Genomic DNA, 110,638 nt, shown 5'->3' with positions numbered 1-110,638 from the left:
CTCGACGAGACGCTGCTCGACAACGGCAATTACGAGGTCTCGCTCGTCACCCGCGGCACCAGCTACAGCTCGTCGGAATGGGCCGACTATGTCGAGAGCAAGACCTCCGAGGCGGTCCCGGGCGCGGTCGAATTCGCCAAGTATGCCGAGAGCAAGGGCGTGAAGATGTTCTACGTCTCGAACCGCAAGGAGCCGGGCAAGCAGGCGACCTACGAGAACATGGAGGCGCTCGGCTTCCCGATGGGCGGCAATGCCGACACCGTGCTCCTGCGCGGCGGCAAGGAGGAATGGGGCTCCGCCAAGGAGAACCGCATCGCCTATGTCGCCGAGAACTACCGCGTGGTGCTGCTGATGGGCGACAACCTGGGCGATTTCACCGATGCCGCCGAGGGCAGCCTGGAAGAGCGCGACGCCGTGCTGGCGGAGACCGCCGACCGCTGGGGGCAGGACTGGATCATGTTCCCGAACCCGGAATACGGCTCCTGGGAGTCCGCGACCTTCGGCGGCGAGTGGTCGCTCTCCGAGGATGAGCGCCGGCAGAAGAAGATCGACGCGATGGAGCCCTGGATGCCGGCCGAATAGGCAAGCCCGCGCTGCAGCTTTCCGTCCGGTCGGGGAGGGCCGTCGACGGAGGACGCCCTTCCGGTCTTCCGGGAGGGCGTTTTGCCATGCCGGGGCGGGCGGCACGATATCCAGCCAGCCGGACAGGGCCGCAACCCGGATATGTCCCGCGAGGCACGCCCGCGCGATCAGGCAGTGTCCCGGGGGCTCGGCCGCTTGCCCTCCTCGGAGCGCCAGCGGATCTGCCGCAGCATGCCGGGGACAAGGTCGCTGGCCGTCAGCGGCAGCATGACATGCCGGAGGAACAGGCAGGGCAGCAGGCTCGCCGGAACTGCGTCCGGACCGGGTCCCGTCAGCTGGCGCCCTGGGCGGATGCGTCCGAATTGCCGTCGATATGCAATGTCCCCGCTGATCCGGTCCCTCTGGCAGGCAGGGTCCCGCGCGGCCGGGCCGGGGGCGGGGCGGAACCGGGCCTTTCGGCGGTCTTGCGGCGCGCATTGGCGCAGCCTAAGGGACCGGAAACCAACGGAGGGTCCATGAGCACCAAGGCCATCATCACCGCCTATTTCGACGCCTTCAACGCAGGCGACACCCAGACCATGCTGGATCTGCTGACCGAGGATGTGGAGCATCACGTCAACCAGGGCGGCATCCGCAAGGGCAAGGACGCCTTCGCCGAGTTCTGCGCCCATATGGACCGCTGCTATTCGGAAAACCTGACCGATCTGGTGATCTTCGCCGAGGGCGACCGCGCCGCGGCGGAATTCATCGTCAACGGCAGCTACAAGGCCGATGACGAGGGCCTGCCGCCCGCCACGGGCCAGACCTACCGGCTGCCCGCGGGCTCGTTCTTCAGCCTGCGCGATGGCCGGATCGCCCGGGTGACGACCTACTACAATCTCGAGGACTGGATCGCCCAGGTCTCCTGAGCCCGTCCGCCTCCGCCTGGCGCGGGGGAGGGACCGGGAGGGGGCGCGCCCCCTCCCGGCTCCGGTCACAGCCCGTAGATGGCGCCGAACTTCTCTTCCAGGTAGTCGAGAAGCGGGCCCGCCTCGGGTTCGGCACCGGTCGCGCGCAGGATCGTCTCGCGCGGCGCGTAGCGGCTGCCATGCTGCTGCAGGTTTTCCGCCAGCCAGCCGAGCGCCGCCGAGAGATCGCCCTCGGCCAGCTGCGCGTCGAGATCGGGCAGCGCCTCGCGCAGCGCCTTGTGCAGGCAGCCGGCATAGACATTGCCCAGGGCATAGGTCGGGAAATAGCCGAAGAGCCCGACCGGCCAGTGCACGTCCTGCAGCACGCCATTCGACGGCCGGTCCACCGCTGCGCCGAAATCGCGAGCGAAGCGCTCGTTCCAGGCGCCGGGCAGGTCGGCGACCGCCAGATCGCCCGAGATCAGCGCGCGCTCCAGGTCGAAGCGCAGCATGACATGCAGGTTGTAATGCACCTCGTCCGCCTCGGTGCGGATGAAGCCCGCATGCACCCGGTTCACCGCCGCGTAGAAATCGTCCGGGCCGCCGACGCGCAGGTCGCCGAAGGTCTCCTGCATCTGGTGGAAGAGCCAGGAGGTGAAGGCGCGGCTGCGCCCCAGCTGGTTCTCGTAGATCCGGCTCTGGCTCTCGTGCACGCCCATCGAGGCGCCCGAGCCCAGAGGCGTCAGCAGATAGGCCGGGTCGACCTTCTGCTCGTAGGTGGCGTGGCCGACCTCGTGGATCGTCGAGTAGAAGCAGTTGAACGGATCCGCGGGATCGGTCCGCGTGGTGATCCGCACATCCGTCCCCGAGCCCGAGGAGAAGGGATGTACCGCCTTGTCGATGCGCCCGCGGCTCAGGTCGTAGCCGAAGGTCGTCGCCAGCCGCGCCGACAGCGCCAGCTGCGCCGCCTCGTCGAATTCGCCCGACAGCTTCGGCGGCACGACGCTGCTGCCGAGGATGCGCTCGCGCAGCGCCACCAGCCGCGGCCGCAGCCCGTCGAAGAGCGCGGCGATCTGCGCGCCGCTGGTGCCGGGCTCGTAATCCTCCAGAAGCGCGTCATAGACGCTGCCGCCCTCGGCCAGCGCGGCGCCTTCCTCCTGCTTCAGCTTCACCACCTGGGCAAAGCGCGGCTCGAAGGCGGCCCAGTCATCGGCCTTGCGCGCCGCGGCCCATTCGCCCTGCGAGACCGAGGTCACGCGCGCCAGCTCGGTCGCCAGCCTGGCAGGCAGCTTGACCGAGCGCGCGTAGCTGCGGCGGATCTCGCGCAGCTGCGCCCGGGCGATGTCATCGGCGGGCTCCGCCGCCTCCAGCCAGTCGCCGACGCGCGGATCGGTGCGGCGGGCATGGAGCACGCCCTCGAGCGCGGCCATCTCCTCGCCGCGCATCTCGGCGGCGCCCGCGGGCATCATGGTTTCCTGGTCCCAGCCGGTGCGCCCCGCGACCGCGGCCAGCGCCTCGGTCTCGCGGGTGAAGCTCATCAGCTCGTCATATGCAGTCATCTCAGCCTCTCACCGACTGTGCCTTGGGATACTGGGCGAAGAAGCGCGCCCGGATGATGGCGATCCACAGCAGGATCGCGGTGAACTGGTGGGCGATCGCCAGGGGCAGCGGCGCGGCATGCAGCACGGTGGTGATGCCCAGCACCAGCTGCCACAGCAGCAGCCCGCCGACGATGTTGAAGGCCATGCGGGTGTTGAGGTTGCCCGAGCGGCGGCCGCGCCGCCAGACGATGAAGCCGAAGATCACCAGCAGGTAGCCCGACAGCCGGTGCATGAACTGCACGGTGCCCGGGTTCTCGAAGAAGTTCTTCCACCAGGGCGACAGGTCCCACATGTCGAGCGGGAAGATGCCCCCGGCCATCAGCGGCCAGTCGGTGAAGGTCCGGCCCGCATCGATCCCCGCGACCAGCGCGCCCAGCAGCACCTGCAGCATGGCGAAATGCATCAGCCCGGTCGCCATGGAAAACAGCTTCGGCTCCTTGCCGCGGCGCGCCACCATCAGCTCGTGCGAGGAGCGCGACAGCAGCAGCATCGTCCAGGCGGTCAGCCCCAGAATGGCGAAGGCCAGGCCCAGATGGACGGCCAGCCGGTAGCTGGCGACCGAGGTCATGTCGCCGACCAGCCCCGAGGAGACCATCCACCAGCCGATCGCGCCCTGCAGGCCGCCGAGCGCGCCGAGGACCAGCGTGCGCTTGGCGAAGCCCGCGGGCATGCGTTTCGTTGCCACGAAGACCGCGAAGCCCAGGGCCCAGACCAGCCCGATCGTGCGGCCGAGCTGGCGGTGGCTCCATTCCCACCAGTAGATCGACTTGAACTCGGGCAGGGTCATGCCGGTATTCATGTTCTCGTATTGCGGGCTCTCGCGGTACTTGGCGAATTCGCTGTCCCAGCCCTCAGCGCTCATCGGCGGCAGCGCCCCGGTGACGGGCTTCCATTCGGTGATCGACAGCCCGCTATCGGTCAGGCGCGTCAGCCCGCCCACGGCGATCATGGCAACGACGAGAAGGCCGATCACCAGGAGCCAGATCCGCACGGCGCCGCGGCCGCGGTCCTGGCCGCGGTCGATCAGCCCCGGCGTGGGGGCCGCCTTTTCCGCCGGGCCTTCGGTCCCGACCTCTTCGAATATGCTGCGTTTGCTCATGGGGTGCTCCCTCACACGGTCGCGGGTTTCCTAGGGCACGGGGCGGGCACGGGCAAGGGAGAGGGCGCGCGCGGGCTAGGAGGGCGGGGCCTGCAGGAAGGCGGTCAGCAGGCAGATCACGGCCATCACGATGGCGGTTGCCGCGCCGGTCGGCCAGACCGGCTGCCCGCGGAAGAGCGCGCGGCGCGCTGCCTCGGGTCCGGTGCCGTCCGCCTGCGACAGGGCGAGGCCGATCTCCAGCGCGGCATTGCTGCGCCGCGCCAGCTGCACCAGCCCCAGGGCGAGGCTGCCCGCGGAGGCCAGGAAGATCGCGATCAGCCCCAGCCGTTCCCAGCCCGCCACCGGCAGCGCCCTGACGGTCTCTCCGGCGATGATCCAGCCGCCGAAAAGCGTGCAGATGGCGATGAAGAACTGCAGCACCTTCACGTAGATCGCGGAAACGGCGCAGGCGATGTCGAAGGCGTCGCGGCTGGTCATCGGGGGCTGTCTCCTGTCACAGCTGCTTCAGCAGCTTTTCGGCATGGGCGGGCTCCAGTTCCCAGCAGCAGGCGACCTCCCAGGCGAGGATGGCGCGCCATTCGCGGCTGTCGACCGGGCCGAGCTGGCCGAGATCGAAGAGCGCCAGGTCGCGGCGGCTCTCGTCCCAGTCCAGAAGAGCGGTGCGCCCGTCGGGGCAGCGCAGCAGGTTGCCGGGATTGAGATCGCCATGGATCGCGGTCTCGCGGCGATGGGTCAGCGCGTGCCAGGCCTCGCGGCAGGCGGCGGCGGCCTCGCGCGGCAGGGCGGAAAGGCGGATGTCGCCGCCGGACTCGCGGGCCAGCAGCTCGCGTGCCGAGGCGAAGCCCGGCCGCTGCGGCAGGCCCGCGCAGGCGGCATGGAGCGTCTCCAGTGCCGCGCGCAGCCTGGGCAGCCCGGCAGCGGGGAAGCTGCGGCCCTCGATCCAGGCCTCGCAGGTCCAGCCCGCCTCGCAGAGCCGTCCGTTGCGGCTGGGCAGGAGCCGGGGCACGGCAAAGCCCGCCGCTTCGGCCGCGTCATGCACCGGCGCCAGCCAGGCGAGCGCCGCCTCGCTGCGGCGCGTCGACTTGAAGATAAGCTGCGGCTCCGCCCCCTGGGTGCGGAAGGCGCGGTTGCGGTGCCCGCCGCGGATGCGCTGCAACGGCGCCTGGCAGTCCCAGAGCGCGGTGGGCGGCAAGGGGGCGGGGCTCTCGGAAGGGCTCATTTTCCCAAGGTAGCCTCACGGAAGCGTGAGACCAGCGGAAAATCGCCGATCCGGGGTTTTCCCGAGCCGGGCCAGCGGGCTAGGCCGTTTCGGCAACGCTCCGCGGGCCCGGGGACGGCCTGTCAGGCCGCCCTCCGGCCGGGGGGTATCAGCCGCGCTCTTTCCAGCGCACCATCTGGCGCAGCATGCCGTGGAAGATCTGCACGTCCGAGCGGGTCAGCGGCATCCGCGACCAGAGATTGCGCAGCACGATCTTCATGCCCTCGGCCTTCTCCGGCGGATGGAAGAACCCGGCCTCGTCGAGGCGGCGGTCGTAATGCTCGGCCAGCTTCTCGATCTCGATCGCGCTGGCCATGTCCGCCCCGGCCAGCTCCAGCCGCTCGGGCGCGACCTCGACCGCCTGCCGACGCCATTCATAGGCGGTCAGCAGCACGCATTGCGCGAGGTTGAGCGAGGCGAAGTCGGGATTGACCGGCACGTTGATGATCGCATTGGCGCGGGCGATGTCGTCGTTTTCCAGCCCGGCGCGCTCGGGTCCGAAGAGCACGGCAGTGCGCTGGCCTTGATGGGCGAGCTTGGCGGCATGGGCCATGGCGGCCTCGGGGGTGAAGACGGGCTTCGTCAGGCCGCGGGCGCGCGCGGTGGTGGCGAAGACATAGGCGCAGTCCTCCAGCGCCCCGGCCGTGTCATCGGCATGGACCGCCTCGTCCAGCAGCCGCCCCGCGCCCGAGGCCATCGCCACCGCCTTGGGGTTCGGCCAGCCGTCGCGCGGCGCCACGACCCGCATCCGGTCGAGGCCGAAATTCCACATCGCGCGGGCGGCCCCGCCGATATTCTCGCCCATCTGCGGGCGGACGAGGACGAAGACCGGGGCGAGTTCGGGGGGAATGGCGGGCTGGCTCATGCCGCGCGCTTAGCGCAGGGCGCCGCGGCGGGCAACGGGGTTTCGCCCGGGGCCGGGCGCGGGGGCTTGCCTTGGCGGGCCTGCACCACTAGGAGGTCGGACCGACCCAAGACGGATGCCGCAAGATGTCAGAGCCTCAGGACGACCGCACGCAGCTTTACCTGATCACCCCGCCGGGGATCGATCTGGAGACTTTCCCCGACCGGCTTTCCGCCGTTCTGGACGCGGTGGAGATCGCCTGCCTGCGGCTCAGGCTGGGCAGCCAGGATGCCGATGCGGTGGCGCGCGCCGCCGATGCGGTGCGGATGATCGCGCATGAGCGCGACGTGCCCTTCGTGGTCGAGAAGCACCTGGCCCTGGCCGAGCGGCTGGGCCTCGACGGCGTCCATCTGGAAGGCTCGCGCAATGTCCGCAAGGCGCGCGAGACCCTGGGCGAGGAGGCCATCGTCGGCACGTTCTGCGGCACCTCTCGCCATGACGGCATGACCGCGGGCGAGGCGGGGGCCGACTATGTCAGCTTCGGCCCGGTCGCCGATACCGGCCTGGGCGAGGAGATCGCCGAGACCGAGCTGTTTGCCTGGTGGACCGAGACGATCGAGCTGCCGGTCGTGGCCGAGGGCGCGCTGATCGGCAAGGGCGAGGACCCGCTGGCGAAGATCCGCGAGCTGGCGCCGGTCGCCGACTTCATCGGGCTGGGCGAGGATCTCTGGGCGCATGACGACCCGGTCGCGCTGCTGCGGCAGATCGAGAAGCTGCTCGGCTGAGCCTCAGGTCAGCCCCTCGGTGTCGATATGGATGAAGGCGCCGCAATGCTTGCAGTGGATGGCGTCGGCATCATGCAGCGCCAGTCCGCAGCGCTTGCATTCGCAGCGCACCTTCGAGGGGCGGAACATCACCTGCGCCAGCCGCAGGAACAGCGTGACGCCGAAGATCATCACCGCCACGGCCAGCATCCGCCCCGTCGTGCCAAGCAGCGTGATGTCGCCGAAGCCGGTGGTGGTCAGCGTCGTGACGGTGAAATAGAGCGCGTCGGCATAGTTGTTGATCTGCGGATTGATATGCACCTGGCTGACATAGATCATCCCCGTCACCACGAAGAGGAAGACGAAGAGGTTGACCGTGGCCAGGAACACGTCCTCGTGCTTGCGGAAATAGCCTGAGTCCCGCCGCAGCCGCGCCAGCAGCTGGTAGGAATGCAGGAGCCTCAGCGTCCGCATCGCCCTGAGAAAGCCCAGGCCCTCGCCGGTGATCGGCGCCAGGAACGAGAAGATCGCGGCGATGTCCGCCCAGGTCGAGGGCCGGGTGACGAAGCGCCAGCGATCCGCCTCGAGCCAGAAGCGGATGGCGAAATCGGTGATGATGAAAAGCCCGAGGAAGACATCCGCGACCTCGATCCAGAGGCTGCGCGGCAGGAAGGACGTCACCACGATGAAGGCGATCGTCGCCAGGTCGAAGGCGACCAGGCCGTAGCGGAACCGGTGCGCCTCGCGGCTGTCGCCGTGATAGAGTTCCCTTATCCGCTCCATCGCCTGCCTCTCCGGAAAGTCCTTTCGGAAGAGATAGCTGGGCAGGTCCGGCTTGCACAGGAAAAAGCCGGCCGCGGTCGGCTCAGCCGCCGCTGGCGCAGCGGTCGTCGACCTCGGTGCCGGGGTCGGCGAGCCCGATCCAGGCATGGATCCCGGCGGCGTCGAACCCCGCGCCGCGGCGGCCCTCGGCCTCGATCAGCGGGCGCCGGATCAGGATCGGATCGGCGCAGAGCAGCGCCAGCGCCTGCGCCTCGTCCAGCGTCGCGGGCCGGATCCTGCCGGATTTCACCGCCGGGGCGGTCGGGTTGAACCAGGCGGCCACCGGCAGGCTGCCGAAGAACGGCCGCAGCTCCTCCGGCGTCCAGGGGTGCTCCAGCAGGCTGCGGACCTTCAGCAGATGGCCCGAGGCCTTCAGCAGCTGCTTCTGCCGGGTGTTCGAGATGCAGCCGGGCTTTTCGTAGAAGGTGACAATGGACATGGGTTCCCCTTGCGGCGTCGTGCTGCCTCTGGAAAAGCAGGCAGCGTGCCAGAACCGGCGCCGGCGGAGGCTGATTCGCGGCAGGGGAGGATTTCCCGCGGGGCTGGAGCGGAGGTGGACAAATCCTGTCCGTTGTGCATGTAAACTCCGGACAAACTGCGCCGGATTTTAGTAAAGCGTTAACCCTCTCCCGCCATCCCTAGGAAATGTCATGGGATTAGCAGATTGGAGACAATTATCTGTGTAAGCGTGCATTGTGAATCGTGTATAACCTCAACAGGATTTTCCCTGCGAGTTTGAGAAGGAATTATTGGAATGAGAATGGCAACCGCTATCCGGAGCCTGGCGGGGGGCGCAGCGCTGCTGATGGCGGCGACGGCGAGCCAGGCGTCCCTGATGCTGGATACCGATGATTGCGACGGGGTGGTCGGCTTTTCCGACAGCGTCAGCAATGTCTGCTACCTGTCGTCGGACACCACCTACGCGATCGACGTGCTTTACACGACGGCCGGCGGCGACACGATGGGCGGCACGCCGGAACTGTGGCGCTTCACGCTGATCGCCAATGACATGGCCGAGATCAATGTCGACGGCGACTGGTATTTCTCCTTCGCCTCCGGCATCAGCGGCCTGACCAAGGAATTCGAAGTTTCTGGCAACGCCGCGATCGGCGTCGGCTATGACCTCTTGGACGACCTGTCCGACGGCTCGGTGATCGGCACCCTGACCTTCACCACCGGCACCATCGGCACCACGCCCGATGACGATGTCTTCGATCTCAAGCTGGCCGGCAACCGCGGCCTGACCATCTACGACCCGGCGCACGAGACCATCCTGGTGCGCTCCGGCACCGATCTGCAGGCCGCGGCCGTTCCGCTGCCGGTTCCGGCGCTGCTGCTGATGGGCGGTGTCGGCGCCCTCGCGGGCCTGCGACGCCGGTCCCGCCGGACCTGACCGGGAACCCGCAGGGCCCCGATTCACGTGGCATGATCTCTGAAAGGCCTCCCGCACGGGGGGCCCTTCGCTTTTTCGCGACAGGCTTGCCGCGGCTCATCGGGCGGCCCATATCCGGAAGGCAGTTCCGGAGGTAGAGATGGGCTATGTGAAGACCGCAATGCTGATGGCCGCGATGACGGCGCTGTTCATGGGGGTGGGCTACCTCCTGGGCGGCAGCGGCGGCGCGATGATCGCGCTGGTCGTGGCCGCAGCGATGAACCTGGTCGGCTGGTGGAATTCCGACAAGATGGTGCTGCGCATGCACAATGCGCATTTCCTGGCTGCCGGGGACCGCTACGGGCTCAATGACATGGTGCGCGGCCTCGCCGAGCGGGCCGACCTGCCGGTGCCGGCCGTCTACCTGATCGACGAGCCGCAGCCCAACGCCTTTGCCACCGGGCGCAGCCCGCAGAATGCCGCCGTGGCGGTGACCTCGGGCCTGCTGCGCACGCTCAGCCGCGAGGAAGTCGCCGGGGTCGTCGCGCATGAGCTGGCCCATATCCGCAACCGCGACACGCTGATCATGACGATCACCGCGACCTTCGCGGGGGCGATTTCCATGCTTGCGAATTTCGCGCTCTTCTTCGGCGGCAGCCGCGAGCGGATGGGGATTGCCGGGACGATCGCGATGATGATCCTCGCGCCCCTGGCCGCGTCGCTGGTGCAGATGGCGATCTCGCGCTCGCGCGAATACGAGGCCGACCGGATCGGCGCCGAGATCTGCGGCAATCCCGAATGGCTGGCCTCCGCGCTGGAAGGGCTGGGCCGCACGGCGCCGCGGATCGACAACATGGCGGCGGAGCGGAACCCGGCGACGGCGCATATGTTCATCGTCAATCCGCTGCATGGCGGCAAGATGGACAATCTCTTCGCCACCCACCCGGCGACCGAGAACCGCGTGGCGGCCCTGCGGGCCATGTCGGGCGGCCGTCCTGCCGCGGCACGGCATGCCGCACCCGAACCGTCGGCGGTGCCGCGCGTGTCGCGCAAGCGCAGCGGTCCCTGGGGCTGACCCGGCCTCAGCCGCTGCCGTCGGGCAGCGGCGCCGCGCCGTCGGCGGTGCCGGCGATGTCGCTGCGGTCGAAGGGCAGGGCCTCCAGATGGCGCAGCCGGGCGGCGATCATCGCCGCCTGCACCAGCGTCCGCGTGCCGTAGTAGGCGCGGATCTCGGCCTCGGCCTCGGCCGCCTCCGGATGGCCGTAGCGCGCGCAGGCCTCCTCCAGCGTCGCGCCCTGGGACAGCGCATAGAGCAGCCGCAACAGCTCCAGCGGCGGGCGGCTGTCGGCGCGCACCTCCTCGGAGGCGAGCTCGGCGAAGCTGCGCAGGACCTGCTCGGCGATGATCTCGAAATCCCCCAGCTGCGGCTCCATCGCGTCGCGGAAGGCCAGGTCGGTCTGCACCGAAGAGAGCGTGAGGGCGACGCGAAGATCCTTCCAGATCCGCTTGGGCAGGGTATAGCCGGCCGCGCCGACCCCCAGCTCCGAGGCGGAGGCGAAGAAGCCCGCCACCCGCGGCGAGCTGCGCTCCAGGCTGTCCCAGAAGAACCCGCCATCGGTGCTGCGCGCCCGCGCGATCACCGGGTCGATCGCCGAATAGCTGCGCTCGACATAGCGGGTGATCCAGCTGTCGGGATAGGTCGTGATCACGCGCGGGTCGATCAGCATCGAGGGCGTGTCGGTGACGACATGGACGGTGGCATGGTTGGCGCCGAAGAGCGCGGCCAGCGGCTTGAGCATCGCGCCCATGCCCGCCGTGTCGCGCACATCGTCGATCCGTCCGGAAAGCTGCTCTGCCTCTTCGTGCCGGAAGACGCGGAGAGTTCCGATGTCCTGAGACTGCGCGATCCGCAGGATGTCCGCTGCCAGCGTGTCCTCGCCGGCGTCTTTCAGCGAACCAATGGTAGTCACGAGAGAAGTGTAGACCCAATTCGCCATCATGCTTCGAGGATAACGATATTTCCCGGATGCAGGAAGAATTTTTACAACCGGATACCTTTTCTAAACCGCTCTGAAGCTTCCTGAGGATGTTTCCAATTTGTTCTAATTGGTAGCAATCTCAGGGAGAAAGAGCATGACCTCTATCTACAATTACGAAGACTTCGCCGCCGCATCCGCCCTGGCAGGGGCCATGCACCTTGACCGTGCCGCGCAGTTCGTCGGCCGCCACCGCTGGGAGCTGAAGCTCAGCGAGACCGGGGCGGAAATCGACGGGTTCGACCGCCGGGGAACGGAATACCTGATGGTCGCGCGGGAGGGGCGGCACCTGGCCTCGCTGCGGCTGCGCCGCGCGGCCGCGGGCAGCATGACGGCCGCCGCCTTCCCGCATCTGTGGCGCCGCCATCGCCGCGAGCTGCAGCGGATGAGCGAGGTGACGCGGTTCTGCAGCGCGCCGGGGCTCGGCGGGCGGCTCTGCCGCGAGGCGGTGACGGAGCTGCTGATCGGCCTCTGCCGCCATGGCCGCCGCAGCGGGCAGGAGCAGCTTTTCGGCGTCGTCTATCCCGGGGTGGCCAAGGCGATCGCCCGCAACGGCTGGGCGTCGAGGCATCTCGACAGCTTCGAGACGGATGGCCGCGAGACCTGGCTCTGCCGCTGGGACTGCACCGCCGAGGCCGACTGGCGGCTGCAGGAATGCGCCGCCCGCCTGGCAGAGCGGGCGGCGGCGCGGCCGCTACTGCAGGCGGCCTGACACCTGGCGACCTAGAAGCTCTCGCTTCCGTTCTGCCAGGGCTTGATCAGATTGCCGAAGCGGGTGAAGCGCCCTTCGAAGCTCAGCTCCACGGTGCCGATCGGGCCGTGGCGCTGCTTGCCCAGGATGACCTCGGCCTTGCCGTGGCAGCGCTCCATGGTTTCCTGCCACTTCGCCATCGCCTCGAGATTGTCGTCGGAGGGCTTCTCGCGCTCCTTGTAGTATTCCTCGCGGAACACGAACATCACCACGTCGGCATCCTGCTCGATCGAGCCGGATTCGCGCAGGTCGGAAAGCTGCGGGCGCTTGTCCTCGCGGCTTTCCACCGCGCGGCTGAGCTGCGACAGCGCCACCACCGGGATGTTCAGCTCCTTCGCGATCGCCTTGAGGCCCTGGGTGATCTCCGAGACCTCGTTGACCCGGCTGTCCTTGGCGGTCGCGGGGCGGACGAGCTGCAGGTAGTCGACGATCAGCGCGTCGAGCCCGTGAGTCCGCTTCAGCCGCCGCGCCCGCGCCGCAAGCTGCGAGATCGGCAGGGCGGGCGTGTCGTCGATATAGAGCGGGCAGGATTCCAGCGTCTTCGCCGCCTCGACGAAGCGGCGGAACTCGGCCTCGGTCATGTCACCGCGGCGGATCTGCTCGGAGGGGACCTCGGAGGCTTCCGACAGGACCCGCGCGGCGAGCTGCTCGGAGGACATCTCCAGCGAGTAGAAGCCGACCACGCCGCCATTCACCGCGCCCTCGGTGCCGTCGGGCAGGGTGCCCTTGCGGTAGGCCTTGGCGATGTTGAAGGCGATGTTGGTTGCCAGCGAGGTCTTGCCCATCGAGGGGCGCCCGGCGAGGATCAGAAGGTCCGAACGGTGGAGCCCGCCCAGCTTCTTGTCGAGATCGTCGAGCCCGGTGGAGATGCCCGCGAGGCCGCCGTCGCGCTGGTAGGCGGCATTGGCGACATTCACCGCCTCGGTCACGGCGCGCAGGAAGGAGGTGAAGCCCTTCGACGCCTGTCCCTGCTCGCCCATCGCGTAGAGCGCCTGCTCGGCCTCGACGATCTGGTCCTTCGGCTCGCTCTCGGCATCGACCCGGCGCGCGCGGTCCGAGATGTCGCGGCCGAGCTGCATGAGCTGGCGGCGCATGTACATGTCGTGGATCAGCTGCGCGTAGTCGGCCGCCGCGAAGGTGGAGATCGCCGCGCCCGCGAGCCGCGCCAGATAGGCCGGACCGCCGAGTTCGCCCAGCCCCGGATCGTCCTCCAGGAAGGCGCCCAGCGTCACCGGGCTGACCAGCGCGTTCTTGGCGAAACGGCTGGCTGCGACTTCGAAGATGCGCCCGTGCACGGGGTCGTAGAAATGATCCGCTTTCAGGATCGATGCGACCCGGTCGAAGACCCGGTCATTGGTCAGGACCGCGCCCAGAAGCTGCTGCTCGGCTTCGATGGAATGCGGTAGCGCGTCGCTGACTTCATCGGCACTTTGCGCGCCGATCTGACCCATGTCGTTCATGGTTCCTGCCTCTTTTCACCCGTACCGGGCGGGATAGCGCCAAGCGCCTGGGGGGAGCAAGGCGGATATCTTGTGGATAAGTCTGTATAACTGCTCGGGTCCAGATTACGGGGCAGGCCGGATTCTGTCCACAAGGGATTGTGGGCAGCTCAAGGCCTAACCTTGCGTCACCATTAGCCGGGAAAGCCCGTGGAAATGGTAGGTCGGCGCATAGAGCGGCGGCTCGGCCAGCTGCAGGCCGGGGCAGCGGGCGAAAAGGACGCGGAGCGCGATCTGCAGTTCCAGCCGCGCCAGCGGCGCGCCGAGGCAGAAATGCACGCCCGCGCCGAAGCTCGTCATCGCCTTCTGGCTGCGCCCGGGGCGGAAGGCGGCCGGATCGGCGAAGACCGCCGCGTCGCGGTTCGCGGCCCCCAGGAGGCAGGCGACCTGGTCCCCGGGCGCGAAGCGGCAGCCCGCGATCTCCACCGGGCGCTGCGCGTAGCGGGTGAAGAGATGCAGCGCCGGGTCGAGCCGCAGAGTCTCTTCCGCCGTCGCCGCCACGGTGTCCTCCGCGGCCAGCGCCGCCGGACCGGGCTGGGCGAGCAGCAGCTTCACCGCATTGCCGATCGCGTGGACCGTCGCCTCGTGCCCGGCATTTAGCAGCAGAACGCAGGTGCCGATCACCTCGTCGCGGCTCAGCCGCCCGGCGGCCTCCTCGGCCAGCAGCGCCTCGGCCAGATCGCCGTCGCTGCGCGGGGCCCGGGCATCGAGCGAGGCCTCCAGATGCGCGGCGAACTCGGCAGAGGCGGCCTCGGCCGCGGCGCGCTCGGCCGCGCTTGGCGCCTGGGTGTAGAGCCGCACCATCGCATGCGACCAGTCGAGCAGCTTGGGCGCCAGCGCCACCGGCTCGCCCAGCATTTCGGCGATCACCGTCACCGGGATCGGCACGGCATAGGCGGCGAGCAGGTCGAAGGGCCCTGAAGGGAAGGCGTCGACCAGCTGGTGGCAGAGCGTCTCGATCCGCCCGGCCATTGCCTGCACGCGGGCATTGGTGAAAGCCGTCACCACCGAGCGGCGCAGCACCGGATGGCGCGGCGCCTCGTTCGAGAGCATCGAGGCCTCCTCCAGCCGCCGGAAGGCCGGGAGCGTATCCCAGGGGGCGGGCGCCTCCATGCCCGCGGGCGGCAGCCGGGCGAAGTCGCGGCTGCGCAGGATGCCCTGCACCGCCTCGTGCGAGACCGCGGCGGCCATGCCGTAGTCTTCCCAGAAGACGACCGGCCCCCGGGCGCGCATCGCCTCGTAGGCGGGATAGGGGTCCTGGACGAAGGCGGGATCGGCGGGGGGCTGGCGGAAGCTCTGCATGGCCCCGCGATACGCAAGCGCGCGCGGCTTGCCAAGCGCGGCGGGGATTGGAACGGCTGCGGGCGCGGCCTATGGTTGCCGCCATGACCCTGATCCGCCGCCGCCTCCTGCTTGCCCTCCTCCTGATCTGCGGCTCGGCCGTGATCGGGGTGGCCGTCTGGGAGGCGAGCTGGCGCTCGGCCCTGCGGCTGGTGGCGACCCGGGCGGAAAGCGATCTGGGCCAGACCTCGGACCGGCTGATCGCGCAGCTGCAGAGCTACCGCGAGCTGGCCGTGCTGCTCTCGGACCATCCCGAGGTGGAGGCGCTCTTGCGCCCGGGCTTCGCCGCGCTCGACCCGACGCTGCAGGAGGTGTCGCGGCGCGAGGCCGAGGCGCTTCTGCAATCGATCGCCGACAAGACCGGGGCGCTGCGGATCGCGGTCTTCCGCCGCGACGGGCGGGTGGCGGCGCGCAGCGATCTCGACCGCAGCCGCGGCGTGCCCGAGCTGTGGAAGACCGCGGCGGAGCGGGCCCTGCAGGGCGCGCTGGGGCTTGTCTCCGGCGTCGACCCCGAGACCGGACGGCGCAGCTTTGCCTTTGCCGCGCCGGTCTTCGGCCAGCGTCTCTCGCCGCCCTCGGGCTTCCTGGCGATGGCGGTCGACCTGGAGGCGATCGAGGCGGAATGGCGCGCTGATCCGACCGCGGTCTTCTTCCGCGACGCGAAGGGCCGGGTGATGCTGTCGAACCGCAGCGAGCTGGTGCTTGCGCAGATGGGGGCGGGCGATGGCGGCTTCCCGGACTACCGCGCCCGCGAGGTGGCGGGCCACGAGCTCTGGCGCATCCCGGCGGGCGGGCGCTACCTGCCGCGGCTCGGGCTGCATGCCGAGCGGGAGCTGCCGCAGATCGGCATGCAGGCGGAGGTCCTGCTCGATGTCTCCACGGCGCAGCGCATGGCGGCGACCCAGACCGGGCTCGCGGTGCTGGCGAGCCTGCTGGCGGCGGCGCTCGGCCTCTGGGTGCTGGAGCGGCGCGACGCGCTGCGCGCGCGGCTCGCGGTGGAGGCGGCCGCCAAGGAGGTCCTGGAAACCCGGGTCGCTAGCCGCACGCGCGAGCTGTCGGCGGCGAATACCCGGCTGCGCCACGAGGTGGCCGAGCGCAAGGAGGCCGAGGCCCGGCTCAAGGCGGCGCAGGACCGGCTGGTGCAGGCGGGCAAGCTCTCGGCGCTCGGCGAGATGTCGGCGGGGATCAGCCACGAGCTGAACCAGCCGCTGATGGCGATCCAGTCCTTTTCGGAGAACGCCCAGCTGCTGCTCGATCGCGGCCGCACCGATGTGGTGGCGCAGAACCTCGCGCGCATTTCCGAGCTCGGTGCGCGGATGGCGCGGATCATCCGCAACCTGCGCGCCTTCGCCCGGCAGGAGAACGCGCCGGTGCGCGCGGTCGATCCGGTCCGGGTGATCGGCGCGGCGCTGGAGATGGCCGAGCCGCGGCTGCGCGGCGTCGCGCTCGACTGGCAGCCGCCCGCGGCGCCGCTGCGTGTGATGGCGGGCGAGGTGCGGCTGCAGCAGGTGGTGACGAACCTCGTGCTGAACGCGCTCGACGCGATGGGGCCCGGCCAGGGCGAGCTGGCGATCCGGCTGGAGGAGACGGACGGGGCGCTGCGCCTTTCGGTGGCCGACCGCGGGCCGGGCCTGGCGCATCCCGACCGCATCTTCGACCCGTTCTACACCACCAAGGAGGTCGGCCCGGGCGAGGGCATGGGGCTGGGACTTTCCATTTCCTACGGGCTGGTGCAGAGCTTCGGCGGCAATATCGAGGGGCGGAACCGGGAAGGCGGCGGCGCGGTCTTCACCGTCACGCTGCCCTCGATCGACCCTGCGGCGGACGGAGAGGCGGCATGACGGGCGAAGTGCTTCTGGTCGAGGATGACCCGCTGGTGCGCGAGGCGCTGGCGCAGACGCTGGATCTGGCCGGGCACGGCGTCCATGCGGCGGGCAGTTTCGTGGCGGCCAAGGACCTGATCGCGCCGGGCTTTCCCGGGGTGGTCGTCACCGATATCCGGATGCCCGGGCGCGACGGCTTCCACCTGCTCGACTATGCCCGCGCCCAGGATGCCGAACTGCCGGTGATCCTGCTGACCGGCGAGGGCGACATCCCGATGGCGGTGCGCGCGATGCAGGACGGCGCCTTCGACTTCCTCGAGAAGCCCTGCGATCCCAAGACCCTGCTCGCGGCGGTGGAGCGGGCGATGCGGCTGCGCCAGCTGGTGCTGGAGAACCGCGCGCTGAAGAAGCGGCTGCAGACCGGCGACCATGCCGCGCGGATGGTGCCGGGTAAGAGCGCGGTCGCCCAGGCCTATCGCGACCGGCTGCGCGCGGTGGCGGCGGCGGGGCAGCCGGTGCTGCTGACCGGGCCGGACGGGACCAACACGCCGCGCATCGCCGATGTCATCCGCCGCCTGGCCGGGCGCGAGGCCGCGCCGTTCGAGAAGCGCGCCTCCTACGGGCTCTCGGCGGCCGATCTGACCGCGGCCTTCGGCGCGGTGGGGGCGGGGACGCTCTTCCTCGACGAGGTGGCGGCGCTGGCCGGGGACACGCAATTCGCGCTGCTCGAGCGGCTGGAGGCGGGCTGCGAAGCGCTGCTGATCGCCGGGACCTACCGCGATCTCGCGCGCGAGCCGGGCTTCAACGCCGATCTGCGGCTGCAGCTCGACGCGGTGCGGGTCGACATCCCGCCCCTGACCGACCGGGTGGAGGACATCCCCGACCTCTTCCTCTACTACGTGGCCGACATCGCCGAGCGCTCCCGCGTGCCGGTGCCGCCGGTGCCTGACGGCTATCTCGCCGATCTGATGGCGCGCGACTGGCCGGGCAATGCGCGGGCGCTGATGAACGAGGCGACGCAGTTCGTCCTGGGGCTCGAAGGGCCCGAGGCGGGCGAGGGGCTGGGCCTGGCCGAGCACATGGCCCAGGTCGAGAAGACCCTTCTGGTCCGGGCGCTGCAGAGGAATGGCGGCCAGGCCAGCCGCGCGGCGGAAGAGCTGAAGCTGCCGCGCAAGACCTTCTACGACAAGCTCGCGCGCCACGGTCTGAAGCCCGAGGAATACCGCTAGCGGGCCTCCGCGCCGGGCAGAGGGGAGGTGTCCCACTGGCATTCTGGCGGTGGCGGGATAGCGGCCATGTCGCGAAGTGTTTCGGGGCCGAATAGATCCATCCAGGGAGGTGTCGGCAAGCCCAGTGCGAGTTCTGGAGCAGCTTCCAGCCAGCCGCGCCATTTGCCGAAGAACTCGGCATCCTCGGCGATGGGTGCCGTGATCCAGCCGCAGGCATGGACCACTGGTGCGGGAAACCCGTCGGGCAGCGCGACCGACCCGTCGAGGAAGGCATTCCGCCAATCTGTCGCCGCGTTGAATTCCATCTTCCGGAGATCCGAGAATCTGAGCGCGCCGCCATGGTTTATGCTCGCGCTAAGGTTCGTGCCAACCAACGCAATCTCGGCCTCCCCGGTTCCGGCCAAAAACGCCCCGCTGAGGTCAGCCCCTTCCATCTGCGCCAAGCTGAGGTCCGCCCCTTCCATCCGCGCCCAGCTGAGGTCCGCCGCCTGCAATCCGGCGGAGCTGAGATAGGCGCCGCGCAGATCGGCATGCGCTGGGGCCCAGCGGGTGAGCGTCCCAAGTTTCGTGCGGCGTCGGTTGCCCAGGCATCGGGGAAGCGGTCGTCGAGCCGCTGGAAGAAGGCATCGCACGCCTCAGCCTCCAATCCCCGCTTCTCCTCTGCGCACCAGTGGCGGCGCAGGGTCAGCAGATGGGGCACTGGTTCGGCGTCGGAGAAATGCGGCGGGCCGCAGGTCTCGGCATCGAGCCCTTCGCGCGCGCACCAGTCGATGCGGAAGCGGCGCTTGTGGATGTCGTAGGGCAGCCAGTCCGCGGGCAGGGGTGTCAGTACCGCCTCTGTGAGGTCTGCGCTGGCCAGGTCGAGCTTCCGGTCGTCGGGTCCGGATCCGAGAAGCCTTTCCATCCACTTTGCGGCGGGTGCCAGATCGAACGGGCTGAAGGTGCCGCCCACGGTCTTGATGTGCGTCAGGGGCAGCGTCGCGATTGCCGCGGAGAGTGTCGCAGCAATCGCAAGGGCGTGGCGCCATGTCAGGACGCCTTTCCGTCGCCCCAGGTCATCGAGAAAGCGGGACCAGCTGGCGAGGCTGGCATGGAGCGCGAAGAGCGCGCAGGCCAGTGCCGAGTAGCTCATCACCCAGTCATGGGCGGGCCAGCTGCGCCACCAGGCATAGCCGAGCGCGAGAGGTCCGGCGCACCAGATCCGCAGGATCGCGGTGATGGTGGCGAGCAGGTCGAGCGGCCGTGGTTCTGCCGCGCCGTCCCGGCGCCAGCGCAGGACGAGGTCGTTGAGGAGCCAGGGGAGGATATGCGCCTCCAGCCGCGTGCCGTTGACCTCCGCCTGCGGGACCATCAGCGCGGCGGTGGATTTGCGCACGAAGAGATGCAGGTAGACATGGAGAGCGGCGCCGAGGATCGGGGCGGCGACGAAGAAGCTTGCCGTCGGGATGGAGACGCCGATCAGCGGCAGGTCGGTCTGGCGGCTGTCGAGGAAGAAGTCGATATCCTCGACGCCCAGCAGCGTCACCGTGACGAAGGCCAGATAGGCCAGGAGGCCGAACCAGTTGGCCCGCCCGGCGCGGGTCAGGTCGTTGATCCGCGCAATGGCGAGCGCGGTGCCGTCCTGTTCGAGGCTGACGGGAAGGGGGCCGCGCGGGCGGCCGTAGGGGAAAAGGCGCTGGGTCATAATGGAAAGAGCCTGCCACAGGGGCAGGCTCCGGGGAAGCGCCGCAAGCTGCGGGGCCTCAGAAGGCGTAGCTCAGCCCGAGCGAGGCGCCGTGCTGGGTCAGGTTCTCCGAATAGCGCCCGGCATACTGGACATAGACCCGGCCGCGCTGGCTGAACTCCACGCCCATCTCCAGCGAGAGGCCGTATTCGGTCGCCGAGCGGTCGGCGATCGTCGCCTCGTAGCCCGGGGAGAGCGCCAGCTCGGTGTCGTTGTCGTCGAAGGGGAAGAGCGCGGAGACCTCGAAGGCGCCGTAGAGCGTGCCCGCCTCGACCGGCCGGTAGGCGTCGCCGCGCAGCCCCAGCTTGCCGTAGCTGGTGAAGGTGCCGTAATCCTCCGCCGTGGCCCCGCCATTGTTCTCGTCGTAGCCGTCGAGCTCGAACTGCTCGGCGCCGAGCGCGGCGAAGGGGGTCAGGCGCATCGTGCCCGGGGCGAGGACATGGGTGTAGCCCGCCTCGATCTCGCCGGCCAGGAGCTCGCCGTCGGGGCGCGAGACATAGCGCGTGCCGTCCTCGATCCGGTCGTTCTCGTAGTCGAGGCTGGCATAGTAGAGATCGCCCAGCGCGTAGAAGCCGGTCTGCGACCAGAAGCCGGCATAGAGGCTGATCTGGTAGCCGTCCTCGTCGAGGCTGGAGTCGCTGTCGTCGAAATCGGCATTGAGCTGGGTCCAGCCCAGGCTGCCGCCGAAGCGCAGCGTGCCGGCATCGGCGAGGCTGCGGGTGAAATCCGAGCCGATGATGATGCCGCCGCCGTCATAGTCGAAGGCCGCGTTCGGGCCGTCCTCGTCGAAATCGCCGCGGAAGCCGGTCAGCACCGCATAGCCGCGCAGCCCGGCAATGCCGAACATGTCGTTGATGACCGACTGGTCCTGGGTGACGGTCGGCGCGACGCCGGTGCCCTGGGGCGCCATAAGCATGATGCCGCGGATCGCGCCGCGGTGGTTGGCCAGGAGCGTCCGGGCGACATCGCCGAACTGGTTCATCGGGATGCGGATCGTGCCGCTGTCGGTGATCACCTCGACCGTGGCGACGGTGGACAGGCACTGGATGAAGGCCTCGGAGAAGGCGGTCGCGGAATCGCCGCCCTCTCGCAGGATGGTCAGGTCGGCGGCGCAGCCCGGCAGGCCGGAATTGATCGCCAGGTCGACATAGTCGGCCAGCGTGGTGCCCTGGCTCGAGGTCGCGGCCCCGGCGGCGCTGGGCGTGTAGGTGTCGGTCACGACCTTGGCCGGGTCGGTGCCGTCCTGGATATAGGCAGTGCTGCCGTCCACGGCGATCGCCTCGAGCTCGCCGTCGGACAGGTACTGGGCATCGACCACCACCACGATCCCGGCGCGGCTCGCGTCGAGCGCGGTCGCGACCGCGCCCAGATCCAGCGCCGAATTGACCGTGTCGCGGTCCTCGTCGGTCACGAGGATGATCGTCGTCGCGCCGGTCGACAGGTCGTAGCTGCTCAGCGCGGTGTCGATGCCGGAATAGCCGTCCTCGGTCCCGCCGGTCAGCACCAGCGTGCCGGTCGCGGTCTGGAACTCGGTGGAGGTGCCGAGCAGGCCGGAGCCGACATTGATCGCGTGCCCGGCGACATCGGCGCTGCTGCCGAAGCCGGTCAGGCCGAAGCGGACATCCGAGACGCCGGTGGATTTCAGCGAGGATTCCACATCCGCGGCGACATCGCCGAGGAAGGAATGCTCTCCGGACATGGAGCCGGACTCGTCGACGACGAAGATGAGATTGACGGTGCCGGGAATGGTCTGGGCGCAGAGGGCACCTGCACCCATGACCGAGACCGCCAGCGCGGTGCTCGACAGGAAGTGGCGAAGCAAGGGGATACTCCTATGGCGTGCCCCGGAATTGCGGGGCGGAAATGCGCGGGCACGGACCCGCGGGGACGGAAATCAGCGGGCCGGGCAGGCCCGCCTCGGGACGGATTTTCTGGTTCTAATTATCGTTAACTTTTACCACCGGGCTGCCGCGTCGTCATTGGAACCTCGGCCCGAAGGCCTTCCGGACGGCTGCTGCCGGGGGACGCCGCGATGCGGCGGCTAATTTCCGGGCAGGACCGGTGGGACGGAAAATTTGTCTAAATAAATCAACTATGGAAACCAGTAATTTATCTTTCGTGATGACCGGTGGTGTCGGTGCAAGGGCGGCGAATCGCGGGAGGTGATTCGCGGCGGCTCCGGCGCGGGCGTCCCGGGTTGCGCCGCTCTGCAGCGAATCGCGGCGCCTGTGCGGAAAACCGCACAAGCGGGCGCGGGGCTGTGCGGAATCCCGCACAGGACGGCAGGCCATGCGTCATGCGCAATCCAGCTATGCGTCAACTAATATCACGTTTTCAGCAGGTTACTTGGCGGCGGCGCAAGTTTCTTGCCCGAAGCTTGTCTGGGGCAGGCGCATCGTTGCTTAACCGGGTCATGCCCTGCCGGGCACGCGACACCGAAACGAGGGAGGACTTCTCGTGAAATTCCTGACTACCGTTGCCGTTCTGGCGCTTTCCGCCTCTGCCGCTTTCGCCAATTGCGACGACGGCGAGATCGTCATCAAGTTCAGCCATGTCACCAATACCGACAAGCATCCCAAGGGCATTGCCGCCTCGCTTCTGCAGGAGCGGGTGAACACGGAGATGGACGGCAAGGCCTGCATGGAGGTCTATCCGAACTCCACGCTCTACAATGACGACCAGGTGCTGGAGGCGATGCTGCAGGGCGACGTCCAGATGGCCGCGCCGTCGCTGTCGAAATTCGAGAAATTCACCAAGAAATTCCGCATCTTCGATCTGCCCTTCATGTTCAAGAACATGGAAGCGGTCGATGCGTTCCAGAACTCGGAGGCGGGCCAGGACATGCTCCATTCGATGGAGCGGCGCGGTCTCGTGGGCCTCGGCTTCTGGCATAACGGGCTGAAGCAGTTCTCGGCCAACAAGCCGCTGCTGCTGCCCGAAGACGCCAAGGGGCTGAAATTCCGCGTCCAGCCCTCCGACGTGCTGGTGGCGCAGATGCAGGCGCTGGGCGCCAGCCCGCAGCCGATGGCCTTCTCCGAGGTCTACGGCGCGCTGCAGACCGGCGTGGTCGACGGGCAGGAGAACACCTGGTCGAACACCTACGGCCAGAAGTACTTCGAGGTGCAGGACGGCATCACCGAGACCAATCACGGCCTGCTGGACTACATGGTCGTGACCTCCACCGACTGGTGGGACAGCCTGCCCGACGACGTCCGCGAGCAGCTGGCCACGATCGTGGCCGAGGTCACTGCCGAGCGCAATGCCGCGATCAACGAGGTCGACATGGAGAACCGCCAGGCGATCCTCGATGCCGGCGGCGTGATCCGCGAGCTGACCCCCGAGCAGCGCGGCGCCTGGGTCGAGGCGATGAAGCCGGTCTGGGCGCAGTTCGAGGGCGATGTCGGCGCCGACAACATCGCCGCCGCGCAGGCCATCAACGAAAGCATGTAAGCCGCGACAAGCGGGCAGGGGCCGGGCGGCGCGTCCGGCCCCTTTTTCGACGGCAACACCGGGGGAGACGCCCATGAGCGGGCAGAGACATCAACCACAGACCATGTTCGGGCAGTTCGTCGCCCGCGCAGAAGAGGTCATCATCGCCTTCCTTCTGGGCGCGATGGTGCTTCTGACCTTCGTCAACGTCGTGCTGCGCTACGTCTTCAACCACTCCATCATCTGGGGTCTCGAGGTCGTGCTGGTGCTCTTCGCCTGGCTGGTGCTCTTCGGCATCAGCCACGCCTTCCGGATCACGGCGCATCTGGGCGTCGACGCCGTGCTGAACATCGTGCCGCGGAACACCCAGAGGATCCTGGGCGTGATCTCGGCGCTCTGCTGCATCCTCTACGCCTTCCTGCTGCTGAAAGGGGCCTGGGACTACTGGGCGCCGTTCGGCGGCTTCGACGCCACCTCGGGGCGCTGGTTCCCGACCGGGTTCGAGAACAGCCGCGACCAGGCCTGGTACGAGACCGACCAGATCCCGATGATCGACTGGCTGCGCTGGATGGAGCCGGTCTTCAACGAGGGCGAGAGCTACGAGAAGCTGCCGCGGATGATCCCCTACCTGATCCTGCCGGTGGGCTGCCTGCTGCTGCTGGTGCGGGTGATCGAGGCGCTGGTCGGCGTGCTGAACGGCACCCATGACAGCCTGATCGTCAGCCACGAGGCCGAGGATCAGGTCGACGACCTCTCCGCCACCCATCACGACCACGACCACCCCTACTACAAGGACTGATCCGCGATGGAAATCGTTCTCCTCTTCGTCGTGATCGTGGCGCTCCTGCTGATCGGCGTGCCGATCGCCGTGTCGCTGGGCCTCAGCTCGATCCTGTTCCTGCTGATCAATTCCGAAAGCTCGCTCGCTTCGGTCTCGCAGTCGCTCTACCAGGCGATGGCCGGGCACTACACGCTGCTCGCGATCCCGTTCTTCATCCTGGCCTCGTCCTTCATGTCGACGGGCGGCGTCGCCAAGCGGATCATCCGCTTCGCCATTGCCTGCGTCGGCCACCTGCCGGGCGGGCTGGCGATCGCGGGCGTCTTCGCCTGCATGATCTTCGCCGCGCTCTCGGGGTCTTCGCCCGCGACCGTGGTCGCCATCGGCTCCATCGTCATCGCGGCGATGCAGAAAGTGGGCTATACCAAGGACTTCGCCGCGGGCGTGATCTGCAATGCCGGCACGCTGGGCATCCTGATCCCGCCCTCGATCGTGATGGTCGTCTACGCCTCCGCCACCGATGTCTCGGTCGGCCGGATGTTCCTGGCGGGCGTGATCCCCGGGCTGATGGCCGGCGGCATGCTGATGGTCGCGATCTACGTCATGGCCAAGGTCAAGAACCTGCCCAAGGGCGAATGGCTCGGCTGGGACGAGATCGGCGCGTCGTTCCGCGACGCCTTCTGGGGGCTGATGCTGATCGCCATCATCATGATCGGCATCTACGGCATCCCGGGCGTCACCGGGGCGATCTTCACCCCGACCGAAGCGGCGGCCGTGGCCTCAGTCTACGCCTTCATCGTCGCCTGCTTCATCTACCGCGACATGGGCCCGCTCTCGGGCGGCGAGTCCGGCCGCCACAAGACGCTGCTGGAGCGGCCCTATGCGCTGGTCACCGCCTTCTTCCACCGCGACACGGTGCAGACGCTCTATGACGCGGGCAAGCTGACGATCACGCTGATGTTCATCATCGCCAACGCGCTGATCCTGAAGCATGTCCTGACCGACGAGCAGGTGCCGCAGCATATCGCCGAGGCGATGCTGGGCTACGGGCTGGGTCCGGTCGGCTTCCTGATCATGGTGAACGTGATCCTGCTGATCGGCGGCCAGTTCATGGAGCCCTCGGGCCTTCTGGTGATCGTCGCGCCGCTGGTCTTCCCGATCGCCATCGAGCTGGGCATCGACCCGATCCACCTGGGCATCATCATGGTGGTGAACATGGAGATCGGCATGATCACCCCGCCGGTCGGCCTGAACCTCTTCGTGACCTCGGGGGTCGCGGGCATGCCGATGATGGCCGTGGTGCGCGCCGCCGCGCCCTTCCTGGCAGTGCTCTTCGTCTTCCTGATCCTGGTGACTTACGTGCCGGTGCTGTCGACCTGGCTGCCGACGCTGATGATGGGGCCGGAGATCATCACGAACTGAGCGGGACCGGGGCGCCTCCGGGCGCTCCGGTCCGGACCCGGCCGAGGCGCCGGCGAGATATCAGCGGGCCGCAGGCAGGCAAGCCGGCGGCCCGTTTCGCATTCTGCGACGGGCTGTCCGCGCCGCCTGCCAGAGGCCCGCTTTCCGGCGGCCACCGTCAATGGCTTGCATTGCATGTGCCAGGCCCGGGGACGGATTGCTTTGGCAGCTGGCCTGGGGCAAGGCACTGCAAGAGATCGGGTCAGCGGCCACCGGCTGAGACCTGTTCGTTGTGGGATCCGCACGCGATAGCGCGAGCGGTTCGTCCATCGCGCTTAGGCCTTCGCGCATAGGCGTACGCAAAATCATCCATCGCGCGTTGCCCCTATTGCAGAGGCGCTTGCACCGAGACGATCGCGCGTGGCCCTCAAGCAAGGGCGCTCGTACCTCGTCCATCGCGCATGGTCCGTCGAGCAAAGGCGTTCACACCTCCTCCAACGTGCGTGATCCCTCGAGCAAGGTCGCTTGCATCTCGTCCACCGAGCGTGGTCCCTCGAGCAAAGGCGTTCGCACCTCGTCCAACGCGCGTGGTCTCTCGAGCAAGGGCGTTCGCACCTCCTCCACCGTGCTTGGTCCGTCGAGCAAAGGCGTTCGCACCTCGTCCAACGTGCGTGGTCGCTTGAGCAAGGCGCTCGTACTTCGTCCATCGGGCGTAGCCCCTCGCGCATCGTCCGTCGCGCATGGCCTCTCACTCAAGGGTCCGCTCACGCAAGGGTCCGCACGAGCGGGAAATTTGCGGAAACTCTGTCGCTCCAGCCTCCCGCACCGACCTCCGTGCGCAAGTCTGTCGTCAGGGAAGCTGCGCCGGAGCCTGCGGGGAACATTGCTCCCCTGCGGTCCGGTTGTCGGGGGCGGGCCGGTCCTGCCCGCGCGGTGCCCGCCCGCACGCGGCCGGCGAAGCGGGAGGCACCGCACGGTCCGGGGCCGCCGGGCGCGGTGCCCGGCCGTCCCCGTGCCCGCAGGATCACTGGGTGGTGGAGGAGCTGCTGCTGCTCTGCGCGGCGATGGCGACGGCAACGCCGATGGCAGCCGCCGCGGCAATGCCCGCGCCGATGGCCACCGGACCGATCGTGCCGGCAAGCCCCGCGCCGGCTCCGACGCCCGCACCTGCGCCCGCACCTGCGCTGGCACCTGCGCCGCCCGCGGCCTGGGTGGCCTCGACGAGGGCCGCCGACTGGGCAAGGGACATGTTTGCAGCCAGCGCGCCGATAAGGGCGGTGGCGAGGAAAGTCTTTTTCATGGCGGCCTCCAATGCCGGGATGTCTGGGTCCGGGGCGGCGGCGGGATCCGCATGGCGCGGCGGCCGTCGCCCGGGTGTCACCCGCGGAGATTGCGCAGCCAGGCTGAACAGGGCGTAAACTTCGGCGCCTCCGATGCCCGCTGCGCCGCGTCAAGTAGCGGGGATTTTAACCAACTTCCCGGCATTCCGGCTTGCATGCGACAGTTCGCATCTGTGCGCCGCCCGGCGCTGCGCCTATCTGGACCCTGCCAGATCCCGCATCCCGGCGGGACGCAGAGGAAAGGTGGTCCCGATGTCCCAGCTCGAGAACTGGAGCCCGTCGCAGGTCAAGGCGGCGCTCGACGGCGGCGAGATCGTGCTGATCGACGTGCGCACCCCCGCGGAATTCGCGCTGGAGCATGTCGAGGGCGCGCTCTTGATGCCGATGGCCTTCTTCGTGCCGGGCGCGCTGCCCTCCCAGCAGGGCAAGCGGATCGTGCTGCATTGCGGCTCGGGCCTGCGCTCGGCGCGGGTGGCCGAGCGGGCGATGGCGGCCGGCATCCTGCCGCTGGCGCATATGGAGGGGGGATTCGGCGCCTGGAAGGCGGCTGGGCTGCCCTATATCGGGACCGACATGGCCACTGGCGCGCCGCAGCGGATGGCCGCAGGCTGACAGGCGGAAAGGTGCCGCGATCAAGCCTTCGTGACCCAGAGTGGCAGTGGTGGGGTGCGCAGCGATCTGTTAAACAGTCTGTCAATACGAGCAGTGGAATTAAGGGTCCATTCATGAATCGCATCGCCTCCCTGGGCCTGATCGTGGCCCTCGGGCTGACATCGGCCTGCAGCAACCGCGCGGACAACCTCGCCGGCAGCACCGATCTGAACGGCGACCGCTACGGCTATGGCAGCGGCAGCGGAGCCGACGGCATTTCCAACCCCGCCTCGCCGGCCTATTTCCAGGCCCGCGTCGGCGACCGGGTGCTGTTTCCGGTGGACACTTCGGGCCTGACCGCAGAAGCCCGCGGCATCCTCGACGGCCAGGCGCAGTGGCTGTCCTCGAACCCCTCCTTCACTGCGGTGATCGAGGGCCATGCCGACGAGCAGGGCACCCGCGAATACAACCTCGCCCTCGGCGCGCGCCGCGCCAGCGCGGTCTATGACTACCTGATCTCGCGCGGCATTTCCGCCAGCCGCCTGAAGACCGTCAGCTACGGCAAGGAGCGCCCGATCGAGGTCTGCTCGGAAGAGAGCTGCTATGCCAAGAACCGCCGCGCGGTGACCGTCGTGACCGCCGGGGCGGGGGTCTGACATGCTGCGGGCGCTGCTACTGGGCGCGGTGCTGCTGCCGGCGGCAGCGCTGGCGCAGGACCGGACCGCGACGCTGGCCGATATCCGGCTGCAGCTGCGCGCGCTGAATACCGAGATCCTGGCGCTGAAGCGCGAGCTGGAGCCCTCGGGCGCCAGCGAGGCGCCGGCCGCGGTCTCGGGCGGCGCGCTGGAGCGGCTCGACGGGCTCGAGGCGGAGCTGCGCAAGCTGACCGCGCAGACCGAGGAGCTCGACTACCGCATCGGCCGCGTGGTCGATGACGGCACGCGCCGCGTCGGCGACCTGAATTTCCGCCTGACCGAGCTCGAAGGCGGCGATCTGGGCCAGATCCAGCCGCCCGAGCCCCTGGGCGGGCAGTCGGGCCTGGCGGTTCCGTCGCCCTCGTCCCCGGCCGCTTCGGAGACCGGCCCCGAGCTGGCGGTCGGCGAGACGGCGGAATTCGACAAGGCCAAGGAGCTGCTCGCGGGCGGCGATCCGGCGGCGGCGCTCGACGGGTTCGAGGGCTTCCTGTCGGACTATCCGCGCAGCCCGCTGGCGCCTGCGGCGCATCTGGCCCGCGGCAAGGCGCTCAGCGCGCTCGGCCGCCATGCCGATGCCGGGCGCGCCTATCTGGAGGCCTTCACCCAGACCGAGACCTCGGACGAGGGCATCGCCTCGGCGGGGCTGCTCGGGCTCGGCCAGAGCCTGGCGCAGCTCAACCAGACGCGCGAGGCCTGCCTGACGCTCGGCCAGGTCGAGGCGCGCTTCCCCGGCACGCCCGCCGCAGGCGAGGCCCAGACCGCGCTGTCCCGCCAGACCTGCGGGTGACGCGGCCGGACGAGGAGGGCTTTGCCCGCTGCCTTGCCGCAGCGGGGCCCGGCCCGGTCGGGCTCGCGGTCTCGGGCGGCAGCGACAGCACGGCGCTGATGCATCTCGCGCTGGCCCATGATCCGGGCCGCGACTGGCGCGTGGTCACGGTCGATCACGGGCTGCGGGCGGGATCGGCGGCGGAAGCCGCCGGGGTCGGCCGCGCGGCCGCGGCGCTCGGGCTCGGCCACGACATCCTCTGCTGGCAGGGCTGGGACCGCAGCGGCAATCTCCAGGACAGCGCGCGGCGCGCACGGCAGGATCTGATCCGCGGCTGGGCGGCGGCGCGCGGCATCGGCGCGGTCTGCCTCGGCCATACCCGCGACGACCAGGCGGAGACGGTGCTGCTGCGGCTGGCGCGCGGCTCGGGCGTCGACGGGCTCTCGGGCATGGCGGAGAGCCGGGCGGAGCCGGGCCTCCTGTGGCTGCGGCCGCTTCTCGGCCTGCGCCGGGCCGCCCTGCGCGACTGGCTGCGGTCGGAGGGCATCGCCTGGGCGGACGATCCGTCGAATGACGACCCGCGCTTCGACCGGGTGCGGGCGCGGCAGATGCTGGCCGCCTGCGGCGATCTGGGCATCGATGCCGAGGGGCTGGCCGAGACCGCGGCGCGGATGGCCGCGGCGCGCGAGGTGCTGGGGCGCGAAGCGGCGCGTCTGGCCGAACGGATCGCCGGAACCATGGCCGGGGCGGTGACGCTGGGCGAGGCGCTGTGGCAGGCGCCCGACGAGACCCGCTGGCGGCTGCTCGCGGGCGCCGCCTGCTTTGTCTCGGGCAATCCCTACCGGCCGCGGCTGGCGGCGCTGCGCCAGGCCGAGGCGGCGCTGGCGGCAGGGCGGAGCCACACGCTCCATGGCTGCCTGATGGTGCCGCAGAAGGGCGGGCTGCGCATCCAGGCGGAGCCGCGCGCGCTCGAGGGCGTTGCGGCCGCCGGCGTGCCGGGCATCTGGGCGGGCTGGCGGATCGACGGACCGCAGATGGCGGGACTTACTGTCGCGGCCCTGGGCGAGGCGGGGCTCTCCGCAGCGCCGGGATGGCGCGAATCGGGCCTGTCCTGGCTGCATGCACAGGTCACGCCGGGCCTCTGGCAGGACGGCGAACTGGTTGCGGCGCCTGCGCTTCTTCCCGCACAATGGCGTGCCGTGCCCTGCCGCGACAGGGATGCATTCATACGATCGTTCTTATCTCATTGAAGATCACGCCCGTATGTCTATCTTAGAGGGGACGTGCCGGCCCCGCCTGCGCCGGCCCATAATTAGGAGAATTGCCTTGGGCAACGCGCGAAACATCGCCTTCTGGGTGGTCCTGTTTCTGCTGATCCTCGCTCTGTTCAACCTGTTCAGCGGCGGTCAGTCGACCATGTCTTCCCGGTCGATCAGCTTTTCTGAATTCGTGGACTCGGTGAATTCCGGGGAAGTCCACAGTGTGACGCTCGACGGCGAAAAGGCGCTGATCCGCGGAAACGACGGCAAGGACTACGTGGCGATCATCCCGCAGGGGACCGATATCACGAGCCAGCTGATCGACAACAACGTCTCGGTCACGGCGCGGCCGCAGGAGCAGTCCGGCTTCACGACGCTGCTGATGACCTTCCTGCCGTTCCTGCTGCTGATCGGCGTGTGGATCTACTTCATGAACCGCATGCAGGGCGGCGGCCGCGGCGGCGCGATGGGATTCGGCAAGAGCCGGGCGAAATTGCTGACCGAGAAGCACGGGCGCGTGACCTTCGATGACGTGGCGGGCATCGACGAGGCCAAGGACGAGCTCGAGGAGATCGTCGAATTCCTGCGCAACCCGCAGAAATTCTCGCGGCTCGGCGGCAAGATCCCGAAAGGCGCGCTGCTGGTGGGCCCTCCGGGCACCGGCAAGACGCTTCTGGCGCGCGCCATTGCAGGCGAGGCGGGCGTGCCCTTCTTCACCATCTCGGGGTCGGACTTCGTTGAAATGTTCGTGGGTGTCGGCGCCTCGCGCGTGCGCGACATGTTCGAGCAGGCCAAGAAGAACGCCCCCTGCATCGTCTTCATCGACGAGATCGACGCGGTGGGCCGGTCCCGCGGCGTCGGCTATGGCGGCGGCAATGACGAGCGCGAGCAGACGCTGAACCAGCTTCTGGTCGAAATGGACGGCTTCGAGGCCAATGAGGGCATCATCATCGTGGCGGCGACCAACCGTCCCGACGTGCTCGACCCGGCGCTGCTGCGTCCCGGCCGCTTCGACCGCCAGGTCCAGGTGCCGAACCCCGACATCAAGGGCCGCGAGAAGATCCTGGGCGTCCATGCCCGCAAGGTGCCGCTGGGCCCCGATGTCGACCTGCGCATCATCGCGCGCGGCACGCCGGGCTTCTCGGGCGCCGATCTGGCGAACCTGGTGAACGAGTCCGCGCTGATGGCCGCCCGCGTCGGCCGCCGCTTCGTCACGATGGAGGACTTCGAGAACGCCAAGGACAAGGTGATGATGGGCTCCGAGCGGCGCTCCATGGTCATGTCCGAGGAAGAGAAGAAGCTGACCGCCTATCACGAGGCGGGCCATGCCATCGTCGGCCTGAACGTCCCGCAGCACGATCCGATCCACAAGGCGACGATCATCCCGCGCGGCCGGGCGCTCGGCCTGGTTCTGTCGCTGCCCGAGCGCGACCAGCTCAGCGTGACCTACACGAAGTACACCTCCAAGATCGCCATGGCGATGGGCGGCCGCGTGGCCGAGGAGCTGATCTTCGGCCGGGAGAACGTGACCTCGGGCGCGGCCTCGGACATCCAGCAGGTGACCAAGATCGCCCGCGCGATGGTCACCCAGTTCGGCTTCGCCAAGGAACTGGGCTATGTCGACTACGCCAATGAGCAGCAGAGCTATCTGGGTGCCTATGGCGGCGGCAAGGACCATTCCGAGGAGACCCAGAATCGCATCGACTCCAAGGTGCGCGAGCTGGTGGACGAAGGCTATGCCACCGCCACGCGCATCCTGACCGAGAAGAGCGAAGAGCTGCACCGCCTGGCGCAGGGCCTTCTGGAATACGAGACGCTGACCGGTTCCGAGATCACCAAGGTGATCAATGGCGAGCCGCTGAACCGCGGCGACGACGACGAGGGCAGCACGCCCTCGGGCAACGCGCCTTCGGTGACGGCGATCCCGAAGACCAAGGGCCGCTCGAAACCCTCGGATTCCGGCATGGAGCCCGAGCCCACCGCGTAAGCGGCAGGCATCAGGATCGGGAAAGGGCCGTCCCCCGGGGGCGGCCCTTTCTGCATTCCGGGGTCAGTCCGCGGCGAGCATGTCGGCCAGCTTCGCCACGGTCCGCAGGTTCCGCGCCGTCCCCTCCGCCATCTCGGGCAGCTTGAGCCGCGAGCGGCCCATCCCTGACGGATAGCGGATATAGAGTTCGCTTGCGCCGGCCACGATCTCCTCGTCCGTTTGCCCGCGGGCGCGGGACGCGGGATCCGGCGCGGGCGCTCCGGCGAGGAAGAGCACCGCGACCTGCGCGGGCGGCGCGCCGGGGAAGGGATTCTCCGCCAGGATCTTCCCCAGCGCCAGGCTGTCGCGCAGGAAGACGCCGACCGGCTGGCCGAGCGCGGCCTGCAGCTCCGCCTCGAGCGCCGCCTGCGCCTCGGCGGCCTCGAGCTCCGTGCGGAAGACGGCATTGCCCGACTGGATATAGGTGGCGACATCCGCGAAGCCCGCTTTGCGGCAGAGTGCGCGCAGGTCGGTCATCGGCAGCTTGCCGGTTCCGCCGACATTCACGGCGCGCAGGAGGGCGGCATAGCGGGTCATGGGCACAAGGCTAGCGCGGCCGGGCCCGGCAGGGCAGTCCCTTTTCCGGGCCGCAGTCCCGCAGGCGCCAAAGCGCCGCTCCGGGGGGGCGGCCATTGCCGGTCCCGGCAGGCCGGTGCGGAAATGCGGGGAGAGCCGCGGGACGTGCCCTCCGCCGCCGGTGAAAGGGCCCGTAGCCAAGTCGGCAGGCGCGCGGTACCGGAAAGGCGCCCCTGCTGCCGGAACGGTCCGATACGGCCCTTCGCGGGTGCGCGGTGGTGGAGCGGCCATGCAGACGCGAGGGGGCTCAACGGAGCCGGGCTCGAGATGGACCTGCGTCTCGCCGGCCGGGGGCAGGTGGCCGGCCGGATTCGCATCGACCTGGAAGCCATGGCAATTCGGGCCTGCCTTTCGGTCAGGAAATCCCGCGGCAGGCCGATTCTACGCCACGGGCGCCGATGCAATCGCGGCATCCGTCGAGATCATCTGCGGAAGGGCGAAGCACTGGTGGTGCATCGCCGCAGGATAGCACCGCTCTCCGGTCGCCGACCGGTCCGCGATGGCGCAGGCCGCGGCGATCGCCATCCGGCTCTGATCCCGATGAGCCCGTCGCGCGGCACTCAGGCGGCCCGCAGCGCCCGGCATTCTCCGCAGCAAGCAGAGCTGTGGAGCTGCCGCCGACCGCTCGAGTGCGCGCCGCATGACGATGCGCCTCTCTGCCGACCGGGAAGACAGGCTGAGAGGCTTTTCGCGGACGGCCCGGATGAGGATTGCTGGCAGGCGGGGCAGGGAGACGTGCGAACGCAGGAGGTGGCGAGTGGGCTTGCGCCACCGGGCCGGGCGCGTGGCGGCAGGCTGCGGTCGGTGCTCTGCGATATGGCGGCGGCGTTTGGTGATTGCCGTGGGGACGTCCTGGCCAAAGGGCGGGGGACGGACCGGCAGGCGTCGCCTTTGCGGGCGCGCCGAAATGCCTCCGGGGGCGAAGCGGCTGGCCAGCGGCGCCCAGCCGCGGGATGGCTGCCCGCAGGACCGGGCATGCAGAACTGGCAGGTCAGGCCGGTGCCGGCCGCCTGCGTTCCGGGCCTTGGCTTTCGCGGCGTGCGTCGCGGGCATCCCTGGCGGCGACGGGTATTGCGCAGCCATCCGGGATTGCCGCGGGGCGGTCCCGGGCTCTGGCTGGCCCTTGAGGCATGCCGTGCGTTTCGCGCCGCCGGGGCCGGACGCGGCGTTCCGCGGCCGCGCGGGTGGGTTGCGCCCCGTGGCCAGGCTCTCCTTTGGCGCCTCCGGGCGCGTGCCGCTGCGGCTGGTTCCGGGTTCTGGCTGGGCCCTTGAGGCATGCTGTGCGTGTCGCGCCGCCCGGGCCGGGCGCGGCGTTCCGCGGCCGCGCGGGTGGGTTGCGCCCCGTGGCCGGGCTCTCCTTTGGCGCCTCCGGGCGCGTGCCGCTGCGGCCGGTTCCGGCGACTCCGCACAACGAGCGGGCCAGGCGCTGTCACCGCCTAGGGCCGGGCGGCGCTGCGGGCACTGGCCGCGGCCCGGGGCGGAGCGGGGCTGTCACCGGTGCGAAGGCGCATGCCGTGCGACGGCTTGGCGGCGGGGCCGGAAAAGCCTAGGCTCGGAGGCAGGATAGCAAGGAGCCTGCCATGTCCGTGACGCCGCAAAGCGACTGGAATCCCGAGGCCTATCACCGGTTCCGCGGCCTCAGGTTGCGCCCGGCGCTCGACTTGCTCGCACAGGTGGCGCTGCTGCCGCCCGGGGTGGTCGTCGATCTCGGCTGCGGCTCCGGCGCGGTCGGCCCGGCGCTGGCGCAGCGATTTCCGGACCGGCAGATCCATGGCGTCGACCGCTCGCCCGCGATGCTCGAGGAAGCCGAGGCGACCGGCGCTTATCACCGGCTGGAGCAGGGCGACATCGCCGAGTGGCGCGCCGAGGCGCCGGTGGCGCTGATCTTCTCCAACGCCGCGCTGAACTGGGTGCCGGATCACGAGACGCTGCTGCCGCGGCTGGCGGGGATGCTGGCGCCGGGCGGCATGCTGGCGGTGCAGGCGCCCTTCCAGCAGGAGGCGCCCTCCCACCGGCTCCTGCGCGAGATCTCGGGCGCGCTCTATCCGCAGCTCTTCGACTGGTCGGGCTGGCGCGACGATGTCCGCGACCTCGCGGGCTATGACCGCATCCTCGACGGGCTGGGCGAGGCGAGCCTGTGGGAAACCACCTATGCCCAGCTGCTGCCGCCCGACGCAGCCGCCCATCCGGTGCGCCGCTTCACCGAGTCGACGGCCGGGCGGCGGGTGCTCGACCGGCTCGGCCCGGAGGACGCCGCCGGCTTCCTCGGGGCGTACGACGGCGCGCTCGACGCGCATTACCCGCGGCGGGCGGATGGCGCGGTGCTGTTCCCGTTCCGGCGGATCTTCTTCACCCTGCGCGTGCCGGAGGCCTGAGCGGTGCCCGCGCTGAAACCGACCGGCTTCGCCGCCCGGATCGCCTGGATCGGCCGGGTCGGCGACCGCGACGGATCGCTGGCCTCGTCGCCTGCGGAGCGGCTGGCGCTCGGCTTCGACGGGCTCGAGGGCGAGAGCCATGGCGGCGCGCTGCGTCCCGCCTGCAGCCGGGTCAGCGCCCAGCATCGCCGCGGCACGCCGATCCGCAACGTCCGCCAGCTTTCGGTCGTGTCGGAGGAGGAGCTGGCCGAAACCGCGGCCGTGCTGGGGCTGGAGCGGCTGGAGCCCGCCTGGATCGGCGCGACGCTCTGCCTGGCGGGGCTGCCGCATCTGTCGCTGCTGCCGCCCTCGAGCCGCCTGCAGGGGCCCGACGGCGCGACGCTGGTCATCGACATGCAGAACCGGCCCTGCCATCTGCCCGATCCGGTGATCCGCGCGGCCACCGGGCGCGACAGGCTGGCCGCGAGCTTCCGCAAAGCGGCGGCGAACCGGCGCGGCGTCACCGCCTGGGTGGAGCGCGAGGGCGTGCTGGAGCTCGGCCAGGAGCTGCGGCTGCATGTGCCCGACCAGCCCGCCTGGCCGCATCTGTCCGAGGCCAGGGGCGTGTCGCGCTGACGCCTTGAAGATCGCTGCCGGGGCCGCCATTCTTGCGCGGTGAATCTTGTAGCGTTGTGGGGAGACGCCGTGAAAGCGCCATCCGAATGTGAGTCCATGGCCGAACTGCGCATGACAATCGATGCGCTGGACCGGCGCCTGATCGAGATGCTGCGGCTGCGGCAGGATTGCATCGACCGGGCCATCGAGCTGAAACCGGCCGAGGGGCTGCCCGCGCGCATCGAGTCCCGCGTCGCCCAGGTCATCGCCAATGTCCGCGCCTCGGCGCTGGCGCGCGGCTTCGACCCGGATCTGGCGGCATCGCTCTGGCGCAGCCTGATCGAATGGTCTATCGCGCGGGAACAGGCGGAGCTGGGCCATGGCGATGCCGGGACCTCCGCCGCGGATGCGCCGGAGCCTCCGGCAGTTGCGCGTCCCTCCGCAGGCGAGGCGTGAGACGGCAACGGAGAGCTCCGACATGGTAGCGGAACGGATCGACGGCAAGGCATTCGCGGCAGGGCTGCGGGCGCAGGTGGCGGAAGAGGTGGCGCGGCTGAAGGCCGAGCACGGGCTGGTTCCCGGCCTGGCCGTGGTGCTGGTGGGCGAGGACCCCGCGAGCCAGGTCTATGTCCGCTCCAAGGAGAAGATGACCGTCGAGGTCGGGATGAACTCCTATGCCCACCGCCTGCCGGCCGATGTCAGCCAGGGCGAGCTGATCTCGCTGGTGCGCACGCTCAATGCCGACCGCGCGGTGAACGGCATCCTGGTGCAGTTCCCGCTGCCGAAGGGGCTCGACCAGCAGGAAGTGATCGAGACGATCTCGGCGGCGAAGGACGTCGATGGCTTCCATCCGCAGAATGTCGGCCGCCTGGTCGCGGGCATCCCGGCGCTGGTGCCCTGCACGCCCCTGGGCTGCATGATGCTGCTGAAGGACCGGCTCGGCGATCTCTCGGGGCTGAACGCGGTGGTGATCGGCCGCTCGACCATCGTCGGCAAGCCGATGGCGCAGCTGCTGACCAATGCCTCGGCGACGGTGACGGTGGCGCATTCGCGCACCAGGGACCTGCCCGCGGTGGTGCGCAATGCCGATATCGTCGTCGCCGCGGTCGGCCGTCCCGAGATGGTCAAGGGCGACTGGATCAAGCCCGGCGCGACGGTGATCGATGTCGGCATCAACCGCATCGACGCGCCCGAGAAGGGCGAGGGCAAGACCCGTCTGGTCGGCGATGTCGCCTATGACGAGGCGGCCGAGGTCGCGGGCGCGATCACGCCGGTGCCGGGCGGGGTGGGTCCGATGACCATCGCCTGCCTGCTGGCCAATACCGTGACGGCGACCTGCCAGGCCAACGGCCTGCCCGTGCCGGACGTGCTGACGGTCTGAGCGCGGCTAGCGCAGCAGCGTCTGCGGCACCAGCAGCAGCACCCGCTGGAAGGGCACGCTGCGGCTGCCCGCCGGGCAGGGCGCGGCACGCGGGATCTGCGTGCCGTCCTGCGACAGGCAGAGGCTCTGGTCGCCGCCCCAGGCGCGGCCGCCGCCGCTGGCATAGAAATAGACATAGCGCCCCGGCAGGCCCGAGATCCGCAGGCAGTCCGAGCGGCGGATGCGCTGCCAGCCCGAGCTCTGCCAGCTGCCGTCGCGCTGCCAGGCGATGACGGCGTCGAGCGCGGACTCGCTGCTGTAGTTGCAGAGCGACCAGGCCTCGGGCCGGGCGGTGCTGTCGGGCCCGGCGTCGCCGCCATCTTCCCTCATCTCGCGCGTGCCGCTGCCCGTCGCCGTGCCGCTGTCGGGCGAGGTGCCGCCGCCGCGGTCGCCGCCGCCGACCTGCGACGGGCTCGCCCGGTTGCTGGCGGCCTGGACCGGCAGTGCCGCCGCCGCGAGGGCGCAGGCGAGAAGGAGGCTGCGGAGGATCATGGCGCCTCGCCCCCGGGAACGGTCCGGAAGGTCACGCCGCCGTCCGCGGCCGGTGCCCCGGGCTCTTCGGGCGGGCCGATGACCGCCAGGTCCGGATTGCTCGCGGCACTTTCCACCGCGTCGCGGCTCGTCGCTTCGAGATGCGGCGCGGGCACCTCGACCAGCACCTGCGGGCCGGGCTTCACCTCGTAGACGAACTGCACGTAGATCAGCAGGTAGGCGATGGAGATCACCAGCACCAGCGTCGCCATCGACCCGGTCTTGACCGAGATGCTGACCATCTGGTTGCGGAATTCGACCTCGTCGCGCTCGCCGATCCTCTGCAGGAAGCGGCTGGCCTGCGAGAACTGCCAGAAGGCGAAGGCGACGCCGCTGACCGAGACCAGCATCGAGACCCAGAAAAGGTACTGCGAGGCGCGGCTGTTCCAGTCATAGACCCGCCGTGTCTCCGACAGCGTCCAGATCGAGAAGGCGAAGCGGGCGCGCTCGTAATCGGCGCTGTAATCCTCGATCGTCCGCGCGGGGTCGAGCTCGAACGGGCCGGGGGCGTTGCGCGCCTCGATCCGCACGAAAAGGAAGAGCGCGGCGAAGGCCGCGACGATGCTGGCAGCAACCCAGAGCGGACGCAGATCAGGCGAACGCATGTGACCCCCCTGTCCCGGATGGCAGCGAGGGTAGAAAATTTACGTATGGTAAACAAGGGTCGTATTCCCGCTATGCGGGAAAACGGAGGGAAATACCCGCTATGCGGGAAAGACCGCCATCATCGTTCCCTGGATCGCGCCGACCAGCTTGCGGGCGCCCTCGGCATCCTCGGCCTCGATATCGGCGCGCACCACGGTGATCTGGCGCCCGGCGCGCAGCACCGTGCCGGTGGCGATCAGGCGGGTGCCGACCATCGGGCGCAGCATGTTCATCTTGACCTCGACCGAGACGACATCGGCCTCTTCGGGCATCAGCGTGAGCGCGGCATAGCCCGCCGCGCTGTCGCCGACCGAGAAGCCCAGCCCGGCATGGGCGAAGCCCTGCTGCTGCGACACGGCGGGGGTGATCGGCACCGATAGGACGCAGCGCCCCGGGGAGACCTCCTCGAGCACGGCGCCCAGCGTCTGCATCAGGCCCTGGCGGGCGAAGTTCCGGGCGATTCGGGGCGGGATCGGGGACTGGCTCATGGCGCCATGCTGCGGCGCGACCCGCGGCCGGGGGAGCGGGCATCTTGCCGCTGGAGCGGCACGGGCAGGGCGCGCCGCCCGGTCAGCACCGCCAGCGCCCCGGGGCCCATCAGCGGGGCGAAGGCCGGGTCGAGGCAGTCGAGCCCGCCGGTATAGGTGCCGAAGGCCGGCAGGATCGCCCGGGCCGCGTCGATCAGGAAGCAGGAGCGCCGCTGCCCGCCGAGCCGCGCCTTGGGGTGGTAGTGCCCCGAGATCTCGCCGGGCGCCGCGCCGGGCCTTGCGATATGGCGGAAGAGAAGCGGGCCGAGGGCGAGCTCGGCCAGATGGCTGCCCGGCAGGTCGACCGGGCCCGCGTCGTGATTGCCCTCGATCCAGATCCAGCGCCGCCCGGCCGCCATCGCCATCAGCAGCCCGCGCGCCTCCCCGGGCAGATGCCCGGCCGCCGCGAGATCGTCGAAACTGTCGCCGAGCGCCACGACCACCGCCGGATCCGTCGCGGCGATCTCGGCCGAGAGCCGGTGCAGCGTGTCGAGCGTCTCGTAGGGCGGCAGCATCGCGCCGCCCCGGCGCGCGATCCGCTCCGCCTTGCCCAGATGCAGGTCCGAGACGCAGAGCAGCCGCTCGGCGGGCCAGTGGAGCGTGCCTGCGGGCCGCGCCTCGAGCGGCGCGCCCGCCAGATCGAAGCGATGGGCGGTCATGGCCGGGTGGTGCCGCAAGCGGGCAGGGCGCGCAAGGGGTCAGGTCATCAGGAACTGCGCATGGATCGGCGCCGAGGCCGCGCCCATGACGCGGGCATTGAACCCGACCGAGCCCGGCGCCACCCGCGGCGGGAGGATCCCGCGCATGTCGAGCGCGGCCAGTTCGGCAGCGACCCGCTGGGCCAGTTCGTCGCGCACCGCGGGCGGCACCGCGCCGTCGATCAGCACCGCCTCGAAATCGATGACGGCGCAGGCGGCGCGGGCGGCCTGGGCAATGGCGGCGGCCGAGCGGGCGATCCAGGGCTCGAGGTGGGCGGCGAATCCCGACCAGTCCTGCGGCTGGCGCCAGAGCGCGGCGGTGTCGCCGCCCGCCTCCTCGATTGCGGCTTCCAGCAGGTAGATCGAGGCGGTGTCGAGCAGGCTCTGCATCTGCCCGTCCGGCCCCTCGACCCGCAGCGAGCCAAGCGCCCCGGCATTGCGCTGCGCCCCTTCGATGACGGTGGAATTCAGCACGATGCCGCCGCCGATGAAGGAGCCGAGGAAGAAATACGCGTAGTCGCGGTACTGCCGGCCGCGGCCGAAGACATGCTCCGCCCGGGCCGCCGCGGTGGCGTCATTGACGGTGAAGAGCGGCAGCGCCGAGAAGCGCGCGACCTCCTCGGCGAAGTCGAGCCCTTTCCAGACCGCCATGTCGCCGGGGGCGGCGAAGGGCTCGGGCCAGCTCCAGATCTCCAGCGGCGCGGCGATGCCGATGCCGCAGAGCCGCTCCTGCTGGCGCGGGGTCAGCGCGGCGGAAAGCCCGGCCATGCCGGTTTCGAGATAGCCGAAGATCTGCGCGGGCATCGGATGGCGGTAGGTCAGCTGGCTCTGGCCCAGCACCTGGCCATGCAGGTTCATCACCACCAGATCGGCCGAGCGCCGCCCGATCTTCAGCCCGAAGGAGAGCGCCCCGTCGGGATCGAGCGCCATCGGCACCGAGGGCTTGCCGACGCGGCCGCGCTGCGGCTCGCCGCGGACCAGGAATCCCTCGGTCTCGAGCTTGCGCAGGATGTTCGACACGGTCTGCGCCGACAGCTCGGTCCGCTTGGCGATGTCCGATCCCGCCATCGCGCCATGGCGCTGGATCAGGGTCAGGATCAGCCGCTCGTTATGGGCGCGCACCCCGGTCTGGTTGGCGCCTGCGCCCAGGTCCCTGATCTCGTTGCCGTCCATCGCATCCTCCCGATCACTACTCTTGCCCCGGCCGATTAATAAATCAACTGGATTTACTTATTGACAGGGCGCCGTCAACATCCGTAACTGAACACATCTCCGGGACGGAGAACACGCGACTCGTAGCGGAGAGGACCGCTGCGAATTGCCGTAGGGAGGAACATTCATGAAGACGATTACGGCCACCAGCGCCATCCTGCTTGCCTGCCTGTCGACCGGCGCCTATGCGGCCGGCGACGATGTCGGCGCCTGCATCATCACCAAGACGGACACCAACCCGTTCTTCGTGAAGATGCGCGAGGGCGCCGCGGCCAAGGCGGCGGAGCTGGGGATCGAGCTGAACGCCTATGCCGGCAAGGTCGACGGCGACAATGAAAGCCAGGTCAACGCGATCGAGACCTGCATCGCCAATGGCGCCAAGGGCATCCTGCTGACCGCCTCGAGCACCTCGGCCATCGTGCCCGCGGTAGAGCAGGCGCGGGCGGCGGGCATCCTGGTGATCGCGCTCGACACGCCGCTCGACCCGATCGAGGCGGCCGACATGACCTTTGCCACCGACAATTTCCTGGCCGGCGAGCTGATCGGCCAATGGGCGGCGGCGACGCTGGGAGACGCCGCCAAGGACGCCAAGATCGCGATGCTCGACCTCGACGTGTCGCAGCCGACGGTCGGCGTGATGCGCGACCAGGGCTTCCTCAAGGGGTTCGGCATCGAGCTGGGCGATCCGATGAAATGGGGCGACGAAAGCGATCCGCGCATCGTCGGCCATGACGTCACCCAGGGCAACGAGGAGGGCGGCCGCAAGGCGATGGAGAACCTCCTGGCCACCGATCCCTTCGTCAATGTCGTCTACACGATCAACGAGCCGGCCGCGGCTGGCGCCTACGAGGCGCTGAAATCGGTCGGGCGCGAGAATGACGTGCTGATCGTCTCGGTCGATGGCGGCTGCCCGGGCGTGGCCAATGTCGAGGCCGGGGTGATCGGCGCCACCTCGCAGCAGTACCCGCTGCTGATGGCCTCGAAGGGGATCGAGGCGATTGCCGCCTTCGCCCGCGACGGCACCGTGCCCGCCGCCACCGAGGGCAAGGACTTCTTCGATACCGGCGTCGCGCTGGTGACCGACAAGCCCGCCGAGGGCGTGGAGTCGATCCCGGTCGCCGACGGCAAGGATCTCTGCTGGGGCTGACCCCGGCGCGGGGGCGCCCGGGAGGGGCGCCCCGACCCGTCCGAACACGCAGTCCAGGGAGGGACCAGAATGTCCTCGCATACCGCGCAGCCCGAGAATTTCGAGGCGGCAGCCCGGGATGCCACGCGCGATGTCGCCGCCTTCGAGCCGCATCGCAAGGGGCTAGTCGGGCGCTTTCACGACGTCTTGCACTCAACCCCCGCGCTGGTGCCGCTGATCGTGCTGATCGTGGCGCTCGGCCTTTTCGGGGCGCTTCTGGGGGGCAAGTTCTTCTCGCCCTTCGCGCTGACGCTGATCCTGCAGCAGGTGCAGATCGTCGGCGTGCTGGCCGCGGCGCAGTCGCTGATCATCCTGACCGCGGGGATCGACCTGTCGGTCGGTGCGCTTGCGGTGCTGAGCTCGGTCATCATGGGGCAGTTCACCTTCCGCTACGGGATCCCGCCCTTCTTCGCGGTGGTCTGCGGCCTGGCCTGCGGCACGGCGATCGGCGCGGTCAACGGCTGGCTGGTCTCCAAGGTCAAGCTGCCGCCCTTCATCGTGACGCTGGGCATGTGGCAGATCGTGCTGGCGGCGAACTACCTCTATTCCGCGAATGAGACCATCCGCGCCCAGGACATCGAGGCCGATGCCGCCTTCCTGCAGTTCCTCGGCGCCAAGTTCCAGATCGGCGGGGCGACCTTCACGCTGGGGGTGGTGCTGATGCTGGTCCTGGTGCTGGGGCTGGCCTATGCGCTGCGCTCCACCGCCTGGGGGCGGCATGTCTACGCGGTCGGCGACGACCCCGAGGCGGCGGCGCTGGCGGGCGTCAATGTCCACCGCACGCTGATGTCGGTCTACATGCTCGTGGGGCTGATCTGCGGCCTGGCGGGCTGGGTGATGATCGGCCGCTTCGGCTCGGTCTCGCCCTCGGCCACGACCGGCGTGATCGGCAATATCCAGGCGATCACCGCCGTGGTGATCGGGGGCATCTCGCTCTTCGGCGGGCGCGGCTCGATCCTCGGCGCCTTCTTCGGCGCGCTGATCGTCGGCGTGTTCGAACTGGGGCTGCGCATGGCGGGGGCGAACCCGCAATGGACCTATCTCCTCATCGGCGCGCTCATCATCGTCGCCGTCTCGGTGGATCAGTGGATCAGGAAGGTGTCGGCATGACGGATCCCATTCTCAGGGCCCGCGGGCTGGTCAAGCGCTACGGCAAGGTAACCGCGCTCGACCATTGCGATTTCGAGCTGATGCCGGGCGAGATCCTGGCGGTGATCGGCGACAACGGCGCGGGCAAGTCGACGCTGATCAAGGCGATCTCGGGGGCGGTGACCCCCGATGCCGGCGAGATCTACCTGGAGGGCCGCAAGATCGCCTTCGCCTCGCCGATCGAGGCGCGCGCGGCGGGAATCGAGACGGTCTACCAGACCCTCGCCATGTCCCCGGCGCTGTCGATCGCCGACAACATGTTCATGGGGCGCGAGCTGCGCCGCAAGGACTGGCGCGGCAAGTACCTGCGCATGCTCGACCGCCCGGCGATGGAGGCCTTCGCCCGCGACAAGCTCAGCGAGCTGGGGCTGATGACGATCCAGAACATCAACCAGGCGGTGGAGACGCTCTCGGGCGGCCAGCGCCAGGGCGTCGCGGTGGCGCGCGCCGCGGCCTTCGGGTCCAAGGTCATCATCCTCGACGAGCCCACCGCCGCGCTCGGCGTGAAGGAGAGCCGCCGGGTCCTGGACCTGATCCAGGATGTCCGCTCGCGCGGGATCCCGATCATCCTGATCTCGCACAACATGCCCCATGTCTTCGAGGTGGCCGACCGGATCCATGTCCACCGGCTGGGGCGCAGGCTCTGCGTGGTCCGCCCGGACGAGTACACGATGTCCGATGCGGTGGCCTTCATGACCGGGGCGAAGGAACCGCCCGCGGGACGCGCCGCGGCCTGACGGCCGCGGCACTGCCTTCCCGGCCGCCGCGCCGGGTCCGGCCCTCCGGCGCATCCCCCGGAGGGCCGTTTTTCGTGCCTCTGCCAGGTCGCAGTGGCGGATCGTCCGCGACTCGGCGAAGGCGCCCTCGGGCTGGGCACAGTCCCCGCCCGCGAAGGCCGTCAGCGCCTCGGGGCTCTCCCGGATCATGGCGAAGCTGAACACCCGCGGGTCCCGGGCCGCGCGGCGCCGGGCCGCACGCGGACCAGCCCCTCGGTACGGTCCATCAACGGACTGGCGGTGCCGTGGAAGAACCGGGCCTCCTTGCCCGGGCGGATGAGGATTTGGAAAATGCGCATGACCATCGGCTGGCCTGCCTTGCGGCGGCTCGGGCCGCCGGGACCATCCTGGCAGATGCGCGGCGGCTCGGACGGGAGGGGCGCAAACGAAAACGCCCGGGCAGATGCCCGGGCGTTCCGATGTCGCGAAAGCTGACGGATCAGCGCTTCGAGAACTGGAAGGAGCGGCGTGCCTTGCGGCGGCCGAATTTCTTCCGCTCGACGACGCGGCTGTCGCGGGTCAGGAAGCCTGCCGCTTTCAGCGCGCCGCGCAGCGACGGATCGTAAAGCTGCAGGGCTTTGGAGATGCCGTGCTTGACCGCACCTGCCTGGCCGGAGAGGCCGCCGCCGGTGACGGTTGCGTAGACGTCGAACTGGTCTTCCACGCCGGCCACGGTGAAGGGCTGGCGCAGGATCAGGCGCAGAACGGGACGTGCGAAATACACGGCCTGGTCCTTGCCGTTGACGACGACCTTGCCGGAGCCCGGCTTGACCCAGACGCGTGCGACGGCGTCCTTGCGCTTGCCGGTCGCGTAGGAGCGGCCGAGCTCGTCACGGACGGGCTCGCGCGGGGTGTCATCGATGACGGCCGTGGCGACGGAGCCTGCGACGGCCTGGTTCAGGTCTTCCAGGGACTTGAGTTCCTCGGCCATTATCAGCTCCGCGCGTTCTTAGCGTTCATGGATTTGACGTCGAGCACTTCGGGCGCCTGCGCCTCGTGGGGATGCTCGGTGCCGGCGTAGATGCGCAGGTTCGTCATCAGCTGGCGCGACAGGCGGTTGCCCGGCAGCATGCGCTTGACGGCGGACTCGACGACGCGGCCCGGATAGCGGCCGTCCAGCACCTTGTCGGCGGTGGTCGACTTGATGCCGCCCGGATGGCCGGTGTGGCGGTAGTAGGTCTTCTCGTTGCGCTTCTTGCCGGTCAGCTTGACCTTGTCCGCATTGATGATGATGACGTTGTCACCCATGTCCATATGCGGAGTGAAGGTTGCCTTGTGCTTGCCGCGCAGGCGCATGGCGACGATCGATGCAAGACGGCCCAGAACCACGCCCTCGGCGTCGATCAGGATCCACTTCTTGTCGATGTCAGCCGGTTTGGCTGTGTAGGTTTTCATGGTGGGCACCTTGGTGGGTTCCGATGAATGTCTCGCGGGAGAGCCCCAGGGGGCGCCCGACTCGCGTTGCGGGTATGTGCCAAAAGCCCGCATCCTTTGCAAGCGCAATTTCCCCAGAAAATCACGCGATCGCAGGCACTTGCAAGAAAGGTAATTAGATACCACAGAATTTTGGGCGGAATCGAGTCGCGGATCCCGGTGGCGGCGGGCTTGCCAGCGCGGGGCGGGGCGATCAAGCTCGGGCGCGAGGAGACGGGGAGGATATCATGGGCGCAGAACGGCTTTCCTGCCGCCGCGAGGGCGCGGTGGCGCATCTGGTGCTGGACGATCCGGGGCGGCTCAATGCGCTCTCGGATGCGATGCTGGCGGAGCTGACGGCAGAGCTCGGCGCGATTGCCGCCGATCCGGGCTGCCGGGTGGTGGTGCTCTCGGCGGCGGGCAAGGCCTTCTGCGCCGGGCACGACCTGAAGGAGATGACCGCCGGACGGCAGGCGCCCGATGGCGGGGCGGGGTATTTCGCCGATCTCTTCGCCCGCTGCTCGGCGCTGATGCGGCTGATCCGGACGATGCCGCAGCCGGTCATCGCCCAGGTCCATGGCGTGGCGGCGGCGGCGGGCTGCCAGCTGGTGGCCAGCTGCGACCTCGCCGTGGCGGCCGAGGGCACGCGCTTCGGCGTCAACGGCGTCAATATCGGGCTCTTCTGCTCGACGCCGATGGTGGCGCTCAGCCGCAACCTGCCGCGCAAGCAGGCCTTCGAGATGCTGGTGACGGGCGAGTTCCTCGACGCGACCCGCGCGCGCGAGCTGGGGCTCGTGAACCGCGTGGTGCCCGCGGGCCAGCTGGCGGCGGAGGCGGCCGCGATGGCCGAGGGGATCGCAGCGAAGCTCGGCGCGGCAGTGCGGATCGGCAAGGGGGTCTTCTACGACCAGCTGGAGCTGCCGCTCGACCAGGCCTACGAGCTGACCTCGGCGGCGATGGTGGCGAACATGCTGGAGCCGGGAACCGAGGAGGGCATCTCCGCCTTCCTGGAGAAGCGCGCGCCGGACTACCGCCAGGACTGAGGCTCAGCCGATCCGCCGCGGCGGGGCGGGGGTCAGCCGCGGCCCCCGGTCGAGCCGGTCGAGCCCGGCCTCGGCCATGGCGCGGGCCGCCTGGTCCTCCAGCAGCCGCTCGCGCCCCTGGCCCTCGACCGGCACCCGCCCGGCTTCAAGCAGCAGCGGCGCGGCCAGCGGCGTCACCCGGTCCAGCCGCAGCAGGTCGATCCGGTCGCCGATCCGCGCCAGCATCTCCTCGATCCGGCCGAAATCGACCAGCCCCTTCAGCGCCTCCTCGCGGGTGATCCGCATCAGCAGGTGGCCGGGATCGTACTTGCGCAGCGTGTCATAGAGGATGTCCGAGGAGAAGGTCGCCTGCCGCCCGGACTTGCGCGCGCCGGGATGGTTGCGCTCGATCAGCCCGGCAATGGTCGCCACCCCGCGGAAGGTCCGCTTCATCACCGCATTGCCCTCGAGCCAGGTCTCGAAGCCCGCGCGCAGGTTCCCCGCGCCGAACAGCAGCGCGGGATCCTCCAGCCGCTCCAGCCCCCAGATCAGCACGGCGTAATCCGACGCAACGAAGCCCAGCGGCGCCAGCCCGGCCTCTTCCATCCGCTGGGTCGCCAGCAGCCCCAGCGTCTGCATCGCGTTGCGCCCGGCAAAGCCGTAGATGCAGGCATGCTCGCGCCCCTCGAGCGGGAAGCTCTCGATCAGCAGCCGGTCGCGGCGCGGCATCTGCGAGACTTCGCGGTGCAGCCGCAGCCAGTCCGCCGTGTGATCCGGCAGCTCGGGCCAGTCCGGGGTGTTCAGCATCCGCAGGATGCGGTCCGACAGCTGGGTCGACGTGGCGAATTTCGTGCCCGAGAAGACCGCGACCTTCGGCTCGCGCCCGCGCTCGCTGCTGACCTCGACCGTCATCTCGCGCAGCCCCTCGTAGCGCACGACGCGGCCGCCCATCAGGAAGCTGTCGCCCTGGGTCAGCGTGGCGGCGAAGGCCTCCTCCACCTCGCCCAGAGACGGGCCGCGGCCGCGCATGCGCACCTTCACCAGGTCGCTGTCCTGGATCGTGCCCAGGTTCATCCGGATCAGCCGTGCCGCGCGGGGATCGCGCAGGCCCCAGCGCCCGTCGGGCCGCTGCTTCAGCCGCTGCCAGCGGTCATAGGCGCGGAAGGCGTAGCCCCCGGTGGCGCAGAACTCCAGGCAGGCGTCGAATTCTGCGCGGGCCAGCCCCGCATAGGGCCCGGCCTGCGCCACCTCGGCGAAAAGCGCATCCGCCTCGAATTCTCCGGCGCAGGCAGCGATCAGGATGTGCTGGCAGAGCACGTCGCGCGGGCCGGGGCCGCGCGGCGCCCCGTCGAGATCGCGCGCCTTCACCGCCTCCAGCGCGGCCTGGCACTCGACCACCTCGAAGCGGTTGGCGGGCACCAGCAGCGCCTTCGAGGGCGCGTTGTAGCGGTGGTTGGCGCGGCCGATCCGCTGCACCAGCCGCTTGACGTTCTTCGGCGCGCCGATCTGGATCACCAGGTCGACATCGCCCCAGTCGATGCCCAGATCGAGCGAGCCGGTGCAGACCACCGCGCGCAGGCTGCCCGCGGCCATCGCCGCTTCGACCTTCAGCCGCTGCTCGCGGGCGAGGCTGCCATGGTGGATGCCGATCGGCAGCGCGTTCTCGTTCTGCAGCCAGAGCTCGCGGAAGAAGATCTCGGCCTGGGCGCGGGTGTTGTGGAAGATCAGCGTCGTGCGGTGGCGCGCGATCTCCTCGAGCACGCGGGGAATGGCATAGCGCGCGCCGCCCCCCGCCCAGGGCGGCGGCTCGGGCAGCGCCATCATGGCGATATCGGGATCGGGGCCGGGATCGGCGGTCAGGACCGGGCAGGGATCGGGATGCCGCGCGAGATAGCGGGCCAGCGCCGGCGGGTCCTCGACCGTGGCCGAGAGCCCGACCCGGCGCAGCCCGGGGCAGAGCGCCTCCAGCCGCGACAGCGCCAGCATCAGCTGGTCGCCGCGCTTCGATTCCGCCAGCGCGTGGATCTCGTCGAGCACCACCCGCTGCAGCCCGGCGAAGATCCGCGGGGCGTCGGGATAGGAGATCATCAGCGCCAGGCTTTCGGGCGTGGTCAGCAGGATATGCGGCGGGTCGGCGCGCTGGCGCTGGCGCGCGCTGTAGGAGGTGTCGCCGCTGCGGTCCTCCACCCGGATCGCCGCGCCCGAGCCCTCGATCGGCGCCGCGAGGTTGCGGCGGATATCGGCCGCGAGCGCCTTCAGAGGCGAGATGTAGAGCGTGTGCAGCCCCTTGCCCGGGGCGGGGCCGAGCTCGGCCAGGCTCGGCAGGAAGCCCGCCAGCGTCTTGCCGCCGCCGGTCGGCGCGACCAGCAGCTGCGCGGGCAGGTCCTTCCGCGCCAGCATCTCCGCCTGGTGGGGATGCAGCGACCAGCCGCGGTCCTCGAGCCAGCGCGCCAGATGGGCGGGCAGGGCGGCGCTCATCGCGGCTGCCCCGTGCCGGGGCGGCGGAAACGGTTTGTTAGCAGACTGGGCGCATTTTTGCCGCTCAGACTTTCCAGCAAGGACCATCCGCCGTGAGCGCCGCATTGCCGCCCTTCCATCTGCGCTTCCCCAGGCCCCTCGTGGTCGATGTCGATCACGCGCTGCTCTCGGGCGCGCGTCCCGGCCGGGCCCCGGCGGATCCGCGCCTGCTGCGGATCAACCGTCCGGCGCTGGAGCTGCTGCGGCTCTGGCGGCGCTTCCGCGGCCAGGTGCGGCTGCTGACGGCGCTGCCCGAGGGCTGGGACCAGTGGCTGGGCGAGCTCCTGGGGCTGGCGGGCAAGGTGATCCGCACCGGCCGACGGACCGAGGACATGGCGATGACGACCCTGACCCAGTTCGAGACCCGCGGCTTCGACCTGATCGGCGGCGGCGAGATCGTCTCGGCGATCGGGGCCTATGCGCACCGGCTCTGGCTGGTGGGCGAGCGCGGCGGGCTGCGCTCGGGGATGCGCACGAGCGGCGTGCCGCTGGTCGCGCTCGAGGCGGCCGACACGGTCGCGGTGTCCGAGATCGCGGGCGGCGGCCAGGGCTGGACCCTGCCCGCAGCGGCGCCGGCCTCGCCGCTCTCGATCGAGGTGAACCGGCGCTACCATCCCTAGCGGGTGAATTTCGCGTCGGCGGCGGGCAGGGCGATCCCGCAGATCCGGCCCGGATCAAGCGCCAGCCCGCAGCGCGCCATCATCCGCTGCGACGGGATGTTCGCGGCCGAGACCAGCTCGTGCACCGCCTCCGCGCCCAGATCATCGAGCGCGGCGCGGATCGCCTCGGCATTGGCGCGCAGCCCCAGCCCGGTGCCGCGATGCGCCGGATCGACCGCGACCAGCCCGACCCAGGCATCGCGGTGATGCGGGCTGAGGGGCCCGTGCGGCAGATAGCAATGCGCGCTGGCCAGGATCGCGCCATCGGCATTGCGGATCACCACGGTACGGGTGTCGCAGCCATCGCCGCAAAGCCGCGTCCCCGAGAAGGGCGCCAGGCCCTGATCCGCCATGAAGGCCTGCAGCGCGCGGGTCTGCGGCGCCTCCGGCCCGGCCTCGTGCAGCGCCGCGGCGGCGCCCGCGGGCAGGGGCAGGGCCAGGATCGGCGCGATGGCGGCGCGCGCCGCCGCCGCAGAGGCGCCGAAGACATTCCAGGTATCGACGCGCCAGCCATCCGGGGCGAGCCGTTGCGCCACCTCCGCCATCGCGGCCGGGGAGAGCAGGCGGAAGCCGATCATCCCGTCGCGGTCGAGGATCCGCCGGATGGCGTCCCAGCCGAGCCGTCCGGGATCGTCGCAGCCGACGAAGCGGCAGGCCTGGCAGGCGCCCGGGGTCACGCTGATCCAGGCCGCATCCGCCTCTGCCGCGCGCTGCAGCGCGATCTGCCTGTCACTGCCGTAGAATCCGGGCATGCCGCCGCCTCCTGTGCCTGTTCCGAACCTAGGCCGGATTGGCCGCGAGTCGACATAGCGCGGCGTCGCGTCCCCGGCTGATTCCGCTCCGGCAGGGTCCGGGGAAACGCAAAAGGCGCCCCGCAGGGCGCCTTTCCGGTCTCTCGCGGGCTCATGGCCTCAGACGATGGTCGCCTCGGTGGCGGCGCGCAGCTCGTCCTCGGTGACGCCATCGGCCAGCTCGACGAGCTTCAGCCCGCCCTCGACGACATCCAGGACGCCCAGGTTGGTGATGATCCGGTCGACCACGCCAGTGCCGGTCAGCGGCAGGGTGCAGGCCTTCAGCACCTTCGACTCGCCGTGCTTGTTGGTGTGGTCCATGACCACGACCACGCGGCCGACGCCCGCGACCAGGTCCATCGCGCCGCCCATGCCCTTGACGAGCTTGCCGGGGATCATCCAGTTCGCCAGGTCGCCGTTCTCGGCCACTTCCATCGCGCCCAGGATCGCCGCGGCGATCTTGCCGCCGCGGATCATGCCGAAGCTGGTGGCGCTGTCGAAATAGGCGGTGTTCGGCAGTTCGGTGATGGTCTGCTTGCCCGCGTTGATCAGGTCCGGATCCTCTTCGCCCTCATAGGGGAAGGGGCCCATGCCGAGCATCCCGTTCTCCGACTGCAGCGTGACATTCACGCCCTCGGGGATGAAGTTCGGAACCAGCGTCGGGATGCCGATGCCCAGGTTCACATAGGTGCCGTCTTCGAGTTCAAGTGCGGCGCGTGCCGCCATCTGGTTGCGATCCCAAGGCATTTGCAGCCCTCCTCTAGTCGCGACAGGGTCCCGGTCCGTCCGGACCTCGCCCGCTGTCCTCATTGCGTTGACCGATGCGGGGACGCGGCACCCGGGCCGGTCCCGTCCGAGCTCAGGCTGCGGGGCGCGTCGTGACTTTCTCGATGCGCTTCTCGTGCGTGCCCTGGATCAGGCGGTGCACATAGATGCCGGGCAGGTGGATCTGGTCGGGATCGAGCGAGCCGGTCGGCACGATTTCCTCGACTTCCATGATGCAGACCTTGCCGCACATCGCGGCCGGCGGATTGAAGTTGCGCGCGGTCTTGCGGAAGATGCAGTTGCCGGTCTCGTCGGCTTTCCAGGCCTTCACGATGGAAATGTCGGCGAAGATGCCCGTCTCCATGATGTAGGTCTCGCCGTCGAAATCCTTGTGCTCCTTGCCCTCGGCGATCTGGGTGCCGACGCCGGTCTTGGTGTAGAAGCCCGGGATGCCGCAGCCGCCGGCGCGCATCCGCTCGGCCAGGGTGCCCTGCGGGTTGAATTCCAGCTCCAGCTCGCCCGACAGGTACTGGCGCATGAATTCGGCATTCTCGCCCACATAGGAGGACATCATCTTCTTGACCTGCTTGGTCTGCAGAAGGATCCCGAGGCCGAAATCGTCAACGCCCGCATTGTTCGAGGCGACGGTCAGGTCCTTCGTCCCGGCTTCCTTGATCGCCTGGATCAGGAGCTCCGGGATGCCGCACAGGCCGAAACCGCCTGCCGCGATCAGCATGCCGTCGAACAGAAGGCCGTCGAGCGCCTCGGCGGCCGATCCGTAAACTTTCTTCATTGGGTATCCCCTTTGCCTCCACTCCAGAGGGTTTTGACGCGGTGCAGCGTAGGTGTCAACGGAATGGGTGCATACCGGATTCGGTATTGGTCGGGCCGCCGTTTCGCGGACCTATCGCGGCGCCGCGCTCAGAGCCGGTGGACCAGCCGCGTGGCGCTGCGGAAGCCCAGGACGGGGCCCAGCGGACCGGCCGGAACCGCCGCCTCCGCGCGGTAGCCGCGGCGTTCGTAGAGCGCGCGGGCGCGGGGATTGGCATCGGCCACTTCCAGCCCGATCGCGCAGAGCCCCAGCATCCGCGCTTCCGACTCGACCGCGCCGATCAGCGCCGAGCCGATGCCGCGCCCGCGCAGGTCGGCGCGCACGCAGAGCGTCTCTAGGACCAGCTCGCCCTCGCGCCCCTCGCGGCCGAAGCGGTCGAGCAGCCAGCCGCGCCAGAGCGCGCCCGCCCGCCCGTAGACCGGGGTCAGTTCCGCCTTGCCGATCTCGACGAAGCCCGCGCCGCCGGGCAGGCGGAAGCCCGCGAGGCCCATGAGCCCGTCTTCGGGGGTGGCAACGGCAATGGCGCAGCAGGGACGGATCGCCCTGGCCAGCACCGCGCGCGCCTTCGGCGCGGGAAAGAGCGCCGTTCCGATCTTTCGGGAAAACGCCTGCCAGACCAGCGCGGCCGCATCGCCGCGCTCGGCCTCGCAAAGCGGCCGCAGCTCCCATGCGGGAGGCACGCCGCTATTCCAGGACGTCGGGACCGTCGTCTTCCGACTTGGCCGTGGCCTTCTTGGAGGCCGTCTTCTTGGCCGGGGCCTTCTTGGCTGCGGTCTTCTTCGGTGCGGCCTTCTTGGCCGGGGCCTTCTTCTTGGCGCCGGATTTCGCCGCGCGGGCATTGACCAGCTCGATCGCGAGCTCGATCGTCATGTCCTCGGGCTCGACCGTCTCGGGCAGGGTGGCATTGACCTTGCCCCATCTCACATAGGGCCCGTAGCGCCCCTTCATCACCGCCAGCTCGCCGCCATCGGGATGCTCGCCGAGCTCCTTCAGGGGCTTCTGCGCGGCGGGCTTGCCGCGCTTCGGCTTCGCGGCCAGCACCTCCACCGCGCGGTTCATGCCGATGGTGAAGACCTCTTCGACATCCTCGAGATTGGCATTGGTGCCGCCCTTGTTGGAAATCGAGTCGGCATGCTTCAGATACGGTCCGTAGCGGCCGATATTGGCCCAGATCATCACCCCGTCCTCGGGATGCGGGCCGATCTCGCGGGGCAGCGACAGGAGCTTCACCGCCTGCTCCAGCGTCACTTCCTCGGGCGGCCAGGGCTTCGGCACCGACTGGCGCGGCGGCTTCGGATTCTCGTCGGTCGCCGGGCCGCGCTGGACATAGGGGCCGAACCGGCCCTTGAAGACGCGGATCTCCTCGCCGTTGTCGTCGCCCAGAAGCTTGCCCTCGGGCGGGATCGCGCGCGCCGCCTCGTCGCCTTCCAGCGGCGGGCCGAAGGGGCGGGTGAAGCGGCATTCGGGATAGTTCGAGCAGCCGATGAAGGCGCCGCCCGAGCGCGCGGTGCGCATGCTCAGCCGCCCCGTGCCGCAATTCGGGCAGATCCGCGGGTCGGAGCCGTCCTCCTTCGGCGGGTAGAGATGCGGCGCCAGCGCCTCGTCGATCTGGTCGAGCACCTCGGAGATGCGCAGATCGGCGGTTTCCTCGATCGCGGCCGAGAAATCGCGCCAGAACTGCCGCAGAACCTCCTTGTAGTCGCGGCTGCCGGCCGAGACATCGTCCAGCTCGTTCTCCAGCCCGGCGGTGAAATCGTATTCGACATAGCGGCGGAAGTACTTGGTCAGGAAGACCGTCACCAGCCGCCCCTTGTCCTCGGGGATCAGCCGGTTCTGCTCTTTCACCACATAGCCGCGGTCCTGGATCGTGGTGACGATCGAGGCATAGGTGGAGGGCCGCCCGATGCCGAGCTCCTCCATCTTCTTGACCAGCGTGGCCTCGGTGTAGCGCGGCGGCGGCTGGGTGAAATGCTGCTCGGGCGTGACGTCCTGCTTCTGCATCGGATCGCCCTCGGCGACCTGGGGCAGGCGGCGGTCATCCTCGTCCTCGGGCTCGTCGCGGCCCTCTTCGTAGACCTTCAGGAAGCCGTCGAAGAGCACGACCTGGCCCGAGGCGCGCAAGCCCACCTGGCCGTCGGCCGAGAAGACCTCGACCGTGGTGCGTTCCAGCCGCGCGGCCTCCATCTGGCTGGCCAGCGTGCGCTTCCAGATCAGGTCGTAGAGCTTGCGCTGGTCGCTGTCGGAGATCCGCAGCTCGTCCGGCGCGGTCGCCATCTCGGTCGGCCGGATGCATTCATGCGCTTCCTGCGCGTTCTTGGCCTTGTTCTTGTAGGTGCGGGGCTTGGCGGGCAGGTATTCCGCGCCGTAGCGGTCCTTGATCGCGTCGCGCGCCATGGTCACCGCCTCGGGCGCCATGTCGATGCCGTCGGTCCGCATGTAGGTGATGTGCCCGGCCTCGTAGAGCCGCTGTGCTGCCGACATGGTCTGCCGCGCGCCCATGCCGAATTTCCGGCTGGCCTCCTGCTGCAGCGTCGAGGTCATGAAGGGCGGCGAGGGGTTGCGGCTGGCGGGGCGCGCCTCGACCGATTTCACCGAAAGCTCGCGCGAGCGGATCGCCTGCACGGCCAGATCCGCGGCCTCCTGGGTCGGGATGTCGAACTTGTCGAGCTTCTTGCCGCCGAGCACGCTCAGCCGCGCCTCCAGCGTCTGGTTGCGCGGCGTCTTCAGCAGCGCCTTGACCGTCCAGTATTCCTGGGCGCGGAAGGCCTCGATCTCCATCTCGCGCTCGACGATCAGCCGCAGGCAGACCGACTGCACGCGGCCCGCGGATTTCGCGCCGGGCAGCTTGCGCCAGAGCACCGGGGAAAGATTGAAGCCCACGAGGTAGTCGAGCGCGCGGCGGGCCAGATAGGCCTCGACCAGCTCCATGTCGACATCGCGGGGCGATTTCATCGCGGTGGTGACGGCGGATTTGGTGATCGCGTTGAAGACCACGCGCTTGACGTCTGTGGTCTTCTTGATCGCCCGGCGCTTGGTCAGCGCCTCCTGCAGGTGCCAGGAAATCGCCTCTCCCTCGCGGTCGGGGTCGGTCGCGAGGATCAGTGCGTCATCATTGGCCAGCGCGTCGGCGATCGCCTTGACGTGCTTCTTGCTGTCGGCGGCCACCTCCCACAGCATCTCGAAATCCTTGTCCGGATCGACCGAGCCGTTCTTCGGCGGCAGGTCCCGGACATGGCCGTAGGAGGCCAGGACCGTATAGTCGGATCCCAGATACTTGTTGATTGTCTTGGCTTTGGCCGGGGATTCGACGACGACGACGGGCATTCACGCTTTCTCGGACTGGCAGTCTTGGAACTGCTGGGTAGATGTGACCGTTGCCCCGGGAATGTCAATGCATGCGGTCCTGACCCTTCAGTTCGCAAGTGCCAGGAGCCCGCCGCTCTGCCGCGAAATGCGGCCATCCAGCTCCAATGCCAGCAGGACAGGCGAAAGCTCGCTCGCGGGCAGGCCGATATCCCGGATCAGCTGGTCCTCGGAGACCGGCGAGGGACCGATGCGGGAGAGGATTTGCTGATGCAGCGGAGCCACCTGCAGGGCGGAACGGCCCTCGGAAGGGGCGGGGGGATGGACGCCGTTGGCGGGCCCTCCGGCGCTGCGCTGCGCCGGGTCGCGGGCGGCATCCGCGGCGGTGATCGCGCTCTGGTGGTGGCGGGCCTGGTCGCGCCAGTTTGACGCAACCCGCTGCTCCGGCAGGGCGATCGGGCCAAGTGCCTCGAGAATGTCCTCCACCCCGCGCACCAGATGCGCGCCGTCGCGGATCAGGATGTTGCAGCCCGAGGCGCGGGCGTCGAAGGGGTGGCCCGGCACGGCCATGACCTCGCGCCCCTGGTCGAGTGCGGCGCGCGCGGTGATCAGGCTGCCCGAACGGGCCGCGGCCTCGATCACGACAAGCCCGTGGGCGAGGCCCGAGATGATGCGGTTGCGCGGCGGGAAATGCCGCGCCTGCGGCTGCAGCCCGACCGCCTGTTCCGACAGGCGCAGGCCGGATTGGGAAATCTCGCGGAAAAGTGACGCGTTCTCTTGCGGATAGACGGCATCGACGCCACCGGCCAGCACAGCCGCCGTGCCGGTTCTCAGCGCCGCGCCATGGGCTGCGGCGTCGATGCCGCGCGCCAGTCCGGAGACGACGGTGAAGCCCGCCTCGCCGAGCGCGCCGGAGAGAAGCCGCGCCATCCGCTCGCCCAGCGAGGAGGCGTTGCGCGCGCCCACGAGCGCGACCATCGGCGTGTGCAGCAGCTCCGTCCGTCCGGCCGCCCAGAGCAGCGGCGGCGCATCGGCGATGTCAGCAAGGAGCGCGGGATAGTCCGGATCGCCGAGACACAGAAGCCGCGCGCCGAGGCGGCGGGCGGCTTTCATTTCCGCCAGCGCGGCGGATTCGGCGAAGGGCTGGTAATTGGCAACCCCGGCCTGGCGGGCAATGTCCGGCAGCGCCTCGAGCGCCGCGGCGGCCGTGCCGTGTTCCGAGATCAGCCTGTGAAAGGTGGCCACTCCGACCCTGCGGGATCGAAATAGGCGGAGCCACGATAACCTGTCTTCTTCCAACTTGGGTGGGGTGAGGGGTGTGGGGATGGAAGAATACAGTGTCTTGGTCATCGCAGCTCCGCCCGAGGGGTGAAGCCAACATGGCGTTCTTAAGGTTAACGGCAGGTGAACGCCGACGCGCCGAGTCGAGAAAAAATGGAAATTCTCGCATTTTCCCGTCCCGGCGCGTTTTTCGTCACGAGCCCGCGCCGCCGACCGTCAGGCCGCCCATCAGCAGCGTCGGCTGGCCGACACCGACCGGCACCCACTGCCCGGATTTTCCGCAATTGCCGATTCCCGGATCCAGCGCCATGTCGTTGCCGATCGCCCGGATCTGCTTCATCGCGGTGGGGCCGTCGCCGATCAGCGTGGCGCCGCGCACCGGCGCGCCGACCTTGCCGTTCTCGACCCGGTAGGCCTCGGTGCAGTTGAAGACGAACTTGCCGTTGGTGATGTCGACCTGGCCGCCGCCGAAGCCGACGGCGTAGATGCCGTCCTTCAGCTCGGACAGCACCTCTTCAGGCGTCGCGTCGCCGCCCAGCATGTAGGTGTTGGTCATCCGCGGCATCGGGATATGGGCGTGGCTCTGGCGGCGGCCGTTGCCGGTGGATTTCGCCCCCATCAGCCGCGCGTTCTGCCGGTCCTGCATGTAGCCGACCAGCACGCCGTCCTCGATCAGCACCGTGCGCTCCGAGGGCGTGCCTTCGTCATCGACGGTGATCGAGCCGCGGCGGTCGGGAATCGTGCCGTCATCGAGCACGGTCACGCCCTTGGCGGCGACCTGCTGGCCCATCAGCCCGGCAAAGGCCGAGCTGCCCTTGCGGTTGAAATCGCCCTCCAGCCCGTGGCCCACGGCCTCGTGCAGCATCACGCCGGGCCAGCCGCTGGCCAGGACAACGTCCATCTGCCCTGCGGGGGCGGGGACGGCCTCCAGGTTGACCAGCGCGATGCGCAGCGCCTCCTTGACGGAGCCCTTCCACAGCTCCGGCTCGATCAGCCCGGTCAGCGAGGTGCGCCCGCCGCCGCCGGCATTGCCGCTTTCGCGGCGGCCGTCCTGTTCCACGATCACCGAGACCGAGAGCCGGGTCATTGGCCGGGTGTCCTCGACCACATGGCCGTCGGCGCGCAGGATCACCACCTGCTGCAGCGCGGCCGCCAGCGTCGCGGAGACCTGCACCACGCGCTTGTCCAGATCGCGGGCGAAGGCGTCGATCTCGCGCAGGGTTTCGACCTTCACCGGGAATTCCGCATCCTCGATCGGGTCGAAGGCGGCGTAGAGATGCCGGTTGGTGGCGCGCGGTGCGTCGGACATGATCCCGCCGCCATCGCCGACAGCCAGCCGGGCGGTCGCCACGGCGCGGCGCAGCGCGGCCTCGGAGATCTCGGTCGAGTGGGCATAGCCCGCGGTCTCGCCCTTGACGGCACGCAGCCCGAAGCCCTCGGAGGCGTCGTAGCTGGCGGTGCGGAGCCGGCCGTCATCGAAGCTCAGCACCTCGGAGCGGCGCCGCTCGAGGAACAGCTCGCCGTCATCGGCGCCGTGCGTGGCCTCTTGGACGAGCCCCTGCGCGGCATCGCGGTCTAGCCCGGTTTCGAACGGGCTGAAGGGCTGGAGCGTCATCTGCTTTCCTTCGTTTTCTGATCCAGATCAAATTATTGTGGACCTCGCGGCACGGTTGCGCTTAATCAGAAGCAGGCAAGTGCCGGCGGAGAACCGGTCATCCGAAAGAACACCTCGCCACGGCCGGAAGGTCAAGCGACACTGTCCGTGGCGCGGCAGCGAGTTTCAAGGGAGGAACCATGCGACTGACCAAGTTCTTGGCCGGGGCATCCGGCATGGCGGGCACCGTTCTGGCAGCGCAGGCGGCGTTCGCGCAGGCCGCGCTCGGCGAGCTGGAGACCATCGGCAAGCCGCATCAGGGCGGGCTCGGCTTCCAGCCGGCGGCGACGGAGCTGGCGCGCGACATCCACTGGCTCGACAGCTTCATCCTGGTCATCATCACGGCGATCGTGATCCTGGTCATGGTCCTGCTGGGCTGGGTGGTGCTGCGCTTCAACCACAAGTCGAACCCGACGCCGGCGCGCTTCACCCACAATTCCCCGCTCGAGATCGCCTGGACGATCGTGCCGATCCTGATCCTGGTCTTCATCGGCGCCTTCTCGCTGCCGATCCTGTTCAAGCAGCAGGAGATTCCCGACGGCGAGATCAACATCAAGGTCACCGGCTACCAGTGGTTCTGGGGCTACGAGTATGTCGACGACGGCTTCGGCTTCGACAGCTTCCTGCTGCCGAAGGAGCAGCTCGCCGAATACGGCTACAATGACGACGAGTACCTGCTGGCGGTCGATGCGCCGCTGGTCCTGCCGGTCGGAAAGGTGGTGGTCGTGACCATCACGGGGGCGGACGTGATCCACTCCTGGGCGATGCCCTCTTTCGGGGTGAAGCAGGATGCCGTGCCGGGACGTCTTGCGCAAGCCTGGTTCAAGATCGAAAAGGAGGGGGTCTATTTCGGCCAGTGCTCCGAACTCTGCGGCAAGGACCATGCCTTCATGCCGATCACCATCAAGGCGGTCAGCGAGGATGTCTATGCCGAATGGCTCGAGAGCGCGAAGGCGGAATATGCCGGCCTGCCATCTTCCCTGAAGGTGGCCTCGGCCGAGTGAACCTGTAGGGAGGCAATTTGCGGGACCCGCGTAGGGCGGGTCCTTATGGAAGGCTAAATGACTGATTCGACTGTCATCCCCACCGAAGGCGAGGCTGGATTCGGCGATTACGTGGCGCTCTTGAAGCCGCGCGTGATGTCGCTTGTCGTCTTCACCGCGCTGGTCGGACTCCTCGTTGCGCCGGTGCCGGTGCATCCCGTGATCGGCTTTGCCGCCATCCTCTTCATCGCCATCGGCGGGGGCGCCTCGGGCGCGCTGAACATGTGGTGGGATGCCGATATCGACCGGATCATGACCCGCACCCGCGCGCGGCCGATTCCCTCCGGGAAGGTCGGCGCCGAGGAGGCCCTGGCCCTCGGACTGGCGCTTTCGGGCTTCTCCGTGGTCATGCTGGGCCTCGCGGCCAATGTCATGGCGGGCGCGCTGCTGGCCTTCACGATCTTTTTCTATGTCGTGATCTACACGATGTGGCTGAAGCGCTGGACACCGCAGAACATCGTCATCGGCGGCGCCGCCGGGGCCTTCCCGCCGATGATCGGCTGGGCGGTCGCCACCGGCGGCATCTCGGTCGAGTCGGTTCTGATGTTCCTGCTGACCTTCATGTGGACGCCGCCGCATTTCTGGGCGCTCGCGCTCTTCATGAAGTCCGACTACAACCAGGCGGGCGTGCCGATGCTGACCGTGACCCATGGCCATGATGCCACGCGGCGGCACATCCTGGTCTACACGGTGCTGCTGGCGCCGGTGGGGCTGGCGCTGGCCTTCACCTCGATCGGCGGCCCGGCGACGCTGGCGGCGGCGGTGGTGCTGAACCTGATGTTCCTGCGCGGCGCCTGGCGGATCTTCCGCCGCACGACCGAGGCGGCGCTGGCCGACGGCTACGCGGTCGAGAAATCGGTGTTCAAGTTCTCGCTCTTCTACCTGTTCCTGATGTTCGGCGCTCTGCTGGTCGACGCGACGCTGCGCGGCCTCGGATGGGGGATCTTCTGATGGCAATCACCAAGCTGCACGAGCTCCATGGCCGCCGGTTCGGGCGGAACCTGGGGGTCGGGCTGTGCCTGGCGGCCTTCGTGGCGCTGGTCTTCGGGCTGACGCTGGCGAAGGTCTCGGGCGGGGGCGGGACCCAGGCCTTCGACCATGTGGTCCGCCCCGAGCTGGCGCAGGAGGGGCAGGGCGGATGAAGCTCGACGGCACCCGCAAGACCCTGGCCGCGACGATCGGAACGGTCCTCTTCATGGGGGCCATGGCCTGGGCGGCGGTGCCGTTCTATTCCTGGTTCTGCCAGGTCACCGGCTTCGGCGGCACCACGGGCGTGGCGGCCGGCGGGGCGCATGACGTGCTGGAGCGCGAGATCACGATCCGTTTCGACGGCTCGAAGGACCGCAACATGCCCTGGGAGTTCCGCCCGCTCCAGCGCGAGATGAAGCTGAAGATCGGGGAAACCGGCATCGCCTTCTACGAGGCGACGAACCCGACCGGCCGGACCATTGCCGGGTCCGCGACCTACAATGTCACGCCCTACGAGGCGGGCGGGTTCTTCACCAAGATCGACTGCTTCTGCTTCACGCTGCAGGTGCTGGAACCGGGCGAGACCGTGCAGATGCCGGTCACCTTCTATGTCGACCCGGAGATCGTCGACGACCGCGACGCGAAATTCGTCCACACGATCACGCTCTCCTACACCTTCTACGAAACCGACCTGCCGGAGGACCATGCGGAGGTGGCCCCCGGCATCGCGACCGAGACGCCCAAGGGAGGATAAGCCGAGATGGCGCACACCAAGAACCACGACTACCACGTCCTGCCGCCGTCGATCTGGCCGTTCATCGGCGCGGTCGGGGCCTTCGTCATGCTCTTCGGCGCGGTGCACTGGATGCACGGCTCCATGCCCTGGATCTTCCTCGCCGGGCTGGTCGCGGTGCTCTACACGATGTGGGGCTGGTGGGGCGACACGATCACCGAGAATTTCGCCGGCGACCATACCCCGGTGGTGCGGATGAGCCTGCGCTACGGCTTCATCTTCTTCATCATGTCCGAGGTGATGTTCTTCGCGGCGTGGTTCTGGTCCTTCTTCAAGCACGCCATGTACCCGATGGGCCCGGAAAGCCCGATGATCGACGGGCAGTGGCCGCCCGCGGGGATCGAGACCTTCGACCCCTGGCACCTGCCGCTGATCAACACGCTGATCCTCTTGTGCTCGGGCTGCGCGGCGACCTGGGCGCACCATGCGCTGGTGCATGAAAACAACCGCAAGGACCTCAAGACCGGGCTCTTCATCGCCATCGTGCTGGGCGTGATGTTCACCGCCTTCCAGGCCTATGAATACAGCCACGCCGCCTTCGGCTTCGCCGGCAATATCTACGGCGCCAACTTCTTCATGGCGACGGGCTTCCACGGCGCGCATGTCATCATCGGCACGATCTTCCTGACGGTCTGCCTGATCCGCGCCAATCTGGGCCATTTCAGCCCCGACAACCATATCGGCTTCGAGGCTGCCGCCTGGTACTGGCATTTCGTCGACGTGGTCTGGCTCTTCCTCTTCGCCGCGGTCTATATCTGGGGCGGCTGAGCCATTTGACGCCCCGCCCGCGCGCAGCTTGCGCCGCGGCGGGTTTTCCGGCAAGGGCAGGGCGCGGATCGCCGGATCCGCGCCTTTTGCCGCAAGAGGACCAACCGCATGTCCAGGTACATCGCCCCGCTCATGATCGGCGTGCTCGGCACGGCCATCCTTGTCGGGCTGGGCGTCTGGCAGATGCAGCGGCTGGCCTGGAAGGAGGCGCTCCTGGCGGAGATCGAGGCGCGGATGGAGCTCGACCCCGTCGCGCTGCCCGCGGATCCCGATCCGGTCGCGGACCGCTTCCGCCCGGTGGTGCTCGACGGGCGCTACGGCGAGGGGCTGGCTCTGGTGACGGTTCCGGCCGAGGGCGGCGGCGGCGTCAGGCTGCGGGTGATCCGGCCGCTGGAGCTCGAGGACGGGCGCCGGGTGCTCCTGGAGCTGGGCAAGGTCTCGCCCGAGGTCATCGACAGCTTCCAGACCCTGCCGGTCTATCGCGGCAGCGGCATCCTCTACTGGCCGGACGAGGTCGACGTCTTCACGCCCGAACGCGACAAGGGCGGCAATGTCTGGTACGCGCGCGACATCCCGGCGATGGCGGCGGAGCTGGGCACCGAGCCGCTCCTGGTCATCGCCCGCGCCGGCGAGAAGGGCAATCCGCTCCTGGTTCCGTCCGAGCCCGATCCCGCGCGGATCCCGAACAATCATCTGCAATATGCCGTCACCTGGTTCGGCCTCGCGGCCGTCTGGGCGGGCATGACCGTCTACTGGCTGCTGCGGCTGCGGCGCCGGCGGTATCTGGAAAGGTAAGACCATGCGCTATGTCTCGACCCGCGGAAACGCGCCTGTCCTCAGCTTCGAGGAGGCGATGCTGACCGGGCTCGCGCGCGACGGCGGGCTCTATGTCCCCGAGACCATTCCGGTCCTCTCCGCGGACGAGATCGCCGCGCTGGCCGGGCTGAGCTACGAGGAGGCGGCCTTCCGCGTGATGCGCCCCTTCACCGGCGACGCCTTCAGCGACGAGGAATTCCGCGGCATCATCGCCCGCGCCTACGAGGGCTTCGGCCATGCCGCCCGCGCGCCGCTGGTGCAGCTCGGGCCGAACCACTTCCTGTGCGAGCTCTTCCACGGCCCGACCCTGGCCTTCAAGGACTTCGCGATGCAGCTGATCGGGCAGATGTTCGAGACGGCGCTGAAGCGGCGCGGCGACCGGGTGACCATCGTCGGCGCGACCAGCGGAGACACCGGCTCGGCGGCGATCGAGGCCTTCGGCGGGCTCGATGCGGTCGATGTCTTCATCATGTACCCGCATGGCCGCGTCTCCGAGGTGCAGCGCCGCCAGATGACCACGCCGACCGCGGCGAATGTCCATGCGCTGGCCGTCGAGGGCGATTTCGACGACTGCCAGGGCCGGCTGAAGGACATGTTCAACCATTTCGAGTTCCGCGACCGGGTGAAGCTCGCCGGCGTCAACTCGATCAACTGGGCGCGGGTGCTGGCGCAGGTCGTCTACTACTTCACCTCCGCGGTCAGCCTGGGCGCGCCCGCGCGCAAGGTCAGCTTCACCGTGCCGACGGGGAATTTCGGCGACATCTTCGCGGGCTACATCGCCAAGCGCATGGGGCTGCCGATCGACCGGCTGGTGATCGCCACCAACCAGAACGACATCCTGCACCGCACCATCGCCACCGGCGCGCACCGCAAGACCGGCGTGACGCCCTCGATCAGCCCGTCGATGGACATCCAGGTCAGTTCGAATTTCGAGCGCGCGCTCTTCGACGCCTATGACCGCGACGGCGCCGCCGTGGCGCGGCTGATGGACGAACTGAAGACCGAGGGCGGCTTCGAGATCAGCCAGGGCGTCCTCGACAAGCTGCGCGAGACCTTCTCCTCGGGCCGCGCCAGCGAGGAGGAAACCGCGACTCAGATCGCCGAGACCTATGCTGCGACCGGCGAAGTTCTGTGTCCGCACAGCGCGGTAGGCGTGAAGGTTGCGCAGGAGAACCTTGATCCTGCCGTTCCGATGATCACCCTGGCCACTGCGCATCCGGCGAAGTTCCCCGATGCGGTGCATTCGGCGATTGGCATGCGTCCCCCCCTTCCCAAGCGGATGGCGGACCTTTATGACCGGTCTGAACGGGTGCTGCCGGTCGCCAACGACCTGGCAGTGCTGGAGGAGACTATTGAAGGGTTGATTTCCGCGTGACAGTACAGATCCACAGGCTGGCCAACGGGCTGCGCATCGTGACAGAGCATATGCCTGGTCTCAAATCGGCATCGCTCGGATTGTGGATTAATGCCGGGGGCCGCCACGAGCGGCCCGAGCAGAACGGCATCGCTCATTTCCTGGAGCACATGGCGTTCAAGGGCACCAGGACCCGCAGCGCGCTGCAGATCGCCGAGGCGATCGAGGATGTCGGCGGCTACATCAACGCCTATACCTCGCGCGAGATGACCGCCTACTACACCCGCGTGCTCGAAGAGGACGTGCCGCTGGCGCTCGACGTTGTCTCGGACATCGTGCTGAACCCGCTCTTCGACCTGCGCGAGATCGAGGTGGAGCGCGGCGTGATCCTGCAGGAGATCGGCCAGGCGCTCGACACGCCCGACGACGTCGTCTTCGACTGGCTGCAGGAGGTCTCCTATCCCGGCCAGGCGCTGGGACGGACCATCCTCGGCCCGGCCGAGCGGGTGGGCGCCTTCTCGCGCGGCGACCTGTCGAATTTCGTGACCGAGCGCTACGGCCCGGGGCAGATGATCCTGGCCGCCGCGGGCGCCGTGGATCACGACAAGATCGTGCGCGAGGCCGAGAAGCTCTTCGGCCATCTCGAGGCCTCGAGCTTCGAGATCGCGGAGCCGGCCAAGTTCCAGGGCGGCGAGCGGCGCGAGGAGAAGACGCTCGAGCAGGTGCATTTCACGCTGGCCTTCGAAAGCCCCAGCTACCGCGATCCGGGCATCTACACCGCGCAGATCTTCGCCACCGCGCTTGGCGGCGGCATGTCCTCGCGGCTCTTCCAGGAGATCCGCGAGAAGCGGGGGCTCTGCTACTCGATCTTCGCCCAGGCCTCGGCCTATAGCGACACCGGCATGACCACGATCTACGCGGGCACCTCCGGCGAGCAGCTGGGCGAGCTCTGCGCGATCACCATGGACGAGATCCGCAAGTCGGTCGGCGGGCTGACCGAGGCCGAGATCGCGCGCGCCCGGGCGCAGATGAAGGCCGGGCTGCTGATGGGCCTGGAAAGCCCCTCGGCGCGGGCCGAGCGCCTGGCGCGGGTGCTGTCGATCTGGGACCGCGTGCCCTCGATCGAGGAGACCATCGAGAATATCGAGGCAGTCGGCGCCAAGCGGCTGCGCGATTTCGGCGAAGGGCTGGTGACGCGTTCGCCGCTGGCCATGGCCGTCTACGGTCCTGCCGTGCAGGCGCCGCCGGTCGAAGAACTTAGGAGCCGTCTGGCCGCCTGAGGTCTCCATCGATGATCGCACGAAAGCGCCGGGTCCGGCTCCTGTCCGAAAGACTGCTGCTCAGGCCGCCGCAGCATTCGGATTTCAACGACTGGACGGCGCTTCGGCGCGAAAGCCAGGCCTTCCTCGTCCCCTGGGAGCCCACCTGGGCCTCGGACCACCTGACGCGGAAGGCCTTCACCAGCCGGGTCTACTGGGCGCAGCGGGTGATCTCCAACGGCACCGGCGTGCCGCTCTTCCTGGTCCGCCAGGAGGACGAGGCGCTGCTCGGGGCGATCACGCTGGACAATATCCGCCGCGGCCCGGCGCAGGACGGCACGATCGGCTACTGGATCGGCGAGCGCTACGCCCGGCACGGCTACATGCGCGAGGCGATCCAGGCGCTGGTGCATCACAGCTTCCAGGTGCTCGATCTCAGCCGCTTGCAGGCCGCCTGCCTGCCCGAGAACGCCGCCTCGCGCGGGCTTCTGGAATCCTGCGGCTTCAAGTACGAGGGCGTCGCCCAGAGCTACCTGCAGATCAACGGCCGCTGGCGCAATCACGTGCTCTATGCCAATCTGCGCAGCGATCGCCGCGGCCGGACCGAGATCGGCGCCGTCTGACGCGAAAGTGACAGGGGATGCCGTCACGGCCGCGTTACCCTCCGGCGAAACGGAGGTTCCGCAATGCGCATTCTCGCCGCTGTCCTAGCCTGCCTGTCCGCCGCGCCCGTCCTTGCCCAGGATGCGGATTGGCGCCCGAGCCACTGCATCTCGCTGGTCGAGAACGTGCCGGGGATCCGCGTCCTGCCCGCCAGCCTGGCCGACCCGCTGCCCGAGTACACCGTCCAGATCGGCTATATCGACCATTCGATGTTCGCCATCCGCGACACCGAGGGGCACACGATCGTCACCGACTACGCGGGCTATCTCGGCGATGCGGGCTTCGTTCCCGAGGTCGCGACGATGAACAAGGGCCATTCCAGCCACTGGACCGCCAATCCCGATCCGCGCATCCCGCATGTGCTGCCCGGCTGGACCCGGGATGGCAGCCCGGCGGATCACTACCTGCAGCTCGGCAACCTGCTGGTGCGCTCGGTCTCGACGGATATCCGCGGCTATGGCGGCACCGAGGCCAATGGCAATTCGATCTTCGTCTTCGAGACCGAGGGGCTCTGCATCGGCCATCTGGGGCATCTGCACCATGTCCCGACCGATGCGCAATTCGCGGCGCTGGGGCGGCTCGACGTGGTGATGGTGCCGGTCGATGGCGGCATGACGCTGGATCTGCCCTCGATGATCCAGGTGGTGGAGCGGCTGAAATCCTCGGTCGTGCTGCCGATGCACTGGTTCAACGGCCGCTCGCTGGAGGTCTTCCTGGCAGGCGTCGCGGACCAGTTCGCGGTGGACCGGCGGACGGAAAGCTTTATGCAGGTGTCACTCAACACGCTGCCGCCGCGGCCGACCGTGGTGGTACTGGAACCGCGCCTGATCCGATATGACGACTGACACGCTCGACGACCTCGCTTCGCTTTCCGCCGCCCTTCCGGGCATCGACCTGGTCCCGGCCCCCGCGGCCTATCTGGAGGAACCGCGCGGCCGCTTCCGCGGGCAGGCCCTGGGCCTCGCGCGGCCGCGGAGCACGGACGAGGTGGCGCGGATCGTCGCCCATGCCGCCGCGACCGGCCTGCCGCTCGTGCCCTATGGCGGCGGCACCGGGCTGGTCTCGGGGCAGGTGGCGCCCGAGGGGCGCGCGCCGCTTCTGGTTTCGCTCGAGCGGATGACCGCGATCCGCGACATCCATCCCGAAGAGGCGCTGATCACCGTCGAGGCCGGTGCCATCCTGCAATCGGTGCAGGAAGCGGCCGAGGCGGCCGGCATGCTCTTTCCGCTCAGCCTGGCCTCGCAGGGCTCGGCGCGGATCGGCGGGCTGCTCTCGGTCAATGCCGGCGGCGTCAACGTGCTGCGCTACGGCAATGCCCGCGATCTCTGCCTCGGGATCGAGGCGGTGCTGCCCGACGGCTCGGTCTTCCACGGGCTGAAGCGGCTCTACAAGGACAATACCGGCTACGATCTGCGCAACCTGCTGATCGGCGCCGAGGGCACGCTGGGCATCATCACCGCGGCGACGCTGAAGCTCTTTCCGCAGCCCGCCAGCCACGCGACGGCGGTCTTCGTGGTCGAGAGCCCGGCCGCCGCGCTGAAGCTCCTCGAGGCCGCGCGGGCGCAGCTGGCCGAGCAGGTCTCGGCCTTCGAGCTGATCTCGGGGCAGGGGCTGGCCTTCCTCGCCGAGCATCTGCCCGACATCCGCCGCCCCTTCGACCCCGCGCCCGACTGGATGGTGCTGGTCGATCTCGGCCTGGCGGCGGGGATCGACGGCACCGCGCAGCTGGAGACGCTCTTTGCCACCGCGGCCGAGGCGGGCTGGGTCAGCGACGGCGTCATCGCCGCCTCAGAGGCGCAGCGGCAGGAATTCTGGTCGGTGCGAGAGCATATCCCGGAGGGCAACCGCCGGGTCGGCTCGGTCTCCTCGCACGACATTTCGGTCCCGATCTCGCGCATCCCCGATTTCATCGAGGAGGGCCGCGCGCTGATCGCGACGCTCGGCGACGGCTCGATGCGGCTCAACTGCTTTGGCCATCTGGGCGACGGCAACCTGCATTACAACGTCTTCCCGGGCGCCGGCCGCAGCCGCGCCGAGTACGAGGATCTGCGCGGGGCGGTGAAGACCGCGATCCACGACCTGGTCCATGCCTATGGCGGCTCCTTCAGCGCCGAGCACGGCATCGGCCGCTTCAAGGTCGAGGACCTCGAACGCTATGGCGACCCGGCCAAGCTGGCGGCGATGCGGGCGATCAAGGCGGCGCTCGATCCGGCGGGGATCATGAATCCGGGGGCGGTGCTGCGGGCGTCCTGAAGGTGGGGCAAACTGGACTTACCAGATAGTTTCCGTTACGGTTCCCTTTACGAAAAGCAGAACGTAGCGAGGCAGTTGCAGGCGGATACCGGAGCCCTGAAGGGGGGATCCTGCCATGAAACTGCCTGTTCTGTTCCTCGCGCTCGCCGCGGCCCTTGCGACGCCCGCGCCCGGACGCGCCGAGGTGGAATGCCCGTCCACCCACACGCCCTGCGGCAATGTCTGCTGCCCGAAATGAGGTGAGGCAGATGGCCGATCGGAAAACCCCCGGCGCGCTGGCCCTGCAATGGGTGCTGCGCATTCTCGGCGGTCTCGCGCTTGCCGCGGTCGCCTTCTACATGATCGCCGTGCTCTCGATGGTCCGCACCGAGGATGTCGCGCGGTTCTACGGGCTGGGCAAGCCGCTGCCGGTGCCGCAGCTCGAAGGCGGGGCGATCTACGCGATCTCCGCCGACGGGCAGCGCTACGAATATCTCTGCTCGAGCGAGCTCGACCCCGACAAGGTCCGCCATTCCGATGAGAACCGCGACTTCTACAACTTCCTCGCGGCGGCCATTCCGATCATGGACTGGGTGCTGGAGAAGAACCTGCCCGGCATCCCGGATGTCGAGGGCAGCTTCCCGACCGAGATCCGCTTCAAGGGCGAGTTCATCCGGCTGGAGACCGGCGCCACCAAGGCGCTGCCGGAAAGCTGCGAGCAGCGGATGGTGGCGCAGGCCGGCCAGCGCGCCAAGATCTGCCGGGTGCGGATGACGCTGCGGCGCAGCACCGACCAGACCTTCGCCGCCTTCAGCTTCGACGGCGACCAGATCTGGCTGCCGCCCTCGATCTTCGAGAAATACGGCCGCGAGAAGACCGACGCGATCGAGACGGTGCAGATGCAGTCCTGTCCGGCGGCCGCGCCGCTGCCCTGGGACGTGGTGCTGCGCGGCTGGCTGGGCCTCGTGCTCGAACGCGACGACGACGACGGCCCTTCGCCGGAGCTCTCGAGCTGAGCCCCTCTCCGGACGGCGCCGCCGCGCTCCGTCCGCGGGCACGCCGCCGTGCGGCCGTCTCGCGGCATGTGCGGTGACTGCGCCGGATCAGGGGCTCTCTTCCGGTCAGTCCCTGTGCCGGAGCTGTCGAGTTGAGCCCGTCTCCGGGCGGTGCCGCTCCGCGCCGCCGGCGGCATGCTGCGGGTTCGACGGCGCAGCTTCGTTCTGCCTTCTCGCGGCGCATTCGGGCACTCCGCTCGGTCAGATGCTTTTCCCTGCGCCGACGCTGTCGAACTGCACCAGCGTCCGGACTGGTCCGCTGCCCGCTCCGCCCGCAGGCACGCCGCTGCCGCGCGGCCGGGCCTTGGTGCCGCTCTCCCCATGTCAGCTGGCGGTCCGCCGGATCAGAGGCTTGCGTCAGGTCAGTCATTGCGCGGGAATTCCCGAGCTGTGCCAGTCCCCGGGCGGGGCCGGCGCGTTCCGCCCGCAGGCTTGGCGCGGGCTCAATGGCGGGGCTCCGTGCTGCCGTTTCCCGGAAAGTGCGGACGATCTGCCGGATCACGCTGCCGGAAGAGAAGCTGCCGGTCGGGCTCTGCGAGGCTCGGACGCGAAGACACGTCCCGCAAAACGGATCGGCAGACATTGCCTGCGGGAGTGCGATTGCCCGCTCCGCCAGGAGGTTACGGTATCCTTTGGGTCTTTTTCTGCCCTAGCCGTCCCGCGGGGGTGCGCCAGCCGCGGCGGTGATCGGCGATGCGAATGCGGCCGATCGCTCTGCCAAGGAGATTTTCCGGTTGTTGCGACCCGGCTGCACGATCATGCCGGCGCGGGCAGCCTCGACGTGGCCAGCCGTAGCGGCCATAGCCGCGCCGGTCTGGACGCTAGCCGATCGCGTTCCTGTTCGGGGCGGGACAGGGTGGTGGCGTTCCGGCAGGCGGTGATGCCACCTGCGTCGTCGGCCCGTGGACCGGAACGGGGATCGCGGCTGTCCCGGCACGCAGCACCCTGACGCGGTTCACCGAGGCAGGCCATGCATTCGTGCGGGGCAGGATCGCAGAGAAGGGCAAGCGCCACGGTCGCGCCTCGGGAGGAGGAGTCCGCGGCGGGGCAAATACTTGGCGGCAATCGCCTTGACCGAGCGCCGGTGCTGTGGACGCGGCGGCGCCGGGAGGGGGCGTCAGAGCCCGTCGAAGGCCACCAGCGCGTGGACCTCCATGCCGAGCGCCTCGAGCCGCTTGCGCCCGCCCAGATCGGGGAGGTCGACGACGAAGGCGCAGCCGGCGATCTGCCCGCCCAGCCGCTCGACCAGCTTGATCCCGGCCTCGGCCGTGCCGCCGGTGGCCAGCAGGTCGTCGACGATCAGCACGGTCTGCCCCGGCTGGATCGCGTCCGTGTGGATCTCCACCGTCGCCGTGCCGTATTCCAGCGCGTAGTCCTGCAGATAGGTCGCCGCGGGCAGCTTGCCCTGCTTGCGCACCGGCACGAAGCCGCAGGAGAGCTGGTGCGCCACCGCCCCGCCGAGGATGAAGCCGCGCGCCTCGAGCCCCACCACCACGTCGATCCGCGCCCCGGCATAGGGCGCCAGCAGCCGGTCGACCGCCATGCGGAACCCGGCGGGATGGGCGAAGAGCGTGGTCACGTCGCGGAACAGGATCCCCTCATGCGGGAAGTCCGGGATGGTGCGGATATAGGCCTTCAGATCGTCCATGGCGGGGCTCCTTCGGCGCCGGGATCAGGGGGCGAGGACGCGGCCGGCCACCGCATCGAGCTTGGCGAGCAGCGCCGCGTCGCGCTTCTCCGGGGCGGTCAGGATCGCGTAGTCGAGCGCCCGGTCGCAGCCATGCGGGCAGGGCGTGCGCTCTGCCCCGAGGAGCGCGGGAAGGCGGGCGACCAGCCCCTTGGCCTTGGCGGCATTGCCGGTCAGCGTGCGGATGATGTCGGTGATGTCGACCGCGCCGTGATCCTCGTGCCAGCTGTCGTAATCGGTGATCATGGCGACCGAGGCGTAGCAGAGCTCGGCCTCGCGGGCGAGCTTGGCCTCGGGCATGTTGGTCATGCCGATCACGTCGCAGCCCCAGGCCCCGCGGTACATCTTCGACTCCGCGACCGAGCTGAATTGCGGGCCCTCCATCGCCAGGTAGGTGCCGCCCTCGTGGACGGTGATGCCCTCTGCGGTGGCGGCCGCGAAGCAGGCCGCGCCGAGGCGCGGACAGGTCGGATGCGCGACCGAAACATGCGCGACGCAGCCCGCGCCGAAGAAGGACTTCGCGCGCTCGAAGGTGCGGTCGATGAACTGGTCGACGATGACGAAATCGCCCGGCGCCATCTCCTCGCGGAAGGAGCCGCAGGCCGAGACGCTGATCACGTCGGTGACGCCCAGCCGCTTCAGCGCGTCGATATTGGCACGGTATGGCACGGTCGAGGGCGAATGCACATGGCCGCGGCCATGGCGGGGCAGGAAGGCCATCTTCACGCCGCCGAGCCGCCCGGTCAGGATCGCGTCCGAGGGCGCGCCCCAGGGCGAGGCGACCTCGGTCCAGGCCGCGTCCTCGATCCCGTCGATCTCGTAGAGGCCGCTGCCGCCGATCACGCCGATCATGGTTTCCGCCATATGCTTGCCCTCGCTTGGTCCTTGCCCCGCCATGGGTGGCAGAGCCCTGCGCGCCGCTCAAGTCCCGCGACCGCAGGCGGGCCGCGTAAACTGACGCAGGCCGGGGGTTTGCGCCGCGCGCGAAGGGCGCTAAGCCGGGGGCGGACCATCAAGGAAAGGGCCAGTCATGAAGATCTGGGGCCGCGAGAATTCGACCAATGTGCGCAAGGCGCTTTGGTGCGCAGAAGAGCTGGGGCTGGATTACGAGCATGTCCCGGCCGGGGGCGCCTTCGGCGTCGTCGCCTCGCCGGACTACCGGGCGCTGAACCCGAACGGGCTGGTGCCCTGCCTCGAGGATGGCGACCTGGTGCTCTGGGAATCGAATGCCATCGTCCGCTACCTGGCGCGCGCCTACGGCACCGAGCCCTTCGCGCCCGCCGATCCGAAGCTCTGGGCCAAGGGCGACAAGTGGATGGACTGGACGTCGCTGTCTTTCGGCGCGCCCTTCCGGGACGTGTTCTGGAACCTGGTGCGCACGGCGCCCGAGGCGCGCGACATGGCGGCGGTCGAGACCGGGCGGCAGCGCTGCGCCGAGCTGATGGGCATGGCCGATGCCGCGCTGGCACGCGAGCCCTGGCTTTCGGGGGCGGAATTCGGCCCGGGCGACATCCCGCTGGGCTGCATTGCCTATGCCTGGTTCAACCTGCCGATCGAGCGTCCGGCGCAGCCTGCGCTCGAGGACTGGTACCGCCGCCTGACGGAGCGCCCGGCCTATCGCAAGGCGGTGATGACGCCCCTGACCTAAGCGCTCAGGCGCGGCGGAGCGCGGCGCTGGCGGCCTGGCCGATCAGCGCCGCGCCGGCCGCGCCGATGATCCCGCCCGCCGCGCGGTTCAGCCGCCGCAGCGCGCGCGGGCTCGCCATCATCCGCCGCGCCCGCGACGAGAGCAGCGCATAGGGCGTGAGCACCGCGAAGAGCACGACGACCGTCAGCAGCGCCAGCGTCGCCCACATGCCGGGCCCGACCGCGTCGAGATCCATCACCCCGGGCAGGATCGCCAGGTAGAAGACCACCGTCTTGGGATTGCCCAGCGTCACCGCCAGCCCGGCCATCACGCTGCGCAGCCCGCTGCGGCGCGGCCGCGCGTCGGGCGCGCCGATGCCGCCGCGCGCGGTCCAGAACACCCAGCCGAGATAGAGCAGGTAGAGCGCGCCGGCGACCTTCAGCACCGCGAAGGCGGCGGCGAAGGTCTGCGCCAGCGCGGCAAGCCCGGCCACCGCGACGGTCAGGAAGACGATGTCGCCGATCGCGAGCCCCGCCAGGAACAGCAGTGCGCCGCGCAGGCTGCCGCCCAGCGACTGGCCGACCAGCGCGGCGATGCCGGGGCCGGGGATGGCCGCGGCGATGCCCAGGGCGGCGGCATAGGTCAGATAGGGGGCGATGGCCTCCATGGCGGGCTCCTCCTCGATGTGGCGGAACCCTGCGCCGCCAGGCGCGCGGGCGCAAGCCTCAGCAGCAGGCCGCCGCGGCCGGGGCGCCGTCGAGCGCGTTGAACGGGCTCATGCCGCCGCAGCCCTCGAAGATGCCGTAATGCGTCGAGAAATCGCCGATGAAGTCGAAATGCGGGGCGAAGCGCGTCTCGGCCAGCATCTTCCATGTGTTGCCGCAGACCGGGAAGACCTTGCCCGCCTGCATCTCGTGATGGTCGTCGAGGGCGAAGGCATGGGGCGCGTCGGGGATGGTGCCCTTGTAGATCACCGCCTGGCCGTAATCCTCGCAGGCGGGCTCCAGATCGAGCTTGAAGAGCCGGTAGGTCGCCGAGAGGAAGCGGTGCGGTCCGAGCTTCTCTGCCAGTGCCGGGTTGCCGATCGCCAGCGCGCGGCTCTCCACCATGCGCGGATCGCCGAAGCCCGCGCGGCCCGCCAGCGTCAGGAAGTCGTTCCAGTAGAGCGCCCCCGAGAGGCATTCGCCGTAGAGCACCGGGTCCTCGGCCAGCGCCTGCGGGATGCGCCGCTCGGAATAGACGTCGGAGAAGTACATCTCGCCGCCGGGCTTCAGGAGCCTGTGCGCCCCCGCCAGCACCGCCGCCTTGTCGGTCGCCAGGTTGACCACGCAGTTCGAGACGATGACGTCGAAGCTGCCCGGCTCCAGCGGCAGCTTGTCCAGTGCCTCGATATAGCCCTCGTGGAACGCGGTATTGGCGAAGCCGAAGCGTTCTGCGTGCCAGTCCTGATGCGCCCGCGCCACGGCGAGCTGTTCTTGCGTCATGTCGACGCCGACGACCGAGCCACCGGGCCCCGCCATCTGCGCCAGCGCATAGACGTCGCGGCCCGACCCGCAGCCCAGGTCGAGGATCCGCGCGCCTTCCAGCAGATGCGGCATCACCAGCCCGCAGCCGTAATAGCGCGCCATCACCTCGTCATGGACATTGGCCAGCGCGCGCTTGACCCGCTCGGGCATCTCGGCGGGGGTGCAGCAGGCATCGGTCTGCAGGTCGGCGCTGCTCGTCAGGGTCTGGCCGTAATAGTCCTGGACGGTCTCGTGCTTCATCGGATCCTCCTCAGCGGGCGTCGTCGGGGCGGGCGAGGGTGAAGACCTCGCGGATGGCGGCATAGTCGCGGTAGCCCAGCCGCGACAGCATCTCGGCGCGGGTCACGTCGAACATGCCGTCGACCAGGTACTCGTCGCGGATATGGATGCCCAGCACCTCGCCGAAGACCGCGACATTGGACGCGCCCTCCAGCGGCACGATCTGCGTCGCGCGGCATTCCAGGCTCGCCGGCGCCTCGGCGACGCGGGGGCAGTCGATCAGCATGCAGGGCGTCTCCTCCAGCCCGGCATGGGCGAATTCGCTGACCTCCTTCGGCAGCGATGCGGAGGTGGCGTTCATCGCGTCGCGCAGCGCGTAACTGACCAGGTTGACGCAGAAGGTGCCGGTCGCGCGGATATTGGCGACGCTGTCCTTGGTGTTGTCCTGGTCGGGCTTGGCCGTGGTCGAGGCGAACATCACCTGCGGCGGGACATAGGCCACCGCGTTGAAGAAGGAATAGGGGGCGAGATTGGCGACGCCATCCGCCCCGCGGGTCGAGATCCAGCCGATCGGACGCGGCGAAACCAGCGCGTTGAACGGGTTGTGCGGCAGTCCGTGGCCGTCTTTCGGTTGGTAGAACACTATGCTACTCCGGGTCTTCCGTCGCCTTCGCGACTTTGATAGGGCGCGGGCCCAAGGCAGGAAAGAGGTGCTGCGCGGTGTTTCAGATGGAGCCCGAGACTTCACGGGACTTTGACGAGGTCGAATGGCTCTATGACACCTGCTTCGCGCCGGGGCGCGAGGCGCTGTCCTCCTACCGGCTGCGCGAGGGCGTGCCGCGCGTGGCCGAGCTGTGTCTCGTGGCCCGCGACGAAAGCGACATCCTGGCCGGGGCGATCCGCTACTGGCCGGTGCTGGTCGGCGGAACGCGGGCGCTGCTTCTGGGCCCGGTGGCGGTCCACCCGACGCGCCAGGGCGAGGGGCTGGGCGCGCTCCTGATGGTCGAGAGCCTTGAAAAGGCGCGCGCGCTCGGCTGGCACCGGGTGATGCTGGTCGGCGACGAGCCCTATTACCGCCGCTTCGGCTTCTCGAAACTCGACGGCGTCGAGATGCCGCCCCCCACCAACCCCGACCGCGTGCTGGGCCTGGCGCTGCAGGAGGGCGCCTGGCTGGGCGTCGCGGGCGAGGTCACGCGCTGCCTCTGACCTGGCCGCGGGGCTCCGACAGGTAGGCGGTGCGCCCGCCCGCGATGGTGCACCGGATCGCCGGATCGCCGCCCGCGGGCCAGTCGACCAGCACCAGATCGGCACGCAGCCCCGGCGCGATCCGGCCGCGATCTTCCAGACCCATCGCCGCCGCCGGCCCCGAGGAGACCAGCGCCCAGAGCGCCGCGCGGTCCGCGCGCTTCTCGGCATCGAGCCGCGCCACTGCCGCCAGCATCGCCGGATAGCTGTAATCCGAGGCCAGCGCGTCGCAGAGCCCGGCCTCCACCATGTCCCCGGCCGAGACCGAGCCCAGATGGCTCCGCCCGCGCATCGCGTTCGGCGCACCGAGGATGACCGCGTCGCCCTCGCGATGCGCCGCCTCCGCCAGGGCGGGGGTCATCGGGAATTCCGAGATGCGGCTGCCGAGCTGGCGGAAGAAGCGGCGCCCGGCCAGCTGGCTGTCGTCATGGCTGAGCATCGGCGCCCGCACCGAGCGGCCCGCGGCGGCGATCCGGCGGATCATCGCGACGACCTCCTCGCGGCGGTCCCAGACCTGGCGCAGGCGGTAGAGGTACTCGCCGGCCTCGATCCCGGCGCGCCGGGCGCTTCCGGCGATGCGCGCGGTCAGGCGCGGATCGTCGAAATGCGCGGCGCGGTAGTCGGGCCCGTGCTCGAAGGGGCGGGTCTGCAGCGGCATGTCGAAGTCGCGCATCTGCATCGAGACATGGTCGTTGAAGGCGATCGCGGGCAGGAGCGGGCCGGTCAGCGCCCGCTCGATCACCGGCACCGCCTCGAAGGCGAAGGTCTCCCAGCGCAGCTGCAGCCGGTTCTCCACCGAGAGCCGCGGCGCCAGACCCTCCAGCGCGGCGATCATCTCCTCCCCGCGGGCGGTCGCGCGCAGCCCCGGCTCCCAGCTCAGCGTCAGCGCGTGATAGGCGGTGGCGATGCCGTTGGCGGCAAGCTGGCGGTCGGTCTCCATCAGCGCCTGGGCCTGCGGGAAGTAGACGCCCGGGCGCGGCATCACCTGGCGCTCGAAAGCGTCGCCATGGACATCGACCATCGCCGGGGCAAGCACCAGCCCGCGGCCGTCGATCTCGCGGTCCGCGGGCGCGCTGTCGCCGATCGCGGCGATCCGGTCGCCGGCCAGGGTGACATCGGTCTCGGCCAGGCCGTCCTCGAGGATCACGCTTGCGCCGCGGATCGCGGTCGTCATGCCGGGGGCGCTGAGGTCTTTCACGGGGGACTCCTCCACTGGAAACGCGCCCATGATACCGGTAACATCGGCCCGCGTCTGCCCGTGCCTGCCGCGGCGCGCCGACGCAAAGCGGCATTTCCCCAGACGGGTCCGGAAGGTGCAATTCGGAGTGGCGGGAAGAAGTGGCAGTCCGTAGGGGAATCGAACCCCTCTTTCCAGGTTGAAAACCTGGCGTCCTAACCGATAGACGAACGGACCGCGCTTGGTAGGGCGCCTTCTAGAAAACCCCCGCGGAGGTTGCAAGCGGTAATCGTGCGGCCGCCGAAGATTTTTCCCGCGCCGCCGGGCGGGCAGCGGCCTTGCGCCGGAGCCGCTTGCCCCCGCGGCCGAACTGCCTAGATTGGCCCGGACAATTCCACCTTATCGAGTGAGCCAGATGGATCCCCGCAAGCTTGAAATGACCGTCCTCATGACGCCCGACATGGCCAATTTCAGCGGCAAGGTGCATGGGGGCGCGCTCCTCAACCTGCTCGACCGCGTCGCCTTCTCCTGCGCCTCGCGCTTCTCCAAGCGCTACGCCGTCACGCTGTCGGTCGACCAGGTGACCTTCAAGCAGCCGATCAATGTCGGCGAGCTGGTCACCTTCAAGGCCAGCGTCAACCATGTCGGCCGCACCTCGATGGAGATCGGCATCCGCGTCGAGGCCCAGGACATCCGCTCGGGCGTGTCGCGCCACACCAATTCGTGCTATTTCACCATGGTCGCCGTCGACGAGGAGGGCAAGTCCGCCCCGGTCCCGGAACTGGCCGTGCTGACCGAGACCGAGCAGGCCCGCCACCGCGCCGCCGAGGTGCGCCGCAAGCTGCGCCGGGAATTCGACGCCGAGATGAAGAAGGCGGCCGAGGGCAAGATCTGAGGCGGCCGAAGCCGTTTGCCGGAGCGCGCGCGCTGGTCTAAGGCATCCGGACAGACGAGGAGTCCCGAGATGACCGAAGAATTCTCCGCCGAGAAGGCCGCCGCCTCCGCCTGGTTCCGCACGCTCCGGGACCGCATCGTTGCCGCGTTCGAAGGGCTCGAGGACAGCCAGAGCTCGGGCCATTTCGCCGATCGCGAGCCCGGACGCTTCGAGGTGACGGAGACCCGGCGCGCCTCGCCGGACGGCTCGGATGCGGGCGGCGGGCTGATGTCGGTGATGCGCGGCGGGCGGGTCTTCGAGAAGGTCGGGGTCAATGTCTCCACCGTCCATGGCCAGCTGGGCGAGCGGGCACAGAAATCCATGGCGGCGCGCAAGGATCTGGACCTGTCGGACGATCCGCGCTTCTGGGCCTCGGGCATCTCGCTGGTGGCGCATATGCAGAACCCGCACGCGCCCGCCGTGCACATGAACACGCGGATGTTCTGGACGCCGAAGGCCTGGTGGTTCGGCGGCGGCGCCGATCTCAACCCCTGCCTGGAATACGGCGAGGACACCCAGCATTTCCACAAGGTGCTGGCCGGGGCCTGCGACGCGCATGACCCGGACTACTACACGCGCTTCAAGGCCTGGGCGGACGAGTACTTCTTCATCCCGCACCGCAACCGCGCCCGCGGCGTCGGCGGCATCTTCTACGACGACCTCAATACCGGCGACTGGGCGGCGGATTTCGCCTTCACCCGCTCGGTGGGCGAGGCCTTCCTGCCGGCCTTCCTGCCGGTGACCGAGGCGCGCCGCTTCATGGCCTGGGGCGAGAGCGAGAAGGACGCGCAGCTGGTCCATCGCGGCCTCTATGCCGAGTACAACCTCGTCTATGACCGCGGCACCAAGTTCGGGCTGGAGACCGGCCATGACGCCAATGCCGTGCTGATGAGCCTGCCGCCGATGGCGAAATGGATCTAGCCTGGCGCTATCGGCGGCGGCATCTGGCGCTGGCTTTCCGGCGCAAGGCGGGCAGTCTGGCCGGGTGACGAAGGAGTGCCCGAGATGACGCGCGTGAACGAGTACGGCCAGCCGGTCGGCGAGGATGTGACCCTGGAGCTGCCGCGGCCGCGGCCCGGACCGGTGGTGCTGGAGGGCCGCCATGTCCGGCTGGAGCCGCTCTCCATGGCCCATGCGGGACCGCTTTTCGCCCAGACCGGCGGGGCGGAGAACGCGGCGCTCTGGACCTACATGCCGCAGGGGCCTTTCGCGACCCGGGCCGCGCTGGAGGCCTGGATGGAGACCGCCGTGGACAGCCGCGATCCGCTCTTCTCGGCGATCATCGATCGCGCCACGGGCAGGCCGCTGGGCTTTGCCTCCTATCTGCGGATCGCCCCCGAGGTTGGCTGTATCGAGGTTGGCTTCATCATGTTTTCCAAGGCATTGCAGGGCACAGTTCATGCAACCGAGACGATGGCGCTGATGATGTCCCATGTCTTCGACACGCTGGGCTACCGCCGCTACGAATGGAAATGCGACGCACTGAACGCGCCGTCGCGGCGCGCGGCGGAGCGGCTGGGATTCCGCTACGAGGGCATCTTCCGCCAGGCCACGGTCTACAAGGGCCGCAACCGCGACACGGCCTGGTTCGCCGCCACCGACCGCGACTGGCCGGTGCTGAAAGCGGGCTTCGACGCCTGGCTCGACCCGGCGAATTTCGACGCTGAGGGGCGCCAGATCCGCGGCCTCGCCGACTGCCGCGGATGAGGCGGGAGCGCGATCTTCCGGTCTTCGTCTACGGCACGCTGCGTCCCGCAGCGGCGCGGCTGCCGGTCGCCCGGCGGCTGATGCGCGAGGGGCGGCTGATCGGTCCGGCGCGCTGTCCCGGGCGGCTCTACCGCATCCACTGGTATCCGGGGCTCGTCGCCGGGGACGGGCCGGACGAGGAGGTCCATGGCGACCTGATCGCGCTGCCGCCGCGCAGCGGGCTGCTGGCGCTTCTCGACGCCTATGAGCGCTTCCGCCCAGACCAGCCCCGCCGCGGCGATTTCCGCCGCATGGCGCGTCCCGTGGCCGGACCCGCGGGCCGGGTCGAGGCCTGGGTCTACAGCTATCACGGGCCGGTCCGCGAGGACTGGCGCATCCCGTCGGGCGATTTCCTGGATCTGCCGCGCTGATGTCCCGGACCCTGCCTTGCGTGGGGGGCTGGTGAGATGGCAGGACCCGGGACTTGCCTGTTCGCGGCAGGCTGAGCGTCGCTCCGCCGGATGGCAGCATCGGGGAGGAAACGGGGCCATTGCGGCGCGATTCCGTGGCAGAACCGGGGCAGGCCGCGCCCGCGGGCGTCATTTGGAGGGCCCGGGATGCCGGGCAGATCGCAGGTCCGCTTCGCCGGGCGGATGATGGCGATGGATGACGCCGCCGGGGCGCGCCAAGCCAATCCCTGGAGCGGCTGGACGCGTGCCGCTGCTGGTGCCCGTCGCCTGGAGCGGGGTCTGGATCGGCCCCCGGGGCGCTGGCCGTGCTCGCGCCGGTCCGCGCCTGGACCTGGATGAACCCCGGCTCTTTCCGCCGCCCGCCTCGACCGGGGCCTGGATGTCCCGCGGCGTGGCGGGAGAGCGGATCTGGCTGGCCGCCGCGCCCGGCGGACGGCTCGAGCATCACCGCCCGGTGCTGCGCGCGCTGGCAGGCGCGGGGCCGGCCGGAACCGCGCTGCTGCTTGCCGGGATGGCGTTCCCCGACCCGGCCATGGCCTTCACCGGGCTTGCCGTGGCGATGGCGGCCAAGCTCCGGGCCCTCGACCGCATGGGATGGATCGAGGCCGGGCACCGCCGGGAGCAATGAAGAAGGGCCCGGACGGTGGCAGCCGTCCGGGCCCGTGCAAGGCCTGTCAAAGCGCGCCGGGGATCAGCCCAGCAGGTCGCGGACCTTCTGCGCGGCAGCCTCGCCGGTGATGCCGAACTTCTCGTAGAGCGTGCCGGCCGGGGCGGAGGCGCCGAAGCCTTCCATCCCGACGAAAGCGGCCTTCTCGCGGCGGCCGCGCTCGTCGCAGAGCCAGCGGTCCCAGCCGAAGCGGACGCCTGCCTCGATCGCGACGCGGACCGGGCCCGCGGGCAGGACCTTGCGGCGCCAGGCCTCGTCCTGCTGCTCGAAGAGCTCCCAGCAGGGCATCGAGACGACGCGGGTGCCGATGCCTTCGGCCTCGAGGATCTCGCGCGCCTTCATGGCGATGGCGACCTCGGTGCCGGTGGCCATCAGGATCGCCTGCCGCTTGCCGGTGGCCTCGGCCATGATGTAGCCGCCGCGCGCCGTCAGGTTCTTGACGCTGTAGGTGTCGCGCAGCGCCGGGGTGCCCTGGCGGCTCAGCGCCAGCACGGTCGGGGTCGAGGTCTGCTCCAGCGCGATTTCCCAGGCTTCGGCGGTCTCGGTCGCGTCGGCCGGGCGGATCACCAGCGTGTTCGGCGTGGCGCGCATCATCGCCAGATGCTCCACCGGCTGGTGGGTCGGGCCGTCTTCGCCGAGCCCGATCGAGTCATGGCTCAGCACGTAGGTGACCGGCACGCCCATCAGCGCCGAGAGGCGCATCGCGCCACGGGCATAGTCGGCGAAGCACATGAAGGTGCCGCCATAGGGCTTGATCCCGCCATGCAGCGCCAGGCCGTTCATCGCGGCGGCCATGCCGTGCTCGCGGATGCCGTAATGGATGTAGCGGCCCTTGCGGTTCTCCGGATCGAAGACCTCGATCCCGCCCGCCTTGGTGTTGTTCGAGCCGGTCAGGTCGGCCGAGCCGCCGACGGTTTCCGGCGCGACCGGGTTGATCGCCTCGAGCGCGGCCTGCGAGGCGGCGCGGGTCGCTAGCTTCGGCATCTCCTCGGCATACTGCTTCTTCAGCGCGCGCACGGTGGCGGAGAGGCGCTTCGGCGCCTGGCCGGACATGACGCGGGCGAATTCGGCCTGGCGGTTCGGGGACATGCCCTCGAGCCGGGCGGTCCATTCGGCATGCTCGGCGGCGCCGCGGCTGCCGATCGCCTCCCAGGCGGATTTCACGTCCGCGGGGATCTCGTAGGGGCCGTAGTCCCAGCCATAGGCGGCCTTGGCATCGGCGACGACCTTCGGATCGGTCAGCGCGCCATGGCCCTTCGGCGTGTCCTGTGCCGCCGAGCCGAGCGCGATATGCGTCTTGCAGGCGATCATCGAGGGCTTGCGGGTCTTCTTCGCCGCGGTGATGGCGCGGTCGATATCCTCGGGGTCATGGCCGTCGCATTCGAAGACCGTCCAGCCGGAGGCGCGGAAGCGCATCATCTGGTCGGTCTTGTCCGCCAGATCCACGGTGCCGTCGATGGTGATGTTGTTGTTGTCCCACAGCACGATGAGCTTCGACAGCTCCTGCTTGCCCGCCAGCGCGATCGCCTCCTGCGAGACGCCCTCCATCAGGCAGCCGTCGCCGGCGATGCAGTAGGTGTAGTGGTCGACGAGCTTGCGGCCGAAGCGCGCGCGCAGCACTTCCTCGGCCAGCGCGAAGCCCACCGCATTGGCGATGCCCTGGCCCAGCGGCCCGGTCGTGGTCTCGATCCCCGGGGCGTGGCCGTATTCCGGATGCCCGGCGGTCTTGGCGCCCCACTGGCGGAAGTTCTTGATCTCGTCGAGCGTCATTTCCGGCGCGCCGGTGAGGTAGAGCAGCGAGTAGAGCAGCATCGAGCCGTGGCCCGCCGACAGGATGAACCGGTCGCGGTCGGCCCAGTCCGGCGCCGAGGCGTCGAATTTCAGGTGCTTCTCGTACAGGACGGTGGCCACGTCGGCCATCCCCATCGGCATGCCGGAATGGCCGGAATTCGCACCTGCGACGGCGTCGAGGGTCAGGGCGCGGATCGCGGCCGCCTTCTTCCAGTGCTCGGGATGCGTCTCTTGGGCGGGCATGATGGTCACGTGAGGTCTCCTCGTCCGGCTGTGTGGCTGGTCCGGCAAAGCGGTTGCTCATGCGCCCGGAAGGGCGCGTCGGTCGCCTCTTAGCAACACATCAGTAATGTGCAAGCGCTAACAAGGCTGCGACCGGGGGCTTGACGGCTGTTTGCCGCTCAGGGCGGGGTGCTCGGGCCTTGCTCCCTCCGGTCAAGTCTGTAGTCATGGGTGCAAGAATACGAGAACCGGGCGGCAGCGCTACAGAACGGGCAACGGGCATATGAGCGATTTGGACACGATAGCCGCGCGCTTCGAGGCGGCACTGGGGGCCATCGGACAGCGGCTGGCGGCGGCGGCGGACCTGGTGGCGCAGGAACGCGCGCGGGCAGAGGCGGCCGAGTCGGCTGCGGCAGAGGCGCGCGACGCGCTGGAGGACCTCGCCCAGGCGGACGAGGCGCAAGCCGGGACGGCGGAGCTTGCCGAGGCGGCCGAGGCGGCGGAGGCCCGCGCAGCGGCGGCCGAAGCGCGGGTGGCGGAGCTCGAAGAGGCGCTCGGCTCCGGGGCGGATGCCTCCGAGCTGGAAGCGGCCCGGGCGGAGGCGGCCGAGATCGGCGGCGAGCTGGCCGAGGCGCAGGAGGAGATCGCCGCGCTGAAGGACGCGCTGGAGACGGCGCGCAACGAGGCGGCCGATCCGGCGGAGCTGGCCGCGGCGCGGGCCGAGGCCTCGCAGCTCGGCGGCAATCTGGCGGCCGCCCAGGAAGAGGTGGCGCGGCTTTCCGAGGCGCTGGCCGCGGCCGAAGGGCAGGCGGCGGCGGCAGAGGAGCTCGACGCGGCGCGCGGCGAGAACGAACGGCTCTCCGGGGAACTGGACGGCGCGCGCAGGGACAGCGAGCGGCTGGCCAGCGAGGTCGAGCAGTGGAGCGCCGAGGCGGAGCGCGTCACCGAGGCGCTGGAGCAGCAGCGCGGCGAGGCCGAGGCGATGGCCGCGCTCGCAGGCGAGGCCGAAGAGCTGCGCCCGGCGCTGGAGGCCGCCCGTGCGGAGGCCGCGCTGGCCGCCGAGGGGCTCGCGGCCGCGCAGGCCGAGGCCGCGGCGCTGTCGGAGCAGCTCGAGGCGATGCGCAGTGCCGATCGCGGCCAGGCACTGGCCTCGCGCCAGGAGGCCGAGGCGCTGCAGGCGGTGCTGACCCGCTCGGAGGCGGCGGTGGCCGAATTGCAGCGGGTCAATGCCCAGCTCAGGACGAACAATGCGGCCCTGCGCGGCGCGATCGAGGCGGGGCTGTCCGAGGCGGCGCTGGTCGACGAGGCGCTGAAGGCCGATCTCGCGGCGCTGGAGGCGGCCCGCGCCGCCGACCGCGCGGAACTCGACAGCATTCTCGCCGCGCTTTCCCCGGCGCTGAAGGAGGACGGACATGCCTGAAGTCACCATCAATATCGGCGGGCGCGGCTTCGACGTGTCCTGCCAGGAGGGCGAGCAGCCCTTCCTGGAATCCGCGGCACGGCTGCTCGATGCCGAGGCGCAGGTGCTGATGCAGCAGATCGGCCGGATGCCGGAACTGCGGATGCTGCTGATGGCCGGGTTGATGCTGGCCGACAAGACCGCCGGGCTGGAGGACCAGGTCGCCGAGTTGTCGGCGAAGATCGCCAGCCACGAGGCGCTGATCGAGGAGCTGCACGCCCGCGCGGCCAAGCCCTCGGCGCTTTCCGGCCCGATGGCCGACCGGCTCGAGGCCCTCGCCTCCGAAGCGGAATCCCTGGCAGGCGCCTCCTGACGAGGGGGCGCTCCGGCGTCCCGTGCCGAGCGCGAGGGGCCAGCGATGCCTGTTCGCCCGGCCGGAGCGCCATCAAGGGCCGGTCCCGGCGGCGCCCCGTCAAGGTGCCCCGGGGCGGCGGGTGCCCGGTCTTCGCAGACCCTCGAATGATTTCCGAATGCGGCGGGCAAGGGGCCGGGCATTTCCGGCATCTGCCTGCAGATAGCGCCCCCGGTCCCGGTGGTGTCATGCACGGCCTTGCGGGATCGGCACGCGGTCGAAGGCATGGCTGGACGGAAGACCGCGGCGGGCGCTCCCGTGCCTCGGGACCGCCCTTTCCGCGATGTCTGGGACCTCGGTCATATTGGGTTGAGAGCACTCCCATGTTCAGGGCATGTGCAGAGCGCTGGATTTGCGCCGGTGGCGCTCTCGCCTGACCGTGATGATCCCGCTGTCAGCCTGTCGACGGCAGCGAGCGATTGATCCGCCCGGTGAATTTGCAGCCACGCGGCCATGGGCGAGCGGCCCGATCCTGTCCCGGGGCGAGCTGCGGGATGGCGGTTCTTCGGAGAGGCCCGGATGCGGTCACGGGGCCGCGGCGGCCGGCCCGAGATCGCGGGAGCCCGTCATGCGGAGGAGGTTGTGAATGACAAGGGCACTGCGGGGGCAGCTATGCTCGGTCTCGAGCGTCCGCGCGCGGATGAGGCGGATTGCAACGGCATGGTTCGGAAATATCGCCCCGCGTCGGCAGAACGCACTTTCCCGCGGAGCGCCTGTTCCGGAAGGTTGGTCGAGAGCCTCCGGGGGCGATGGTCTCTGGGAGGTCGAGGCAGGCCAGGATGTCCTTGCATGTGCCGCCCGTCATCTCGCCCAGCTTGGACAGTTCTTCACGCAGAATGCAGGCGGCAATGTCTCGCCGCGGCTCTGGCGCTCCGCGCGTTCATCGCAGAGCACCGTCACCACGGCCGTGGGGTGCCTGCTCCAGCGGTCAGAGGGGCGTTCGCTAGCTAAGGGCGCGCCTTTGCGACGGGAAGGCCTGCTGCAACTTTGGAGAAGCCAGTTTGATCATCTAGTGCTGGCGGCATCCCTGCAACACGGAGCACCGGGATTTCCCTGTCGTCCAGCGCCCACTGGAACTTGCGCTCGCGCGCAGGCCGGTTTCGTCCGTCGGCTGCGCGCAGATAGTCCTTCCGGTCCTGGCGCCAAGGCCTGCCATGCCCGATCAGGGTTCCGGCGGGCCCGGCATTCTGATCGCGGGCGCTGTCTTCCCGGCAGGCGCAATTGAGGGACCGGACCGGATCGCGGACCCTTCCCGAGGAGAAGGACGGGGCTCTGGCGGCGACGGGCGGTTTTCGCTGCCGCGGAGTTGAGAGAGTTGCGGTGGGCCGGGGGTGCGGCCGCGAAGACGCGGGGACGGGGCATGCGCGGGGCGATTTTCCGGGACATTGCAGATGCCGGGGGACGGGGCGGTCCCGGATCGTCGGAAATCCCTGTTGCGCCCGACCGGAAGGTCCGGAGGAGCAGGGCGCCTGGACGTTGCGCAGGGGCGTGCGGGCGCGTCGCCGTGGCGGACCGGATGGCGTGGCCGGTCGCGGATCGGCCACGCCGGGCGAGGACGCGGAGGCGGCGGCGCGGCGGCGAGGGCGAGGCTCCGGCGCTGCGGCCGGAGCGGGACTGGTCAGGCGGAGGCGCGCAGCGCCGCGATCATGCGGGCGACATTCTCGGGATCGGCGTCCGGCGTGATGCCATGGCCGAGATTGAAGATATGCGGCCCCTTCGAGAAGGTCTCGCGGATGCGGCGCACCTCGGCGTCGAGCGCTTCGCCGCCGGTCACCATGTGCCCGGGCGCCAGGTTGCCCTGGACGCAGGTCAGGGGCTGCAGCTCGGCCGCGGCCCAGGCGGCGTCGAGATGCTCGTCGATCGCCACCGCCTGCACGCCCGCAGTCTTGGCGAAGCTGACGTAGTTCTCCTTCGAGGTGCCGCGCGGGAAGCCGATGACCGGCACATCCGGATGGCGCTCGTGCAGCGCGCGGGTGATGGCGCGGATCGGCGCCAGAGAATAATCGGCGAAATCCGCGCCCTGCAGCGAGCCCGCCCAGCTGTCGAAGAGCTTGATCACCTCGGCCCCGGCCTCGACCTGCGCCGAGAGATACTCGATCGTCGCGTCGGTGATGCGCTGGAGGAGCGCCTCGAAGAGCGCGCGGTTCTCCGCCTTGAGCTTGTGGGCCGGGCCCTGGTCGGGGGTGCCGTGCCCGGCGATCATGTAGGTCGCCACCGTCCAGGGCGCGCCCGCGAAGCCGATCAGCGCGGTCTCGGCGGGCAGCTCCGCCTTCAGGATGCGCAGCGTCTCGTAGACCGGCGAGAGCGTGGCGTGGATGCCGGAGGCGTCGCCGAGCGCGGCGAGCCCGGCCTCGGTCGTCACGGTGGAGAGCTTCGGGCCCTCGCCCTTGACGAAGCCGACCTCGAGCCCCAGCGCGTCGGGGATCAGCAGGATGTCGGCGAAGAGGATCGCGGCGTCGAAGCCGAAGCGGCGGATCGGCTGCAGCGTCACCTCGGCGGCCAGTTCGGGCGTGTAGCACAGCGTCAGGAAATCCCCGGCCTTCTCGCGGGTGGCGCGGTATTCGGGCAGGTAGCGCCCGGCCTGCCGCATCATCCAGATCGGCGGAACGTCCAGGGTTTCGCCGTTCAGGCTGCGCAGGAGCTTCTTCGTTTCTGCCATGGGATCCTCATGCTCGTCAGGCCGTGACTGCCGGGGCGGGCGGGCAAAGTCAATGCATCCCGCCGGGGCGATTGCAGAAGCCCGGAGGGGGCGCTAAAGCGGGCGCCATGACCCAGCACATGCCCACCCCCGCCGATCCCCTGAAACTTGGCACGCGCGGCTCGCCGCTGGCGCTGGCGCAGGCCAACGAGACCTGCGACCGGCTGGCCGCGGCGCACGGGCTGCCGCGCGAGGCCTTCGAGGTGGTGGTGATCCACACGACCGGCGACAACCGCGCGATGATCGCGGCGGACCGGCCGCTGAAGGAGATCGGCAACAAGGGGCTCTTCACCCGCGAAATCGAAGAGGCGCTGACCCGCGGCGATATCGACCTGGCGGTGCATTCGATGAAGGACATGCCGACCGAGCAGCCCGCGGGGCTGGTGCTTGACTGCTACCTGCCGCGCGAGGATGTCCGCGACGCCTTCGTCTCGCCGGTGGCGGGCTCGATCGCCGAGCTGCCCGAGGGGGCGGTGGTGGGCTCCTCGAGCCTGCGGCGCCGCGCGCAGCTGGCCAACCGGCGGCCCGACCTGCAGCTCGTCGAGTTCCGCGGCAATGTCCAGACGCGGATGCGCAAGCTGGAGGAGGGCGTCGCCCAGGCGACCTTCCTGGCGATGGCGGGGCTGAACCGGCTGGGCCTGGCGGAGCTGGCGCAGGGCGCGATCGATCCCGGCGACATGCTGCCCGCGGTCGCCCAGGGCGCCATCGGCATCGAGCGGCGCAGCGCCGACAGCCGCGTGGCCGGGCTTCTCGAGGCGATCCACGACATTCCGACGGCGCAGCGCCTGGCGGCGGAGCGGGCCTTCCTGGCCGCGCTCGACGGCTCCTGCGAGACGCCGATCGCCGGGCTGGCGCTGCTCGAGGGGGGCTCGCTGCGGCTGCGCGGCGAGATCCTGCGCCCCGACGGCTCCGAGGCGCTGAGCGATGCCGCGAGCGCGCCGGTGGAGGATGCCGCCGAGCTGGGCCGCGCCCTTGCGGCCGGGCTCCTCGGCCGTGCGGGGCCCGGCTTCTTCGACTGGCGGGGCTGAGCCCTCAGCCCGCCGCGGGCGGCGCGCCGCCGTCCAGCACCCGCTGCAGCAGCACCAGGTCGAGCCAGCGGCCGAACTTGGTGCCCACCTGCGGCATGCGCCCGGTTTCGGCAAAACCGCGGCCCAGATGCAGCGCGATCGAGGTTTCGTTCCCGGCCTCGATCCCGGCGACCAGCACATGGATGCCGCAGCCCGGCGCCGCCGCGATCAGCGCGTCGAGCAGCTTGCCGCCGGTGCCGCGCCCGCGCAGATCCTTGCGGACATAGATCGACAGCTCGGCCGTGTGGCGGTAGCCGTCATGCGGGCGGAATGGGCCGAAAGTGGCATAGCCCAGCAGCGTGCCGTCCTCGCAGGCGGCGAGCACCGGAAAGCCCGCGCCCTGGCGTTCGGCGATCCAGGCGGCGCGGTTGGCCGCATCCACCTCGATGTCGTTCCAGATCGCGGTCGTGGCGGCCACCGCGTCATTGTAGATCGCCGCGATTGCCGCGGCATCCGCCTCCGTTGCCTGCCGGATTTCCATGGCCCTGCTCCTTGCGTCTCCTGACGCCCGAAATAGGCACCAAGTGCTGCCGAAGGCCAGAGGCGGATGCCGCGCGGCCGGCATTCCTTGCAAGCCCCGAGGGGCTGCGTCACAAATCTGTTGCGGAGCGCCTGCTATAGCGGCGCAAAATCCCCTGCGCGCCGCCCGGCGCAGCGGGCCGAGCGGAGACGGATGATGGACGGCTACAAGGACGAGAACGAGATGGACTGGCTCGAGGCCGAGCTTGCGGACACTCTGGACGAGGACTACGAGCTGGAAATGTCCGAGCCGGCGCTGTCCCTGGAGATCCGCAAGATCTACGAGAAGGCGCATCCGCCCAGCCTCGAGCGCAAGGACTATTTCCGCAAGCTCCTGTTCCTGCAGTCCGAACTGATCAAGATGCATGACTGGGTGCAGCATACCGGCGAGAAGGTCGTCGTGCTGTTCGAGGGGCGCGACAGCGCGGGCAAGGGCGGCGTCATCAAGCGCATCACCCAGCGGCTGAACCCGCGGGTCTGCCGCGTCGTGGCCCTGCCGGCGCCCTCGGAGCGCGAGAAGACCCAGTGGTACTTCCAGCGCTATGTCCCGCATCTGCCCGCCGCGGGCGAGATCGTGCTTTTCGACCGCTCCTGGTACAACCGCGCCGGGGTGGAGCGGGTGATGGGCTTCGCCACCGAGGACCAGGTGGAGCAGTTCTTCAACGACGTGCCGGAATTCGAGCGGATGCTGGTGCGCTCGGGGATCCGGGTCATCAAGTACTGGTTCTCGATCACCGACGAAGAGCAGCAGATGCGCTTCCTGATGAGGATCCATGATCCGCTGAAGCAGTGGAAGCTGTCGCCGATGGATCTGCAGTCGCGCGTCCGCTGGGAGAACTACACCCTGGCCAAGGAGGAGATGCTGGCGCGCACCAACATCCCCGAGGCGCCCTGGTACATCGTGCCTGGCAACGACAAGAAGCGCGCCCGGCTCAACTGCATCGACCACCTGCTGACGATGATCCCCTACGAGGCGGTGCCGCATGAGGAGGTCGTGCTGCCCGAGCGCAAGTACAACCCCGAATACGAACGCTCGGTGCTGCCGCCCGAGCTCTACGTGCCGTCGAAATACTGAGTGTTTCAGCCGCCCCGCGGCGATGTGAGCCCGCGTGGGGCGGCCGCGGCTTGATCCGGCGGGCGCGGGCGGGGCCTATGCGGGCACTGTCCCCGCCAAGGAGCCTTGCCCCGTGCCCGAGCTGAGTTTCGCCCGCCTGCCAGAGATCGATCCCGCGCGGATCACTGCGCACATGTCCGATCCGCGCATGGCCGCGCACATGCCGCTGCTGACCGGGTCCTGGGACGCAGCCGCGACGGAGGCGTTCGTCGCCGCCAAGGAAGCCTGCTGGACGCGCGACGGGCTCGGCCACTGGGCCTTCCTCGCCGACGGGGACTATTGCGGCTGGGGCGGCTTCCAGAAGGAGGGGGCGGAATGGGATTTCGGCCTGGTGCTGGAGCCCTCGTCCTTCGGGCTCGGCCCGGCCATCGCCCGCAAGGCGCTGGCCTTTGCCCGGGCGGATGCGCGCATCCCCTTCGTGACCTTCCTGCTGCCGCCCACGCGCCGCCATCTGGGCGCGCTCGCCCGGCTCGGCGCGCGGCCGGAGGGCGAGGTGGCGCATGAGGGCGCGCGCTTCCTGAAATTCCGGCTGGAGACCCCGGGACAGGCTGCGCCGCCGGGCTGAAGCCGCCACCATCGCTTGGGGCATTCGCCAGGGCCTGCGCGGGCGATCGGCTGCCTCATCCGCGTGCCAAAGGCGCCGGCGTTGCCCCGGGGCAAGTAGCGTTTCATCCCTTGCGGAGTTGACCGGAAGCCGCCCCGTCTGGGGGAGAGGCGGCGATCCTCCGGTACGATGGAAGACCTCCGCTTGCGGCCGGGAGGGCACTCATGGGCGGGCCATCTTCCCGAGCATGGCCGAGGCATCGAATAGCGACGTGCCTGCGCTCCAGCCCGGACCGCCTTCCTTCGATTCAAATGGTTTCGGACGAGAATGCGGGTTTCTCGACGGCATCCTCCGGTCGCCGCCACCGACTGTCCGGTTGTCACGGCCCTTGCCGCACGCTGCCAGCCCGGATTTCTGCCTGGCCCTGGCCGGGGGCCGCAAAGGCCCGCCCGGCGAAACAGCGGGGGGCAGGCTTGGAGCATCGGTCCGGATCCGGCTGGACGCGGTCTCCTCCCGGACCGGCTCCTAGCGGATCCCCCGGACCCCTCCTTCAGCGCCCTGCAGGCAGTTCGGGCCAACGGGAGGCATTCCGGCGGCGGGCCGGGCGCGCACCGACGCGGCTCCGGCAGAGGCCATCCGCGCGCCCCTTGCCGCTTGCATGCATCGGGCGGGTCGGACCGGGGCCGCGCAGGACCACGGGAGGCCGCATCCGTTCGAAGAGGTGCAAGCGGCGGATACTGTTGAAAAACGCCAGGTGCGGTCGAGAGGAGACCCGAAGCTGGAACCTTGTTCCCAAGCTTGGCTGAAGACGTCGGATACCGAAGCACTTGCGCCCAATCGCGGAACGTTTTCCCTCGAGTTGACGGTCCGCGGGCAAAGTTGCGAGTTCTTCAACAGCTTCGGCTGGCGGCATCCGCTTGCCTCCGCGGAGCTCGGGAACAGCCGGGGCGGGTCGCCTCGGCGCAAGCAGCCGGTGCCATCCTTGCCGGGAGATGCCGCGCGGCCGGGGCGGGCCCGGTTGCGCGGCCCGGCCACTGGTCAGGGATCGAGCCGCTTCTCCTCGAAGAAGCCCCAGAGCAGGGCCGTGGCCGAGGGGCCGTCGGGATTGGCGAACTCGCCTTCGCCGTCGCCCGGCCAGAAATGCGTCTCGATGATGTCGGGTCCCTCGAAGAACACGGTCTCGGTCACGGTGCGCCCCGCGGCATCGGCGAAGCGGGCGTGGTTGCAGGGCATCGCGGCGGTGCTGCAATCCTCCTGCCAGACCGGATCGGGCAGGGCGGCGTAGAAGCGGATCCAGGAGGCGGCGAGGTTCTGGCCGTTCTCCACCGGCACGCGGCAGTCGTTGAGGCTGTGGATCACCATCAGGGGCACCAGCCGCCGCTCGCCCGGCGCGTCCTGCTCGGCTTCCATCTCCGCGGCCATCTCCTCGGGGTCGTCGCGCAGCGTCGGGATGGTGCAGCCCGGCAGGATGCGCACGGCCCAGGCATCCTCGGCATAGCCGAGCCCGGCCACCGCGCCCGCGGCGGCGATATCCTCGGAATAGGCCACCGCCATCACAACCGACATGGCCGCCCCGGAGGAGAGCCCGGCGATGTAGCGCCGCGCCGGATCGGTGCCGAGCTCGCTTTCCGCCAGCGCCATCATCCGGCGGATATCGCCCGGCTCGCCCGCGCCCTCGCGCTGGTGCTCCTCTTCCCAGAAGCCCCAGCAATTGGGATTGCGCCAGCCCTCGAAGCTGGTGACGAAGGGGAAGAGCACGGCGAAGCCCTCGGCGTCGGCCAGCGCGCGGAAGCCGGTCTGCTCGATCATGTCGTCATTGGTCTGCTTGCAGCCATGCAGGATCGTCACAAGCGGCGCGCTGCCATCGGCGGGCAGGCCCTCGGGGACATAGAGCGCATAGTCGCGGTCGCGGCTGCCGGGGGTTCCGGGCTCGGCGGCCAGCGTGGCGCGGCGCAGCTCGCCCGCCTGGAGCAGCGCGGGGGCGAGGAGAAGGATCAGAAGCGGCAGCAGGCGCATGGGGCAGGGCTCCGGTCGGGGACGGGGACGGGATCGGGGGGCAGGCTCGCGCGGATCATAGCGCATGTGAAGGATTCTCTGCGGTGCGGAAATGCCTACCTGCGGGCCGGGCGGATCTGCTAGGGGCGGGCAGGAGGTGCCGCAATGACCGATATCGAGCCCGCGATCCGCCTGGCCGGAGAGCTGATCTGCGCCGACGAGGCGGAGGCCGGGACCGTGCGCCGCCATCTGCCCGGGCATATCCGCGCGACCCTCGCCGAGCCCGGCTGCCTGTCCTTCGAGGTGGTGCCCGGCGCCGCGCCGCTGGTCTGGCAGGTGCGGGAGCTTTTCCGCGACCGCGCCGCCTTCGAGGCGCACCAGGCCCGCGCGGCGGCCTCGGACTGGGGCCGGGCGACAGCCGGGATCCGCCGGGTCTACGAGATTTCCGAAGTGCCCGTCCGACGGTAGCGGATGCGGCTGACCTGGTCCTTGCGCGGGCCGGTCACGTGCCATTCGGTCTCCCAGAACGCTGCTCCGGCGCGGTAGCGCCCGCGATAGAGGTCGTCGCCGCAGTGATGGACGAGCTCGGCCTCGGGATCGGCCGGGTCGAGCACATGGAAGAGCCGCCCGTCGGCGAAGAGCACCCGCACGGGCGGCCCGAAGCGCCAGAGATAGCGGCGGGTGGCGGCGAAGCTCTGCCCGCCGGGCAGGGTCAGCACGCCCTCTTCGTCGTAGCGGAGACCCCCGTCGTCGGGATGGAACCGCGCCAGCCCCTCCAGCCGGGCCGTGCCGCCGGTGCGCGCATCCGCGATCTGCCGGGTGACGGCCCAGGTTCCGGCCAGGCCCGCCGCGGTGAAGAGGCGCTCTGCCGCGGGCAGGCTTGCGCCGGGCGCAGCTTCGCCGTAAGGGCGGGGCGCCAAAGCGCCGCAGGAAAGGTCCGACGATGATCCCACGCTATTCCCGTCCCGACATGGTTGCCATCTGGTCCCCCGAGACCAAGTTCCGCATCTGGTACGAGATTGAAGCCCATGCCTGCGATGCGCAAGCCGAACTGGGCGTTATCCCGAAGGAAAACGCGGCTGCCGTCTGGAAGGCGAAGGACGTGGATTTCAACGTCGCGCGCATCGACGAGATCGAGGCCGTGACCAAGCATGACGTCATCGCCTTCCTGACCCACCTGGCCGAGATCATCGGCAATGACGAGGCGCGCTTCGTCCATCAGGGCATGACCTCCTCCGACGTGCTCGACACCACGTTCAACGTGCAGCTGGTGCGCGCCGCCGACATCCTGCTGGCCGACATGGACAAGCTCTTGGAAGCGCTGAAGCGCCGCGCCTTCGAGCACAAGGACACCGTCCGCATCGGCCGCAGCCATGGCATCCATGCCGAGCCCACCACGATGGGCCTGACCTTCGCGCGCTTCTATGCCGAGATGGACCGCAACAGGACCCGCCTGCAGGTGGCGCGCGACGAGATCGCCACCGGCGCGATCTCCGGCGCGGTCGGCACCTTCGCCAATATCGACCCGGCCGTCGAGGAGCATGTCTGCGCCAAGATGGGCCTGAAGCCCGAGCCGATCTCCACCCAGGTGATCCCGCGCGACCGCCATGCCGCCTTCTTCGCCGCGCTCGGCGTCGTGGCCTCCTCGATCGAGAATGTCGCCATCGAGATCCGCCACATGCAGCGCACCGAGGTTCTGGAAGCCGAGGAGTTCTTCTCCAAGGGTCAGAAGGGCAGCTCGGCCATGCCGCACAAGCGCAACCCGGTCCTGACCGAGAACCTCACCGGCCTGGCGCGGCTCGTCCGCATGGCCGTGGTCCCGGCGATGGAGAACGTGGCGCTGTGGCACGAGCGCGACATCTCGCACAGCTCGGTGGAGCGCAATATCGGCCCCGACACCACCGTGACGCTCGATTTCGCGCTGTCGCGGCTGACCACGGTGATCGACAAGCTGGTCGTCTATCCCGACAACATGCTGGCCAACATGAACAAGTTCCGCGGCCTCGTCATGTCGCAGCGGGTGCTTCTGGCGCTGACCCAGGCGGGCGTGAGCCGCGAGGACGCCTACCGCCTCGTGCAGCGCAACGCGATGAAGGTCTGGGAAGAAGGCAAGGACTTCAAGACCGAGCTCCTGGGCGATGCCGAGGTGACCGCGGCGCTGAGCCCGGCGGAGATCGAGGAGAAATTCGACCTCGGCTACCACACCAAGCATGTCGACACGATCTTCTCGCGCGTCTTCGGCAGCTGATCGCGCACCCGTGGCGCCCTGAGCGGCGGCACGGACCGGAAAATCGCGCAGGCCCCCGGCGCGGGGGCCCGCGTAAACCCCGCGTTAAGAGGCATCGGTCAAGTCTGGCTCCGACGGCAGAAGTCAGAGGAGCCATGAGCCAGATGCCAAGCCTCGCGACCGCGGGCGGGATGCCCGCGCTGACCCAGCAGCGAAAGGCCGCGATCATCGTGCGCGTCCTGATGCAGGAAGGGACGGAGCTCGATCTCAGCGACCTTCCCGAGCACCTGCAGGAGCTGCTGACCCACGAGATGGGCGCCATCCGGCAGATCGACCATGCGACGCTCGACGAGGTGGTGCAGGAATTCCTGGCCGAGCTCGAAAGCGTTGGCATGACCTTCCCCGGCGGGCTGGCCGGCGCGCTCGACGCGCTCGACGGCACGATCAGCCCGTCGACGGCTGCGCGCATCCGCAAGCAGGTCGGCGTTCCGGTCCACAAGGAGCCCTGGACCGCGATCCAGGGGCTCGAGAGCGAGCAGCTGATGGCGGTCATGGAGAACGAGAGCGACGAGGTCGCGGCGGTGATCCTGTCGAAAGTGCCCGTCCCGAAAGCCGCCGACATCCTCGGCAAGATGGAGAGCGAGCGGGCGCGGCGCATCGCCTTCGCGATCCAGCGCACCAGCGGCATCGATCCCGAGACGGTGCAGACCATCGGCTCCTCGATCGCGACCCAGCTCGCCTCGCGCCCGGCCCTGGCCTTCAGCGACGGCCCCGTGCAGCGCGTGGGCGCGATCCTGAACTCGACGGCGGCACTGACCCGGGACGGCGTGCTCGAGGGGCTGGAGGAGAAGGACTCGGTCTTCGCCGAGGAGGTGCGCAAGGCGATCTTCACCTTCGGCAACATCCCCATGCGGATCGACCCGCGCGACATCCCCAAGATCACCCGTGCCGTCGACCAGGCCGTCCTGGTCACCGCGCTCGGCGGCGCGCAGGGCGGCGGCGACGAGAAGGCCGGGGAGTTCATCCTGGAGAACATGTCCCAGCGCATGGCCCAGCAGCTGCGCGACGAGGTGCGCGACCAGGGCAAGGTGAAATCGAAGGACGCTGAGGAGGCGATGGGCAACATCGTGGCCGCGATCCGGGAGATGGAAGCAGCCGGCGAGCTGATCCTGCTCAGCGACGAGGAAGAGGAAGAGGCCCAGGCGTGAACCGGGCCAGGGCGGTCAGGGCCTTTGCGGAGGTCATGCCATCCCGAGCGTCCGGCGTTACAGGTCCGGTCAGCCTCCGTCATGGTGCTTGTATCATCCTGGATGGCTCCCGCATGGCAGGGCTCATCGCGAGGACCCGGCGTCTGGCCGCGGGCAGTCATCTCTTCGGCCTGTGACGGCCGCGCAATGTCGGATCCGCGCGGGATGTCCTGGGGGAGCGCGCCGATTCGTCCCCGGGCCTGAAAGAACCGGCTGACCAGCAGGCCAATCGGCATCCGGCCCGGGGACGGCAGGTGCGCGCGCTGGCCCGCCCCGGCGACCGCCGGGCATGGTCCCTCCATTGACGCTACGATGCCGAACTCGTCCAGATGCGCGCGGATCGCGCATAGCGGCCCGGGTCCGCTGGCGCAGCCGGGAGTCCCGTGCCTTGCGGGCCATCCGAAGAGTTTAGCAGGCTGCTGAAAAAGGAATCCAGGGCCTCGCTGTCGAGGAATTCGTTCCGGATCTGGTCAGGTGGTTTCTTCAGGGATGGGCAAGTCCAGCCGCTTTCAGGACGCTTGTTCCAGTTTTGCCCCCAGCTCCCCGGCCAAACGGACTTTCAGCGCCCTGTTAGGCCGCTTCGCTGCCGATTGGCCCGGCGGCATCGAAGGCCGGATCGTCCTGTGCCGTCCACCCATCCCCGGACCGATGAGACGCTGCGCTTGCGGTTCCGGGCCTTCGCGGGTCGTCCCGGCGCCTGCATGGGCGTTTTCCCGTTCTTGCGCGGCGTCACATGAGACGGCGGCACCGGTCGGACGTCGCGTCCGATCCTGCGGAGTTCGCCGACCCGGTGATGCGCATCGGCACAGGCCTTCATGCGGATCGCGCGGTCCCGGCGATGCGCACCGGCGCAAGACTTCACGCCGATCACGAGGGGGAGGAAGCTGCGGGAAGACGTCGGCATCCGGCGCCGCGGCAGGGCGACAGCGCCTTTTGAAACCGCACCGCGGACCGGGAAGACGCACTTGCCGTGATCGATGCCGGCCCCGACCACCTGCGTCATCGACGGCTCCTGTCATGGCGTCGTCTGGCAGCCCCGAAATACCAGATTGCGAGGCCGGGGGCAGGAGGCCTCCATGCGGTCAGTGGCGCGACCTTGTGCTCCAGCCGCGGGCTGGGATCATCCGCTCCGCCCTCCTTGGCGGGCTTGGCACGGTTGCCGCGCCCTAGTCGTCAATGGACTGCACCTCCGGCCGTCAGCAGCTCCCCCGGCGTGCTGGTCGATCGGCTGCGGAACGGCGCTTCGAACGCAGTCCCGCCCGGCTGCAGCGATCTTCCGGGCGCAGTCCGCTTTGCTCCGGACAGGTTTTCGGAGTCTGGCTGGGCCATCAGGGCTGTGGCGCCGGTCTGCAGGTCCGCGTGCCGGGTGCCGCCCGGCCGCTTTCGGCGCCGGGCCGCGCGGCGGCGGGCGCTGCGATTGCCGGCCGGGCCGATCCCCGTTAAGACCGGCGGGAGGCGGCAGGGCCGCCCGGACGGAGTTTGCTGATGGCGAAAAAGACCAAATCCAGGAGGCGGGCCGCCTTCGAGGCCGGTGCGATCCGCGCCCTTGTGACCTGGCCGCGGATCCTGCCCTTCCGCCTGCGCTGCGCGCTCGCCGCCTGGCTCATGGCCTGGGTCGTGGCGCCCGCGGCCGGCTATCGCGCCCGCATCCGCGCCAATCTGGCCCATGTCATGCCCGAGCTGCCCGAGCGCGAGGTCCGCCGGCTGATGCGCCGCGTCCCCGCCAATGTCGGCCGGATGCTGACCGAACTGGCCGCGGGCGAGGAATTCGCCGAGCGGCTGCGCGATGCGCCGGTCACCGGCCCGGGGCTGGCGGCGCTCGAGGAGGCCCGCGCCGCCGGTCGGCCGCAGCTGCTGGTCTCGGGGCATTTCGGCAATTTCGACGCGATGCGCGCGGTGCTGTCGCGGCGCGGCTACCGGATCGGCGCGATCTACCGGCCGCTCAACGACAAGATGCTCGATGCCGAGTTCCTCGCCATGCTCAGCGCGATCTCTGAGCCGGTTTTCGCCCGCGGCCGCTCGGGCCTGGCGAAGATGATCCGCCACCTGCGCCAGGGCAACGCGGTCGCCATCCTGCCCGACCAGCACGTCAACAAGGGCGCGCTGCTGAGCTTCTTCGGCAAGCCCGCGCCGACGGCGCTTTCGGCGGCGGAGATGGCGCTGAAATACGATGCCGTGCTGGTGCCGCTCTACGGCATCCGCCAGCCGGATGGCAGCTTCGAACTGGTGATCGAGGAGCCGGTGCCGCATAGCGACGCGCGGACCATGACCCAGGCGCTCAATGACAGTCTCGAGGCGCGGATCCGGCAGAACATGGACCAGTGGCTGTGGCTGCACCGGCGCTGGAAGCCCGAGCGCCAGGCCCGCAGGGCGGCGCGGAAGGCGGCCGGGGGCTGAGCCCGGCGGGCCGCCTCAGCGCGCCAGAGCGGCGGCGATGACCGGGCCCTGGCCGCGCTTCTGCAGGAGCACGGCCACCGGCTGGTCGCCCATCACCGGCAGGTCGTATTCCTCGGGCGCGTCGCCCGACCAGAATTCCGCCAGGTGCCAGTCGGTGACGACATTGGAATAGGTGATCTCGCGCCCGGCATTCTCGCCCTTGCCGATCTTCACCGTGGCCTCCGGCTGGAAGCGCACGACATAGAGCTCGGAGGCGTCGACCGGCTTCGAGACCGGCGAGACGGTGACGCGGACGAGATCGCCCTCGCGCACGGCCGTGATCCTGGCCTCGGGCTGGTGCTGGCGCAGCTTGCCGATGACGGAATTGACCTTCTCGGCCTTGTGGCCGACCACCGCCGCCTGGCCCTGGATGACGAGCTGCGGGGTGTAGACCATCCGCTCGCCGAAGCCCTTGGCGTACATCTTCTGGCGCTGGCCGTTCTCGCGGCTGCCGAACGTGTCGGTCCAGCCGATATAGTCCCAGTAGTCGACATGGAAGGAGAAGGCGAGCACGCCGTCTTCGCTTGACAGCTCGTTGAGCAGCTCGTCCGCGGGCGGGCAGGCGGAACAACCTTGCGAGGTATAGAGTTCAAGGACCACCACCGGATCCGCGGCCGCCGCATTTGCCATCAGGGTCAAGCTCATGCAGGTCGCGCCGATGAAATGTCGCATCTCTGTCCCGTTCTTCCGCAAGTACAACGAAGGGATAGGCCATCGACCTGCCACGCGCCAATCACCCTTTTGAGAGAGCTGGGGCGAGTGTTGCGCGGGGTGCGCATTTTTCGCATGCAATGGTATGCAAAAAGCCGCACCCCCTTGCCGCGCGGGGGGAAGGAGGCCCATATCCGGTGCGCATCGACCCACTTACACGGGAGGCATGACCCCATGACCATTCAAGTCGGAAACGACACCTCCAAGACCCGCAAGACCCTGACGGTCGGCGGGAGCAGCATCGCCTACTATTCGATACCCGCGGCGCAGGAGGCGGGCCTGGGCGACTTCTCCAAGCTCCCGGCGGCGCTGAAGGTGGTGCTCGAGAACATGCTGCGCTTCGAGGATGGCGGCCGCACCGTCTCCGTCGAGGACATCAAGGCCTTCGCCGAATGGGGCGCCAATGGCGGCCAGAACCCGCGCGAGATCGCCTACCGTCCGGCGCGCGTGCTGATGCAGGACTTCACCGGCGTTCCGGCCGTGGTCGACCTCGCGGCCATGCGCGACGGGATCGTGGCGCTCGGCGGCGATCCGGACAAGATCAACCCGCTGAACCCGGTCGACCTGGTCATCGACCACTCGGTCATGATCGACGAGTTCGGCAATCCGCGCGCGTTCCAGATGAACGTGGACCGCGAATACGAGCGCAACATGGAGCGCTACGTCTTCCTCAAATGGGGCCAGAAGGCGTTCAACAATTTCCGCGTGGTGCCGCCGGGCACCGGCATCTGCCACCAGGTGAACCTGGAATACCTCGCCCAGACCGTCTGGACCGACGAGGACCAGTCGGGCGAGACCGTCGCCTATCCCGACACGCTGGTGGGCACCGACAGCCACACGACCATGGTCAACGGCGCGGCCGTCCTGGGCTGGGGCGTGGGCGGCATCGAGGCCGAAGCGGCGATGCTGGGCCAGCCGATCTCGATGCTCATCCCCGAGGTCGTCGGCTTCAAGCTGACCGGCGAGATGGTCGAGGGCACCACCGGCACCGACCTGGTGCTGAAGGTCGTCGAAATGCTGCGCAAGCATGGCGTGGTGTCGAAATTCGTCGAATTCTACGGCCCCGGCCTCGACAATCTGCCGCTGGCGCAGCGCGCCACGATCGCCAACATGGCGCCCGAATACGGCGCGACCTGCGGCTTCTTCCCGATCGACGACGAAACCCTGCGCTACCTGCGCACCACGGGCCGCGACGAGGAGCGCATCGCGCTGGTCGAGGCCTATGCCAAGGAGAACGGCTTCTGGCGCGGCCCGGACTACGACCCGGTCTACACCTCGACGCTGGAGCTCGACATGGGCACGATCGTCCCGGCGATCTCCGGTCCGAAGCGTCCGCAGGACTTCCTGCCGCTGGAGGGCGCGGGCTCGGCCTTCCGCAAGGTGGTCGCGGGCTTCCGCGGCATCGACATCTCGGGCGAGGCCGAGGACATGGCCGCCGAGGGCGACACGATCGTCGCCGAGCGGCCGCTGATCCGCACCGCCAAGGTCGATGGCGAGGAATACGAGCTGAAGGACGGCTCGGTCGTGATCGCCTCGATCACCTCCTGCACCAACACCTCGAACCCCTATGTGCTGATCGGCGCGGGCCTCGTCGCCCGCAAGGCGCGCGAGCTGGGGTTGAACCGCAAGCCCTGGGTCAAGACCTCGCTGGCGCCCGGCTCCCAGGTCGTGACCGACTACCTCGAGGCCGCGGGCCTGCAGGAGGATCTCGACGCGGTGGGCTTCAACCTCGTGGGCTACGGCTGCACCACCTGCATCGGCAACTCGGGTCCGCTGCAGCCCGAGATCTCGAAATCGATCGCCGACAACGACCTGATCGCCACCGCGGTGCTCTCGGGCAACCGCAACTTCGAGGGCCGGATCAGCCCGGATGTGCGCGCCAACTACCTGGCCTCGCCGCCGCTCGTGGTGGCCTATGCGCTGGCGGGCGACATGAATATCGACCTCGCCAAGGATCCGATCGCCGAGACGCCGGACGGCAAGCCGGTCTATCTGAAGGACATCTGGCCGAGCGACGCGGAAATCGCCGAGCTGGTCGACAGGGTCGTCACCCGCGAGGCGTTCCAGTCGAAATACTCCGACGTCTTCAAGGGCGACGAGAAATGGCAGGCGGTGGAAACCACCGACGCCAAGACCTATGACTGGCCGCCGAGCTCGACCTACATCCAGAATCCGCCCTATTTCCAGGGCATGACGATGGAGACGCATCCGATCACGGATGTGGAGGGCGCCAAGGTCCTGGCGGTGCTGGGCGACATGATCACCACCGACCACATCTCGCCGGCGGGCTCCTTCAAGGAATCCACCCCGGCCGGGAAATACCTGACCGAACGCCAGGTCGCGCCGCGCGAGTTCAACTCCTACGGCTCGCGCCGCGGCAACCACGAGGTCATGATGCGCGGCACCTTCGCCAATATCCGCATCAGGAACGAGATGCTGGACGGTGTCGAGGGCGGCTACACCAAGGGCCCCGACGGCGAACAGACCTCGATCTTCGACGCGGCCATGGCCTACCAGGCCGAGGGCACGCCGCTGGTGATCTTCGGCGGCGAGCAGTACGGCGCGGGCTCCTCGCGCGACTGGGCGGCCAAGGGCACGGCGCTTCTGGGCGTCAAGGCGGTGATCGCGGAGAGCTTCGAGCGGATCCACCGCTCGAACCTGGTCGGCATGGGGGTGATCCCCTTCGAGTTCACCGGGGGCGACACCCGCAAGACGCTGGGCCTGACCGGCGAGGAGACGGTGTCGATCAAGGGGCTCGAGGGCGTCAAGCCGCTGCAGGAGGTGCCCTGCGAGATCACCTTCAAGGACGGCACCACCAAGACCGTCACGCTGAAATGCCGGATCGATACCGGCGTCGAGATCGAGTATATCGAGAACGGCGGCGTGCTGCATTACGTTCTGCGGAACCTGGCGAAATCCTGATCCGCAGGGCAGGGGGCCGGTTCCGGCCTCCCGCCTGACGCCGTCCGCTGCAGGCGGCCCAGTCCGACCCCGGCCGAAGAGCCGGGGTCTCTCCGTTTCCGCCGGGCGGTTCATCCTCACAAGATTTTCAGGCGCCATGCGGCAAGCTGTCATGTAGGATGGTCCGGAACCGAAACGGAGGTCGGCGAAATGCACCATGCCCGCCACAGCTTCGCGGCGCTTGCCGCGACCCTGACGGGGCGCCCCGAAACGGGACGCCACGGCAGCCGCTATACCGAGGACGGGGAATTCGAACTGACCGGCGTCGTCACAGATGCCGCCGGCAAGGGCCCGCGCGGACGCGTCCGCGTCGAGGCCCATGGCGAGATCTGGACAGCCGAGATCGGCGAAGGCGGCGGGCCGGGCCGCGAGATGCTCGCCGAGGGCGCCGAGGTCACGCTGACCGGCCGCCGCTCGGCCAATGCCGAGGAAATGGCCATGCAGGCCGCCACGGTGGAGGTGAACGGCCGCCGCTACGTGCTCGACCCCGGACTTGCCTGAAGGGAATTGCCTGAACGGACTGGCTTGAACGGGCCAGCCCGAGCGGACCGGACGGAACTCCCGCTGCCCTGCGGCATCGCCGGGCGGCGGAAAACGCCAGGACATGACAGCAGAGCGATTTTGTTCGCTTTTCGTTCACAATTTCCCATTGGAGACTCGGCGCAACACGCCTATCTTAGCCAGGTTGAAGCCGGAGGTGTGTCATGGCCGAGTTGAAGAAGATCGAGGTCCGGGGGGCGCGGGAGCACAACCTCAAGGGCATCGACGTGGACATCCCCCGCGACGAGCTGGTGGTGATTACCGGCCTGTCGGGCTCGGGCAAGTCGAGCCTCGCCTTCGACACGATCTATGCCGAGGGCCAGCGCCGCTATGTCGAGAGCCTCTCGGCCTATGCCAGGCAGTTCCTCGACATGATGGAAAAGCCCGATGTCGACCATATCTCGGGCCTCTCGCCCGCGATCTCCATCGAGCAGAAGACCACCTCGAAGAACCCGCGCTCCACCGTCGGCACCGTCACCGAGATCTACGACTACCTGCGGCTGCTTTTCGCCCGCGCGGGCACGCCCTTCAGCCCGGCGACCGGCCTGCCGATCGAGGCGCAGCAGGTGCAGGACATGGTCGACCGGATCATGGAGATGGAGGAGGGCACCCGCGGCTACCTGCTGGCGCCTATCGTGCGCGACCGCAAGGGCGAGTACCGCAAGGAGATGCTGGAGCTGAGGAAGCAGGGCTTCCAGCGGGTCAAGGTCGACGGCACCTTCTACGAACTCGACGAGCCGCCGAAGCTCGACAAGAAATTCCGCCATGACATCGACGTCGTGGTCGACCGCATCGTCGTGCGCGAAGGCATGGAGACGCGCCTGGCCGACAGCCTGCGCACCGCGCTCGATCTGGCGCAGGGCATCGCCATCCTGGAAACCGCGCCGCGCGCCGATGACGAGGGCAGCGCCCCCGATCCCGAGCGCATCACCTTTTCCGAGAACTTCGCCTGTCCGGTCTCGGGTTTCACCATTCCCGAGATCGAGCCGCGGCTCTTCTCCTTCAACGCGCCCTTCGGCGCCTGCCCGGAATGCGACGGGCTGGGGGTGGAGCTGTTCTTCGACGAGCGGCTCATCGTGCCCGACCAGACGCTGAAGCTTGCCGACGGCGCGCTGGCGCCCTGGCGCAAGGGCAAGTCGCCCTATTTCCTGCAGACCATCGACTCGATCGCCAAGCACTACGAATTCGACAAGAAGGCGCCCTGGAAGAAGCTGCCGAAGCATGTCCAGCAGATCTTCCTCTACGGCTCCGGCAACGAGGAGATCCCCTTCCGCTACGACGAGGGCGGCCGCGTCTACCAGGTGGAGCGCGTCTTCGAGGGCGTCATCCCCAACATGGAGCGGCGCTACCGCGAGACCGACAGCAACTGGGTGCGCGAGGAGTTCGAGCGCTACCAGAACAACCGCCCCTGCGGCGCCTGCGGCGGCTACCGGCTGCGCGAAGAGGCGCTGGCAGTGAAGATCGGCGGGCTGCATGTCGGCCAGGTGGTCGAGATGTCGATCAAGGACGCCTATGCCTGGATCGGCACCGTCCCCGAGGCACTGTCGAAGCAGAAGAACGAGATCGCCCGCGCCATCCTCAAGGAGATCCGCGAGCGGCTGGGCTTCCTCAACAACGTGGGCCTCGAATACCTGACCATGTCGCGCAATGCCGGCACGCTGTCAGGCGGCGAGAGCCAGCGGATCCGCCTGGCCAGCCAGATCGGCTCGGGGCTGACCGGCGTGCTCTACGTGCTCGACGAGCCCTCGATCGGCCTGCACCAGCGCGACAATGACCGGCTGCTGACGACGCTGAAGAACCTGCGCGACCAGGGCAATACCGTGATCGTGGTGGAGCATGACGAGGACGCGATCCGCCATGCCGACTATGTGCTCGACATCGGGCCGGGCGCGGGGGTCCATGGCGGCCAGGTGATCGCCTCCGGCACCCCGGCGGAGATCATGGCCAATCCCGACAGCGTCACCGGCGACTACCTGGCCGGGCGCCGCGAGATCGCCGTGCCCGCCGAGCGGCGCAAGGGCAACGGCAAGACGCTGACCGTGGTCAAGGCCTCGGGCAACAACCTCAAGGACGTGACGGCCGAGTTCCCGCTGGGCAAGTTCGTCTGCGTCACCGGCGTCTCGGGCGGCGGCAAGTCGACCCTGACGATCGAGACGCTCTACAAGAACGCGGCGATGAAGCTAAACGGCGCGCGCGAGACCCCGAGCCCCTGCGAGACGATCAGGGGCTTCGAGCATCTCGACAAGGTCATCGACATCGACCAGCGCCCGATCGGGCGGACCCCGCGCTCGAACCCCGCGACCTATACCGGCGCCTTCACCCCGATCCGCGACTGGTTCGCCGGGCTGCCCGAGGCCAAGACCCGCGGCTACAAGCCCGGCCGCTTCAGCTTCAACGTCAAGGGCGGCCGCTGCGAGGCCTGCCAGGGCGACGGCGTCATCAAGATCGAGATGCACTTCCTGCCCGATGTCTACGTCACCTGCGAGACCTGCCACGGCAAGCGCTACAACCGCGAGACGCTGGAGGTCGAGTTCAAGGGCAAGTCGATCGCCGACGTTCTGGACATGACGGTCGAGGATGCGCAGGTCTTCTTCAAGGCGGTGCCCTCGATCCGCGAGAAGATGGACGCGCTGGTGCAGGTCGGGCTCGGCTACATCAAGGTCGGCCAGCAGGCAACGACGCTCTCGGGCGGCGAGGCGCAGCGGGTGAAGCTGTCGAAGGAGCTGTCGAAGCGATCGACGGGCCGGACGCTCTACATCCTCGACGAGCCGACCACGGGGCTGCATTTCGAGGATGTGAGGAAGCTTCTCGAGGTGCTGCACGAGCTGGTGGAGCAGGGCAATACCGTCGTGGTGATCGAGCATAATCTCGACGTCATCAAGACCGCCGACTGGATCATCGATATCGGTCCCGAAGGCGGCGACGGCGGCGGCACGGTGGTGGCGGCGGGGACCCCCGAGGAGGTCGCCGCGGTCGAGGGCAGCCATACCGGGCGCTATCTGCGCGACATGCTGAAGCCGCGCCGGGTCGCGGCCGAGTAGCCGATGGCCGCCGCGCCGGTGCCCGTCGGCCTCGCCCTCGGCATGGGCGGGGCGCGGGGATTCTGCCATGTCGGCGTGTTCCGCGCGCTCGACGAGCTGGGGATCTCGGTCGACCGGGTCTCCGGCTCCTCGATGGGCGCGCTGGTCGGCGCCGCCTGGGCGGCGGGCCGGCTCGATGCGCTGGAGGACTGGGCGCGCAGCCTGACCCGCACGAAATTCCTGGGCTATATCGACCTGCGCCTTTCGGGCGGCGGCTTCGTCGCGGGAAACGAGATCCCGCGGCTGCTGGACGAGCTCGGGATCCCGCTGGCGATCGAAGAGCTTGGCTGCCCCTTCGGCGCGGTCGCCACCGACCTGCAGACCGGGCGCGAGGTGTGGTTCTCCCGCGGGGAGATCCGCCCGGCGATCCGCGCCTCGGTCTCGATCCCGGGCGTGCTGACCCCGGTGCATCATGGCGGCAAGTGGCTGGTCGACGGGGCGCTTTCCGATCCGGTGCCGGTGATGGGCTGCCGCGCGCTCGGCAGCGGTCCGGTCCTGGCGGTCGATCCCAACGGCTTCGGCCCGGCGGGCTTCTGGACGCCGCCTGCGCCCTCGGCCGGGCTGACCGGCCCGCTGATGGCGCATCTGCGCGCGGGCAGCCAGGCGGTGGGGCTGGGCAGCTGGCTGGCCGCGCCCGAGCCTGCGCCGCCCGCGGCCGTGCCGCCGCATTACATGGATGTCATCTGGGCCTCGGTCGACATCGTGTCCTCGGCGGTGATGCGGATGCGGCTGGCGGCCTCGCCGCCCGACCTGATGCTCGAAGTGCCGCTGCGCGACCTGAGCATCCTGGAATTCGAGAAGGCCGCCGAGGCGATCGAGGCCGGGCACCGGGCGGTCATGGCCAGCGCCGACGAGATCGGCGCCCTGGCCGGGCTGTGAGAGGGGGCGCCGGAGCGCCCCCTGCAGGGGATCAGGCCTTGCGCTCGGAGGCGAGGCCCTTCCAGATCGCGACGCACATCACCAGGAGCACGACGGTGAAGGGCAGGCCGGTCGAGATCACCATCGACTGCAGCGAGCCGAGCCCGCCGGCCGAGAGCAGCAGCACGATGGCCACGGCGCCCTCGAAGATCGCCCAGAAGACCCGCTGCGGCACCGGCGCATCGACCTTGCCGCCCGCGGTGATCGTGTCGATCACCAGCGAGCCCGAGTCCGAGGAGGTGACGAAGAACACGATCACCAGCACGATGCCGACCAGCGAGGTGATGCCGGTAAGCGGCAGCTCGTCGAGCATCTTGAAGAGCTTCAGCGGCAGATCGGCATCCTGCGCGGCCGTGTAGCCGTCCTGGACCACCTGCTGGATCGCCACGCCGCCGAAGACCGACATCCACAGCACGCAGACCAGCGACGGGATCAGGAGCACGCAGATCATGAACTCGCGCACCGTGCGGCCGCGGCTGACGCGGGCGATGAACATGCCGACGAACGGCGACCAGGAGATCCACCAGGCCCAGTAGAACGAGGTCCAGCCCTGCATGAAGTTCACGTCCTCGCGCCCGATCGGGTTCGACAGCGCCGGCAGGTACTCGATATAGGCCCAGAGATAGTCGAAGAACCCGGTCAGCACCGCCACGGTCGAGCCCGCCAGCAGCACGAAGACCAGCAGCACCAGCGCCAGCGCCATGTTGATCTCGGAAAGCACCTTCACCCCGCCATCGAGGCCGCGCAGCACCGAGACCAGCGCGATCGCCGTGATGACGGTGATCAGGATCACCTCGGTCGTGTCGCCGATCGGGATGCCGAAGAGCTCGTTCAGCCCGGCATTGGCCTGGGTCGCGCCGAAGCCCAGCGAGGTCGCCAGTCCGAAGAGCGTCGCGAAGACCGCCAGGATGTCGATGACATGGCCCGGCCAGCCCCAGACGCGCTCGCCCAGGATCGGGTAGAAGGCCGAGCGCACGGTCAGCGGCAGGCCCTTGTTGTAGGAGAACAGCGCCAGCGCCAGCGCCACGATGGCGTAGATCGCCCAGGGGTGCAGCCCCCAGTGGAAGATCGTCGCCGCCATGCCCAGCCGGATCGCCGCGGCCTCGTCGCCCTCGGCCCCGCCCAGCGGCGCCCAGTCGGTGCGCACGCCGTTCTCGCCCACGGTGACGCCGCCCAGCGAGGAGGAGAAATGGCTCATCGGCTCGGCCACGCCGTAGAAGACGAGCCCGATGCCCATCCCCGCGGCGAAGAGCATCGCGAACCAGCCCAGATAGGTGTAGTCCGGCGTCGCCTCGGAGCCGCCCAGCCGGATCTTGCCCATCGGCGAGACGATCAGCAGGAGGCAGAACAGCACGAAGATATTCGCCGCGCCGAGGAAGAACCAGTCGAAGCCCTTGGTGACGAAGTCGAACATCGCCGAGAACAGCGCGCCCGCCTGGTCGGGAAGGGCGAGCGTGTAGAAGACGAAGGCGACGATGGCGAGGCCCGAGACCGCGAAGACCGGATTGTGGATGTCGAAGCCGATCGGGCCGAGCGAGCCTTCCAGGTTGTCCTGGCCGATCTCGTAATCGGTCTCGATCAGGTCGCTGACGCCCTCGGGCTCGGGGATGCCGGTATCGGCGGAGAGGGAGGGATCGGGGTTGTCGCTCACGTGGCGATCCTTTCGTCAGGGTGGATGGGGTCCTGGCGGACGAGGAAGACGGAGCCGGGGAATCTGCGGGCGATGGCTTCGCCGTGGGACGGCCAGAGCCGGTCGGTGACGCCCGGGCCGTGTGTGGCCATGACGATCAGGTCTGCCTCGATCTCGGTTGCGGCGCGCAGCAGCACCGAGGTCAGGTCGATGGCGGGGTCGTTGGCGACATAGGCGGTGCTGGCGGCGTCATGGCCATGGGTCTCGACCTGCGAGGCGGTGAAGGCATCGAGACGCTCGGCATATTCGGCGGGGGTGTGCCCCAGCTTGCCCGGCGTATCGGCGGTGATGCCGACATACCATACGGTCGCTCCGTTCTGCCGCGCCAGCTGTGCGGCGAGCTCGAGGCTGCGCGACAAGCTGGGCGTGTGTGCCAGATCCACTGGCACCATGATTTTGTTGAACATCTTTCTTCCTGTTGCTGTCCCGGGTCGCGCGCCCGGGATACCTAATGTGTAGGGCAAGATGGCCAGTTCATCAAATTTTCGCGCAAGCGCCGCTCCGCCGGGGGCAGCCGGAGCGGGGCAGGGCGGTTTTTCGCGCCTCTGCGGGATTTTTCTCTTGACGCATCCGCCCGCTCACAATATCTGGCGCCCACTCTCTGGCGGAGTAGCTCAGTTGGTTAGAGCAGCGGAATCATAATCCGCGTGTCGGGGGTTCAAGTCCCTCCTCCGCTACCAAATATCCAATCTCCTTTGAGATCAATGACTAGGCGGCCCACGGGCCGCCTTTCGTTTATGCAAATCACACCCGAACGGCGTCTCCTGTATTGGGTGTTTGTTGGAACTCTTTAGGTGGCAATAGGGGCGGATGCCCCTCAATTTGGGCAAGTCGTGGGCAAATTTGCCCACGGGAATGGGCAAATTTTTCGCCCGGATTCGCCCCCTGGAATCAGGTCGAAGAGGTCAGCCGGAACCGACGTGGGCAAATTTGCCCGTTTGCGGAGGTATTTTTCCTTGTCTGAAATGTAAGACACACCTTAAGGTGTCGATCAGGACGCCGGACTGTCCGGTGGCCAGAATCGAGGAGATTGCCATGGGAGAGAGTGGGCGCGAGCCGTGCAAGAAGTGCGGCAAGGTGCATGGGGTAACTAAGACCACGCATGTCAGCCGGGACGAGTTGCTTAGCATGGCTGCCGAAGGCCATCGCAAGGTGACGATGATGCTGGATGACACCGTGATCACCGTTCAGGTCGGCGATGAGGATCGCGACGAGATGGTCGTCGTCGATGGCCGCAAGACGAGAGTGATCACCGTGACCAGCGATGAGGCCATGGTGGCGAAGCTGGCCGAGGTCGATGCCGTGGTGCGGGAGAGCCTCCTGGACGGCGAGCGGATGGACATGGTGAACATCCGGCTCGACATGCTCGACAAGCGCGCGCTCGGGGCCATACAGGCGATGAGCGAGGTGACGGAGGACCGCCAGGAGATGTGGGCGATGCTCACGCTGGCGGCGGTGCATGCCGGAGGGCTGGCCGGGACGAGGCCGGGGGTCATGGCACAGTTCATTGCGGACATCTGGCCGAGCGCGGAAGAGGCGCAGCAGTACCTTGTCCGGCAGTACGCGCTTGCGGAGAAGCGCAGCGGCAAGGGCGGGAGCGTGCACTGATGGAGGCACGTAGCTGGAAGCCCGACCCGACGCGCAGCGTTGCCGAGGAAATGAGCGCGTTCTCGTGCGCATGCTTCGGCGTGGAGGAGCCCGGGGAGCTGCCGCCCTGGATGCTCGCCAGCGTCGAGAGCGCGTTCTTCGCGGGCACGCTCAGCGGGCTCAAGGTCGGCCTTGGCCGGGATGAGGACAAGGCCCTCGCAGTCTGGAATGAATGCATCCAGTACGGCCAGAACGTGAGTGCGCGGCTCGAAGAGCTGCTGGGACCGGAAGAGGACGATGGCGGAGCCGTCTGAGTTCCGGCTGACGCACCATGCGCGCAAGCGCATGGTGCAGCGCATGGGCCTGAACAAGCGCGCGGGGGATCGAACGTTTCGGCGCGCCGTCACGACCGGGATGTGGCGCTCGGAAATGTCCGATTCGCTCCGGCGAATGTGCGATGCCTATTGGCAACGACCGCATCATCAGGCGGGGAAGGCCAGCGACTACATACTATCTGGCGGGCATGTTTTCATCATGCGCGGGACTGTTTGCGTAACAGTGATCGGCATTCCGAAGATGATAAGTATCCGGTTTCTGGCGGAAAACAGAAGGCGGCAGCAGAGGTAGCATGATCCGAATTGGCTTCGGTCGGCGAAGTTTCACAGAGGTCATTCCATACCGCGCGTGGCAAACTTTAGAACACACCTTGACACCCAGCGTTGGACATATAAGCGTATATGTGCGGGAGAAGGACATATTACTTTGGGGGTTCAATGGCACGTTCCGAAAGTGGCTTACGCGATCTCAGAACACACCGAGATCAGAATGTCCGTTCGCGGTATTCGATAACAACTGAAGAGGCAATGCAGCTTTTGTCGGCTGCCCGAAAGGCCGCTGGTCCGAAAAAGATCGTTGATGGTGGATGGTGTCTCAGGTGGGCGAATAAATTCCGCGTGAGCCAGAGCACGATAGGCAAGATGCTGGCAACAGCAGGGATTGCCATAGAGGGACAAGTCTGCGCGAAACCGGATGCGAGCCCTCCGAGGAAAGATAGGGCGAAGCTCGGATTGAAAATTGGGAAGAAGCAGAAAGACAATTGCCCTCCCGAAGATTCAGTTTCGGGGAAGACACCGAAGGTAGTTCTTGAGAGTGAATTAGCGGTCGCCAAAACGCGACTGGCGCAGCAGGAAAACGCGCTGCGCATGAAGGAAGAAGAGCTGCGGCGGAAAGCGGCGTTGCTCGAAGACCAGCTTGAAGATGCCAAGGCCGCGGAAGAGGCGGCGGACAGGCGGGCCGATGAATTGGCGGCCAAGATGGAAGAGCTGGAGCGTATTGGTTTTGTTGTTGATGAGGAGCGCAAACGTGAGCGTGCTCCGGCAAAAGTGTTCAACGCGGGCATGGTGAAACAGCTCGTGCTCGTGAAGGACGCGAGGATCGCAGAACTGGAA

At 69.1% G+C, this 110,638-nt stretch carries 107 protein-coding genes, 2 tRNA genes and 1 pseudogene (2 of these 110 running past the window's edge); 63 read left to right on the top strand and 47 right to left on the bottom strand.

Translation table 11 applies throughout. From position 1 onward, the window contains the following. A protein-coding gene (locus tag FGX59_RS05265) for a 5'-nucleotidase, lipoprotein e(P4) family (protein ID WP_138465475.1) crosses the window boundary here: on the top strand, nucleotides 1–582 show its 3' portion. 291 nt of this gene lie to the left of the window's left edge; 582 of the gene's 873 nt are visible here — the last part of the coding sequence; its start codon lies off the left edge, out of view; the stop codon is at nucleotides 580–582. A gap of 515 nt (nucleotides 583–1,097) precedes the next feature. Beyond that, the gene (locus tag FGX59_RS05260; RefSeq protein ID WP_138465474.1) at nucleotides 1,098–1,490 is read left to right on the top strand and encodes a ketosteroid isomerase-related protein; all 393 of its coding nucleotides are present in this window, start codon (nucleotides 1,098–1,100) and stop codon (nucleotides 1,488–1,490) included. Nucleotides 1,491–1,555: 65 nt separating this feature from the next. Here FGX59_RS05260 and FGX59_RS05255 read toward each other — a convergent pair whose 3' ends face one another. From FGX59_RS05255 to FGX59_RS05235, 5 genes are all read right to left on the bottom strand, one after another. Further along, nucleotides 1,556–3,028, bottom strand: coding sequence for a carboxypeptidase M32 (locus FGX59_RS05255; protein WP_138465473.1), 1,473 nt, complete (start codon nucleotides 3,026–3,028; stop codon nucleotides 1,556–1,558). 1 nt (nucleotide 3,029) lies between these two features. Next, nucleotides 3,030–4,169, bottom strand: coding sequence for a heme A synthase (gene ctaA / locus FGX59_RS05250; RefSeq protein ID WP_138465472.1), 1,140 nt, complete (start codon nucleotides 4,167–4,169; stop codon nucleotides 3,030–3,032). Between the two features lie 75 nt (nucleotides 4,170–4,244). After that, entirely contained in the window at nucleotides 4,245–4,646 is a 402-nt protein-coding gene (locus FGX59_RS05245) for a hypothetical protein (protein WP_138465471.1), read from the bottom strand. 16 nt (nucleotides 4,647–4,662) lie between these two features. Beyond that, complete coding sequence (locus FGX59_RS05240; RefSeq protein WP_138465470.1) at nucleotides 4,663–5,388, bottom strand: phosphotransferase; 726 nt, start codon at nucleotides 5,386–5,388, stop codon at nucleotides 4,663–4,665. 148 nt (nucleotides 5,389–5,536) lie between these two features. Further along, nucleotides 5,537–6,292: an RNA methyltransferase gene (locus tag FGX59_RS05235; protein ID WP_138465469.1), complete on the bottom strand. Its 756-nt coding sequence runs from the start codon at nucleotides 6,290–6,292 to the stop codon at nucleotides 5,537–5,539. 125 nt (nucleotides 6,293–6,417) lie between these two features. Between FGX59_RS05235 and FGX59_RS05230 the strand changes: the two genes are divergently transcribed. Continuing rightward, nucleotides 6,418–7,056: a thiamine phosphate synthase gene (locus tag FGX59_RS05230; protein ID WP_138465468.1), complete on the top strand. Its 639-nt coding sequence runs from the start codon at nucleotides 6,418–6,420 to the stop codon at nucleotides 7,054–7,056. Nucleotides 7,057–7,059: 3 nt separating this feature from the next. Here FGX59_RS05230 and FGX59_RS05225 read toward each other — a convergent pair whose 3' ends face one another. Together FGX59_RS05225 and FGX59_RS05220 are read right to left on the bottom strand one after the other, a co-directional pair. Beyond that, the gene (locus tag FGX59_RS05225) at nucleotides 7,060–7,818 is read right to left on the bottom strand and encodes an ion channel (RefSeq protein WP_171060518.1); all 759 of its coding nucleotides are present in this window, start codon (nucleotides 7,816–7,818) and stop codon (nucleotides 7,060–7,062) included. An 82-nt stretch (nucleotides 7,819–7,900) separates the two neighbouring features. After that, nucleotides 7,901–8,296 (bottom strand): ArsC/Spx/MgsR family protein, encoded by a 396-nt coding sequence (locus FGX59_RS05220; RefSeq protein ID WP_138465467.1) that lies wholly within the window; start codon nucleotides 8,294–8,296, stop codon nucleotides 7,901–7,903. 321 nt (nucleotides 8,297–8,617) lie between these two features. Here FGX59_RS05220 and FGX59_RS05215 point away from each other — a divergent pair, with 321 nt between their 5' ends. Then, nucleotides 8,618–9,250, top strand: a complete 633-nt coding sequence (locus tag FGX59_RS05215; protein ID WP_138465466.1) for a VPLPA-CTERM sorting domain-containing protein — start codon at nucleotides 8,618–8,620, stop codon at nucleotides 9,248–9,250. Nucleotides 9,251–9,389: 139 nt separating this feature from the next. Continuing rightward, nucleotides 9,390–10,304 (top strand): zinc metalloprotease HtpX, encoded by a 915-nt coding sequence (htpX, locus tag FGX59_RS05210; RefSeq protein WP_138465465.1) that lies wholly within the window; start codon nucleotides 9,390–9,392, stop codon nucleotides 10,302–10,304. Nucleotides 10,305–10,311: 7 nt separating this feature from the next. Here htpX and FGX59_RS05205 read toward each other — a convergent pair whose 3' ends face one another. Further along, on the bottom strand, nucleotides 10,312–11,199 hold the full coding sequence (locus tag FGX59_RS05205; protein ID WP_171060517.1) for an autoinducer binding domain-containing protein: 888 nt from the start codon (nucleotides 11,197–11,199) through the stop codon (nucleotides 10,312–10,314). A 163-nt stretch (nucleotides 11,200–11,362) separates the two neighbouring features. On the opposite strand from FGX59_RS05205, the gene FGX59_RS05200 reads away from it, so the two are divergent. Next, nucleotides 11,363–11,977: an acyl-homoserine-lactone synthase gene (locus FGX59_RS05200; protein ID WP_138465463.1), complete on the top strand. Its 615-nt coding sequence runs from the start codon at nucleotides 11,363–11,365 to the stop codon at nucleotides 11,975–11,977. An 11-nt stretch (nucleotides 11,978–11,988) separates the two neighbouring features. On the opposite strand, the gene FGX59_RS05195 is transcribed toward FGX59_RS05200, so the two are convergent. Both FGX59_RS05195 and FGX59_RS05190 read right to left on the bottom strand, forming a co-directional pair. Further along, a complete protein-coding gene (locus FGX59_RS05195) occupies nucleotides 11,989–13,476 on the bottom strand; it encodes a replicative DNA helicase (RefSeq protein ID WP_138465462.1) in 1,488 nt (495 codons plus the stop codon). A gap of 156 nt (nucleotides 13,477–13,632) precedes the next feature. Then, nucleotides 13,633–14,817 carry a cytochrome P450 gene (locus FGX59_RS05190; protein WP_138465461.1) on the bottom strand — a complete coding sequence of 395 codons (1,185 nt, stop codon included), beginning with the start codon at nucleotides 14,815–14,817 and terminating at the stop codon, nucleotides 13,633–13,635. A gap of 83 nt (nucleotides 14,818–14,900) precedes the next feature. Here FGX59_RS05190 and FGX59_RS05185 point away from each other — a divergent pair, with 83 nt between their 5' ends. Together FGX59_RS05185 and FGX59_RS05180 are read left to right on the top strand one after the other, a co-directional pair. Further along, entirely contained in the window at nucleotides 14,901–16,697 is a 1,797-nt protein-coding gene (locus FGX59_RS05185; RefSeq protein ID WP_138465460.1) for an ATP-binding protein, read from the top strand. Beyond that, nucleotides 16,694–17,908 (top strand): sigma-54 dependent transcriptional regulator, encoded by a 1,215-nt coding sequence (locus tag FGX59_RS05180; protein WP_138465459.1) that lies wholly within the window; start codon nucleotides 16,694–16,696, stop codon nucleotides 17,906–17,908. The genes FGX59_RS05185 and FGX59_RS05180 overlap by 4 nt, the downstream gene beginning before the upstream one ends. Here the strand turns inward: FGX59_RS05180 and FGX59_RS38610 are convergent. From FGX59_RS38610 to FGX59_RS05170, 3 genes and pseudogenes are all read right to left on the bottom strand, one after another. Continuing rightward, nucleotides 17,905–18,213, bottom strand: coding sequence for a hypothetical protein (locus FGX59_RS38610; protein ID WP_240722252.1), 309 nt, complete (start codon nucleotides 18,211–18,213; stop codon nucleotides 17,905–17,907). The genes FGX59_RS05180 and FGX59_RS38610 overlap by 4 nt on opposite strands. Before the next feature lie 135 nt (nucleotides 18,214–18,348). After that, a pseudogene (locus FGX59_RS39580) lies at nucleotides 18,349–18,540 on the bottom strand (pentapeptide repeat-containing protein); the annotation flags it as partial. Nucleotides 18,541–19,650: 1,110 nt separating this feature from the next. Next, nucleotides 19,651–21,453 carry an autotransporter domain-containing protein gene (locus FGX59_RS05170; protein ID WP_138465457.1) on the bottom strand — a complete coding sequence of 601 codons (1,803 nt, stop codon included), beginning with the start codon at nucleotides 21,451–21,453 and terminating at the stop codon, nucleotides 19,651–19,653. A gap of 635 nt (nucleotides 21,454–22,088) precedes the next feature. On the opposite strand from FGX59_RS05170, the gene FGX59_RS05165 reads away from it, so the two are divergent. From FGX59_RS05165 to FGX59_RS05155, 3 genes are all read left to right on the top strand, one after another. Continuing rightward, nucleotides 22,089–23,081, top strand: coding sequence for a TRAP transporter substrate-binding protein (locus FGX59_RS05165; protein WP_138465456.1), 993 nt, complete (start codon nucleotides 22,089–22,091; stop codon nucleotides 23,079–23,081). Nucleotides 23,082–23,154: 73 nt separating this feature from the next. After that, nucleotides 23,155–23,859 carry a TRAP transporter small permease gene (locus tag FGX59_RS05160; protein WP_138465455.1) on the top strand — a complete coding sequence of 235 codons (705 nt, stop codon included), beginning with the start codon at nucleotides 23,155–23,157 and terminating at the stop codon, nucleotides 23,857–23,859. A gap of 6 nt (nucleotides 23,860–23,865) precedes the next feature. Continuing rightward, complete coding sequence (locus FGX59_RS05155; protein ID WP_138465454.1) at nucleotides 23,866–25,260, top strand: TRAP transporter large permease; 1,395 nt, start codon at nucleotides 23,866–23,868, stop codon at nucleotides 25,258–25,260. 1,003 nt (nucleotides 25,261–26,263) lie between these two features. Here the strand turns inward: FGX59_RS05155 and FGX59_RS37475 are convergent. Beyond that, nucleotides 26,264–26,539 carry a hypothetical protein gene (locus FGX59_RS37475; protein ID WP_171060516.1) on the bottom strand — a complete coding sequence of 92 codons (276 nt, stop codon included), beginning with the start codon at nucleotides 26,537–26,539 and terminating at the stop codon, nucleotides 26,264–26,266. Nucleotides 26,540–26,831: 292 nt separating this feature from the next. Between FGX59_RS37475 and FGX59_RS05145 the strand changes: the two genes are divergently transcribed. The 5 genes from FGX59_RS05145 (at nucleotide 26,832) to ftsH (ending at nucleotide 31,877) form a co-directional block, all read left to right on the top strand. Then, nucleotides 26,832–27,191: a rhodanese-like domain-containing protein gene (locus FGX59_RS05145; protein ID WP_138465452.1), complete on the top strand. Its 360-nt coding sequence runs from the start codon at nucleotides 26,832–26,834 to the stop codon at nucleotides 27,189–27,191. A gap of 113 nt (nucleotides 27,192–27,304) precedes the next feature. Continuing rightward, on the top strand, nucleotides 27,305–27,826 hold the full coding sequence (pal, locus tag FGX59_RS05140) for a peptidoglycan-associated lipoprotein Pal (RefSeq protein WP_138465451.1): 522 nt from the start codon (nucleotides 27,305–27,307) through the stop codon (nucleotides 27,824–27,826). A 1-nt stretch (nucleotide 27,827) separates the two neighbouring features. Continuing rightward, entirely contained in the window at nucleotides 27,828–28,652 is an 825-nt protein-coding gene (locus FGX59_RS05135) for a tetratricopeptide repeat protein (RefSeq protein ID WP_138465450.1), read from the top strand. Continuing rightward, a complete protein-coding gene (tilS, locus tag FGX59_RS05130) occupies nucleotides 28,649–29,881 on the top strand; it encodes a tRNA lysidine(34) synthetase TilS (protein ID WP_138465449.1) in 1,233 nt (410 codons plus the stop codon). Before FGX59_RS05135 ends, tilS begins: the two co-directional genes overlap by 4 nt. A 76-nt stretch (nucleotides 29,882–29,957) precedes the next feature. Next, entirely contained in the window at nucleotides 29,958–31,877 is a 1,920-nt protein-coding gene (gene ftsH, locus FGX59_RS05125) for an ATP-dependent zinc metalloprotease FtsH (protein WP_138465448.1), read from the top strand. A gap of 63 nt (nucleotides 31,878–31,940) precedes the next feature. Here the strand turns inward: ftsH and FGX59_RS05120 are convergent, their stop codons facing one another. Further along, nucleotides 31,941–32,453 (bottom strand): DUF1697 domain-containing protein, encoded by a 513-nt coding sequence (locus tag FGX59_RS05120; RefSeq protein WP_138465447.1) that lies wholly within the window; start codon nucleotides 32,451–32,453, stop codon nucleotides 31,941–31,943. 420 nt (nucleotides 32,454–32,873) lie between these two features. Then, a complete protein-coding gene (locus FGX59_RS37470; RefSeq protein ID WP_171060515.1) occupies nucleotides 32,874–33,017 on the bottom strand; it encodes a hypothetical protein in 144 nt (47 codons plus the stop codon). Nucleotides 33,018–34,072: 1,055 nt separating this feature from the next. On the opposite strand from FGX59_RS37470, the gene FGX59_RS05115 reads away from it, so the two are divergent. The 4 genes from FGX59_RS05115 (at nucleotide 34,073) to folD (ending at nucleotide 36,842) form a co-directional block, all read left to right on the top strand. Next, a complete protein-coding gene (locus FGX59_RS05115) occupies nucleotides 34,073–34,867 on the top strand; it encodes a methyltransferase domain-containing protein (protein ID WP_138465446.1) in 795 nt (264 codons plus the stop codon). Between the two features lie 3 nt (nucleotides 34,868–34,870). Next, complete coding sequence (locus tag FGX59_RS05110; RefSeq protein WP_138465445.1) at nucleotides 34,871–35,482, top strand: sulfurase; 612 nt, start codon at nucleotides 34,871–34,873, stop codon at nucleotides 35,480–35,482. A 96-nt stretch (nucleotides 35,483–35,578) separates the two neighbouring features. After that, nucleotides 35,579–35,917 carry a chorismate mutase gene (locus tag FGX59_RS05105; protein WP_370295762.1) on the top strand — a complete coding sequence of 113 codons (339 nt, stop codon included), beginning with the start codon at nucleotides 35,579–35,581 and terminating at the stop codon, nucleotides 35,915–35,917. Nucleotides 35,918–35,939: 22 nt separating this feature from the next. After that, complete coding sequence (gene folD, locus FGX59_RS05100; RefSeq protein WP_138465443.1) at nucleotides 35,940–36,842, top strand: bifunctional methylenetetrahydrofolate dehydrogenase/methenyltetrahydrofolate cyclohydrolase FolD; 903 nt, start codon at nucleotides 35,940–35,942, stop codon at nucleotides 36,840–36,842. A 6-nt stretch (nucleotides 36,843–36,848) separates the two neighbouring features. Here folD and FGX59_RS05095 read toward each other — a convergent pair whose 3' ends face one another. The 5 genes from FGX59_RS05095 to FGX59_RS05075 form a co-directional block, all read right to left on the bottom strand. Beyond that, nucleotides 36,849–37,373: a DUF1036 domain-containing protein gene (locus FGX59_RS05095; RefSeq protein WP_138465442.1), complete on the bottom strand. Its 525-nt coding sequence runs from the start codon at nucleotides 37,371–37,373 to the stop codon at nucleotides 36,849–36,851. After that, entirely contained in the window at nucleotides 37,370–38,017 is a 648-nt protein-coding gene (locus FGX59_RS05090; RefSeq protein WP_138465441.1) for a hypothetical protein, read from the bottom strand. Before FGX59_RS05090 ends, FGX59_RS05095 begins: the two co-directional genes overlap by 4 nt. Before the next feature lie 99 nt (nucleotides 38,018–38,116). Continuing rightward, a complete protein-coding gene (locus tag FGX59_RS05085) occupies nucleotides 38,117–38,545 on the bottom strand; it encodes a PaaI family thioesterase (RefSeq protein ID WP_138465440.1) in 429 nt (142 codons plus the stop codon). After that, nucleotides 38,542–39,243 (bottom strand): ligase-associated DNA damage response endonuclease PdeM, encoded by a 702-nt coding sequence (gene pdeM, locus FGX59_RS05080; protein ID WP_138465439.1) that lies wholly within the window; start codon nucleotides 39,241–39,243, stop codon nucleotides 38,542–38,544. The genes FGX59_RS05085 and pdeM overlap by 4 nt, the downstream gene beginning before the upstream one ends. Nucleotides 39,244–39,282: 39 nt before the next feature. Further along, nucleotides 39,283–40,455, bottom strand: a complete 1,173-nt coding sequence (locus FGX59_RS05075; RefSeq protein ID WP_138465438.1) for an ROK family transcriptional regulator — start codon at nucleotides 40,453–40,455, stop codon at nucleotides 39,283–39,285. 166 nt (nucleotides 40,456–40,621) lie between these two features. Between FGX59_RS05075 and FGX59_RS05070 the strand changes: the two genes are divergently transcribed. The 3 genes from FGX59_RS05070 (at nucleotide 40,622) to FGX59_RS05060 (ending at nucleotide 43,566) form a co-directional block, all read left to right on the top strand. After that, nucleotides 40,622–41,641, top strand: coding sequence for a sugar ABC transporter substrate-binding protein (locus tag FGX59_RS05070; RefSeq protein WP_138465437.1), 1,020 nt, complete (start codon nucleotides 40,622–40,624; stop codon nucleotides 41,639–41,641). A 69-nt stretch (nucleotides 41,642–41,710) separates the two neighbouring features. Continuing rightward, nucleotides 41,711–42,790 (top strand): ABC transporter permease, encoded by a 1,080-nt coding sequence (locus FGX59_RS05065; protein ID WP_138465436.1) that lies wholly within the window; start codon nucleotides 41,711–41,713, stop codon nucleotides 42,788–42,790. Beyond that, nucleotides 42,787–43,566 (top strand): ATP-binding cassette domain-containing protein, encoded by a 780-nt coding sequence (locus FGX59_RS05060; RefSeq protein ID WP_138465435.1) that lies wholly within the window; start codon nucleotides 42,787–42,789, stop codon nucleotides 43,564–43,566. The genes FGX59_RS05065 and FGX59_RS05060 overlap by 4 nt, the downstream gene beginning before the upstream one ends. Nucleotides 43,567–44,044: 478 nt before the next feature. Here FGX59_RS05060 and rpsI read toward each other — a convergent pair whose 3' ends face one another. Both rpsI and rplM read right to left on the bottom strand, forming a co-directional pair. Beyond that, on the bottom strand, nucleotides 44,045–44,536 hold the full coding sequence (rpsI, locus tag FGX59_RS05050) for a 30S ribosomal protein S9 (RefSeq protein WP_138465434.1): 492 nt from the start codon (nucleotides 44,534–44,536) through the stop codon (nucleotides 44,045–44,047). Nucleotides 44,537–44,538: 2 nt separating this feature from the next. Beyond that, nucleotides 44,539–45,000, bottom strand: a complete 462-nt coding sequence (gene rplM, locus FGX59_RS05045) for a 50S ribosomal protein L13 (RefSeq protein ID WP_138465433.1) — start codon at nucleotides 44,998–45,000, stop codon at nucleotides 44,539–44,541. A 266-nt stretch (nucleotides 45,001–45,266) separates the two neighbouring features. On the opposite strand from rplM, the gene FGX59_RS05040 reads away from it, so the two are divergent. Further along, complete coding sequence (locus FGX59_RS05040) at nucleotides 45,267–46,061, top strand: enoyl-CoA hydratase (RefSeq protein WP_138465432.1); 795 nt, start codon at nucleotides 45,267–45,269, stop codon at nucleotides 46,059–46,061. Between the two features lie 3 nt (nucleotides 46,062–46,064). On the opposite strand, the gene FGX59_RS05035 is transcribed toward FGX59_RS05040, so the two are convergent. Beyond that, on the bottom strand, nucleotides 46,065–48,518 hold the full coding sequence (locus FGX59_RS05035; RefSeq protein ID WP_138465431.1) for a ligase-associated DNA damage response DEXH box helicase: 2,454 nt from the start codon (nucleotides 48,516–48,518) through the stop codon (nucleotides 46,065–46,067). 92 nt (nucleotides 48,519–48,610) lie between these two features. Here FGX59_RS05035 and FGX59_RS05030 point away from each other — a divergent pair, with 92 nt between their 5' ends. Then, nucleotides 48,611–49,177 carry a hypothetical protein gene (locus tag FGX59_RS05030; protein WP_138465430.1) on the top strand — a complete coding sequence of 189 codons (567 nt, stop codon included), beginning with the start codon at nucleotides 48,611–48,613 and terminating at the stop codon, nucleotides 49,175–49,177. Here FGX59_RS05030 and FGX59_RS05025 read toward each other — a convergent pair. From FGX59_RS05025 to tldD, 7 genes are all read right to left on the bottom strand, one after another. Further along, on the bottom strand, nucleotides 49,174–49,968 hold the full coding sequence (locus tag FGX59_RS05025; RefSeq protein ID WP_138465429.1) for a GNAT family N-acetyltransferase: 795 nt from the start codon (nucleotides 49,966–49,968) through the stop codon (nucleotides 49,174–49,176). The genes FGX59_RS05030 and FGX59_RS05025 overlap by 4 nt on opposite strands. Before the next feature lie 159 nt (nucleotides 49,969–50,127). Then, entirely contained in the window at nucleotides 50,128–50,754 is a 627-nt protein-coding gene (locus FGX59_RS05020; RefSeq protein ID WP_138465428.1) for a 3-oxoacid CoA-transferase subunit B, read from the bottom strand. Between the two features lie 112 nt (nucleotides 50,755–50,866). Then, nucleotides 50,867–51,565 carry a CoA transferase subunit A gene (locus FGX59_RS05015; protein WP_138465427.1) on the bottom strand — a complete coding sequence of 233 codons (699 nt, stop codon included), beginning with the start codon at nucleotides 51,563–51,565 and terminating at the stop codon, nucleotides 50,867–50,869. Nucleotides 51,566–51,693: 128 nt separating this feature from the next. Continuing rightward, nucleotides 51,694–52,284 carry a GNAT family N-acetyltransferase gene (locus tag FGX59_RS05010; RefSeq protein WP_138465426.1) on the bottom strand — a complete coding sequence of 197 codons (591 nt, stop codon included), beginning with the start codon at nucleotides 52,282–52,284 and terminating at the stop codon, nucleotides 51,694–51,696. 4 nt (nucleotides 52,285–52,288) lie between these two features. Next, on the bottom strand, nucleotides 52,289–54,928 hold the full coding sequence (gene topA / locus FGX59_RS05005) for a type I DNA topoisomerase (RefSeq protein ID WP_138465425.1): 2,640 nt from the start codon (nucleotides 54,926–54,928) through the stop codon (nucleotides 52,289–52,291). Between the two features lie 87 nt (nucleotides 54,929–55,015). Beyond that, entirely contained in the window at nucleotides 55,016–56,257 is a 1,242-nt protein-coding gene (gene dprA, locus FGX59_RS05000; protein WP_138465424.1) for a DNA-processing protein DprA, read from the bottom strand. Between the two features lie 124 nt (nucleotides 56,258–56,381). Continuing rightward, nucleotides 56,382–57,803, bottom strand: coding sequence for a metalloprotease TldD (gene tldD / locus FGX59_RS04995; RefSeq protein ID WP_138465423.1), 1,422 nt, complete (start codon nucleotides 57,801–57,803; stop codon nucleotides 56,382–56,384). Nucleotides 57,804–58,018: 215 nt separating this feature from the next. Here tldD and coxB point away from each other — a divergent pair, with 215 nt between their 5' ends. The 13 genes from coxB (at nucleotide 58,019) to FGX59_RS04935 (ending at nucleotide 68,755) form a co-directional block, all read left to right on the top strand. After that, the gene (gene coxB / locus FGX59_RS04990) at nucleotides 58,019–58,846 is read left to right on the top strand and encodes a cytochrome c oxidase subunit II (RefSeq protein ID WP_138465585.1); all 828 of its coding nucleotides are present in this window, start codon (nucleotides 58,019–58,021) and stop codon (nucleotides 58,844–58,846) included. Between the two features lie 57 nt (nucleotides 58,847–58,903). Further along, on the top strand, nucleotides 58,904–59,836 hold the full coding sequence (gene cyoE / locus FGX59_RS04985) for a heme o synthase (protein WP_138465422.1): 933 nt from the start codon (nucleotides 58,904–58,906) through the stop codon (nucleotides 59,834–59,836). Next, nucleotides 59,836–60,027 (top strand): hypothetical protein, encoded by a 192-nt coding sequence (locus FGX59_RS04980; RefSeq protein WP_138465421.1) that lies wholly within the window; start codon nucleotides 59,836–59,838, stop codon nucleotides 60,025–60,027. The genes cyoE and FGX59_RS04980 overlap by 1 nt, the downstream gene beginning before the upstream one ends. Beyond that, a complete protein-coding gene (locus tag FGX59_RS04975; RefSeq protein WP_138465420.1) occupies nucleotides 60,024–60,608 on the top strand; it encodes a cytochrome c oxidase assembly protein in 585 nt (194 codons plus the stop codon). The genes FGX59_RS04980 and FGX59_RS04975 overlap by 4 nt, the downstream gene beginning before the upstream one ends. A gap of 6 nt (nucleotides 60,609–60,614) precedes the next feature. Beyond that, a complete protein-coding gene (locus tag FGX59_RS04970; protein WP_138465419.1) occupies nucleotides 60,615–61,415 on the top strand; it encodes a cytochrome c oxidase subunit 3 in 801 nt (266 codons plus the stop codon). Between the two features lie 108 nt (nucleotides 61,416–61,523). Then, complete coding sequence (locus FGX59_RS04965; protein ID WP_138465418.1) at nucleotides 61,524–62,210, top strand: SURF1 family protein; 687 nt, start codon at nucleotides 61,524–61,526, stop codon at nucleotides 62,208–62,210. A gap of 4 nt (nucleotides 62,211–62,214) precedes the next feature. Then, entirely contained in the window at nucleotides 62,215–63,606 is a 1,392-nt protein-coding gene (gene thrC, locus FGX59_RS04960) for a threonine synthase (RefSeq protein ID WP_138465417.1), read from the top strand. Beyond that, nucleotides 63,603–64,865 carry a pitrilysin family protein gene (locus FGX59_RS04955; protein ID WP_138465416.1) on the top strand — a complete coding sequence of 421 codons (1,263 nt, stop codon included), beginning with the start codon at nucleotides 63,603–63,605 and terminating at the stop codon, nucleotides 64,863–64,865. Before thrC ends, FGX59_RS04955 begins: the two co-directional genes overlap by 4 nt. Nucleotides 64,866–64,876: 11 nt before the next feature. Further along, on the top strand, nucleotides 64,877–65,467 hold the full coding sequence (locus tag FGX59_RS04950; protein ID WP_138465415.1) for a GNAT family N-acetyltransferase: 591 nt from the start codon (nucleotides 64,877–64,879) through the stop codon (nucleotides 65,465–65,467). A 63-nt stretch (nucleotides 65,468–65,530) separates the two neighbouring features. Continuing rightward, complete coding sequence (locus FGX59_RS04945; RefSeq protein WP_138465414.1) at nucleotides 65,531–66,352, top strand: MBL fold metallo-hydrolase; 822 nt, start codon at nucleotides 65,531–65,533, stop codon at nucleotides 66,350–66,352. Beyond that, on the top strand, nucleotides 66,342–67,760 hold the full coding sequence (locus tag FGX59_RS04940; protein WP_138465413.1) for an FAD-binding oxidoreductase: 1,419 nt from the start codon (nucleotides 66,342–66,344) through the stop codon (nucleotides 67,758–67,760). The genes FGX59_RS04945 and FGX59_RS04940 overlap by 11 nt, the downstream gene beginning before the upstream one ends. A gap of 115 nt (nucleotides 67,761–67,875) precedes the next feature. Continuing rightward, the gene (locus FGX59_RS39260; protein ID WP_255471538.1) at nucleotides 67,876–67,998 is read left to right on the top strand and encodes a hypothetical protein; all 123 of its coding nucleotides are present in this window, start codon (nucleotides 67,876–67,878) and stop codon (nucleotides 67,996–67,998) included. Between the two features lie 10 nt (nucleotides 67,999–68,008). Continuing rightward, on the top strand, nucleotides 68,009–68,755 hold the full coding sequence (locus tag FGX59_RS04935) for a hypothetical protein (RefSeq protein WP_138465412.1): 747 nt from the start codon (nucleotides 68,009–68,011) through the stop codon (nucleotides 68,753–68,755). Nucleotides 68,756–69,911: 1,156 nt separating this feature from the next. On the opposite strand, the gene FGX59_RS04930 is transcribed toward FGX59_RS04935, so the two are convergent. Together FGX59_RS04930 and FGX59_RS04925 are read right to left on the bottom strand one after the other, a co-directional pair. Next, nucleotides 69,912–70,442, bottom strand: coding sequence for an adenine phosphoribosyltransferase (locus FGX59_RS04930; protein WP_138465411.1), 531 nt, complete (start codon nucleotides 70,440–70,442; stop codon nucleotides 69,912–69,914). Between the two features lie 24 nt (nucleotides 70,443–70,466). After that, nucleotides 70,467–71,345, bottom strand: coding sequence for an S-methyl-5'-thioadenosine phosphorylase (locus tag FGX59_RS04925; protein ID WP_138465410.1), 879 nt, complete (start codon nucleotides 71,343–71,345; stop codon nucleotides 70,467–70,469). A gap of 166 nt (nucleotides 71,346–71,511) precedes the next feature. Between FGX59_RS04925 and FGX59_RS04920 the strand changes: the two genes are divergently transcribed. Then, nucleotides 71,512–72,129 (top strand): glutathione S-transferase family protein, encoded by a 618-nt coding sequence (locus FGX59_RS04920; RefSeq protein ID WP_138465409.1) that lies wholly within the window; start codon nucleotides 71,512–71,514, stop codon nucleotides 72,127–72,129. 4 nt (nucleotides 72,130–72,133) lie between these two features. Here the strand turns inward: FGX59_RS04920 and FGX59_RS04915 are convergent, their stop codons facing one another. The 3 genes from FGX59_RS04915 to FGX59_RS04905 are packed head-to-tail and all read right to left on the bottom strand — an operon-like array spanning nucleotide 72,134 to nucleotide 74,496. Beyond that, complete coding sequence (locus FGX59_RS04915; protein WP_138465408.1) at nucleotides 72,134–72,775, bottom strand: LysE family translocator; 642 nt, start codon at nucleotides 72,773–72,775, stop codon at nucleotides 72,134–72,136. A gap of 58 nt (nucleotides 72,776–72,833) precedes the next feature. Continuing rightward, nucleotides 72,834–73,874, bottom strand: coding sequence for a methyltransferase domain-containing protein (locus tag FGX59_RS04910; RefSeq protein ID WP_138465407.1), 1,041 nt, complete (start codon nucleotides 73,872–73,874; stop codon nucleotides 72,834–72,836). Nucleotides 73,875–73,884: 10 nt separating this feature from the next. Beyond that, complete coding sequence (locus tag FGX59_RS04905) at nucleotides 73,885–74,496, bottom strand: flavin reductase family protein (RefSeq protein ID WP_138465406.1); 612 nt, start codon at nucleotides 74,494–74,496, stop codon at nucleotides 73,885–73,887. 86 nt (nucleotides 74,497–74,582) lie between these two features. On the opposite strand from FGX59_RS04905, the gene FGX59_RS04900 reads away from it, so the two are divergent. Next, nucleotides 74,583–75,059 carry a GNAT family N-acetyltransferase gene (locus FGX59_RS04900; protein ID WP_138465584.1) on the top strand — a complete coding sequence of 159 codons (477 nt, stop codon included), beginning with the start codon at nucleotides 74,583–74,585 and terminating at the stop codon, nucleotides 75,057–75,059. Here the strand turns inward: FGX59_RS04900 and FGX59_RS04895 are convergent. Continuing rightward, nucleotides 75,043–76,296 (bottom strand): alpha-D-ribose 1-methylphosphonate 5-triphosphate diphosphatase, encoded by a 1,254-nt coding sequence (locus FGX59_RS04895; protein ID WP_240722249.1) that lies wholly within the window; start codon nucleotides 76,294–76,296, stop codon nucleotides 75,043–75,045. The genes FGX59_RS04900 and FGX59_RS04895 overlap by 17 nt on opposite strands. Nucleotides 76,297–76,437: 141 nt before the next feature. Beyond that, nucleotides 76,438–76,512 (bottom strand) — tRNA-Glu (locus FGX59_RS04890). 178 nt (nucleotides 76,513–76,690) lie between these two features. Between FGX59_RS04890 and FGX59_RS04885 the strand changes: the two genes are divergently transcribed. From FGX59_RS04885 to FGX59_RS39575, 5 genes are all read left to right on the top strand, one after another. Continuing rightward, the gene (locus tag FGX59_RS04885; protein WP_138465405.1) at nucleotides 76,691–77,170 is read left to right on the top strand and encodes an acyl-CoA thioesterase; all 480 of its coding nucleotides are present in this window, start codon (nucleotides 76,691–76,693) and stop codon (nucleotides 77,168–77,170) included. Between the two features lie 69 nt (nucleotides 77,171–77,239). Continuing rightward, nucleotides 77,240–78,130 (top strand): oxygen-dependent coproporphyrinogen oxidase, encoded by an 891-nt coding sequence (hemF, locus tag FGX59_RS04880; RefSeq protein WP_138465404.1) that lies wholly within the window; start codon nucleotides 77,240–77,242, stop codon nucleotides 78,128–78,130. Between the two features lie 84 nt (nucleotides 78,131–78,214). Further along, nucleotides 78,215–78,916: a GNAT family N-acetyltransferase gene (locus tag FGX59_RS04875; RefSeq protein WP_138465403.1), complete on the top strand. Its 702-nt coding sequence runs from the start codon at nucleotides 78,215–78,217 to the stop codon at nucleotides 78,914–78,916. Further along, nucleotides 78,913–79,326: a gamma-glutamylcyclotransferase gene (locus tag FGX59_RS04870; RefSeq protein ID WP_138465402.1), complete on the top strand. Its 414-nt coding sequence runs from the start codon at nucleotides 78,913–78,915 to the stop codon at nucleotides 79,324–79,326. Before FGX59_RS04875 ends, FGX59_RS04870 begins: the two co-directional genes overlap by 4 nt. Before the next feature lie 235 nt (nucleotides 79,327–79,561). Continuing rightward, nucleotides 79,562–79,993: a DUF6653 family protein gene (locus FGX59_RS39575; RefSeq protein ID WP_370295757.1), complete on the top strand. Its 432-nt coding sequence runs from the start codon at nucleotides 79,562–79,564 to the stop codon at nucleotides 79,991–79,993. A gap of 63 nt (nucleotides 79,994–80,056) precedes the next feature. Here FGX59_RS39575 and tkt read toward each other — a convergent pair whose 3' ends face one another. After that, nucleotides 80,057–82,075 (bottom strand): transketolase, encoded by a 2,019-nt coding sequence (gene tkt, locus FGX59_RS04860; protein ID WP_370295755.1) that lies wholly within the window; start codon nucleotides 82,073–82,075, stop codon nucleotides 80,057–80,059. 253 nt (nucleotides 82,076–82,328) lie between these two features. Between tkt and FGX59_RS04855 the strand changes: the two genes are divergently transcribed. Further along, the gene (locus FGX59_RS04855) at nucleotides 82,329–83,465 is read left to right on the top strand and encodes a hypothetical protein (RefSeq protein ID WP_138465400.1); all 1,137 of its coding nucleotides are present in this window, start codon (nucleotides 82,329–82,331) and stop codon (nucleotides 83,463–83,465) included. Further along, nucleotides 83,458–83,817 (top strand): cell division protein ZapA, encoded by a 360-nt coding sequence (locus FGX59_RS04850; RefSeq protein ID WP_138465399.1) that lies wholly within the window; start codon nucleotides 83,458–83,460, stop codon nucleotides 83,815–83,817. Before FGX59_RS04855 ends, FGX59_RS04850 begins: the two co-directional genes overlap by 8 nt. A gap of 1,657 nt (nucleotides 83,818–85,474) precedes the next feature. On the opposite strand, the gene hemE is transcribed toward FGX59_RS04850, so the two are convergent. Beyond that, nucleotides 85,475–86,515 carry a uroporphyrinogen decarboxylase gene (gene hemE, locus FGX59_RS04845; protein ID WP_138465398.1) on the bottom strand — a complete coding sequence of 347 codons (1,041 nt, stop codon included), beginning with the start codon at nucleotides 86,513–86,515 and terminating at the stop codon, nucleotides 85,475–85,477. A gap of 107 nt (nucleotides 86,516–86,622) precedes the next feature. On the opposite strand from hemE, the gene hemC reads away from it, so the two are divergent. Then, entirely contained in the window at nucleotides 86,623–87,582 is a 960-nt protein-coding gene (gene hemC / locus FGX59_RS04840; RefSeq protein ID WP_138465397.1) for a hydroxymethylbilane synthase, read from the top strand. Nucleotides 87,583–87,586: 4 nt separating this feature from the next. Here hemC and FGX59_RS04835 read toward each other — a convergent pair whose 3' ends face one another. Beyond that, the gene (locus FGX59_RS04835; protein WP_138465396.1) at nucleotides 87,587–88,102 is read right to left on the bottom strand and encodes a GNAT family N-acetyltransferase; all 516 of its coding nucleotides are present in this window, start codon (nucleotides 88,100–88,102) and stop codon (nucleotides 87,587–87,589) included. 195 nt (nucleotides 88,103–88,297) lie between these two features. Between FGX59_RS04835 and ppk2 the strand changes: the two genes are divergently transcribed. Together ppk2 and FGX59_RS04825 are read left to right on the top strand one after the other, a co-directional pair. Then, complete coding sequence (gene ppk2, locus FGX59_RS04830) at nucleotides 88,298–89,215, top strand: polyphosphate kinase 2 (RefSeq protein WP_138465395.1); 918 nt, start codon at nucleotides 88,298–88,300, stop codon at nucleotides 89,213–89,215. Nucleotides 89,216–89,387: 172 nt separating this feature from the next. After that, nucleotides 89,388–89,819, top strand: coding sequence for a GNAT family N-acetyltransferase (locus FGX59_RS04825; RefSeq protein ID WP_370295795.1), 432 nt, complete (start codon nucleotides 89,388–89,390; stop codon nucleotides 89,817–89,819). 1,017 nt (nucleotides 89,820–90,836) lie between these two features. On the opposite strand, the gene FGX59_RS04820 is transcribed toward FGX59_RS04825, so the two are convergent. Continuing rightward, nucleotides 90,837–91,814 carry a PHB depolymerase family esterase gene (locus tag FGX59_RS04820; protein ID WP_171060513.1) on the bottom strand — a complete coding sequence of 326 codons (978 nt, stop codon included), beginning with the start codon at nucleotides 91,812–91,814 and terminating at the stop codon, nucleotides 90,837–90,839. Between the two features lie 144 nt (nucleotides 91,815–91,958). Here FGX59_RS04820 and FGX59_RS04815 point away from each other — a divergent pair, with 144 nt between their 5' ends. Then, complete coding sequence (locus FGX59_RS04815) at nucleotides 91,959–92,261, top strand: putative quinol monooxygenase (protein ID WP_138465393.1); 303 nt, start codon at nucleotides 91,959–91,961, stop codon at nucleotides 92,259–92,261. Here the strand turns inward: FGX59_RS04815 and FGX59_RS04810 are convergent. Further along, the gene (locus FGX59_RS04810) at nucleotides 92,228–92,713 is read right to left on the bottom strand and encodes a DUF6314 family protein (protein ID WP_138465392.1); all 486 of its coding nucleotides are present in this window, start codon (nucleotides 92,711–92,713) and stop codon (nucleotides 92,228–92,230) included. The two genes, FGX59_RS04815 and FGX59_RS04810, sit on opposite strands and share 34 nt — an antisense overlap. A gap of 23 nt (nucleotides 92,714–92,736) precedes the next feature. Here FGX59_RS04810 and purB point away from each other — a divergent pair, with 23 nt between their 5' ends. Together purB and FGX59_RS04800 are read left to right on the top strand one after the other, a co-directional pair. Continuing rightward, complete coding sequence (gene purB, locus FGX59_RS04805; protein ID WP_138465391.1) at nucleotides 92,737–94,041, top strand: adenylosuccinate lyase; 1,305 nt, start codon at nucleotides 92,737–92,739, stop codon at nucleotides 94,039–94,041. 134 nt (nucleotides 94,042–94,175) lie between these two features. Then, nucleotides 94,176–95,228 carry a flagellar motor switch protein FliG gene (locus tag FGX59_RS04800; RefSeq protein ID WP_138465390.1) on the top strand — a complete coding sequence of 351 codons (1,053 nt, stop codon included), beginning with the start codon at nucleotides 94,176–94,178 and terminating at the stop codon, nucleotides 95,226–95,228. Nucleotides 95,229–95,826: 598 nt separating this feature from the next. Here the strand turns inward: FGX59_RS04800 and FGX59_RS04795 are convergent. Next, nucleotides 95,827–96,270 (bottom strand): hypothetical protein, encoded by a 444-nt coding sequence (locus FGX59_RS04795; RefSeq protein WP_138465389.1) that lies wholly within the window; start codon nucleotides 96,268–96,270, stop codon nucleotides 95,827–95,829. A gap of 482 nt (nucleotides 96,271–96,752) precedes the next feature. Between FGX59_RS04795 and FGX59_RS04790 the strand changes: the two genes are divergently transcribed. Then, nucleotides 96,753–97,664 carry a lysophospholipid acyltransferase family protein gene (locus tag FGX59_RS04790; RefSeq protein ID WP_138465388.1) on the top strand — a complete coding sequence of 304 codons (912 nt, stop codon included), beginning with the start codon at nucleotides 96,753–96,755 and terminating at the stop codon, nucleotides 97,662–97,664. A 15-nt stretch (nucleotides 97,665–97,679) separates the two neighbouring features. Here the strand turns inward: FGX59_RS04790 and FGX59_RS04785 are convergent, their stop codons facing one another. Then, entirely contained in the window at nucleotides 97,680–98,348 is a 669-nt protein-coding gene (locus tag FGX59_RS04785; protein WP_240722248.1) for a thioredoxin family protein, read from the bottom strand. 240 nt (nucleotides 98,349–98,588) lie between these two features. On the opposite strand from FGX59_RS04785, the gene acnA reads away from it, so the two are divergent. From acnA to FGX59_RS04765, 4 genes are all read left to right on the top strand, one after another. Next, nucleotides 98,589–101,336: an aconitate hydratase AcnA gene (gene acnA, locus FGX59_RS04780; RefSeq protein WP_138465386.1), complete on the top strand. Its 2,748-nt coding sequence runs from the start codon at nucleotides 98,589–98,591 to the stop codon at nucleotides 101,334–101,336. Between the two features lie 189 nt (nucleotides 101,337–101,525). Further along, nucleotides 101,526–101,876, top strand: coding sequence for a hypothetical protein (locus tag FGX59_RS04775; protein ID WP_138465385.1), 351 nt, complete (start codon nucleotides 101,526–101,528; stop codon nucleotides 101,874–101,876). Between the two features lie 203 nt (nucleotides 101,877–102,079). Beyond that, a complete protein-coding gene (gene uvrA, locus FGX59_RS04770) occupies nucleotides 102,080–104,956 on the top strand; it encodes an excinuclease ABC subunit UvrA (RefSeq protein WP_138465384.1) in 2,877 nt (958 codons plus the stop codon). 3 nt (nucleotides 104,957–104,959) lie between these two features. Further along, on the top strand, nucleotides 104,960–105,874 hold the full coding sequence (locus FGX59_RS04765) for a patatin-like phospholipase family protein (RefSeq protein ID WP_138465383.1): 915 nt from the start codon (nucleotides 104,960–104,962) through the stop codon (nucleotides 105,872–105,874). A 31-nt stretch (nucleotides 105,875–105,905) separates the two neighbouring features. Here the strand turns inward: FGX59_RS04765 and FGX59_RS04760 are convergent, their stop codons facing one another. Together FGX59_RS04760 and FGX59_RS04755 are read right to left on the bottom strand one after the other, a co-directional pair. Then, nucleotides 105,906–107,564, bottom strand: coding sequence for a BCCT family transporter (locus FGX59_RS04760; RefSeq protein WP_138465382.1), 1,659 nt, complete (start codon nucleotides 107,562–107,564; stop codon nucleotides 105,906–105,908). Continuing rightward, the gene (locus FGX59_RS04755) at nucleotides 107,561–108,010 is read right to left on the bottom strand and encodes a universal stress protein (RefSeq protein ID WP_138465381.1); all 450 of its coding nucleotides are present in this window, start codon (nucleotides 108,008–108,010) and stop codon (nucleotides 107,561–107,563) included. The genes FGX59_RS04760 and FGX59_RS04755 overlap by 4 nt, the downstream gene beginning before the upstream one ends. Before the next feature lie 196 nt (nucleotides 108,011–108,206). Here FGX59_RS04755 and FGX59_RS04750 point away from each other — a divergent pair. From FGX59_RS04750 to FGX59_RS04730, 5 genes are all read left to right on the top strand, one after another. Beyond that, nucleotides 108,207–108,283 (top strand) — tRNA-Met (locus FGX59_RS04750). 331 nt (nucleotides 108,284–108,614) lie between these two features. Then, nucleotides 108,615–109,211 carry a hypothetical protein gene (locus FGX59_RS04745; protein ID WP_138465380.1) on the top strand — a complete coding sequence of 199 codons (597 nt, stop codon included), beginning with the start codon at nucleotides 108,615–108,617 and terminating at the stop codon, nucleotides 109,209–109,211. Next, a complete protein-coding gene (locus FGX59_RS04740; protein ID WP_138465379.1) occupies nucleotides 109,211–109,504 on the top strand; it encodes a hypothetical protein in 294 nt (97 codons plus the stop codon). Before FGX59_RS04745 ends, FGX59_RS04740 begins: the two co-directional genes overlap by 1 nt. Next, nucleotides 109,488–109,817: a hypothetical protein gene (locus FGX59_RS04735; protein WP_138465378.1), complete on the top strand. Its 330-nt coding sequence runs from the start codon at nucleotides 109,488–109,490 to the stop codon at nucleotides 109,815–109,817. Before FGX59_RS04740 ends, FGX59_RS04735 begins: the two co-directional genes overlap by 17 nt. 326 nt (nucleotides 109,818–110,143) lie before the next feature. Then, nucleotides 110,144–110,638, top strand: the 5' portion of a protein-coding gene (locus tag FGX59_RS04730) for a hypothetical protein (protein WP_138465377.1). The gene runs 108 nt beyond the window's last position; 495 of the gene's 603 nt are visible here — the first part of the coding sequence; the start codon lies at nucleotides 110,144–110,146; the stop codon falls past the right edge of the window.

This window comes from Poseidonocella sp. HB161398 (assembly GCF_005870025.1).
GTDB lineage: Bacteria > Pseudomonadota > Alphaproteobacteria > Rhodobacterales > Rhodobacteraceae > Mangrovicoccus.
This window is presented reverse-complemented; position numbering and strand designations above follow the sequence as displayed.

Coding starts and splice junctions, on each gene's coding strand:
- FGX59_RS05235 (WP_138465469.1), bottom strand. CDS start 6,292: ATGAGCCAGCCCGCCATTCCCCCCGAACTCGCCCCGGTCTTCGTCCTC.
- pdeM (WP_138465439.1), bottom strand. CDS start 39,243: ATGACCGCCCATCGCTTCGATCTGGCGGGCGCGCCGCTCGAGGCGCGG.
- FGX59_RS05240 (WP_138465470.1), bottom strand. CDS start 5,388: ATGAGCCCTTCCGAGAGCCCCGCCCCCTTGCCGCCCACCGCGCTCTGG.
- acnA (WP_138465386.1), top strand. CDS start 98,589: ATGACCATTCAAGTCGGAAACGACACCTCCAAGACCCGCAAGACCCTG.
- FGX59_RS05220 (WP_138465467.1), bottom strand. CDS start 8,296: ATGTCCATTGTCACCTTCTACGAAAAGCCCGGCTGCATCTCGAACACC.
- FGX59_RS04950 (WP_138465415.1), top strand. CDS start 64,877: ATGATCGCACGAAAGCGCCGGGTCCGGCTCCTGTCCGAAAGACTGCTG.
- FGX59_RS04815 (WP_138465393.1), top strand. CDS start 91,959: ATGACCGATATCGAGCCCGCGATCCGCCTGGCCGGAGAGCTGATCTGC.
- FGX59_RS04945 (WP_138465414.1), top strand. CDS start 65,531: ATGCGCATTCTCGCCGCTGTCCTAGCCTGCCTGTCCGCCGCGCCCGTC.
- FGX59_RS04925 (WP_138465410.1), bottom strand. CDS start 71,345: ATGGCGGAAACCATGATCGGCGTGATCGGCGGCAGCGGCCTCTACGAG.
- FGX59_RS05155 (WP_138465454.1), top strand. CDS start 23,866: ATGGAAATCGTTCTCCTCTTCGTCGTGATCGTGGCGCTCCTGCTGATC.
- pal (WP_138465451.1), top strand. CDS start 27,305: ATGAATCGCATCGCCTCCCTGGGCCTGATCGTGGCCCTCGGGCTGACA.
- FGX59_RS39260 (WP_255471538.1), top strand. CDS start 67,876: ATGAAACTGCCTGTTCTGTTCCTCGCGCTCGCCGCGGCCCTTGCGACG.
- hemC (WP_138465397.1), top strand. CDS start 86,623: ATGACCCAGCACATGCCCACCCCCGCCGATCCCCTGAAACTTGGCACG.
- FGX59_RS39575 (WP_370295757.1), top strand. CDS start 79,562: ATGACGCCGCCGGGGCGCGCCAAGCCAATCCCTGGAGCGGCTGGACGC.
- FGX59_RS04870 (WP_138465402.1), top strand. CDS start 78,913: ATGAGGCGGGAGCGCGATCTTCCGGTCTTCGTCTACGGCACGCTGCGT.
- rpsI (WP_138465434.1), bottom strand. CDS start 44,536: ATGGCCGAGGAACTCAAGTCCCTGGAAGACCTGAACCAGGCCGTCGCA.
- dprA (WP_138465424.1), bottom strand. CDS start 56,257: ATGACCAAGACACTGTATTCTTCCATCCCCACACCCCTCACCCCACCC.
- cyoE (WP_138465422.1), top strand. CDS start 58,904: ATGACTGATTCGACTGTCATCCCCACCGAAGGCGAGGCTGGATTCGGC.
- tldD (WP_138465423.1), bottom strand. CDS start 57,803: ATGACGCTCCAGCCCTTCAGCCCGTTCGAAACCGGGCTAGACCGCGAT.
- FGX59_RS05145 (WP_138465452.1), top strand. CDS start 26,832: ATGTCCCAGCTCGAGAACTGGAGCCCGTCGCAGGTCAAGGCGGCGCTC.
- FGX59_RS04975 (WP_138465420.1), top strand. CDS start 60,024: ATGAAGCTCGACGGCACCCGCAAGACCCTGGCCGCGACGATCGGAACG.
- FGX59_RS04775 (WP_138465385.1), top strand. CDS start 101,526: ATGCACCATGCCCGCCACAGCTTCGCGGCGCTTGCCGCGACCCTGACG.
- FGX59_RS04910 (WP_138465407.1), bottom strand. CDS start 73,874: ATGAAGCACGAGACCGTCCAGGACTATTACGGCCAGACCCTGACGAGC.
- FGX59_RS05195 (WP_138465462.1), bottom strand. CDS start 13,476: ATGAACGACATGGGTCAGATCGGCGCGCAAAGTGCCGATGAAGTCAGC.
- FGX59_RS04740 (WP_138465379.1), top strand. CDS start 109,211: ATGGAGGCACGTAGCTGGAAGCCCGACCCGACGCGCAGCGTTGCCGAG.
- FGX59_RS05085 (WP_138465440.1), bottom strand. CDS start 38,545: ATGAGCCAGTCCCCGATCCCGCCCCGAATCGCCCGGAACTTCGCCCGC.
- FGX59_RS05120 (WP_138465447.1), bottom strand. CDS start 32,453: ATGACCCGCTATGCCGCCCTCCTGCGCGCCGTGAATGTCGGCGGAACC.
- coxB (WP_138465585.1), top strand. CDS start 58,019: ATGGCGGGCACCGTTCTGGCAGCGCAGGCGGCGTTCGCGCAGGCCGCG.
- FGX59_RS05115 (WP_138465446.1), top strand. CDS start 34,073: ATGTCCGTGACGCCGCAAAGCGACTGGAATCCCGAGGCCTATCACCGG.
- FGX59_RS05180 (WP_138465459.1), top strand. CDS start 16,694: ATGACGGGCGAAGTGCTTCTGGTCGAGGATGACCCGCTGGTGCGCGAG.
- FGX59_RS05160 (WP_138465455.1), top strand. CDS start 23,155: ATGAGCGGGCAGAGACATCAACCACAGACCATGTTCGGGCAGTTCGTC.
- FGX59_RS05025 (WP_138465429.1), bottom strand. CDS start 49,968: ATGCCCGGATTCTACGGCAGTGACAGGCAGATCGCGCTGCAGCGCGCG.
- FGX59_RS04735 (WP_138465378.1), top strand. CDS start 109,488: ATGGCGGAGCCGTCTGAGTTCCGGCTGACGCACCATGCGCGCAAGCGC.
- FGX59_RS04795 (WP_138465389.1), bottom strand. CDS start 96,270: ATGACGCAGGTGGTCGGGGCCGGCATCGATCACGGCAAGTGCGTCTTC.
- FGX59_RS05075 (WP_138465438.1), bottom strand. CDS start 40,455: ATGGACGGCAACGAGATCAGGGACCTGGGCGCAGGCGCCAACCAGACC.
- FGX59_RS04790 (WP_138465388.1), top strand. CDS start 96,753: ATGGCGAAAAAGACCAAATCCAGGAGGCGGGCCGCCTTCGAGGCCGGT.
- topA (WP_138465425.1), bottom strand. CDS start 54,928: ATGCCCGTCGTCGTCGTCGAATCCCCGGCCAAAGCCAAGACAATCAAC.
- FGX59_RS04900 (WP_138465584.1), top strand. CDS start 74,583: ATGGAGCCCGAGACTTCACGGGACTTTGACGAGGTCGAATGGCTCTAT.
- FGX59_RS05065 (WP_138465436.1), top strand. CDS start 41,711: ATGTCCTCGCATACCGCGCAGCCCGAGAATTTCGAGGCGGCAGCCCGG.
- FGX59_RS05245 (WP_138465471.1), bottom strand. CDS start 4,646: ATGACCAGCCGCGACGCCTTCGACATCGCCTGCGCCGTTTCCGCGATC.
- htpX (WP_138465465.1), top strand. CDS start 9,390: ATGGGCTATGTGAAGACCGCAATGCTGATGGCCGCGATGACGGCGCTG.
- FGX59_RS04835 (WP_138465396.1), bottom strand. CDS start 88,102: ATGGAAATCCGGCAGGCAACGGAGGCGGATGCCGCGGCAATCGCGGCG.
- hemF (WP_138465404.1), top strand. CDS start 77,240: ATGACCGAAGAATTCTCCGCCGAGAAGGCCGCCGCCTCCGCCTGGTTC.
- FGX59_RS05040 (WP_138465432.1), top strand. CDS start 45,267: ATGGGCGCAGAACGGCTTTCCTGCCGCCGCGAGGGCGCGGTGGCGCAT.
- FGX59_RS37470 (WP_171060515.1), bottom strand. CDS start 33,017: ATGGCGATCGCCGCGGCCTGCGCCATCGCGGACCGGTCGGCGACCGGA.
- FGX59_RS05255 (WP_138465473.1), bottom strand. CDS start 3,028: ATGACTGCATATGACGAGCTGATGAGCTTCACCCGCGAGACCGAGGCG.
- hemE (WP_138465398.1), bottom strand. CDS start 86,515: ATGGCAGAAACGAAGAAGCTCCTGCGCAGCCTGAACGGCGAAACCCTG.
- FGX59_RS05070 (WP_138465437.1), top strand. CDS start 40,622: ATGAAGACGATTACGGCCACCAGCGCCATCCTGCTTGCCTGCCTGTCG.
- FGX59_RS04825 (WP_370295795.1), top strand. CDS start 89,388: ATGTCCGATCCGCGCATGGCCGCGCACATGCCGCTGCTGACCGGGTCC.
- rplM (WP_138465433.1), bottom strand. CDS start 45,000: ATGAAAACCTACACAGCCAAACCGGCTGACATCGACAAGAAGTGGATC.
- FGX59_RS05035 (WP_138465431.1), bottom strand. CDS start 48,518: ATGAGCGCCGCCCTGCCCGCCCATCTGGCGCGCTGGCTCGAGGACCGC.
- FGX59_RS05225 (WP_171060518.1), bottom strand. CDS start 7,818: ATGGAGCGGATAAGGGAACTCTATCACGGCGACAGCCGCGAGGCGCAC.
- uvrA (WP_138465384.1), top strand. CDS start 102,080: ATGGCCGAGTTGAAGAAGATCGAGGTCCGGGGGGCGCGGGAGCACAAC.
- FGX59_RS04970 (WP_138465419.1), top strand. CDS start 60,615: ATGGCGCACACCAAGAACCACGACTACCACGTCCTGCCGCCGTCGATC.
- FGX59_RS04850 (WP_138465399.1), top strand. CDS start 83,458: ATGCCTGAAGTCACCATCAATATCGGCGGGCGCGGCTTCGACGTGTCC.
- FGX59_RS05020 (WP_138465428.1), bottom strand. CDS start 50,754: ATGCCTTGGGATCGCAACCAGATGGCGGCACGCGCCGCACTTGAACTC.
- FGX59_RS04820 (WP_171060513.1), bottom strand. CDS start 91,814: ATGCGCCTGCTGCCGCTTCTGATCCTTCTCCTCGCCCCCGCGCTGCTC.
- FGX59_RS04755 (WP_138465381.1), bottom strand. CDS start 108,010: ATGTTCAACAAAATCATGGTGCCAGTGGATCTGGCACACACGCCCAGC.
- thrC (WP_138465417.1), top strand. CDS start 62,215: ATGCGCTATGTCTCGACCCGCGGAAACGCGCCTGTCCTCAGCTTCGAG.
- FGX59_RS05135 (WP_138465450.1), top strand. CDS start 27,828: ATGCTGCGGGCGCTGCTACTGGGCGCGGTGCTGCTGCCGGCGGCAGCG.
- FGX59_RS04965 (WP_138465418.1), top strand. CDS start 61,524: ATGTCCAGGTACATCGCCCCGCTCATGATCGGCGTGCTCGGCACGGCC.
- FGX59_RS05185 (WP_138465460.1), top strand. CDS start 14,901: ATGACCCTGATCCGCCGCCGCCTCCTGCTTGCCCTCCTCCTGATCTGC.
- folD (WP_138465443.1), top strand. CDS start 35,940: ATGGTAGCGGAACGGATCGACGGCAAGGCATTCGCGGCAGGGCTGCGG.
- FGX59_RS05190 (WP_138465461.1), bottom strand. CDS start 14,817: ATGCAGAGCTTCCGCCAGCCCCCCGCCGATCCCGCCTTCGTCCAGGAC.
- FGX59_RS37475 (WP_171060516.1), bottom strand. CDS start 26,539: ATGAAAAAGACTTTCCTCGCCACCGCCCTTATCGGCGCGCTGGCTGCA.
- FGX59_RS05215 (WP_138465466.1), top strand. CDS start 8,618: ATGGCAACCGCTATCCGGAGCCTGGCGGGGGGCGCAGCGCTGCTGATG.
- FGX59_RS05060 (WP_138465435.1), top strand. CDS start 42,787: ATGACGGATCCCATTCTCAGGGCCCGCGGGCTGGTCAAGCGCTACGGC.
- FGX59_RS04915 (WP_138465408.1), bottom strand. CDS start 72,775: ATGGAGGCCATCGCCCCCTATCTGACCTATGCCGCCGCCCTGGGCATC.
- FGX59_RS04885 (WP_138465405.1), top strand. CDS start 76,691: ATGGATCCCCGCAAGCTTGAAATGACCGTCCTCATGACGCCCGACATG.
- FGX59_RS05105 (WP_370295762.1), top strand. CDS start 35,579: ATGGCCGAACTGCGCATGACAATCGATGCGCTGGACCGGCGCCTGATC.
- ppk2 (WP_138465395.1), top strand. CDS start 88,298: ATGGACGGCTACAAGGACGAGAACGAGATGGACTGGCTCGAGGCCGAG.
- FGX59_RS04930 (WP_138465411.1), bottom strand. CDS start 70,442: ATGGACGATCTGAAGGCCTATATCCGCACCATCCCGGACTTCCCGCAT.
- FGX59_RS38610 (WP_240722252.1), bottom strand. CDS start 18,213: ATGGAATTCAACGCGGCGACAGATTGGCGGAATGCCTTCCTCGACGGG.
- FGX59_RS04940 (WP_138465413.1), top strand. CDS start 66,342: ATGACGACTGACACGCTCGACGACCTCGCTTCGCTTTCCGCCGCCCTT.
- FGX59_RS05095 (WP_138465442.1), bottom strand. CDS start 37,373: ATGATCCTCCGCAGCCTCCTTCTCGCCTGCGCCCTCGCGGCGGCGGCA.
- FGX59_RS04980 (WP_138465421.1), top strand. CDS start 59,836: ATGGCAATCACCAAGCTGCACGAGCTCCATGGCCGCCGGTTCGGGCGG.
- purB (WP_138465391.1), top strand. CDS start 92,737: ATGATCCCACGCTATTCCCGTCCCGACATGGTTGCCATCTGGTCCCCC.
- FGX59_RS04785 (WP_240722248.1), bottom strand. CDS start 98,348: ATGAGCTTGACCCTGATGGCAAATGCGGCGGCCGCGGATCCGGTGGTG.
- FGX59_RS05090 (WP_138465441.1), bottom strand. CDS start 38,017: ATGCGTTCGCCTGATCTGCGTCCGCTCTGGGTTGCTGCCAGCATCGTC.
- FGX59_RS04855 (WP_138465400.1), top strand. CDS start 82,329: ATGAGCGATTTGGACACGATAGCCGCGCGCTTCGAGGCGGCACTGGGG.
- FGX59_RS05200 (WP_138465463.1), top strand. CDS start 11,363: ATGACCTCTATCTACAATTACGAAGACTTCGCCGCCGCATCCGCCCTG.
- FGX59_RS04875 (WP_138465403.1), top strand. CDS start 78,215: ATGACGCGCGTGAACGAGTACGGCCAGCCGGTCGGCGAGGATGTGACC.
- FGX59_RS04935 (WP_138465412.1), top strand. CDS start 68,009: ATGGCCGATCGGAAAACCCCCGGCGCGCTGGCCCTGCAATGGGTGCTG.
- FGX59_RS04765 (WP_138465383.1), top strand. CDS start 104,960: ATGGCCGCCGCGCCGGTGCCCGTCGGCCTCGCCCTCGGCATGGGCGGG.
- FGX59_RS04800 (WP_138465390.1), top strand. CDS start 94,176: ATGAGCCAGATGCCAAGCCTCGCGACCGCGGGCGGGATGCCCGCGCTG.
- ctaA (WP_138465472.1), bottom strand. CDS start 4,169: ATGAGCAAACGCAGCATATTCGAAGAGGTCGGGACCGAAGGCCCGGCG.
- FGX59_RS05260 (WP_138465474.1), top strand. CDS start 1,098: ATGAGCACCAAGGCCATCATCACCGCCTATTTCGACGCCTTCAACGCA.
- FGX59_RS05015 (WP_138465427.1), bottom strand. CDS start 51,565: ATGAAGAAAGTTTACGGATCGGCCGCCGAGGCGCTCGACGGCCTTCTG.
- FGX59_RS04920 (WP_138465409.1), top strand. CDS start 71,512: ATGAAGATCTGGGGCCGCGAGAATTCGACCAATGTGCGCAAGGCGCTT.
- FGX59_RS05230 (WP_138465468.1), top strand. CDS start 6,418: ATGTCAGAGCCTCAGGACGACCGCACGCAGCTTTACCTGATCACCCCG.